Annotated in this window: 103 protein-coding genes, 4 tRNA genes and 2 pseudogenes (1 of these 109 only partly in view); 79 read left to right on the top strand and 30 right to left on the bottom strand. The window is 38.8% G+C overall.

Annotation, left to right across the window (positions count from 1 at the left end):
* Positions 1–288 precede the first annotated feature (288 nt).
* From SOI76_RS15150 to SOI76_RS15125, 6 genes and pseudogenes are all read left to right on the top strand, one after another.
* A complete protein-coding gene (locus tag SOI76_RS15150; protein WP_205668445.1) occupies positions 289–1,128 on the top strand; it encodes a DUF6160 family protein in 840 nt (279 codons plus the stop codon).
* Positions 1,129–1,435: 307 nt separating this feature from the next.
* Entirely contained in the window at positions 1,436–2,269 is an 834-nt protein-coding gene (locus SOI76_RS15145; protein WP_104080083.1) for a C39 family peptidase, read from the top strand.
* A gap of 45 nt (positions 2,270–2,314) precedes the next feature.
* Positions 2,315–3,507 (top strand): annotated as a pseudogene (locus tag SOI76_RS15140) (hypothetical protein).
* 12 nt (positions 3,508–3,519) lie between these two features.
* Positions 3,520–5,184, top strand: coding sequence for an OmpP1/FadL family transporter (locus tag SOI76_RS15135; protein WP_057075166.1), 1,665 nt, complete (start codon positions 3,520–3,522; stop codon positions 5,182–5,184).
* Positions 5,178–6,455, top strand: a complete 1,278-nt coding sequence (gene filE, locus SOI76_RS15130) for a putative pilus assembly protein FilE (protein ID WP_104080084.1) — start codon at positions 5,178–5,180, stop codon at positions 6,453–6,455. The genes SOI76_RS15135 and filE overlap by 7 nt, the downstream gene beginning before the upstream one ends.
* Positions 6,456–6,474: 19 nt before the next feature.
* Positions 6,475–8,409, top strand: coding sequence for a protein FilF (locus tag SOI76_RS15125; protein ID WP_104080085.1), 1,935 nt, complete (start codon positions 6,475–6,477; stop codon positions 8,407–8,409).
* A gap of 55 nt (positions 8,410–8,464) precedes the next feature.
* Here SOI76_RS15125 and SOI76_RS15120 read toward each other — a convergent pair whose 3' ends face one another.
* Positions 8,465–9,013 (bottom strand): NUDIX hydrolase, encoded by a 549-nt coding sequence (locus SOI76_RS15120; RefSeq protein WP_002115876.1) that lies wholly within the window; start codon positions 9,011–9,013, stop codon positions 8,465–8,467.
* A 114-nt stretch (positions 9,014–9,127) separates the two neighbouring features.
* Between SOI76_RS15120 and nudL the strand changes: the two genes are divergently transcribed.
* The 6 genes from nudL to fghA all read left to right on the top strand — a co-directional run bounded on the left by nudL (position 9,128) and on the right by fghA (position 14,307).
* On the top strand, positions 9,128–9,754 hold the full coding sequence (nudL, locus tag SOI76_RS15115; protein ID WP_104080086.1) for a CoA pyrophosphatase: 627 nt from the start codon (positions 9,128–9,130) through the stop codon (positions 9,752–9,754).
* Between the two features lie 22 nt (positions 9,755–9,776).
* Positions 9,777–10,304 carry a gamma carbonic anhydrase family protein gene (locus SOI76_RS15110; protein WP_104080176.1) on the top strand — a complete coding sequence of 176 codons (528 nt, stop codon included), beginning with the start codon at positions 9,777–9,779 and terminating at the stop codon, positions 10,302–10,304.
* 132 nt (positions 10,305–10,436) lie between these two features.
* On the top strand, positions 10,437–11,102 hold the full coding sequence (tsaB, locus tag SOI76_RS15105) for a tRNA (adenosine(37)-N6)-threonylcarbamoyltransferase complex dimerization subunit type 1 TsaB (protein ID WP_104080087.1): 666 nt from the start codon (positions 10,437–10,439) through the stop codon (positions 11,100–11,102).
* A gap of 11 nt (positions 11,103–11,113) precedes the next feature.
* Positions 11,114–11,905 (top strand): class I SAM-dependent methyltransferase, encoded by a 792-nt coding sequence (locus tag SOI76_RS15100; RefSeq protein ID WP_104080088.1) that lies wholly within the window; start codon positions 11,114–11,116, stop codon positions 11,903–11,905.
* 136 nt (positions 11,906–12,041) lie between these two features.
* A complete protein-coding gene (locus tag SOI76_RS15095) occupies positions 12,042–13,493 on the top strand; it encodes a C13 family peptidase (protein ID WP_104080089.1) in 1,452 nt (483 codons plus the stop codon).
* Positions 13,462–14,307, top strand: a complete 846-nt coding sequence (gene fghA / locus SOI76_RS15090; protein ID WP_104080090.1) for an S-formylglutathione hydrolase — start codon at positions 13,462–13,464, stop codon at positions 14,305–14,307. The genes SOI76_RS15095 and fghA overlap by 32 nt, the downstream gene beginning before the upstream one ends.
* Positions 14,308–14,312: 5 nt before the next feature.
* Here fghA and SOI76_RS15085 read toward each other — a convergent pair whose 3' ends face one another.
* Positions 14,313–14,585: a DUF2218 domain-containing protein gene (locus SOI76_RS15085; RefSeq protein WP_000843456.1), complete on the bottom strand. Its 273-nt coding sequence runs from the start codon at positions 14,583–14,585 to the stop codon at positions 14,313–14,315.
* A gap of 184 nt (positions 14,586–14,769) precedes the next feature.
* Between SOI76_RS15085 and rpe the strand changes: the two genes are divergently transcribed.
* The 14 genes from rpe (at position 14,770) to SOI76_RS15015 (ending at position 24,934) form a co-directional block, all read left to right on the top strand.
* Positions 14,770–15,456 (top strand): ribulose-phosphate 3-epimerase, encoded by a 687-nt coding sequence (rpe, locus tag SOI76_RS15080; protein ID WP_000043044.1) that lies wholly within the window; start codon positions 14,770–14,772, stop codon positions 15,454–15,456.
* Positions 15,457–15,811: 355 nt separating this feature from the next.
* Positions 15,812–16,633, top strand: coding sequence for a Cof-type HAD-IIB family hydrolase (supH, locus tag SOI76_RS15075; RefSeq protein ID WP_104080091.1), 822 nt, complete (start codon positions 15,812–15,814; stop codon positions 16,631–16,633).
* A gap of 103 nt (positions 16,634–16,736) precedes the next feature.
* Positions 16,737–17,132, top strand: a complete 396-nt coding sequence (locus tag SOI76_RS15070; protein WP_104080092.1) for a hypothetical protein — start codon at positions 16,737–16,739, stop codon at positions 17,130–17,132.
* A gap of 39 nt (positions 17,133–17,171) precedes the next feature.
* A complete protein-coding gene (gene pcoA / locus SOI76_RS15065) occupies positions 17,172–19,100 on the top strand; it encodes a copper resistance system multicopper oxidase (protein WP_104080093.1) in 1,929 nt (642 codons plus the stop codon).
* A complete protein-coding gene (gene pcoB, locus SOI76_RS15060; RefSeq protein WP_205668446.1) occupies positions 19,087–19,842 on the top strand; it encodes a copper resistance protein B in 756 nt (251 codons plus the stop codon). Before pcoA ends, pcoB begins: the two co-directional genes overlap by 14 nt.
* 28 nt (positions 19,843–19,870) lie before the next feature.
* Entirely contained in the window at positions 19,871–20,866 is a 996-nt protein-coding gene (locus SOI76_RS15055) for a cation transporter (RefSeq protein WP_205668447.1), read from the top strand.
* 149 nt (positions 20,867–21,015) lie between these two features.
* A complete protein-coding gene (gene sugE / locus SOI76_RS15050; protein WP_104080095.1) occupies positions 21,016–21,336 on the top strand; it encodes a DMT family transporter in 321 nt (106 codons plus the stop codon).
* A gap of 11 nt (positions 21,337–21,347) precedes the next feature.
* Complete coding sequence (gene ogt / locus SOI76_RS15045) at positions 21,348–21,827, top strand: methylated-DNA--[protein]-cysteine S-methyltransferase (RefSeq protein ID WP_104080096.1); 480 nt, start codon at positions 21,348–21,350, stop codon at positions 21,825–21,827.
* 135 nt (positions 21,828–21,962) lie between these two features.
* Positions 21,963–23,183, top strand: a complete 1,221-nt coding sequence (gene argJ / locus SOI76_RS15040) for a bifunctional glutamate N-acetyltransferase/amino-acid acetyltransferase ArgJ (protein WP_104080097.1) — start codon at positions 21,963–21,965, stop codon at positions 23,181–23,183.
* A 144-nt stretch (positions 23,184–23,327) separates the two neighbouring features.
* The gene (gene nadA / locus SOI76_RS15035; RefSeq protein ID WP_104080098.1) at positions 23,328–24,392 is read left to right on the top strand and encodes a quinolinate synthase NadA; all 1,065 of its coding nucleotides are present in this window, start codon (positions 23,328–23,330) and stop codon (positions 24,390–24,392) included.
* A gap of 142 nt (positions 24,393–24,534) precedes the next feature.
* A tRNA-Pro gene (locus SOI76_RS15030) sits at positions 24,535–24,611 on the top strand.
* A gap of 56 nt (positions 24,612–24,667) precedes the next feature.
* Positions 24,668–24,744, top strand: a tRNA-Arg gene (locus SOI76_RS15025).
* A 33-nt stretch (positions 24,745–24,777) separates the two neighbouring features.
* Positions 24,778–24,853: transfer RNA gene (locus tag SOI76_RS15020), tRNA-His, on the top strand.
* Positions 24,854–24,857: 4 nt separating this feature from the next.
* Positions 24,858–24,934, top strand: a tRNA-Pro gene (locus SOI76_RS15015).
* Between the two features lie 247 nt (positions 24,935–25,181).
* On the opposite strand, the gene add is transcribed toward SOI76_RS15015, so the two are convergent.
* A complete protein-coding gene (gene add, locus SOI76_RS15010) occupies positions 25,182–26,177 on the bottom strand; it encodes an adenosine deaminase (protein ID WP_104080099.1) in 996 nt (331 codons plus the stop codon).
* A 402-nt stretch (positions 26,178–26,579) separates the two neighbouring features.
* Here add and SOI76_RS15005 point away from each other — a divergent pair, with 402 nt between their 5' ends.
* Positions 26,580–27,755, top strand: coding sequence for a zinc-binding dehydrogenase (locus SOI76_RS15005; RefSeq protein WP_032004334.1), 1,176 nt, complete (start codon positions 26,580–26,582; stop codon positions 27,753–27,755).
* A 105-nt stretch (positions 27,756–27,860) separates the two neighbouring features.
* Here SOI76_RS15005 and SOI76_RS15000 read toward each other — a convergent pair whose 3' ends face one another.
* Positions 27,861–28,808, bottom strand: coding sequence for a LysR substrate-binding domain-containing protein (locus SOI76_RS15000; protein WP_104080100.1), 948 nt, complete (start codon positions 28,806–28,808; stop codon positions 27,861–27,863).
* 245 nt (positions 28,809–29,053) lie between these two features.
* On the opposite strand from SOI76_RS15000, the gene gcdH reads away from it, so the two are divergent.
* The 3 genes from gcdH (at position 29,054) to SOI76_RS14985 (ending at position 33,105) form a co-directional block, all read left to right on the top strand.
* Positions 29,054–30,274: an acyl-CoA dehydrogenase gene (gene gcdH / locus SOI76_RS14995; protein ID WP_104080101.1), complete on the top strand. Its 1,221-nt coding sequence runs from the start codon at positions 29,054–29,056 to the stop codon at positions 30,272–30,274.
* Between the two features lie 226 nt (positions 30,275–30,500).
* Complete coding sequence (locus tag SOI76_RS14990; protein ID WP_104080102.1) at positions 30,501–31,823, top strand: MFS transporter; 1,323 nt, start codon at positions 30,501–30,503, stop codon at positions 31,821–31,823.
* A gap of 52 nt (positions 31,824–31,875) precedes the next feature.
* Positions 31,876–33,105, top strand: a complete 1,230-nt coding sequence (locus tag SOI76_RS14985) for a CaiB/BaiF CoA transferase family protein (RefSeq protein ID WP_104080103.1) — start codon at positions 31,876–31,878, stop codon at positions 33,103–33,105.
* A gap of 40 nt (positions 33,106–33,145) precedes the next feature.
* Here SOI76_RS14985 and SOI76_RS14980 read toward each other — a convergent pair whose 3' ends face one another.
* On the bottom strand, positions 33,146–33,697 hold the full coding sequence (locus tag SOI76_RS14980; RefSeq protein WP_104080178.1) for a TetR/AcrR family transcriptional regulator: 552 nt from the start codon (positions 33,695–33,697) through the stop codon (positions 33,146–33,148).
* A 97-nt stretch (positions 33,698–33,794) separates the two neighbouring features.
* Here SOI76_RS14980 and SOI76_RS14975 point away from each other — a divergent pair, with 97 nt between their 5' ends.
* A complete protein-coding gene (locus tag SOI76_RS14975; RefSeq protein ID WP_032055201.1) occupies positions 33,795–34,328 on the top strand; it encodes an HPP family protein in 534 nt (177 codons plus the stop codon).
* A 78-nt stretch (positions 34,329–34,406) separates the two neighbouring features.
* Here the strand turns inward: SOI76_RS14975 and tcuB are convergent, their stop codons facing one another.
* The 6 genes from tcuB to SOI76_RS14945 form a co-directional block, all read right to left on the bottom strand.
* Positions 34,407–35,540, bottom strand: coding sequence for a tricarballylate utilization 4Fe-4S protein TcuB (gene tcuB / locus SOI76_RS14970; protein ID WP_104080104.1), 1,134 nt, complete (start codon positions 35,538–35,540; stop codon positions 34,407–34,409).
* A complete protein-coding gene (gene tcuA / locus SOI76_RS14965) occupies positions 35,530–36,936 on the bottom strand; it encodes an FAD-dependent tricarballylate dehydrogenase TcuA (protein ID WP_104080105.1) in 1,407 nt (468 codons plus the stop codon). The genes tcuB and tcuA overlap by 11 nt, the downstream gene beginning before the upstream one ends.
* Before the next feature lie 103 nt (positions 36,937–37,039).
* A complete protein-coding gene (locus SOI76_RS14960) occupies positions 37,040–37,969 on the bottom strand; it encodes a LysR family transcriptional regulator (protein ID WP_000421138.1) in 930 nt (309 codons plus the stop codon).
* A 132-nt stretch (positions 37,970–38,101) separates the two neighbouring features.
* Entirely contained in the window at positions 38,102–38,896 is a 795-nt protein-coding gene (locus SOI76_RS14955) for a substrate-binding domain-containing protein (RefSeq protein WP_205668448.1), read from the bottom strand.
* Positions 38,897–38,987: 91 nt separating this feature from the next.
* Complete coding sequence (citA, locus tag SOI76_RS14950) at positions 38,988–40,298, bottom strand: MFS transporter (protein ID WP_104080106.1); 1,311 nt, start codon at positions 40,296–40,298, stop codon at positions 38,988–38,990.
* 277 nt (positions 40,299–40,575) lie between these two features.
* Complete coding sequence (locus tag SOI76_RS14945; RefSeq protein ID WP_017481268.1) at positions 40,576–41,505, bottom strand: LysR family transcriptional regulator; 930 nt, start codon at positions 41,503–41,505, stop codon at positions 40,576–40,578.
* 849 nt (positions 41,506–42,354) lie between these two features.
* Between SOI76_RS14945 and SOI76_RS14940 the strand changes: the two genes are divergently transcribed.
* From SOI76_RS14940 to abrB, 4 genes are read left to right on the top strand one after another with little or no spacing between them, the layout of a single operon-like run.
* The gene (locus SOI76_RS14940) at positions 42,355–43,347 is read left to right on the top strand and encodes a Bug family tripartite tricarboxylate transporter substrate binding protein (RefSeq protein ID WP_104080107.1); all 993 of its coding nucleotides are present in this window, start codon (positions 42,355–42,357) and stop codon (positions 43,345–43,347) included.
* A 53-nt stretch (positions 43,348–43,400) separates the two neighbouring features.
* Positions 43,401–43,847: a tripartite tricarboxylate transporter TctB family protein gene (gene tctB / locus SOI76_RS14935; protein ID WP_104080108.1), complete on the top strand. Its 447-nt coding sequence runs from the start codon at positions 43,401–43,403 to the stop codon at positions 43,845–43,847.
* 12 nt (positions 43,848–43,859) lie between these two features.
* A complete protein-coding gene (locus SOI76_RS14930; RefSeq protein WP_104080109.1) occupies positions 43,860–45,359 on the top strand; it encodes a tripartite tricarboxylate transporter permease in 1,500 nt (499 codons plus the stop codon).
* 49 nt (positions 45,360–45,408) lie between these two features.
* Positions 45,409–46,455 carry an AbrB family transcriptional regulator gene (abrB, locus tag SOI76_RS14925; RefSeq protein ID WP_104080110.1) on the top strand — a complete coding sequence of 349 codons (1,047 nt, stop codon included), beginning with the start codon at positions 45,409–45,411 and terminating at the stop codon, positions 46,453–46,455.
* Positions 46,456–46,604: 149 nt separating this feature from the next.
* Here abrB and SOI76_RS14920 read toward each other — a convergent pair whose 3' ends face one another.
* Positions 46,605–47,213, bottom strand: coding sequence for a LysE family translocator (locus SOI76_RS14920; RefSeq protein ID WP_104080111.1), 609 nt, complete (start codon positions 47,211–47,213; stop codon positions 46,605–46,607).
* Positions 47,214–47,468: 255 nt separating this feature from the next.
* On the opposite strand from SOI76_RS14920, the gene SOI76_RS14915 reads away from it, so the two are divergent.
* From SOI76_RS14915 to SOI76_RS14895, 5 genes are all read left to right on the top strand, one after another.
* A complete protein-coding gene (locus SOI76_RS14915) occupies positions 47,469–48,341 on the top strand; it encodes a LysR family transcriptional regulator (RefSeq protein ID WP_104080112.1) in 873 nt (290 codons plus the stop codon).
* Between the two features lie 368 nt (positions 48,342–48,709).
* On the top strand, positions 48,710–49,696 hold the full coding sequence (locus tag SOI76_RS14910; protein WP_000031350.1) for a DUF1852 domain-containing protein: 987 nt from the start codon (positions 48,710–48,712) through the stop codon (positions 49,694–49,696).
* Between the two features lie 21 nt (positions 49,697–49,717).
* Complete coding sequence (gene metE, locus SOI76_RS14905) at positions 49,718–50,761, top strand: methionine synthase (RefSeq protein ID WP_104080113.1); 1,044 nt, start codon at positions 49,718–49,720, stop codon at positions 50,759–50,761.
* A 185-nt stretch (positions 50,762–50,946) separates the two neighbouring features.
* Positions 50,947–51,438 carry a flavin reductase gene (gene rutF / locus SOI76_RS14900; RefSeq protein WP_000249487.1) on the top strand — a complete coding sequence of 164 codons (492 nt, stop codon included), beginning with the start codon at positions 50,947–50,949 and terminating at the stop codon, positions 51,436–51,438.
* Between the two features lie 683 nt (positions 51,439–52,121).
* On the top strand, positions 52,122–52,685 hold the full coding sequence (locus SOI76_RS14895; protein ID WP_205668449.1) for a TetR/AcrR family transcriptional regulator: 564 nt from the start codon (positions 52,122–52,124) through the stop codon (positions 52,683–52,685).
* A 118-nt stretch (positions 52,686–52,803) separates the two neighbouring features.
* On the opposite strand, the gene SOI76_RS14890 is transcribed toward SOI76_RS14895, so the two are convergent.
* Positions 52,804–53,763 carry a restriction endonuclease gene (locus tag SOI76_RS14890; protein ID WP_101664038.1) on the bottom strand — a complete coding sequence of 320 codons (960 nt, stop codon included), beginning with the start codon at positions 53,761–53,763 and terminating at the stop codon, positions 52,804–52,806.
* 225 nt (positions 53,764–53,988) lie between these two features.
* Between SOI76_RS14890 and SOI76_RS14885 the strand changes: the two genes are divergently transcribed.
* From SOI76_RS14885 to SOI76_RS14870, 4 genes are all read left to right on the top strand, one after another.
* Positions 53,989–54,936 (top strand): hypothetical protein, encoded by a 948-nt coding sequence (locus tag SOI76_RS14885; protein ID WP_250621810.1) that lies wholly within the window; start codon positions 53,989–53,991, stop codon positions 54,934–54,936.
* Between the two features lie 20 nt (positions 54,937–54,956).
* Positions 54,957–55,913, top strand: coding sequence for an AAA family ATPase (locus SOI76_RS14880; RefSeq protein ID WP_250621811.1), 957 nt, complete (start codon positions 54,957–54,959; stop codon positions 55,911–55,913).
* Entirely contained in the window at positions 55,906–56,775 is an 870-nt protein-coding gene (locus tag SOI76_RS14875; RefSeq protein WP_104080116.1) for an HNH endonuclease, read from the top strand. Before SOI76_RS14880 ends, SOI76_RS14875 begins: the two co-directional genes overlap by 8 nt.
* A 181-nt stretch (positions 56,776–56,956) precedes the next feature.
* On the top strand, positions 56,957–58,753 hold the full coding sequence (locus tag SOI76_RS14870) for an anti-phage dCTP deaminase (protein WP_171293233.1): 1,797 nt from the start codon (positions 56,957–56,959) through the stop codon (positions 58,751–58,753).
* A 111-nt stretch (positions 58,754–58,864) separates the two neighbouring features.
* On the opposite strand, the gene SOI76_RS14865 is transcribed toward SOI76_RS14870, so the two are convergent.
* Positions 58,865–59,194: a darcynin family protein gene (locus SOI76_RS14865; protein ID WP_104080117.1), complete on the bottom strand. Its 330-nt coding sequence runs from the start codon at positions 59,192–59,194 to the stop codon at positions 58,865–58,867.
* Positions 59,195–59,315: 121 nt separating this feature from the next.
* On the opposite strand from SOI76_RS14865, the gene SOI76_RS14860 reads away from it, so the two are divergent.
* Complete coding sequence (locus SOI76_RS14860) at positions 59,316–59,921, top strand: TetR/AcrR family transcriptional regulator (protein ID WP_104080118.1); 606 nt, start codon at positions 59,316–59,318, stop codon at positions 59,919–59,921.
* Between the two features lie 923 nt (positions 59,922–60,844).
* Complete coding sequence (locus tag SOI76_RS14850; protein ID WP_104080120.1) at positions 60,845–61,516, top strand: hypothetical protein; 672 nt, start codon at positions 60,845–60,847, stop codon at positions 61,514–61,516.
* Between the two features lie 333 nt (positions 61,517–61,849).
* Here SOI76_RS14850 and SOI76_RS14845 read toward each other — a convergent pair whose 3' ends face one another.
* On the bottom strand, positions 61,850–62,713 hold the full coding sequence (locus tag SOI76_RS14845) for a LysR family transcriptional regulator (protein WP_104080121.1): 864 nt from the start codon (positions 62,711–62,713) through the stop codon (positions 61,850–61,852).
* A 224-nt stretch (positions 62,714–62,937) separates the two neighbouring features.
* Here SOI76_RS14845 and SOI76_RS14840 point away from each other — a divergent pair, with 224 nt between their 5' ends.
* The gene (locus SOI76_RS14840; protein WP_104080122.1) at positions 62,938–63,831 is read left to right on the top strand and encodes a PhzF family isomerase; all 894 of its coding nucleotides are present in this window, start codon (positions 62,938–62,940) and stop codon (positions 63,829–63,831) included.
* 211 nt (positions 63,832–64,042) lie between these two features.
* Here the strand turns inward: SOI76_RS14840 and SOI76_RS14835 are convergent, their stop codons facing one another.
* The 4 genes from SOI76_RS14835 to nrdA form a co-directional block, all read right to left on the bottom strand.
* Positions 64,043–66,847 carry a beta strand repeat-containing protein gene (locus tag SOI76_RS14835; protein WP_104080123.1) on the bottom strand — a complete coding sequence of 935 codons (2,805 nt, stop codon included), beginning with the start codon at positions 66,845–66,847 and terminating at the stop codon, positions 64,043–64,045.
* Positions 66,848–67,628: 781 nt separating this feature from the next.
* Positions 67,629–68,912 (bottom strand): ribonucleotide-diphosphate reductase subunit beta, encoded by a 1,284-nt coding sequence (locus SOI76_RS14830; RefSeq protein ID WP_005803276.1) that lies wholly within the window; start codon positions 68,910–68,912, stop codon positions 67,629–67,631.
* Between the two features lie 138 nt (positions 68,913–69,050).
* Positions 69,051–69,185 (bottom strand): hypothetical protein, encoded by a 135-nt coding sequence (locus SOI76_RS14825; protein WP_002120013.1) that lies wholly within the window; start codon positions 69,183–69,185, stop codon positions 69,051–69,053.
* A 56-nt stretch (positions 69,186–69,241) separates the two neighbouring features.
* Positions 69,242–72,076 (bottom strand): ribonucleoside-diphosphate reductase subunit alpha, encoded by a 2,835-nt coding sequence (gene nrdA, locus SOI76_RS14820; RefSeq protein ID WP_104080124.1) that lies wholly within the window; start codon positions 72,074–72,076, stop codon positions 69,242–69,244.
* Between the two features lie 353 nt (positions 72,077–72,429).
* Between nrdA and SOI76_RS14815 the strand changes: the two genes are divergently transcribed.
* The 3 genes from SOI76_RS14815 to bfmS are packed head-to-tail and all read left to right on the top strand — an operon-like array spanning position 72,430 to position 75,007.
* Positions 72,430–72,612: a hypothetical protein gene (locus SOI76_RS14815; RefSeq protein WP_032055251.1), complete on the top strand. Its 183-nt coding sequence runs from the start codon at positions 72,430–72,432 to the stop codon at positions 72,610–72,612.
* Positions 72,609–73,325, top strand: a complete 717-nt coding sequence (gene bfmR / locus SOI76_RS14810) for a response regulator transcription factor BfmR (RefSeq protein ID WP_000076440.1) — start codon at positions 72,609–72,611, stop codon at positions 73,323–73,325. Before SOI76_RS14815 ends, bfmR begins: the two co-directional genes overlap by 4 nt.
* A gap of 32 nt (positions 73,326–73,357) precedes the next feature.
* The gene (gene bfmS / locus SOI76_RS14805) at positions 73,358–75,007 is read left to right on the top strand and encodes a sensor histidine kinase BfmS (protein WP_057074984.1); all 1,650 of its coding nucleotides are present in this window, start codon (positions 73,358–73,360) and stop codon (positions 75,005–75,007) included.
* Between the two features lie 21 nt (positions 75,008–75,028).
* Here bfmS and SOI76_RS14800 read toward each other — a convergent pair whose 3' ends face one another.
* Positions 75,029–75,382, bottom strand: a complete 354-nt coding sequence (locus SOI76_RS14800) for a hypothetical protein (RefSeq protein ID WP_016139140.1) — start codon at positions 75,380–75,382, stop codon at positions 75,029–75,031.
* 92 nt (positions 75,383–75,474) lie between these two features.
* Complete coding sequence (locus tag SOI76_RS14795) at positions 75,475–76,893, bottom strand: diguanylate cyclase (RefSeq protein ID WP_104080125.1); 1,419 nt, start codon at positions 76,891–76,893, stop codon at positions 75,475–75,477.
* Positions 76,894–77,318: 425 nt separating this feature from the next.
* Here SOI76_RS14795 and ndhC point away from each other — a divergent pair, with 425 nt between their 5' ends.
* From ndhC to SOI76_RS14720, 15 genes are all read left to right on the top strand, one after another.
* A complete protein-coding gene (gene ndhC, locus SOI76_RS14790; protein ID WP_002120061.1) occupies positions 77,319–77,870 on the top strand; it encodes an NADH-quinone oxidoreductase subunit A in 552 nt (183 codons plus the stop codon).
* A gap of 6 nt (positions 77,871–77,876) precedes the next feature.
* Entirely contained in the window at positions 77,877–78,554 is a 678-nt protein-coding gene (nuoB, locus tag SOI76_RS14785; protein ID WP_104080126.1) for a NuoB/complex I 20 kDa subunit family protein, read from the top strand.
* 84 nt (positions 78,555–78,638) lie between these two features.
* Entirely contained in the window at positions 78,639–80,426 is a 1,788-nt protein-coding gene (nuoC, locus tag SOI76_RS14780) for an NADH-quinone oxidoreductase subunit C/D (protein WP_002120052.1), read from the top strand.
* A gap of 13 nt (positions 80,427–80,439) precedes the next feature.
* Positions 80,440–80,949 (top strand): NADH-quinone oxidoreductase subunit NuoE, encoded by a 510-nt coding sequence (nuoE, locus tag SOI76_RS14775; protein ID WP_002120040.1) that lies wholly within the window; start codon positions 80,440–80,442, stop codon positions 80,947–80,949.
* On the top strand, positions 80,946–82,277 hold the full coding sequence (nuoF, locus tag SOI76_RS14770; RefSeq protein ID WP_002120030.1) for an NADH-quinone oxidoreductase subunit NuoF: 1,332 nt from the start codon (positions 80,946–80,948) through the stop codon (positions 82,275–82,277). Before nuoE ends, nuoF begins: the two co-directional genes overlap by 4 nt.
* An 11-nt stretch (positions 82,278–82,288) precedes the next feature.
* Positions 82,289–84,973 carry an NADH-quinone oxidoreductase subunit NuoG gene (gene nuoG / locus SOI76_RS14765; protein WP_016142092.1) on the top strand — a complete coding sequence of 895 codons (2,685 nt, stop codon included), beginning with the start codon at positions 82,289–82,291 and terminating at the stop codon, positions 84,971–84,973.
* 3 nt (positions 84,974–84,976) lie between these two features.
* Complete coding sequence (nuoH, locus tag SOI76_RS14760) at positions 84,977–85,993, top strand: NADH-quinone oxidoreductase subunit NuoH (protein WP_004703499.1); 1,017 nt, start codon at positions 84,977–84,979, stop codon at positions 85,991–85,993.
* An 18-nt stretch (positions 85,994–86,011) separates the two neighbouring features.
* A complete protein-coding gene (gene nuoI / locus SOI76_RS14755) occupies positions 86,012–86,554 on the top strand; it encodes an NADH-quinone oxidoreductase subunit NuoI (RefSeq protein ID WP_002120012.1) in 543 nt (180 codons plus the stop codon).
* The gene (gene nuoJ, locus SOI76_RS14750; RefSeq protein ID WP_014205902.1) at positions 86,554–87,072 is read left to right on the top strand and encodes an NADH-quinone oxidoreductase subunit J; all 519 of its coding nucleotides are present in this window, start codon (positions 86,554–86,556) and stop codon (positions 87,070–87,072) included. The genes nuoI and nuoJ overlap by 1 nt, the downstream gene beginning before the upstream one ends.
* The gene (nuoK, locus tag SOI76_RS14745) at positions 87,072–87,380 is read left to right on the top strand and encodes an NADH-quinone oxidoreductase subunit NuoK (protein WP_000529822.1); all 309 of its coding nucleotides are present in this window, start codon (positions 87,072–87,074) and stop codon (positions 87,378–87,380) included. The genes nuoJ and nuoK overlap by 1 nt, the downstream gene beginning before the upstream one ends.
* A complete protein-coding gene (gene nuoL / locus SOI76_RS14740) occupies positions 87,377–89,266 on the top strand; it encodes an NADH-quinone oxidoreductase subunit L (RefSeq protein ID WP_104080127.1) in 1,890 nt (629 codons plus the stop codon). Before nuoK ends, nuoL begins: the two co-directional genes overlap by 4 nt.
* A gap of 1 nt (position 89,267) precedes the next feature.
* On the top strand, positions 89,268–90,866 hold the full coding sequence (nuoM, locus tag SOI76_RS14735) for an NADH-quinone oxidoreductase subunit M (RefSeq protein WP_002120006.1): 1,599 nt from the start codon (positions 89,268–89,270) through the stop codon (positions 90,864–90,866).
* Between the two features lie 2 nt (positions 90,867–90,868).
* Positions 90,869–92,362, top strand: coding sequence for an NADH-quinone oxidoreductase subunit NuoN (nuoN, locus tag SOI76_RS14730; protein WP_057074980.1), 1,494 nt, complete (start codon positions 90,869–90,871; stop codon positions 92,360–92,362).
* A 100-nt stretch (positions 92,363–92,462) separates the two neighbouring features.
* Positions 92,463–93,098: a uracil phosphoribosyltransferase gene (gene upp / locus SOI76_RS14725; protein ID WP_002120045.1), complete on the top strand. Its 636-nt coding sequence runs from the start codon at positions 92,463–92,465 to the stop codon at positions 93,096–93,098.
* Positions 93,099–93,213: 115 nt separating this feature from the next.
* The gene (locus SOI76_RS14720; RefSeq protein ID WP_069124170.1) at positions 93,214–93,507 is read left to right on the top strand and encodes a cold shock domain-containing protein; all 294 of its coding nucleotides are present in this window, start codon (positions 93,214–93,216) and stop codon (positions 93,505–93,507) included.
* 19 nt (positions 93,508–93,526) lie between these two features.
* On the opposite strand, the gene gigC is transcribed toward SOI76_RS14720, so the two are convergent.
* A complete protein-coding gene (gigC, locus tag SOI76_RS14715) occupies positions 93,527–94,411 on the bottom strand; it encodes a LysR family transcriptional regulator GigC (RefSeq protein ID WP_104080128.1) in 885 nt (294 codons plus the stop codon).
* Between the two features lie 86 nt (positions 94,412–94,497).
* Here gigC and fpr point away from each other — a divergent pair, with 86 nt between their 5' ends.
* The gene (gene fpr, locus SOI76_RS14710) at positions 94,498–95,259 is read left to right on the top strand and encodes a ferredoxin--NADP reductase (RefSeq protein ID WP_009393896.1); all 762 of its coding nucleotides are present in this window, start codon (positions 94,498–94,500) and stop codon (positions 95,257–95,259) included.
* Positions 95,260–95,308: 49 nt separating this feature from the next.
* Here the strand turns inward: fpr and SOI76_RS14705 are convergent, their stop codons facing one another.
* The gene (locus SOI76_RS14705; protein ID WP_171067949.1) at positions 95,309–95,728 is read right to left on the bottom strand and encodes a hypothetical protein; all 420 of its coding nucleotides are present in this window, start codon (positions 95,726–95,728) and stop codon (positions 95,309–95,311) included.
* A gap of 290 nt (positions 95,729–96,018) precedes the next feature.
* Here SOI76_RS14705 and SOI76_RS14700 point away from each other — a divergent pair, with 290 nt between their 5' ends.
* From SOI76_RS14700 to SOI76_RS14690, 3 genes are all read left to right on the top strand, one after another.
* Complete coding sequence (locus tag SOI76_RS14700) at positions 96,019–96,246, top strand: hypothetical protein (protein WP_104080129.1); 228 nt, start codon at positions 96,019–96,021, stop codon at positions 96,244–96,246.
* Positions 96,247–96,470: 224 nt separating this feature from the next.
* Entirely contained in the window at positions 96,471–98,174 is a 1,704-nt protein-coding gene (locus tag SOI76_RS14695) for a mechanosensitive ion channel (RefSeq protein ID WP_104080130.1), read from the top strand.
* 127 nt (positions 98,175–98,301) lie between these two features.
* The gene (locus SOI76_RS14690; protein ID WP_104080131.1) at positions 98,302–98,472 is read left to right on the top strand and encodes a hypothetical protein; all 171 of its coding nucleotides are present in this window, start codon (positions 98,302–98,304) and stop codon (positions 98,470–98,472) included.
* A gap of 12 nt (positions 98,473–98,484) precedes the next feature.
* Here SOI76_RS14690 and SOI76_RS14685 read toward each other — a convergent pair whose 3' ends face one another.
* From SOI76_RS14685 to SOI76_RS14665, 5 genes are all read right to left on the bottom strand, one after another.
* Positions 98,485–99,684 carry an NAD(P)/FAD-dependent oxidoreductase gene (locus tag SOI76_RS14685; protein ID WP_104080132.1) on the bottom strand — a complete coding sequence of 400 codons (1,200 nt, stop codon included), beginning with the start codon at positions 99,682–99,684 and terminating at the stop codon, positions 98,485–98,487.
* Between the two features lie 117 nt (positions 99,685–99,801).
* Positions 99,802–100,683 carry a 1-aminocyclopropane-1-carboxylate deaminase/D-cysteine desulfhydrase gene (gene dcyD / locus SOI76_RS14680; protein ID WP_104080133.1) on the bottom strand — a complete coding sequence of 294 codons (882 nt, stop codon included), beginning with the start codon at positions 100,681–100,683 and terminating at the stop codon, positions 99,802–99,804.
* A 65-nt stretch (positions 100,684–100,748) separates the two neighbouring features.
* Positions 100,749–101,870, bottom strand: a complete 1,122-nt coding sequence (gene hlyD, locus SOI76_RS14675) for an HlyD family secretion protein (RefSeq protein ID WP_104080134.1) — start codon at positions 101,868–101,870, stop codon at positions 100,749–100,751.
* 40 nt (positions 101,871–101,910) lie between these two features.
* Entirely contained in the window at positions 101,911–103,554 is a 1,644-nt protein-coding gene (gene emrB, locus SOI76_RS14670) for an MFS transporter (protein ID WP_057074973.1), read from the bottom strand.
* Complete coding sequence (locus SOI76_RS14665) at positions 103,551–104,120, bottom strand: TetR/AcrR family transcriptional regulator (RefSeq protein ID WP_032055280.1); 570 nt, start codon at positions 104,118–104,120, stop codon at positions 103,551–103,553. Before SOI76_RS14665 ends, emrB begins: the two co-directional genes overlap by 4 nt.
* 178 nt (positions 104,121–104,298) lie before the next feature.
* Here SOI76_RS14665 and rhtC point away from each other — a divergent pair, with 178 nt between their 5' ends.
* From rhtC to SOI76_RS14650, 3 genes and pseudogenes are all read left to right on the top strand, one after another.
* Entirely contained in the window at positions 104,299–104,922 is a 624-nt protein-coding gene (gene rhtC, locus SOI76_RS14660; RefSeq protein WP_002120398.1) for a LysE family translocator, read from the top strand.
* Between the two features lie 162 nt (positions 104,923–105,084).
* On the top strand, positions 105,085–105,273 hold the full coding sequence (locus SOI76_RS14655; protein ID WP_032055283.1) for an NF038215 family lipoprotein: 189 nt from the start codon (positions 105,085–105,087) through the stop codon (positions 105,271–105,273).
* Positions 105,242–105,589, top strand: a pseudogene (locus tag SOI76_RS14650) (calcium-binding protein). Before SOI76_RS14655 ends, SOI76_RS14650 begins: the two are co-directional and overlap by 32 nt.
* A gap of 89 nt (positions 105,590–105,678) precedes the next feature.
* Here SOI76_RS14650 and metG read toward each other — a convergent pair.
* Positions 105,679–107,745 (bottom strand): methionine--tRNA ligase, encoded by a 2,067-nt coding sequence (gene metG, locus SOI76_RS14645; protein ID WP_104080181.1) that lies wholly within the window; start codon positions 107,743–107,745, stop codon positions 105,679–105,681.
* A 284-nt stretch (positions 107,746–108,029) separates the two neighbouring features.
* On the opposite strand from metG, the gene SOI76_RS14640 reads away from it, so the two are divergent.
* The 3 genes from SOI76_RS14640 (at position 108,030) to SOI76_RS14630 (ending at position 110,888) form a co-directional block, all read left to right on the top strand.
* Positions 108,030–108,530: a hypothetical protein gene (locus SOI76_RS14640; protein WP_104080135.1), complete on the top strand. Its 501-nt coding sequence runs from the start codon at positions 108,030–108,032 to the stop codon at positions 108,528–108,530.
* A gap of 145 nt (positions 108,531–108,675) precedes the next feature.
* Positions 108,676–109,866, top strand: coding sequence for an iron-sulfur cluster carrier protein ApbC (apbC, locus tag SOI76_RS14635; RefSeq protein ID WP_104080136.1), 1,191 nt, complete (start codon positions 108,676–108,678; stop codon positions 109,864–109,866).
* Positions 109,867–110,012: 146 nt separating this feature from the next.
* Positions 110,013–110,888, top strand: a complete 876-nt coding sequence (locus tag SOI76_RS14630; protein WP_104080137.1) for a 5'-methylthioadenosine/S-adenosylhomocysteine nucleosidase — start codon at positions 110,013–110,015, stop codon at positions 110,886–110,888.
* 32 nt (positions 110,889–110,920) lie between these two features.
* Here SOI76_RS14630 and SOI76_RS14625 read toward each other — a convergent pair whose 3' ends face one another.
* The gene (locus SOI76_RS14625; protein WP_104080138.1) at positions 110,921–111,487 is read right to left on the bottom strand and encodes a DUF2062 domain-containing protein; all 567 of its coding nucleotides are present in this window, start codon (positions 111,485–111,487) and stop codon (positions 110,921–110,923) included.
* Between the two features lie 361 nt (positions 111,488–111,848).
* Between SOI76_RS14625 and SOI76_RS14620 the strand changes: the two genes are divergently transcribed.
* From SOI76_RS14620 to SOI76_RS14605, 4 genes are all read left to right on the top strand, one after another.
* Complete coding sequence (locus tag SOI76_RS14620) at positions 111,849–112,442, top strand: LysE family translocator (protein ID WP_104080139.1); 594 nt, start codon at positions 111,849–111,851, stop codon at positions 112,440–112,442.
* A 114-nt stretch (positions 112,443–112,556) separates the two neighbouring features.
* A complete protein-coding gene (gene dcd / locus SOI76_RS14615; RefSeq protein WP_002120290.1) occupies positions 112,557–113,126 on the top strand; it encodes a dCTP deaminase in 570 nt (189 codons plus the stop codon).
* Between the two features lie 303 nt (positions 113,127–113,429).
* Positions 113,430–114,770 (top strand): hypothetical protein, encoded by a 1,341-nt coding sequence (locus SOI76_RS14610; protein ID WP_068930779.1) that lies wholly within the window; start codon positions 113,430–113,432, stop codon positions 114,768–114,770.
* Positions 114,771–114,987: 217 nt separating this feature from the next.
* Positions 114,988–115,343 carry the beginning of a hypothetical protein gene (locus SOI76_RS14605; RefSeq protein WP_104080140.1) on the top strand. Its footprint extends 1,681 nt past the window's final position, so only the first 356 of its 2,037 coding nucleotides appear in the window; its start codon is at positions 114,988–114,990; its stop codon lies off the right edge, out of view.

The following is a 115,343-nucleotide window of genomic DNA, read 5'->3' as shown; positions in this document are numbered from 1 at the left end:
GTCTTTTAAGTACTAAACTTTTTTGCTGATAAAGTGAGCGAAATTTTAACTTAAAATTTATTGTTTTTAGCAAGGTTTGTATAGAAAAACTTGAGTGTACCGTTTGTCGGGTAGTTGGCAAAAAATGCACAACACTAGTTGAACAAAAATTAACGTAGATGTAATTTAGTAATTGCTAAGCAAAACTACTCAAGGATTGGAAGTTTCGGTTGCCATATAAAGAAAAATGCAATTTGAGACAATGAGAGTGGTTAAGTCAAAAAATAAATGCTCTTGGGAGAGTGCTCAATGAAAATGTTTACTAAACTTGCTTTAGTTTCTTCTTTAGCTATCAGCGCAAATGCAATGGCAATGCAGTCAATGGACGATGCTGCGCTTAGTGCTGCTACTGGTCAAGATGGTATTAACATCGGTATTGCTTTAGGTACTGACGGTATTAATATCAGTAAACTATATTTACATGATAATGATGGTTTAGGTACTGCAACAGGAATTTTAGGTGCATCAGGTACTGCGGGTGCGATCGCAATTAATGGTATTACTCTTAAGCAAACTGGTACTGATCCACTTTTAAATTTAGCAATTGATACGAATGGTGCTTCTGGTACTAATGGTGCTTTCTTAAACGTTGCTGCAACGGTTGGTGCTGTTGATGTGCATGTTGGCTCAATTGGTGTTGGTACTTCTGGTACTGTAAATGAAACTACAGCAACTCGTGGTATCACTGAAACAGCACCAACAGAAATCATTACTGGTTTAGATTTATCTTTAGGTAAAATTACGGCAAATATTCAGTTAGGTGCAGCTCCTCAAGGTGCAATGATTAAAGTGAATTCAAGTTTGCAGGGTGGTTTAAATATCTCTAATCTTGGTATTAAAGATGCTGCTGGCGGTGGTACGATCAAACTTGACAAAATCATGGTACGTGGTGCTAATGCCACGGGTGATCTAGATGTTAATGCTGGTATTTCTGTAAAAACAACAGGACTAGAAATTAAAAACAACAGTACTCAAGCAATGAATGTATATTTACAAGGTGTACATTTGGGTACAGCTGCTTCAATTGGCGATGTTGAAGTTCAAGGCTTAAATGTTGCTAACTCTACAATTACAATTTCTGGACACTAATTTTAAAAGTCAGAAATAAAAAAGCGCGTTTAATACGCGCTTTTTTATTAAATGAAAAAAGAGGCTTTAATATAAGTGTTCAAGTTAAAATTATCATATAAATATTATATGTATAGATAAGAAATTAATCGAAGTGAGAATTAATTAACAATTTAAATAAAGTAAAACTATACATTCATCAAAAAGATTAAAAAAAAGCTGTTTTTTACAGAAAAAAAAGGTATCTTCAACACACAGGGATGTAGAGCTATTGCTCTAAGAATAAAATGAATAAGGCCAGTTAGGCCACCATTTAGACCAAGTGCTTATGTTAGAGATTGCTTTAGGCTCGGCATTGATGTATTACTTTGCGACAGAAGCCTTCGAAATAGAAAAAAAGCCACCGGGAACTGTTTATTATACAGAAACCGCCGACTCACGTAATTTATCTTTTCGCCGTAGTCATATTGAACCCGTCAAGATCAAACCTGCTGTAGAAGATCAGTTCCGTGGAATTGTTCGACAAGCCTATGATTATAGTTGTGGTTCAGCCGCTCTTACTACACTCTTAAATGGTTATGTGGGGACGAGTCTGACTGAACAGCAGACAATGAGCGGTCTACTACAGTACGGCGAATATCAGCGTATTATTGAACGTCGAAGTTTCTCATTACTTGATATGAAGCGTTTCGTTACCGCAATTGGTTTAGAGAGTGGCGGTTATCGGGGTGAGTTTTCTGATTTAGTTAAACTTGGACAACCTGCAATCGTTCCTATTTCATATGCTGGTTTTAAACATTTTGTCGTATATAAAGCTTATAAAGATGGAAGAGTATATGTAGCTGATCCTGCTTTAGGAAATATTAGCTTCGATGAAAATCGTTTTAAAGAAATTTGGGATAATAATACATTATTTGTTATTTCTGTTCCTGAATCTCAACGTAAAGATCTATTAGCATTAAAAGAAGCTGATATGCGTCATGTAGAAGATGCAACAGTCAATCGTTATGCTTTTGTTGATGTGCAATATCCAACATTTAATTATGACCGTTTAGCAAACAAAGCTTCAACGATGCGTCGCGTTTTGGATAATGATAATCATTCTCCAACATATAATCAACCGATAGAAACTTATATGCGTCTTTATTACAAACGTAAATAGTCAAATTTTAATTTAGTAAAATAAATAGATTGGGTGGGAAGAAATATGAATAATCGATGGATGAAGATGAGCGTGTTGGCATTAAGTTTAATTGCCATTACAGATACACTTTATGCAGATGACCAAGTTGTAGAAGCAAGTACACAAAATAGTGTAGCTGTTCCTGAGGTGAGTACAACGCCAGAAGTAATGCCAACAACAAATTCAGTGCAAGAACAGAAAACAGCTCCGACCACAGAGGGGGGGGCACTGAATCTGCACCTACATCAGCTAATCCAGAAGCAAATCAAGCAGCTACTGCTTTACAGAAAAAAGAAGGTGATGCGAGTCAAGAAACAAATTTACAAGAAGTATTTACTTCAAATGAGCGTCAATACTCATTAATTAAAAAAGGGGTTATTTCTTCTTATTATGACCTTGATTATACATATTATCGTGATACTCGAATTGACTTAGCTTTATCGGATAATTCTTCTCAACTTAATCGTTTACGTGTAGAAGAAGATGCAAACCATACTTTAACAAATAGTTTTACTTTTCAATATGGTGTTCTTGATAACTTAACTCTTTCAGCAACTTTACCTTTCGTTGCAAAGTCTGAAATTATTAAAGATAAAACCACTGCTGGTTTGGGTGATATTTCTTTGGGTGCTCGTTGGGAGCCATTTCCTTTAAAGCAAGGACGTTTACCATTAGTTCTTTTTGGTAGCCTATCCACTAAAACGGGTGACAGTCCGTATGAAATAGGCTTAGATGAGCTCTCTACGGGTAAAGGTTATTACTCTGTAGGAGTAGGAGCAAGTACTCGTAAGTATATCGATCCCGTCGTTTTATTCGCTTCCGCATCTGCTAATTATGGTTTTAAAGAATCTGGTTTAGATCAACAGCGAGGGGGAGGAAAAAATGGGACGAGAACTTTAACCTCATTTGACCCTGGTATTAGTGGTGGTTTTTCTTTCGGTTTTGCTTACTCATTTAACTATGACGTTTCATTAACAATGTCCTATCAGCAAAGTTTTAACATGAATGCTGAATTTGAATTTGATAATGGCAACGAATCTTACACTTCACCAGATCAAAGTAGTGCGATGCTCTCATTTGCTCTAGGTGTACGTGTATCACCTGAAACGATTGTCAATGGTACGGTGGGTATTGGTTTAACAGAAGATGCACCAGATATTTCGCTTGGTCTATCTTTCCCTTTAGATATTTTAGGTTTTGGCAAAAAGCAAAAATAAGGAGATATTAAGGTGAAATATCCTAAACTATGTCCTTTAACCGCGGCAATTGTTATCTCTGGTTTCTCTAGCTTTGCCAATGCTCAATTAGGACAAAACCTAGCTGTTGATATTCGATCACTCTCGATGGGAAATGCGGTGACAGCAGATCCTCCAGGGATTAGTGCAGTTCACTTTAACCCAGCGGCTTTAGCAAAAATTGACGGCTTGCAGACAGATGTACAAGGAATTTTAGCGAACTTTGATATTCAAAGAGAATATTCCGCACCACCTGGATATAACGTTTTTGGTTATTCAGATGACCCTATTGTATGTAATGATGGGCCAGAGGTTTCCGTTGGTATATGTACCGATTTCAAAGGACCTGTACGTGGTGATGTGGAATATGCCAGCTTATATGTACCCATTCTTAAAAAAATGGTTGATTTAGGTGCCGGCTACCCATTGGTTGCACCTACAGCTGGTATAGCTTATAAACCTCCAGGCTCAAAAGTCACTTATGCAACAGCAATGTATGCACCATTAGTTGCAGGTTTTGGTGCGGAAAATGGTAACCCAAGTAATTATATGGGGCAACAAGTTGCTGTAGAGCGTATTACATACTTATCACCGTCTTTTGGTTATCAGGTAAATGACCATTTATCAATTGGTGCTTCAGTGGGTATGTCCTATAACGCGATAGCCCTAAACACTGATCTACGTTTCCCAAATGAAATGATTGGTGTACTCAGGATGGTTGATGAAGTAGTTTGTAGACCATTTAAAAATAATAAGGAATTTTTTACCGATCTAATATTACTAGGTATTTGTAATACTCAAGAAGGAATGAATCCATTTAACAAAATGGGTGCACTACAGGTTTCATTAGAGCAGTCATTGAGTCCTAGTTATAATCTGGGATTGCTTTGGGAACCAACAGATGATTTTAGTTTTGGTATGGTTTATCAAAGTTCAGCTAAAATGCGGTTGAAAGGTAAGTATCTAATAGATAATGCTAAAGCTCCACAACAACTTATTGCTGGTCTTAATTCATCAACTACTGGTAGCGTTGCCTCAGCAGTCTTACAGTTACCTGGATATATCCCAAATATGGAGTCTGGTTTAGTAGCAATGGATTTGGAATACCCTGCTCATTTTCAAGCAGGGATTAAATATAAATTATTGCCAGATTTACAAGTGAATTTTGATGTAGGTTGGACAGATTATTCCGCATGGGATAAATTTAAATTTGAGTTTGATCGTCAGATTTCATTACTTCAAGTGGCGAGAATTCTATCTAATGAGGTAACACCAGCGTCTTTAGCATTGCCATTAAAGTTTACTTCACCTTGGAGTTGGGGGATTGGGCTAGAATATTCTGCCACAGATCGGCTGAAGTTGCGTGCTGGTTATGAACCTCGTGCTAGTGCTATCCCTGATGACAAACGTAATACAATGGTCCCGATTAATAATGCACAATTGTTTGGTCTGGGAGTTGGATATCGTTTCGATACCGATACGGATTTAGATCTTTCAGTTGGTTTCTTACGTAGTCGAGACAACATACCAGCCTGTACAAGTACTTTGTCTAATAAATGCGGTGTCGATAATATCTTGTTAAACCCTTATGCGGGTTTAGATGTAAAAACGAATACAAAAGTCACAGTACTTGGTTTGAGTTATAGAACAAAATGGTAAGACAATATAAATGGATGTTTCGCCCTAAACTTACTGTCTCAATTTTAAGTATTGCGATGGCAAGTATTTCTTTATCTTATGCAGATGGTTTTTATACGATTATAGGTCCTGATGGTCGTCCTATGATCGTGCCTAGTAAAAATATTGAGCAAAAAAAAGAGTCTACTTCTAAAATAGAAATAAATTCTCAAAATTCACTTAATGAGGCTGTGATTATCCCAGATCCAATAATTATTAAAGAGAAAGAGTACAGAGATTTACCGAAAAAAATAGAACAGCAAACACAAAAGAAATTAAATACTGCACCGACTGCACCGACTGCACCGACTGCACCGACTGCACCGACTGCACCGACTGCACCGACTGCACCGACTGCACCGACTGCACCGACTGCACCCAAAGATACTAGCGAAAGTGCTATAAGTATTAGCGAATTAAGTATCCGTGTGAAGAAAACCAAATCTCTTGAAACAGAAAAATCCCAATCAACTCCTAATGATGAATGGAAGAAAAAGCTCACTTTAGTTCCACCACCAATAAGAAGTTCTTCTCAAGCTCCATCCTCGTCAGACTCTTTAAAAGATAAGTCTAAGTTTACAACTATTGATGGTGTAGAGTATGTAAATAATGAATTTCTTGAAGATCAAGAATTCAATATAGAGGGGAAAAAACGGTTTTATCTTATGCCGGATGGCCTAGGGCGAACTGAATCAATAGAACGGAAAAAAGGTGTTAGTCGGTCAACATTAGATCAGCTTTTTAATCGACACTCTCAAGATGAGCAAACCGTTGTTGTATTAGCTTCAACATATATGCGCTTATCCTCAGAAGAATTAGAGAGGGCTTTTGAACAAGATAAATGTTTTGTTAAAGGTTATACCAAATCAATTAAGACCCTTAGTGTAAATAAAGAAGTAAATTTGTGGCCGCGGAAGCCATTAAAAGAAAAATTTGAATATGAGATCGTACAACTAGATCCTTCTGTTCAAAATTTAAAGTTTCTATCATTTGCTGCTAGTAATGAAAAACCCCTATATTACTGGCCTTTAGTCATCTTTTTGAATGATAAAGGCTGTATCTTAGAGGGTGTAAGTGGATTCAAAAGCAGATCTTATCCTTCTACCATATTACAGCATGCATCGATTCAAGGTGTATTAAAAGTACCACCTTCAGCAAAATATATCATGATGACACCTTTATCCTCTGCGGTGGATGTTGAAGAAAAAGAGTTAACAAATCAAGGACAAATTCAAATTTCGGTATTACGTTAAAAAATAAGTAGGATAGCTAATGAATAAAAAAGTTTTCTGGCCATTTGCACTGACTACTCTAGCATTAATATTAAATGGTTGTGGTGGTGGTGGTTCCAACATTAATGAAGATCCGAATTCGGGGGGTAATAATGGAAACCTAACTTCTGGTAGTTGCAAACCAAGTGTAAGTGGTAACTCGACTAGAGATTCAAATTGTTTTGAGTTTGCATTGGATTATCCAATTGCAGGAGTTAATTTTGATTGTAGTACTGCCTTGGGACAGCACTTTACGACAACACTTTCAGAAAATACTGTTACTGGTTCATGTAAAGTTGGTGATACTGCACGTTTTTATTTACAAGGTAAAAGTGATAAGCAGATTTTCTTAGGCAGTGTAAAGCTTGATACAATAGGAAAATATACAGCTTTTGTGAATAATGGAACTCAAAAAACTTCACTACCCGTGTACTTAAGGCTATTAGATTTGGCCAGTGGGATCACAGGTAAAACTCCGGCGACTTTAGATAAAAATGATGAAACAATTAAAGTCGCAATTGCTTTAGTGAAAATTTTTCAAAGTATCGGTTTTGAAAAAGGTGATAATCTGATCGGAGATATACAACCAACAGAAATCACAGATGAGAAAAAAGATCTACTTAATAAGCTCTCACAAAATATAACGGCAGCAGATTTTCAAAGCGGGGCTTATGCGAGTCTTTTAAAACCATGGTTAGATGTCAGCCCAATTTCAGATGATGAGGCATATAAATTACTAGTGCAAACAACTAATTTAAGTAATGCGGGTACTTATGAAGCGACAGATATTCTTAAAGCCTTTTTATTCAGGGGATGTAACCTCAACTCTTACGATAATTGCGAAGCAAGTACTTCTACTAACTTACGGCAAAGCGTAAATTCAATGTATTTATTGGCAGACCGTCAAGGTTATACATTAGGATATGGATTACAATGGAATGGAGTCAAAAAAGATTTAACAGATCCTTTAAATCTTTTACGAAATGTTAAACCAGTCAAGATGAATGTTAATGCACAAAATACTTGGCTTCATCCAATCAGCAGAGAAATTCAATCAACTACACCTCTTCGTTTAAGTTTATCGGATAATCCAAATGAAGATTTACAAATTTATCAAGGCAAATTATTTAATGACTATGCTATTGCCGGAAATGAGTTTGTATATAAAAGCTTGACGAATCTTACTACTGGAAATCCTCAACATTACGGCCGTTGGAGGCAAAATCTGGGGGGAGAAAACTATAATGGGGGAGTAGATATTTATAAAGGAAATAAGATTAGCTTCTTGGAAAGTAGTGTTTTTAAAACTGCAGGTAATGTTAAAAATGGAGAAAATTATATTTTTCCACTCTATGCAACTTTAACTTTTAATTTTGAGCAAACAGGTGCCCAATCTGTAAATTTAGGTATCGTTATTGATGAACATGGCGATATCCGAACTGATATTAAGCCAAATTCCACAAACACTGATATGTCGGGTCAATGTGCTACAGTCACTACTAATAATTTGATTGATAGTTTGGGTGTTCAACAATACCGTATTGGTACAACTGCTGCGACTTTAAATAATCCGATAAACTCTGATCGCTCAGTCTATATACGTATGATTTTAGCAAATCAAAAATTTGCGAATATTGATGGTGCAATTATTGGATTGACATTTATCGGACCATCAGCAGGAACTGCAAAACTGAATCTATTTAATTTACTAGCAAATAAAGTAGATAGTAATAGTATTAATCTTAATAATGGCGCAAAAGGAGTGGCGAGTTGGTATAACGCTCATGCTGCTACACAAGCGAGTTATAATGCACTTGAGAATGTAACTCCAACTGATGAAGAAAAGGCATTAGCACAACGTATTACTGGAACAGTGTCAATTAAACTTGCCGATCAATCTATTCCAGCTTGTAAAGCAATTAAAACTAAGTCTTAACATATTAAACAAATAAAAAAGACCGCAAAAGCGGTCTTTTTTATTATCTAATTGATTAACCTGTATGGTCTAAACGAGTACCCAAAGTTTCAAGATGGGTTGGGAATACTTGTTTTTTACGATCTTCAAAATAGTGTCTTAGTGTATGTTCGACACTAGGGAAGGCGAGTTCTCCCCATGGAATTTCATGTTCTTCAAACAGACGACTCTCGATACTTTCTTCACCTGCACCAAAAATACCATCTTTCAGCTGTGCTTTGAAAAGAACATAAATTTGACCAATACGAGGAATATTGTACATGCAGTAGAGTTGCTCTATTTCTATCTCAGCTTCTGCTTCTTCACGAGTTTCACGTGCTGCACCTTGTTCCATGGTTTCGAACAATTCCATATAACCAGCAGGTAATGTCCACAATCCATAACGGGGTTCAATTGCACGACGACAGAGTAATACTTTGTCTTCCCATAACGCTAAGGCACCGCAGATTACTTTGGGGTTTTCATAGTGAATATTTCCACAATGAGTACAAACACGGCGTACTTTATGATCACCTAAAGGAATTTTTTGTTCGGTTTTATGCCCACACGCTACACAGAAACTCATAATTATCATCGAGTATAGAGATGCCTCAGCATAACTGAATTTTTAGACTTACGCATCAACTCTATTCCCTAACTTTGATTTTCAGATATGATGCAAAGAGAGACAGAATAATAGGTGAATGGTATGGAAGAGCACTTGCTAACACAAAAGTTACAGCAAAGATTGCGCTTTTCCACCCGCATACAAGAAGCACAAGCTGCAGTCCTGATTGCAATTACGAATGAGAATAATCCAAAGGTACTGCTTACACGCCGTTCAATACATATGAACAACCATGCGGGGGAAGTCTCTTTTCCGGGTGGAAAGCGTGATCCTAGTGATACCAGTAATATTGTTGTAGCGTTAAGAGAAGCTCAAGAAGAGACAGCTTTAAATCCGTTTGATGTACAGTTGCTCGGTGATTTGCCGATGCAGCGTGCAAGAAGTGGTTTGTCTGTAAAACCGATCGTTGGACTTATTCCTCCAGAGGTGACTTTAATACCTCAGCCTACCGAAATTGATCGAATTTTCTTTGTGCCCTTACAGCAACTTATCGAGACGCGTCCAACACCCTATGAAGTTCGGTATGCTCATCAGTCTTTATATTTCCCAAGCTTACAGATTGATAATGAAATTATTTGGGGCTTAACTGCTCGTATGTTAGTTGCTCTGTTTAAATATGGATTGGGTTATCAAAAAGATTGGCCATTTTTACTTAACTCACCAACCTTTGGAATGCCAAAGTTTTCTCATAAAAAATAAAGATCAGGATTGATAAATTATGATGTATAGCTATCAAGGACAGCACCCAAAAGCCTTACATGAGCCATGGGATGGTTGGGTTGCTCCAACTGCAACGCTTATTGGGCAGGTAGAACTAGGCCGTCAGGTCAGTATTTGGTTTGGTGCAGTGGTGCGTGCTGATAACTGTGTAGTTCGAATTGGTGATTTTTCTAATATTCAAGAAAATTCTGTCTTACATACCGATGCTGGACTTGAGCTAAATATTGGTGAATACGTTACAGTCGGGCATAAAGTCATGCTGCATGGTTGTACGATTGGTGATAATAGTTTGATTGGTATGAACGCCGTAATTTTAAATCGGGCTGTGATTGGTAAAAACTGTATTATTGGTGCGAATGCCTTAATTCCTGAAGGGAAAGTGATTCCAGATAATTCAGTGGTGATGGGTTCACCAGGCAAAATTGTCAAAACTTTAGATGAAGATGGGGCAGCCAAAATACGATTGAGTGCACTGCATTATGCTGAACACTTTAAGAACTATGCAGATTTGAAAGAGTTCAACTTTTAAAATTTTTAATAAGTTATTTTCTATGCCGAGCACAAGCTTGGCATTTTTATTTAGAGAGAACAACTCGCCTATCAGAGCCGAGTGGGGTATCATAACCTTCGTTTTTAATCTGATTTAATACTAAGGTTGTGCATGAAATTGCTGGCGTTGGAAACTGCAAATGAGCAGTGTTCTATTTCATTAGTCGATGAAACCCAAGAACTGTTTTTTCAACTCGATACGCGGGCGAAAGCACAAACCCAGACCATTTTGCCTATGATTGAGCAAGGGCTACAACAAACAGGTCTTGAGGTTGCAGTTCTGGATGCGATTGCCTTTAGCCGGGGGCCAGGTTCTTTTAGTGGTGTTCGAATTAATGCTGCTGTTGCTCAGGCTTTAGCTTGGTCACAAGATTTACCAGTAATTCCCGTTTCTACATTGCAAGCTTTAGCACAAGCTGCTTACCGACTTGAAGGTTTGGAGCAGGTGACTGCGGTGCTCGATGCACGTATGAACGAAGTTTACATTGCAAGTTATGTTTTAGATGAACAAGGAATTATGCAGTGTATTGATGAAGAAAAATTAATGGGCTATGAGCCAGCAGCAGCTTATGCAAAACATTGCTTAATTGGTTCGGGCGCCAAGCTACTTCAAGTTGATGCAGAGCATCAAACAATCACTGCAACTGCACAGGATATTGCTTCTATTGCACGTGTCTATGCTGCACAAAAGCAATGGGTGGATGCCGAGCATGCTTTGCCAGTTTATTTACGTGATGATGCGTGGAAAAAGATAGCGGATCAGGGTAAAGCAAAGTAAAGGCAGTACTCATGCATATATATTTTGAACAAGATTTTCAAGAACAAGCACAGCACTACCAAGCTGTGCTTTGTTCTAGAGGTGTGACTGTCGATTTAAAGCCAATTGAAAAGCTGAATGCACGGTTTTTACGCTTCAATCCTGAAATTGCCCTTTGTGTAGATGAAAACGGACTTTGGTTATCTGCTAATGGCATGAAAATGCAACCCGACTGGAAAGCTGAAATTCCACGTTTAAAACGTGCAAGTCTTAAATCGGAAATGATTGCCCGTGCTTGTCAGTTAGGTGAAAAGCCAGTACTGCTCGATGCTACAGCGGGTTTAGGCCATGACAGCTTACTTATGGCTTATTTAGGTGCCCAAATCCAGCTTGTTGAGCGCCATCCGATTTTATTTACTTTACTTGAAGATTCAAAAGCTCAGGCGGAACGTGATCCATTCTTAAGTCAATTTATGGATTGTATTCAACTGATCTTTGCTGACTCTGGGAGCTATTTACAGCAATTACATCAAGAAGCAAAAACGGTTGATGTAGTCTATCTTGACCCGATGTTCCCACAGCGCGATCAAAATCAACAAGCAATTAAAAAACAAGCTCAAGTCAAAAAACAAATGCAGCTTTTACATCTTCTTTTACCTGAAGATGGTGAGATGGATTTGGGGGATAATTTGCTAGTTTTGGCACAGAGAGTTGCTAAACGTGTAGTCGTTAAGCGGCCACGCCATGCTATTTTCTTGGCAAATCAAGAGCCAGCTCATCAATGGCAAGGGGATGCTTGTCGTTTTGATGCGTATTTTCAGTAGGCTTATGTAAGGTTAGGTTTTATTGCTTGAATAATGCACAAATATATGTGATATAGTTCAAAAGCATGATTGCTAAAATTCTTAGCAGGCATACACTTAAGATGCCTGTCAAAAACGAAATTTTTGAAAACCTTTTATGATTGATCTTAAACCCTCCATTAACTTTTGGCATGATTTTAAAAGCAACCAAATTGCCGGAATGTGGCTGTTTTTGGGGTCAAGACGTTCTTTACAGATTGTACATCCATCTATTCTTCAGCTTATTGTTTGGGGAATCTTAGGAGGATGTACCAACTCTCTTTATAGCTGGCTTGTAGCTGGTCAAATCGGTGATTTTAATTCTCAAGGTTTAATTGGTTATGCGCTTTGGCCATTCATTGCCTTAATTGTTGGTATTTTCTTATCACAGCGAACTAACCAACCTCGTTTAATGCTAGTTCCTGCTTTACTTTGGCTGGTTCTAGATACAAATATCTTATTAATTCAATGTTTAATTCAGTATTTGGGGTCTAATGGTTATCTCAACTTTATTCCCGATGCTATTTATAACGGAATTTTACCGAGCTTATTTGTAGCTTTATTCGTTTGGCAAAGTTTAGCAGTAATTTGGGTTTTCTCACGTGAGCTTAAGTGGCCATGGTGGGAACGTGCACTGGTTATGGTTGCGACTATTGCAACGATGGTGGTTTGGCAACTTTCTGTAAAAGATCAACCGATTTGGAAGGTGGAAGATTCGGCGCCAACGTTTGCTGAAGATGCTTTTTATGCGCAAAGTAAACTGTTAAATGATTCTCTAGAGCAAGTTCAATATGGTGAGCTCGCCAAAAGCCATTGGTACTTTTTAGGTGTTGCTGGCGATAGTTATCAAGATGTTTTTAAATCGGAAGTGGTCCGTATTAAAGAACAGTTTGATACACGTTTCGGAACGATTGGTCGCTCAATGATGCTGGTCAATAATCCAGATACCCGTACAGAAATTCCAATTGCCTCTAAAACCAGTATCGAGTTAGCCCTACGCCGTATGGGCCAGCAAATGAACCGTGATAGTGATGTGCTATTCCTATATATGACTTCACACGGTGAACAGAATCACTTTGAAATTGAAAATGCACCATTAGATTTAAGGCAAGTAGACCCTAAATGGTTGCGTGAAACACTTGATAAATCCGGTATTCGCTGGCGTGTGATTGTTATCTCAGCATGTTATTCAGGAAGCTTTATTCCTGCTTTACAGTCTCCTGATACTTTAATTATTACCGCATCTGCCGCTGATAAAACTTCTTTTGGATGTAATAACGAAGCTGACTATACCTATTTTGGTCGAGCTTTCTTTGATTTGGCTATGCGAGAGCAATCGTCAATGAAAGACTCGTTTAACACAGCTAAGCAAACAGTAACCAAATGGGAAGTAGCTCAAGGTGTTGAACCTTCTGAGCCTCAGTGGATGATCGGTAAAAATATGGAACTTATGCTACCTCAATTGGAAAAGTATCTATTTCCTCAGCAAAATACAGGTAGTGTAGATATTGCTCAAACAAAAACAGAGGCTAAAAACGATGCAACTCCTGCAAAAAAACCGCTGCTTTGAGGGTGAGCAGCGTATATACCAATTTGAATCTTCTTATTTAAAAGGACCAGCGAAGTTTGGTGTTTATTTACCACCAGCAGCTTTAGAAGGTAAAGCTTGCTCAACTTTGTTTTACTTAGCTGGGTTAACGTGTACTGAAGAAACCTTTGCCATTAAAGCACATGCGCAACATATGGCAGCACAACTGAGCCTCATACTGATTACCCCAGACACTTCTCCACGTGGCGAACAGGTTGCGGCAGGGGATCATTGGGATATAGGTCAAGGCGCAGGCTTTTATATTAATGCAACACAAGCGCCGTGGTCTGAGCATTATCAAATGGAAAGTTATTTAATTGATGAGTTATATCCACTCATTTTAAAAAGCTTTTCTGTAAACGCTCAACAAGTCGGTATCTTTGGGCACTCAATGGGTGGTCATGGTGCATTAACTTTAGCGTTTAAATATCCAGAAAAGTTTAAGTCGGTATCTGCTTTTGCTCCGATCTGTGCACCAACTGAATGTGCATGGGGAGACAAAGCGTTTAGCCATTATTTAGGTGCAGATCGCAATAGTTGGTTAGCTCATGATGCTACAGCTTTGGTCTCAAAAAATGGTGCAGTATTCAGTGAAATTTTGGTTGATCAGGGCTTGGATGACCAATTTTATGAACAGCTTCACCCTGAAAAATTTAAGCAAGCATGTTTAAAAGCAGGACAGCCTTTAACTTTAAGACAACATGCTGGCTATGATCATGGTTATTACTTTATTCAAACCTTTATGGATGAGCACTTACAGTTTCATGCAATCCAGTTAGAAAAAGTATCTGGCTAATTAGTTTAGTGTTGCCATTCAACTTGAAATTCTTGTTGAGCCATACGGTTTAGATGATCAAGAACAACTTTTTCTAAGTGGTTGTGGTCATCTAACTGACTATCAATAGCAACGTTTAACTGTTCTGTTTCTGGTGCAAGTGTAATCGTTGCTGTAGGCATTAAGATTTTAAAATCCTGTTCAGTTTCTTGTACTTCAAATTTGTGTTTCCAATGATTAACTAGACGTTTTGCAATGCGTTTTCCATCGTTTGTTAATAGATGAGTTGTGCTTTTCATTATCAATCCTCACATTGGTTTAATGTACCTTAACAAATTCGTTTCGCCGTTAGCATTCTATTGTTGCAACGTTACGTTGCAAGTTTGAAATGTTGTCATTTAAGCAAGGAAGGGCGGGCCAAGTAGGTTCTTTTTTGTTATAATTTTTAGTCTCTCCTTAAACTTCTAGCCAGGTCATCCACCTATGTCTAAGCCTTATTTGATTGCTCCTTCTATTTTATCTGCCGATTTTGCTCGTTTAGGCGAAGATGTAGACAAAGTGTTAGCCGCAGGTGCAGATGTAGTGCATTTTGACGTGATGGATAACCACTATGTTCCAAATTTAACTTTTGGTGCAGGTGTATGTAAGGCTTTAAAAAACTATGGGATTACAGCTCCTGTTGATGTGCATTTAATGGTATCTCCAGTTGATCGAATTATTGGCGATTTCCTAGAAGCAGGCGCAGATATTATTACATTCCACCCAGAAGCATCTCATCACATTGATCGTTCATTACAGCTGATTAAATCTGGTGGTGCTAAAGCAGGTTTAGTTTTCAACCCAGCAACGCCATTGCATTATCTAGATTATGTACTTGATAAAGTTGACCAAATTTTATTAATGAGTGTAAACCCTGGTTTTGGTGGACAAAAGTTCATTCCAATGACTTTAGAAAAATTACGTGAAGCGCGCAAAATTATCGATGCAAGTGGTCGTGATATTCGTTTAGAAGTTGATGGTGGCGTTGGCCCTGCAAATATTCGTGAAATTGCAGAAGCGGGTGCAGATATGTTTGTTGCTGGTTCAGCTATTTTTGGTCAACCAGATTATAAAGTTGTGATTGATCAAATGCGTGCAGAGCTTGCGAAAGTAGGCAGTGTAGACGCTTAAAAAGTTTGTTGAACTGAGAATAAGCTTGTGGATAACTTTGTTTATAACTGTATGGATAACTGTGTTGATAACCGTATGGATAAGATGTTGGTAAAATAAACAAAATTAGATCAACCGTTTATTATGTAGACAAAAACGATGAAAAAAGAACGTTTTGGCGTTCTTTTTTTATGCGTGTTGAGTAATTTATTAGCTGGCTTTTTATTAAGCTTTGCTAAAAAATAACCTGTGCAAAAAACGATGCAGCTCTGTGTAAAACTTTTTGTGCATACATACGTATAAAACTGTAAAAGTGTCATGAAAAATAAAGCTAAATTTGGTTTAATAAGTTTTTAGTAAGAGACTTTGATCATTAATGACAGTAAAAATTTTAGCGGTAGATATGGATGGGACTTTTCTTAATTCCAAAAAGCAGTACAACAAAGCACGTTTTTTAAAACAATATGAACAACTAAAACAAAATAATATTCATTTTGTGGTAGCTAGCGGTAATCAACTTGCAAAACTTGTTACCTATTTTCCAGAAATTAATCATGAGATTGCTTTTATTGCAGAAAATGGCGCACATGTTGTAGATGCGGGGCAAGAATTAGCTTTTGCTCATTTAAGTCAGCAACAATACGTTGAGATTTTAAAAGCGATTGGCCCAGCGTATACCTCAACCATGGTGATCTGTGGAAAACAAAGTGCTTACGTGCATAGAAGTATGAACGCAGAAGACTATGCCAAAGTTGCCCGATATTTTGAAAAACTGACAGTTGTAGATGACTTTTATGCACTAGATGACTTGGTGTGCAAAATTACTTTTACCGCTCAGGAAAACGAAAGCTTTGCGATTTTTGAGCATTTTCAGAAGCAAAGTTTTGTAGCAGATAAAGTTTTGGTACCTGTTTCAAGTGGTTTTAATTTTATTGATTTGATTCTTCCCGACCAGCATAAAGCACATGGTTTGAAGTTATTACTACAAAAATGGCAGGTTGAACCTAATCAAGTGGTTGCGATTGGTGATAACAACAATGATATGCAGATGATTAAAGCTGTGGGTTATGGGTTTGCAGTTGAAAATGCAGTAGAAGCCTTAAAAGCAGTGGCGCCTTATACCACTGTAAGTAATGAACAAGAAGGTGCATTAGAGGTGATTGATTTAGTCCTTCAGCATCAACCTCCATTTGCTTAATTGCTCTATAACAAGCATTTAAGATAGAAAATTGTATCTCTTTTAAAACTTCGTTATGCTAATGGCATTAAGATCACTCATCGGCTCTAGGTGATAAATCACAATGGCTCTACAACACTTACGCAAGTATGCTTGGTTTGTGTTCCTAATGGCTTTCGTCATTGGGTGGAGTGGTGTGTCTATTGCACAGACGCCTATGCAGCATGATCTTCATACGATGCCGTGTCATAGTGAAAAAACTTCGCATAAGAATATGCATGTTCAAACAGATGATCAGACTGTATGTCATCAAAATATGACACAGACTGTTCACTCGCATGGTGAGCATTGTCAGGACTGTAACCCAGTTCATTGTCAAATTGTGAATTTGGCATTACAGCAAGCTGTACCAGATATTGACTCGCAGTTCATTCCCATCTCGTCTCAATTTAGCAGTATTTATCAGGCTCAGCATTTAGCCGGATACTGGCAAGAAATTTTACGTCCTCCAAAAGCTTAATCCTTTCTTACTTATTTTTTAGTTCAAAGGATTACAGCAATGTCTCATAAAACAATTAGCAGCCTCGTCGCTGTATTTGGTCTATTGGTTTCACCATGGACCCTCGCGGCAATTAAGGAATATCACCTTAATATTAATGAACAACAGGTCAATGTTACGGGCCAACCTTTAAAACGAATTACCGTAAATGGCAAGTTTACAGCACCACTCCTTGAGTTTGAGGAGGGGGATGACGCTGTTATTCATGTTCATAATCAGTTAAAGAATCAAGATACCTCTTTGCACTGGCATGGGTTATTACTGCCAGGGTTAATGGATGGTGTACCGGGTTTCAATGGTTTTAAAGGAATCGCTCCAAATGGAGATTTTGTTTACCGCTTTAAGGTGAAACAAAACGGCACGTATTGGTATCACGCGCATAGTAAAGGCCAAGAGCAAGATGGTTTATATGGTCCACTTGTGATTTACCCAAAAGGTAAGATACCTGTTGCTGCTCATGAAAAAACTGATCGTGATTATGTAGTGATGCTTTCAGATTTTCATAATTCTTCTAGCGATAGCATTATGAAGAATTTGAAGAAATCTGCTGAGTATTATCAAAACCGCCGTGAAACCGTATCTGATGTTTTGAAGCAAGTTAAAACACAAGGTTTAAAAGCAACTTGGCAAGATCGTTCGATGTGGAATCAGATGCGGATGTTAAAAACCGATATGTCTGATGTGACGGGCTATACCTTCTTAGTCAATGGTAAAACACCACAGCAAAACTGGACAGGTAATTTTAAAGCTGGCGAGAAGGTTCGATTACGATTTATTAACGCATCGGCTATGTCATTCTTTGACGTTAGAATCCCAAATTTAAAAATGACAGTTGTAAGTGCAGATGGGCAGCCAGTCAAACCTGTTGCAATTGATGAGTTTCGTATTGGTACAGCCGAAACCTACGATGTCATTGTAGAACCTAAACAGCCAAATTATCAGATTGAAGCAGAGTCTATTGACCGCAGTGGTTTTGCCATTGGGAATTTGCACAATGAAAATGCGCAGGCTGTAGGGCCAATTCAAATACCGCAGCCACGTCCACGTGCTTTATTAACCATGGAAGATATGGGTATGAGTCATGGCAATGGGGCAAGTAATGAACATGCTGGCCATCAAATGAACATGCAACATGACATGTCGGCCATGCCTGAAATGAAAAAAGAGTCGAGCCATGCTAATCATGATCACACAATGATGAAAATGGATCATGACATGAAAAATATGTCATCTGGCGAACATGATCATTCCATGATGCATATGAAGCATGACATGTCAGCGATGCCTGAAATGAAAAAAGAAGCGAACCATGCTAATCATGATTCTATAATGATGAATATGAATCATGAGATGCCGACTCAATCTGAGAATAAGCCTAAAAAGGAGGAGCCCGTTTATGGCTGGGCAAATGCTTCGACGCCAGCGGGTATGAAAGCGCTGCAATATAGTGATTTGCAATCTTTAACACCTCAGCCAGACACACGTGTGCCAGAACGAGAGCTTGTTATTCGTTTAGGCGGCAACATGGAGCGTTATATCTGGACCATTAATGGCAAGAAATTTAGCGAAGCTGAGCCATTACAAGTTAAGTATGGCGAACGTATTCGCTTGAAGTTTGTGAATGACAGCATGATGGCCCACCCAATGCATTTACATGGCATGTTTATGCAATTAGAAAATGGCCAACAAGCTGAAAACTTACCAAATAAACATACTCTTATTGTTCCACCTGGAAAAACCGTTACTGCGTTATTGACAGCCGATGCATTAGGCGAATGGGCCATTCATTGCCATCTGCTTTATCACATGAGTGCTGGAATGATGAATAAGTTGATTGTGGCTCAAGTGAATGATGGACAACAACCTGCTCAAGCTCAATCACCTGTTCAATCTGAAAATGAGAAAGGAGCTAGTCATGCGCATCACTAAGTTATTTTCTCAAATGTTATATTGCGGTGCTTTCTCGAGCATATCAGTATTTACTTTTGCTCAAGAGCCTTTAACTCATGATCATTTACGTGAACATGGCGGACAGGTTTATCAAGCAACAAAAATTGATACTGGCTGGACTCAAAATGAAGAAGGAGAAGGTAGTTTTTCTTCTGAATTAGAAATTTGGGTGGGAACGGATGAAAATAAATTGTTCATTAAAGCCCACGTTGAAAAAGCAGAGTCAGAAGATGCCAATTATGGCGGTTCAGTACTTTATAGTCGAAATGTAGCTGACTATTGGGATTTACAGGCCGGTGTAAACTACGAACTTTTGCAACGGGAAGATGAAAAGCAAGATCGCTGGGCTGGTGTAGTGGGCTTACATGGCATGGCACCTTACTTTTTTGAAACCGATGCATATCTTTATGCAGGTGAAGACCAGCTATGGAAGTTAAGTTTAGAAACGGAACGGGACTTACTCTTTACCCAAAAGTTAATTGGTAAACCTTATTTAAAAGCAGATGTCGTTTTGCAAGATGAATCTCGCTATGCAAGTAAAACAGGTTTATCAAGTTTACAAGCTGGTTTTCAAACCCGTTATGAAATCAACAAAAAGGTCATGCCATTTGTTGATGTTGGTTATGGCTATGAAAAAGGTTTAAAACAAACTGCTTGGCAAACTGGAACCGACTCCGAACATGGTTGGTATTATGGAGCTGGGTTAACACTAAAATTCTAATTGCCGAACAAAAAGTAAGCTTAAACAGATGCCATTGGTTTATACTAATGGCATTGTTTTTTGTGTCAGTTATGGTGCAAAGATGGCTTTAGAAAAACAAGAGAATCAAATACATTTAAGTAAAAATAGCTCTAACTGCGGATGCTCAAGCATATCGTCTCAGGAGTGTTTCACACCTAGTGAACCTGTGACTAAAAAGAGTCAATGGGTAAGTTATTATCATATTCCCCGCATGGACTGTGCAGCCGAAGAGCAAATGGTACGGATGGCTTTGGCCTCTTACACTGATGATATTCAAGAGCTTCATTTTGATTTGCCTACACGCCATTTAGCGATTTATCACAGTCTTCAAGCTGAAAGGATTACTCAAAGTTTACAGCGTTTGGGACTAGGGGCCGAGTTACAACAAACACAGCCACATTATGAACCTGTTGAAAAACCTAAAAAGGTTCGACCAAGTACTTCAACGAATGCAGCACAAAAACAAGTTTTACAATGGTTGTTACTGATTAATGGGGTCATGTTTGTTATTGAGTTAATGGCAGGCATCATTGCTTCCTCTACAGGATTAATTGCCGATTCGCTCGATATGTTTGCCGATGCTGCAATTTATGGCATTGCTTTATTTGTGGTGGGTAAAAATCTAAATACACAATTAAAGGCTGCGCATCTTTCGGGGTGGTTGCAGTTTGGCTTAGCCATGATTGTGTTAATCGATGTATTGCGTCGTTTTATTTATGGCAGTGAACCTGTTTCAATTCTCATGATTTTAATTGGTGGATTAGCTCTTGCGGCCAACATTAGTTGTCTTTATTTAATGAGAGACCATAAGGAGAGCGGGGCACACATGAAGGCGAGTTATATCTTTTCTGCAAATGATGTCATCGTTAACTTGGGTGTCATTGTCGCGGGAATATTGGTTGTCATTACTGGTTCGCGTTATCCTGATTTGATTATTGGATTAATTATTGTTTTGTTCGTTTTAAATGGCGCACGAAAAATTTTACAATTAAAAAGTGAATAAGTTTCTCTAAGACAGGCAAGCTTTAGATAGGGTTTGCCTTCATTTTTTATTTTAAAGTAAACTGAGTCCTCACATAAAGGAGGAACGACCTCCCCCATAATGGGTAATCATGTCGGGACGACCTGACACTATAAAAATCAGTGAATGTTATGGCTTGGGCTATTTTAATTTTAGCAGGTGTATTTGAAATCATTTGGGCATATTCTATGAAAATGTCCGAAGGTTTTACCCGTTTAACCCCTAGTATTATTACCGTAGTTTTTATGATTTTGAGTGTGGTTCTACTTTCAATTGCAATGAAAACTTTACCTCTTGGCACTGCCTATACGGTTTGGACAGGCATTGGCGCGATTGGGTCATTTCTTGTAGGTATATTTTTTCTTCATGAGCCTATTGGAGCTATGCGAATGATTGCCGCTGTCTTAATTGTGTCAGGTTTGGTTTTAATGAAAATTTCATCGCCGTCCTAAGAGAATAAATTATGTTGCTGTCTTATAAGTATATCAATTCGCCTGTTGGGCAATTAAAGCTAGTTGCGAATGAAAATGCTTTGGTGGCAGTACTCTGGGACAATGAAAATCCAAAACGTGTTCGACTGGCTGAGCTGGTCGAACAACTTGAGCATCCAGTTTTATTAAAGACCGAACAACAATTACAAGAATATTTTGAAGGCAAACGCCGTGAATTTACATTGCCACTAGATTTCGAAGGAACTGCATTTCAAAAGCAGGTCTGGTCTGCCTTACTGACCATCCCTTTTGGTGAAACAAGAAGTTATAAAGATATTGCTGTTCAAATTGGCAATGAAAAAGCGGTGAGAGCAGTTGGCGCGGCAAACGGTAAAAACCCGATTTCAATTATTGCACCTTGTCACAGAGTCATTGGTGCGGGTGGAGCTTTAGTTGGTTTTGCTGGTGGTCTTGATAAGAAAGATATTTTATTAAAACTAGAGCAACAATGAGCCGTTTTTGCGCTCGATTTTTTTAGACTTTTCTACTAAGCTGTCCTCTATGATATTTCATGAAGAAAGTGTTTCATTGCATCGCTTTTTTTGAAATATTGATCTTATTCATAACAAACTTTGGATGTTCTAAAAATGGCTGTCGGTGACGTAACAATGCCACAAATGCATGTGGTAAAAGGTGTAAAAATTGGCTCAACAGAAGCATATGTACGTTACCAAAACCGACGAGATTTAGTCATTTTTGAGTTTGCAGAAGGCTCAAATGTTGCTGGTGTATTTACGCAAAATGCATTTTGTGCAGCGCCTGTTCATGTCTCTAAAGCCCATCTTGCCGAAGGTAACCCTCGTTATTTAGTGATTAATACGGGTAATGCCAATGCGGGAACCGGACCTACGGGTTTGAAAAACGCTCAGGATACTTGTGCGAAGTTAGCGGAGCTTACTGGAGTAAATAGCTCTGAAGTACTTCCCTTTTCTACAGGTGTGATTGGCGAGCAGCTTCCAATGGAGCGTTTACTTGCTGGACTTCAGCCTGCATTAAATAGCGTACAAGATGCGGCTTGGAATGATGCTGCAACTGGCATTATGACGACAGACACTGTGCCTAAAGGCGCATCTGAACAATTTGAGCTTGATGGCATTACTTATACCATGACAGGTATTAGTAAAGGCGCTGGAATGATTCGCCCGAATATGGCAACAATGTTGAGCTTTGTGGCAACAGACGCACCTATTAGCCGTGATTTAGTACAAAAGCTACTGAAAACCACGGTTGAGCATTCATTTAACCGTATTACGATTGATGGCGATACCTCAACAAATGACTCTTGTATTTTCGTAGCAACAGGTCAGGCGGGTGGCGCTAAAATCACATCAGACAACGATGCACGCTACACTAAAGTGTTAGAAGTACTTGCTCGTGTAATGAATCGTTTAGCCCAGTTAATTGTCCGTGATGGTGAAGGTGCGACAAAATTTATTACTGTTGCTGTAGAAGGCGGCGCGAATACTCAAGAATGTTGTGACATTGCTTATAGCATTGCGCATTCACCACTTGTCAAAACTGCACTTTTTGCATCGGACCCGAACTGGGGACGTATTTTAGCTGCGATTGGCTATGCAGGCGTTAAAGACTTAGATGTTTCTAAAATTCAAGTGTGGTTAGACGACGTGCAAATCTGTAAAGATGGCGGCGCAGCTGAGGACTATACCGAAGAAGCGGGCGCGCGTGTTATGGCTCAAACCGAAATTACCATTCGTGTTGATTTAGGACGTGGTCAGGCCAAAGACACGGTATATACCTGTGACTTATCTTACGACTATGTCAAAATTAATGCTGATTACCGTTCTTAAATATCAGTTATAATCTAGCCTCGACAAAGAGGCTTTTTTATTAGCCCCATCTTTTGATATTAAATGATTCAATCCATAAATCATTTAAGCAGTAACGTTATATGCGAGCAGGTATGCCAGCATGAAGGATAGAGAAGACGTTTTATGAGTGATGCGACTTTAATTGCCAACGATGCAAAAAACATTGTACAAGCGCATTTAGACCGTTTAGGTGAGCCAAAAGACAATCGCTTAAGTGAAGAAGCAAAACAACAAAAGTTTGCACAGATCGAAGCAGAGCTCAAAAAACGTGATGCTGTCCTTGTTGCTCATTACTATTGTGATCCTGAAGTACAAGAACTTGCCGAAAAAACAGGTGGATGCGTTTCTGACTCTTTAGAAATGGCCCGTTTCGGACGAGATCATACTGCCTCAACACTAGTAGTTGCGGGTGTAAAATTTATGGGAGAAACAGCAAAAATTCTGTCTCCTGAAAAAACAATTTTAATGCCGACACTCGAAGCAACCTGCTCACTTGACTTGGGCTGTCCTGTTGATGAGTTTACGGCATTTTGTGATCAGCACCCTGACCATACTGTAGTTGTTTATGCCAATACATCGGCGGCTGTTAAAGCACGTGCAGATTGGGTCGTGACTTCAAGCTGTGCGGTCGAAATTGTTGAGCATTTAGACAGCTTAGGCGAAAAAATTATTTGGGCACCAGATCAGCACTTAGGTCGCTATATTCAAAAGAAAACTGGTGCAGATATGTTGCTTTGGGATGGCGCATGTATTGTGCATGAAGAATTCCGTGCACGTGGTATTGCTAACATGAAGGCACTATACCCAGACGCTGCTGTATTGGTACATCCGGAGTCGCCTGAGTCGGTTGTAGAAATTGCCGATGCGGTAGGTAGTACTTCTCAACTCATTAAAGCTGCGCAGACTCTGCCAAATGAAAGACTCATTGTGGCAACTGACCGTGGTATTTTCTACAAAATGCAGCAAGCGGTACCAAATAAGATTTTAGTTGAAGCACCAACAGCGGGTGAGGGAGCAACTTGTCGTTCATGTGCTCACTGTCCGTGGATGGCAATGAATGAACTCGACGGAATTTTAGAAGTTTTACAAAAAGGTGGTCAGGAAATACACGTTGATCCAGCGCTTGCTGAACGTGCCAAAATGCCTTTAGATCGAATGTTAGCCTTTAGTGCATCGTTAAAACGTTAAAAAACCTCAAAATGCTTGTTAAATATACATTTGATAAGGATTTTTAACTTTTTTTGAGAATAGGTGTTGACGTCTGAGGGCGTCGCGCCTAGAATGCACACCGTACCGCACGATGTGCGATACAGCAAAAGCTGAGATAGATCGGAGCATAGCACAGCCTGGTAGTGCACCTGGTTTGGGACCAGGGGGTCGTAGGTTCGAATCCTACTGCTCCGACCACTTAAAATAATATTTTAAGATCGGCGAAGTATCGCATGATAAGCATCATCGGTTAAGCGCCTGTAGCTCAGTTGGATAGAGCATCCGCCTTCTAAGCGGATGGTCACAGGTTCGAATCCTGTCAGGCGCGCCATTCGGTAGCTTGGTACATAGAACTTATTTGATGGTGGATGTAGCTCAGTTGGTAGAGCCCTGGATTGTGATTCCAGTTGTCGCGGGTTCGAATCCCGTCATTCACCCCAATTTCGGAGCATAGCACAGCCTGGTAGTGCACCTGGTTTGGGACCAGGGGGTCGTAGGTTCGAATCCTACTGCTCCGACCATATTTAAAAGCGTTCAAGCTTTGAAAATATCCCAAATATTGAAAAGAATTTCTTCTAGTCTTACAGGTAGAAGGAATTTTTTTGTTTTTATATATTTAAATTTTAATTCATAAACACTCCAATCTTTGAACTTCTTTATATAAGCTCTGTTCTCTGTTCTCTGTTCTCTGTTCTCTGTTCTCTGTTCTCTGTTCTCTGTTCTCTGTTCTCTGTTCTCTGTTCTCTGTTCTCTGTTCTCTGTTCTCTGTTATTGATATTTTTGCCTTAACTCATCCTTTTCTTGATGTGATAAAAATGCGACTTTTAGTCCATTTTCTTGAGCTGTATAAATCTGCTCAGGACTTAGACCTGCTAATGGGGCAGCAGTTAAATATTCATGCTGTATTTCAATGCCTTCAACTGCTGGGTCATCTGTATTAATAGTGGCAAGCACACCATGTTCTAAAAAAGTCTTTAATGGATGCTCTGGTAAAGAAGGTACTGTGTTGGTTTGAATATTTGAGGTAAGGCAAGATTCAATACCAATCTCATGTTTCGCTAAATAATCTAAAAGTTTTAAATCTTGAACTGCTTTAACACCATGTCCAATTCGTTCGGCACCTAATTCTTCAATAGCTTGCCAAATACTTTCTGGGCCGGCAGCTTCACCTGCATGTACCGTAATGTGCCAACCTGCATCACGCGCTTTTTTAAAGTGCTCAACAAATAAATTGCCCGGATAACCAAGCTCATCTCCAGCGAGATCCAACGCTTTAATATCATTTTTATGGGCAAGTAGGGCATTTAATTCTTTTTCGCAGGCTTCTTGACCAAAAGTACGACTCATAATGCCGATTAAATTCGCTTTTACCCCGTAAGCTTGACTGCCTTCTTTTACACCAGCAATCACAGCTTCAACCACACCTTCGAGGGGGAGTTGATGTGTCATTCCCATATAACCCGGTGAAAAACGTAGCTCTACATAGTCTAGCCCTTGTTGTGCTGCATCTTGCATGTTTTCAAATGCAATACGCTTACAGGCATCTAAACTGGCTAATACTTTTACGCCCCAATCTAGCTTAGATAAAAAACTTAATAAGTCAGGTTGGTTATCCATTACTTGTACGTGTGGCCGTAAAGATTCAATGTCATAGGCAGGTAAATCCAAATTGTATTTTTGCCCCAACTCTAAAATGGTTTGAATGCGGATGTTGCCATCAAGATGACGGTGTATATCTGTAAGCGGGAGCGTTTTTGTAATCATAGACTTCTTCTTATCTGTTCGTATCAGTTCATCATGCCTGTTTAAGACTGCTGATAAAAGTTTGGATTTGCTATGTTTTTGTGAAAAGCGTTGAGTTGAGTTTTTTGAACTTACTATATTTGTATAAGTTTTAATTTTGATGACATTGTTCTGGCCTAAGAAGACAACACAGTCTGTGTAAGATACGAGCACCAAGATTTTTATTGTTTTTAATTTCGCTGAGCCTGTTTTTTGTTGACTCTTCAAGAGTGGATTGGCTGAAGAATGGTCATTGGTATTTTGCCTTTTACTTGTAAAGATGAATAAAGGCTTGCTAAAGTTCAAACTGATAAAGCGATTAATTTATCTGTAGAAATCTATTTCTGGCAAGTAAATGAAAAAGAAGAAATAGGAAGCGCTCAAATGAAGTCGGTACTATGTCATCAAGCAAAATTACAAGTGGTGGACCAACCGAAATTAACGCCTGCAAAAGGGCAGGTTTTATTGGAAGTGGTGCGATGTGGGATCTGTGGTTCAGATTTACATATGCAGCACCACTGCGACCACATGCATGATTTGGCTGCACGTGTCGGGTTTAATGGTTTAGCGAAGTCCACAGACCCGTTTGTATTGGGACATGAGTTTTGCGGTAAGGTTTTAGACTACGGCCCAAAAACACGTCATAAATTTAAAGCCGATACACTTGTCTGTGCAATGCCTCTTTTAAATGTAGATCAGCATGGTTATTTATCTACAGGGCTTTCTCCAAATGCTTCGGGTGGCTATGCCGAGCAAGTATTGGCTCAATCGAGCTTGATGTTTGAAGTACCCAACGGTCTAGATGCCGATAGTGCTGCCATGACTGAACCGATGGCAGTTGCATTGCATGCTGTTCGCCGTAGCCGTGTGAAAACTGGTGAACCTGCGATTGTGATTGGCTGTGGTCCCGTTGGGCTAGGTGTCATATTAATGCTTAAAGCAGCTGGGGTTAAAACCGTAGTTGCCAGTGACTTTTCACCAAACCGTCGTAAGCTTGCCGAGCAATGTGGTGCAGATATTGTGGTAGATCCTAAAGAGACATCGCCATTTGCTAACTGGAAAGAATTTGGTTTGCTTGGTAATGTTTCTGATGCAATTAACATGGGCATGGGATTGTTTGATAAGTTGCAAGCGACACGCTTACCTTGGTGGCATGGATGGCGCATGATTGATAAGTTAGGTGCTCTGCCAAAACGTCCTGTTATTTTTGAGTGTGTGGGCGTACCAGGTGTTTTACAGCAAATTATTGAAGGTGCACCTTTGTTTTCTCGAATTGTTGGAGTGGGTGTATGCATGCAAAGCGACAAAATCGAACCCGCACTTGCAATTAATAAAGAGTTAGAAATTCAGTTCGTATTGGGTTATACACCGCTTGAGTTCCGAGATGCGCTACACATGATTGCAGAAGGTAAAGTGAATTGCTCACCGCTCATTACTGGTGTTGTTGGCCTAGAAGGTGTTACCAGTGCATTTGAAGCATTACGTGATCCTGAACAGCACGCCAAAATCTTGATTGACCCTAAACGTAGCGGTTCAGATATTCAATTGATGAGTCATTAATTCAAAGTCATTTATGCTCAATTAAAAAGGTTGTGATCTTATCAATCACAATCTTTTTTTTATGGGTATAGTTCGCGATATTGGTTATAAATAAAGGCTATTGAGCTAATTTGTATTGCTCTTTAGTTGTTCTAGTTCTTGGTAAATCCACTCAACAAATTTTTGAATAGTCGGTGAGATGTCTTGGCTCGAATGAATGAGATAGTACTTCCGGCTGCCTTTTAATTTTTTATTAGAAACAATCACCAGTTCTTTTTTTTGTAGTTCAGACTCAATCAACATTTGTGGAATTAAAGCCATTCCCATGTCATGACTGGCAGCAACGGCAAGCATCGAAAATAACTCATGGCGCTGTCCATCAAAAGGCTTTGGGTGCTGTATATGATGAGTGAGAAACCATTCTTGCCAAATGCTAGGTCGAGTGGTTTGTTGAAGTAGGGGGATTTTTAGCAAATACTCGCAACTTAAATCATAGGTATTTTCATTAATCATGACCGCATCTGGAAAATACTTTTCGATTAGCCTTGGCGAGCATACAGGTACAATTTCTTCATCCATTAAATAATGCGCTTGTATACCGGGCCAATGGTCAATTTGCTGCTGCGTACCTGCAAAAATCGCAGCGTCAAAAATATTGTCATTAAATAAAAAGGGCTTGGTGCTGGTTTCTAAGTGAACCGTAATTTCAGGGTGTTTTTGATTTAAAAGATGGAGCTTGGGTAATAACCATCGCGTTGCAAAGGTAGGAACCACACCTAATTTTAGTGTGCCACCTAAACCCTTATGAGAAATCACATCGGCCGTACATTTCTCTAGCCCTAACAAGTAGGGTTTAATGCTTTTAAAATACTGATGACCAGCAATGGTGAGTTCGACGCCATGCCGAGTACGTATAAAGAGTTCAACGCCCAAGAAATCTTCTAACTGCTGAATTTGGCGCGAAACTGCACTTTGAGTAATGCATAGCTCTTGCGCAGCATAGGTATAGCTTAGATGTTTTGCTGCACTTTCAAAGCAAATTAGACCCTGAATGGACGGGATACTTCTTCGCATAAATAAATCCTTTTATTTGTCATCATATTTCAAAACAGCATATGACCTAAATGCAGATATCTGAGTTTAGTATAAAAATAAGTCATTTTTAATGAAATACAACGAATTAAATATATAAATTTAATGCCTCTTATTTTAAATATGCGTAAAGCGCATATCTGCATGAACATTTATCGTTTGATTACTGCATTTTTCACGCATAACATCGAGTTAAATAAAGAAGATCAAATCAAGCAGAGGATGCGATGAATCACATGGTGACAACAAAAAAAGCAAAAGTTCAATTTAACTGGCAAGACCCATTTTTAATTGAGCAACAGCTTACCGAAGATGAGCGCATGATTCGTGATGCAGCTCATGCCTATTGCCAAGAACGCTTGCAACCCCGTGTACTTGAACAATTCCGTCATGAAACAACAGATCCATCTATTTTTCGTGAAATGGGAGAGCTTGGTTTACTTGGTCCAACCATTCCTGAGCAATATGGCGGCGCAGGTTTGAACTATGTGAGTTATGGTTTGGTTGCGCGTGAAATTGAATATGTCGATTCGGGTTATCGCTCTATGGCGAGCGTGCAAAGCTCATTGGTGATGGTTCCGATTTATGAATTTGGTACCGAAGAGCAAAAGCAGAAGTACTTACCTAAACTTGCTACTGGTGAATACATTGGCTGTTTTGGTTTGACAGAACCTGACCATGGCTCAGACCCGGGCAGTATGATTACACGTGCTAAAAAAGTTGACGGTGGTTACCGTTTAAGTGGCGCAAAAATGTGGATTACCAATAGTCCAATTGCCGATGTATTTGTCGTCTGGGCAAAAGAAGTTTCTGCTGAAGGTAACGTGGGTGATATTCGTGGCTTCATTTTAGAAAAGGGCTGGGAAGGTCTATCTGCACCAGCCATTCATGGCAAGGTTGGTTTACGTGCATCGATTACGGGTGAAATCGTGATGGACAACGTTTTTGTACCTGAGGAGAATGCGTTCCCTGAAGTTCGAGGTTTAAAAGGTCCATTTACCTGTCTAAATAGCGCCCGTTATGGCATTGCATGGGGTGCGATGGGTGCTGCCGAGTTCTGTTGGCATACCGCACATCAATACACCATGGACCGTAAACAATTTGGTCGCCCGTTGGCTGCAAATCAGTTGATTCAAAAGAAACTGGCAGATATGCAAACTGAAATTGCTTTGGGTTTACAGGTAGCTTTACGTTTTGGTCGTATGAAAGATGAAGGCATTGCTTCAGTTGAAGGCACATCTTTAATCAAGCGCAATAACTGTGGGAAGGCGCTTGATATTGCCCGTATGGCGCGTGACATGATGGGTGGAAACGGTATTAGTGACGAGTTTGGTGTGGCACGCCATTTGGTCAATCTTGAAGTTGTGAATACCTACGAGGGTACACATGACGTTCATGCCTTAATTTTAGGTCGTGCACAAACAGGTATCGCAGCATTTAGTAACTAACTCATTATTTTTTAAAAGATAGAGGTGTTCTTTCGGGAGCACCTTTAGGGATTTTTACGCAAAAATTTATGGATAATGACAAGATTCATCGTAAGGATACTCATGTAAAGATGTGCCTCTGTGTACTTAAAGCTAAACGTAAGATGATGAAAATATAGAAGATTAAGTCATACAGAAAACATAAGTAGGCTACCGATGACTCATTTGGGAAAATGAGGAACTAAAGATGAACAATGACGTTCAAGTAATATCGAAAGAGTTAAAAACTACATTTCCAAGTAACCTTGGAACATATGAAAAGATTGGACCTCAAACATGGAAATGGGCGTTGTTATTTGCCTATTTTGCGATGGTGGTCGATGGCATAGATATTATGCTGTTGTCTTATAGCTTGACCAGTTTAAAGGCAGAGTTTGGTTTAAGTACCTTTCAAGCGGGTGCCTTAGGCAGTGCTTCTTTGGCAGGTATGGGTATTGGTGGTATTTTGGGTGGCTGGGCATGTGACAAGTTTGGTCGTGTACGAACCATTGCCAACTCGGTGACTTTCTTTTCGGTAGCGACCTGTTTATTGGGCTTTACGCAAAGCTTCGAACAATTTATGGCCTTACGTTTTATTGGTGCTTTGGGTATTGGAGCACTCTATATGGCTTGTAATACCTTAATGGCTGAATATGTACCGACTACTTACCGTACAACGGTCTTGGGTACATTACAGACAGGTCAAACCGTAGGTTATATTGCTGCGACGTTATTAGCTGGCGCAATTATTCCAGATCATGGCTGGCGCGTTTTATTCTTCCTGACCGTAGTACCTGCTTTCGTTAATATTTTCCTGCAACGCTTTGTGCCAGAGCCAAAATCTTGGCAGCTCACCAAAATTGAAAGCTTGCAAGGCAATAGACAACCTAAAGAAATGGTGGTGGCTGAAAAGCCGAAAAGTGGCAGTATTTATAAGCAAATTTTTAATAACTTTAAGCACCGCAAGATGTTTTTGTTGTGGATGACCACAGCATTCTTCTTGCAGTTCGGTTATTACGGCATTAACAACTGGATGCCAAGTTATTTAGAAACAGAAGTGCATATGAACTTTAAAAACTTAACCAGTTATATGGTGGGTTCATATACCGCAATGATTCTAGGTAAAATTTTAGCAGGGTATCTTGCTGACAAATTTAACCGCCGTGCCGTTTTTGTGTTTGGAACAATAGCCAGTGCTGTGTTCTTGCCAATCATTATTTTCTTCAATACCCCTGACAATATTTTGTATTCATTGATCACCTTTGGTTTCTTATATGGCATTCCATATGGTGTAAACGCGACTTATATGGCTGAAAGTTTTTCAACCGATGTGCGCGGAACAGCCATTGGCGGTGCTTATAACATTGGTCGTGTCGGGGCTGCTATTGCACCAGCCACCATTGGATTCTTGGCATCGGGCGGTACGTTTACTATGGCCTTTATTGTGATGGGCGCTGCGTATTTTGTTGCGGGTGTATTGCCAGGTCTATTTATTAAAGATCGTCAGTACGATCCACAAAGACAATCATAAACAATGACAAGAAGGTGCTCTGAGTACCTTCCAAAAAGATAAGGGTATCGTTATGGGTGCATTACAAGGAATTCGGGTTTTAGATTTAAGTCGTGTGCTTGCTGGGCCATGGTGTGGGCAAATCTTGGCAGACCTTGGCGCAGAAGTGATTAAAATTGAACGTCCTCGAGTCGGTGATGACACCCGTATGTGGGGCCCACCATGGATGCCCGATCAAGACGGAAACATGACCCGTGAATCTGGTTATTTCCAGTGTACCAATCGCAATAAATATTCGGTTGCGGTAGACATAACCACACCCGAAGGTCAGGCCTTAATTTATGAAATTGCCAAGACTGCCGATGTCGTGATTGAAAATTATAAGACAGGGTCTTTGGCTAAATATGGTTTGGACTACGCGTCATTAAGTGAGTTGAACCCAAATATTGTTTATTGCTCGATTACCGGTTTTGGGCAAGATGGCCCACGTGCAGAAGAACCCGGTTATGATTTTATTATTCAGGGTATGTCTGGCTTAATGAGCATTACTGGCGAGCCTGATGATGTGGCAGGTGGTGGGGCGCAAAAGGTTGGTGTGGCTGTAGTAGATATTCAAACGGGATTGTATTCCACCATAGCCATTCAAGCTGCCTTGATTGCACGCTCACACACAGGACGCGGTCAGTATATTGATATGTCACTCCTTGATGTACAGGTCGCGGCACTGGCAAATCAGGGAATGAATTATTTAGCTTCAGGGAAAGCCCCGCAGCGCATGGGTAATCAACACCCAAGTATTGTGCCGTATCAAACTTTTAAGGCTAAAGATAAAGAATTTATTATTGCTTGCGGTAACGACAAGCAGTTTAAAGATTTGTGTATTGCGATTGGTTCTCCAGAGCTACTCGAAAATGAAAAGTTTGTGCGTAATCAGGACCGCGTCAAATATCGAAATGAACTGATTCCTTTATTGTCCGAGCACTTTTTACAGAAAACTGCTAAAGAATGGGTCGACATGATTCATGCACTTAAAGTACCTGTAGGTGTTATCAACTCTATTGAAGATGCTTTGGCTGAACCACAAATCGTCCATCGCAATTTGGTGGTCAATATTCCTCATCGTTTAAATGAAAACTTTCAAACGATTGGTTCACCAATCAAAATGTCTGATACTCCAGTTGAATATCATCATGCGCCGCCAGAACTTGGTGAACATACCGCTCAAATCTTATCGAGATTTAAAACAGCAGAAGAACTGGCTGCATTAAAAGATAAGGGCATTATTGATGGGAAAATTGCTTAATCAAAATCTCATATATTCAATTGCAGCTCTAGGGCTGCAATTATAAATTTTGGTTAATATTAAATAATTGATTAATCGAATTTTTCATATTTATCGCAAGTGTTTCATCGAAACCATCGACCAAAAAGCGGCTAATGAGCCCTTCAATCACCGTATAGATCAGCTCAGATAAGGCTTCACCATTTGGTACATTGCAGTTCTGTGCAATCAGTACTTTAATCCATTGTTTATGGGCTTTAGAAATTAAAATAATATCTTGGTCATCTTGATTAGATTCAGCAACTGCTCTTACAAATAAACAGCCTTTAAAAAAATCTTGCCTAAACCAGTTGGTGTGCCAATCCAGAATTTTATTGATGGCCTCTAACCCTGTTGCATCTCCTACATAGCCCAAAAGACTTTGCTTAAACCGTTCATCACGTGCAACGAGCACAGACTTAACCAGTTGATTTTTATTTTTATAGTACGTGTACATGGTGGTTTTGGAACAGCCAGATTCATCGCGAATCAGGTCAACGCCAACCCCGACAAAACTATTTTCATTAAATAGCTTCTCGGCTGTATCTAATATTTTTAAGGCAGATTTTGACATAAAAATTTTCCAAAAAATAAAATAGTACAGATCTGTACTATTTGGAATTTTATCTATATGCTTTTTAAAAAGCAAATTTTTGTTTGAGGAAAAAACCATGTTCTCGATCTTTTATGGCAAAGAAAAATTGGCTCCATCGCCCACTAAATTTGATATTTTAAGAAGCCTTGTTGGGGGGACGGTCAGTATTTTTATACTTCTGTGGCTGAGTAAGGTCACACATAATATCTTTATCATGGCGCCGTTTGGTGCAACCTGTGTATTGCTGTATACCGTGTCACAGTCACCTTTGGCACAGCCCAGAAATATTATATTTGGGCATCTTATCTCAGCTTTTGTGGGTTTGTTTTTTCTAAAATTTGTCGGTGTTTCAATTTTTACAATTGCTTTTTCAGTGGGCTGTGCAATTGCGCTCATGCAGGTTTTTAAATGCGTTCATCCACCTGCTGGAGCTAATCCTTTGGTTATTTTGCTCACCGCAAGCAGCATACATTATGAGTGGAATTTCTTAATTTTTCCTGTTTTGGTCGGTGCAGTGTCTTTAGTTTTAGTGGCGATGCTCATTAATAATATTAAAGCGAGTACGAAGTGGCCGATGTATGGCTTAGGAATTTTAAATAGTAAAAAGTAGGGACGGTATGAAATGTTTTGAGCTTAAAAATAATGAAAATATTCACTACGCCAAGATAGTGAATACTTTTGAATGAAATTATGACTTCTTCGAAATACGTTCTTCGATAGCAAATTTGAGTAAAGAAGCACTGCGGTAAAAACCATGCGCGAACTTTCCAAATGGCATGGTAATAAAGAAAGTCATGACTGTGGCTAAATGGAAAATCAGTAAAAGTGCCATGTAAGGGGTATTGCGAAATGCCATAAGTGCTAGCCCTGAAGCACTAACGATAAGTAGAAGGAAAATAAAGCCTCGATCTACAGGTTTTTGCTCACGGTCACCATGCAACGGATGACGCTTAAGATTTAAATAGAGTAAGCCAGCAGGCCCGACAACTAAGCCAATTCCACCTAAAGTGCCTAAAATCACAGGCAAGCTTAGGTAAGGATAAGGTGCATGTAGGTCAAGAAAATAATGATATAAAGTCGCTACACCCGTAGCTGCGAAGCAGAGCATAAAGCCGTAAAAAGTTAGATGATGGAACACACGGCGGATTTGTGTGTAACGGTCATCTTGCTCATTACAGCCTTTGCCATGTCCACCATCTAAATATTTAAGGGTTAATACATTTTGGGTAGCTTGGACCAGATCTGGTTTCTCAACTTTGCCATGAATGACTTTAGAAGTTTGTCGCCAGAATTTGCTAATTCCAATACCGAGTAAAACAATCGCAACTGTAAAGGTCGCTCCAAACAATAGTGCTAAAAAGTTATGCGGGAAAATCGCATAGAAATTACCTTGGTAACCTGCAAATAAGTCAGTGCCTTTCCACCACACCACGGCTAACATGCATAAAAAGAAAATAACTGATAACGCCGAGACAAAAGGAATGCCCACCGATTTATAAAGTCTGCCTAGTGGTTGAGGTGTCGCAAACTCTTGGTAAGTTTCCAAACGTACTTGCGCCATCGCTTTCGGAATATTTACACCAAACTCATGCGGTGGGGCATATTGGCAAGCGTGTAAACAAGCACCACAGTTATGGCACAGGTTTGCGAGGTAATGAATATCGGCTTGGTTAAACTCAAGACGCTTGGTCATAGCCGCAAATACAGCACAAAACGATTCACAGTAACGACAAGCATTACAAATCTGTAGGGCTCTTTGAACTTCCTGCTCATGGTCAGAGAGCTGAACAACTGGAATTAGGGCTTTAGTACTAGCATTCATGTTCAACTCCTTGTGAAAGTGCGTAGTGGGCTGCATTTTTTCCGGCAATGCGTCCAAAGGTTGTGCCAATCGACATCCCAACGCCTGCGGTATAACCCTGACCAAGTACGTTACCTGCCATCATTTCACCTGCGACAAATAGGTTGCGGCTGGCTTTATTGTTAAAACGCACAGCAGCATCGTCTTCGACTTTTAAACCTAAATAGGTAAAGGTAATGCCGGGTTTAAGTGCATAGGCATAGAAGGGTGGCTGGTCGAGAGGAACGGCCCAGTGGGTTTTGTTGGGAATAATATTTTCGGTGGTGCAGTCATCTAAAACGGTATGGTTAAAGGTGCCTTGCACACAGGCTTGATTAAATTCTTTTACGGTATGGCATAAGGTTTTGGCATCCAGCCCGATTTTTTCGGCTAACTCTTGAATGCTATTTGCTTTTACACCTGCAAACACAGGTGGCATAAAGCGGCCAATGGCTTTTGAATCAATAATCGAATAGGCAATTTGCTGCGGTTGTTTGGCAACAAGGCGGCCCCAAATCGCATAACGTTTTGGCCAGAAGTCTTCGCCTTCATCGTAAAAACGTTCGGCTTTGTTATTGACCACAATTCCCAGTGAAACGCAGTCAATACGGGTGCAGATGCCGCCGTCATATAACGGTGCTCTTGCATCTACAGCGACGCAATGCGATTGTGATGGATCACCAATAATATCGGCGCCTTGATCTATCATAAATTTGAGTAAGTTGCCTTGATTAAAGCGGGTTCCGCGAATAATGAAATTATCGGCAGGCCATTCGCCGTTTTCATTTTGTCCCCATGCTTCTCTTAACCATTCTAAATTTGACTCAAAACCACCTGCGGCCAAGACACAGCTTTTTGCTTTAAATACACGTCCATCTTCAGCAATTGCAGCTTCAAAATGTCCTTGATTTAACTTTAGATCTTTAATTTTTGTGTTGTATAAAATCTCAATACCAAGTTCTTGGGCACTACGGTAATACGCATTAATGAGGGCTTTACCACCACCCATAAAAAAGGCATTGGTACGTGCAACATGCAAAGCACCCGATAGTGGCGGCTGAAAATTCACACCATGTTTACGCATCCAGTCGCGGCAGGTGGCTGTGCTACGAATCACTAGACGGGCTAAATGTTCATTGGTTTTCCCCGCAGTCACTTTAAGTAGGTCTTGCCAATATTCTTCTTCGGGATAGGCATCAACTAATACGTCTTGAGGAGCGTCATGCATGCAGCGAAGGTTACGAGTGTGTTGTGAGTTACCACCACGCCATTCTTTAGGTGCTGCTTCTAGCACAAGCACAGAAGCACCACTTTCTTTTGCCGTGAGCGCGGCACACAGTGCGGCATTCCCACCACCAATCACAATTACATCATGCATGGATTTCTCCCTTTCTCAGCTAGGGCTAATGTAGCTTTAAAAGGGAATATGAAGTGAGAGGCTGGGCTTGAATGGGTGTTTAGTAAAAATAAACACTAATCGCTTAAGTATTTATGAGTTCCGCACCGGGCCAGCGCTTTTCATTAATCAGGTTGGCCACACAGGCGCGAATCACTACTTTCGTGGCTAAAGTGGCTGGCGAGAGTTCTTCTTCAGAGAGACTAATTAAATAGTTAATACGCTCAATGGCAGGTTCTACAACGCGTAGCAAACACAAGTCTTGCCTTGAGTTTAACGATGCACCCGCAGGTTGAATGGTTGCCATTTCGAGTTGACTAATGCTTTCCATTAACAAATGCAGCCCATCAATTTCATAGGCCACTTTAAGTTGATGAATTTTCTGTTCGAGCAACAAGCGCAGCCCATGTCGTTGACTTGGTAAAATCAGAGGGAGTTCTTTAAGCTGTGAATGATTAATGGTCTGAGTGTCGATACAGCTTTCAAGGTGGTACTGACTCAACACTTCTTTAGGTGAGATTAAAAACATCTGTTCTTTGACTAAAGGCTGTATGGCCCACTGTGGGTCGACATCGTCACTAAAGATGATCGCGACATCGAGCTGCCTTGCATTCACTAAGGCTTTGAGGTCACCCGATAACCCTTCAATTAAACGGACTTTAATATCGGGATAACGATTTCTCATGAGTTTTAAAAAATGCGTGCCTATAACAGCTGCCACACTCGGCGAAAAACCGACGGTGACGTGGCCACTTAAACGTGAAGAATGCGCAGAGTCTACGGCATGGTCTAGGTGTCTAAGTGCCAGTTGCACTTGTTGAAAAAAAGCTAAGCCCGCAGGGGTGGGAACCGTACCCAAAGCGGTACGTTGTAAAAGGCGAATAGAAAGTTCGCTTTCTAATTTTGAGATTTGCTGGCTTAATGCAGAAGTTCCAATATCGAGATTTTTTGCAGCTTTACCCAAGCTTCCTGACTCGATCACTGCAATAAAATACTTTAATTGTTTGAGTTCCACGGCAAATACTACATTAACCTTTATGGATTAATTCTACACTGGTTTATCGCTATAGTTTTTACTCTATTGCTTTGAGTAAACTGGCAATAGAGTAAAGGCAACATCACCTCAAGATGTTGCCTTTTAGAGCTTTTATTCTTTAACCTGCTCAAGACCCTGTTCTTCAATAATTTGTGTTGCTTGTGGCGATTTCACAAATTTGATTAACTCTTTTGCGACTTTTGCATGTTCCGAGTTTTTACCAATGCCTGCCGCAAATACCGTCACTTTTTGATAAGGTACAGGGATTGGGCCGACTAATTCAACTTGACCATATGTGCCTGTAAAAGGTTTGATTTCACTAATTTGCTGGAAACCAATATCAAACTGGCCTTCAGCGATACGTTTTGCAACGCGGTCGCCTACCACTTTTTCTGCCTTACTCGAAATCACTTTGTACTCGACAGGCGGGAAGCTTGGGAAAATATCTTTTTCAAGATGCGTACCACTCGCACTTGCTGAATAGCCTATGTGCTTGGCATTTAATAAAACTTTTTCAAATTTTTCTGCAGAGCTGATATCTGGCTTTGGTGCACCTTTAGGCACAGCCATGCCAATGCTTGAATTCACTAAAGTACTTTGTGAATTTGGGTCTACATAACCCTTTTCTGCGAGCTTGTTGAGTTCAGGAGCAGCTAAGACCACCACGTCAAAACGTTCACCACGATCGAGTCGATTTGGAATTGCAGTTAGTGATGCACCCATTGATGAACCAGACGAGAGGTGAACCGTGTGACCAGTTTGTTTTTCAAATAATGGAATGAGTTTTTCCATAGATGAATAAAAACCACCTGAGCTAATCACTTCGATTGTATCTGCGTTAGCAAGAGTTGAGCCTAAGCTAGCACCAGCTAGGCAAATGGTCATGAAGATAGGGGACTTTTTCATAATATCTCGCTTTAATGACAGGAGAACACAGTACGGAGACGTAAGATCTGCCGTACTGTTCATTAAAATTTCAGGTCAAATAGTTGTTGTTTTAAGCGCTAATTTTTGCAGGTTCAGCAATCGCATCAGTATTTTTCTGTTTAGAACCGCGGCATAGATACAAGCTTGAGATTAAGCTACAAACCGCAGCAAGCATGAGCCAGAAAGCAGGGGTGCTTGGGTTGCCTGTGTTTTCGACAAGGAAGGTACAAGCCATTGGTGTCATACCACCAAAAATAGCGGCTGCAAGGCTGAACGCTAAAGAGAAACCAACTGTACGTACACGTTTTGGCATCACTTCGGCAAGGGTTGCAACCATGGTTCCGTTGTACATACCAAAGAAGAACGAGAAGTAAGCAAGCGTAATTAGAAGGTTTGAGAAGCTAATGTTGCTCACTAACCAACTTAAAACCGGATAACTTGTAAAGAGAGCAAGTGTGGTAATGCCGACTAGTACTGGACGGCGACCAATTTTGTCTGAAAGCAAACCACCCATTGGTAACCAGAAGAAATTAGACAAACCAACAAACACGGTTGCTAAAAGACTGTCTGTTACTGACATTTCTAAAGTACGTTTTGCATACACCGTGGTGTAAACCGTAATAAAGTAGAAAGTGGTCGTAGTCATCGCACTCATCATCATACCTGCAAGTACGATGCGCCAGTTGTTCGCCAGTGTGCTGAAAATTTCTTTTGTTGAAGGATGAGTCTTTTGCGATTTAAAGTCTTCAGTTTCCTCTAAAGTACGACGGAACAAGAAGATTAACGGAATAATCAAACAACCAATTAAGAACGGAATACGCCAGCCCCATTCACCCACTTGAGCAGTAGTTAAGATGGTATTGAGCCAGTAGCCAAGTAATGCGGCAAACACAACAGCAACTTGTTGGCTGCCAGATTGCCAGCTTGTGATAAATCCGCGGTTTTTATCCGTTGCAATTTCTGCTAAATAAATAGAAACACCGCCAGATTCAACGCCTGCCGAGAAGCCTTGTAATAGACGTCCAATCACCACCAAAATCGGAGCAATAATACCTATAGTTTCATAACCCGGTACAAAGGTAATTAAGATGGTTCCGATGGCCATAAGACTTAAAGTAACAATAAGACCCTTGCGTCGACCAACTCTGTCGACATAAGCGCCCAAGAAAATAGCGCCGAGAGGACGCATAAGAAAACCCGCAGCAAATACGGTAAATGTCATCATTAAAGAGACATATTCATTTTCAGAGTGGAAAAATTTTGCCGCGATATAAGTGGCATAGAAACCAAAAAGAAAAAAGTCGTACTGCTCTAAAAAGTTGCCACTCGTTACATTTAATATTTTTTTAAAAGTAGCCCTACGGTTATTCACGACATCCATTGGAGACCTCCTTGGCCTGACAAAATGGAAACATTCACGATTTTCGAGGCTGGACCTAAATTGATTCAATCAATAAATCTAAAGAGCAAATGGGTTAGAGATGAGATTTAGTGAGGTCCTTTGCAGAAAATGTGATGCCTTGTTTCCAGTTCAAACTACACATCTATATTTCGATAAGCGGAAAACCACTTATCATTCGGACGAAAATGTAATCTCAAAAAGCAGGAGGGAGTGAGAGGGCAAAATTAATTAGGTATTTAATAAAATTAATGACTCTTTATAAAATAATTTCAGAACATGGCCAAATCTGGTTTTGAATCAAATCTTTCACACAGGCCTTAATGGCTGACTTTGCGGCAAGTGCGGCAGGTGATAATTCTTCTTCGGCAAGGCTTACCAAGTAATTGATTCGTTCAACTTCAGGGTCTACTAACTTGAGTAATTGAAGTTTATGTTTGTACTCTTGTAAACAAGCGCTACCTGGGCGGACACTGGCAAGGTCGAGATGAATTAGACTATCCATGAGTAAGTGTAGGCCATCAATTTCATAGACGACGTTAAGCTGACCAATCTTGTGCTCAAGCAACTTTCTTAAACTATGGCGCTGGCGTGGTAATACTAAAGGAAGATCTCCAATTTGTTGAGACTGAATAACGCCACTTTTGATGCAGTCGGCAAGACCGTATTTTTCAAGCACTTCCTTGCGTGCCATTAAATACATTTGCTCGCGTACCAAGGGTTGAATCGACCACTGTTTATCAATTTCATTGGTAAAAATAATCGCGATATCGAGCTGACGCGAGTTAATGGATTGAATTAGATTACCCGATAGCGTTTCCACAATCTCTAAACGAATATCTGGGTAACGTTCAGACATTAGTTTCATTAAAGGGATACCAATCAAAGCAGTAATCGTCGGTGGAAAGCCAAGGCTGACATGTCCAGACAGTCGTGCAGAATGAGCAGCATCTACCGCGAAGTTCACTTGACGTAAAATAAGTTGAGAATGTTTTAAAAAGGCGAGACCTGCGGGAGTAGGGGTAACACCAAAAGCATTACGCTGTAATAGGCGAATGCTTAGCTCTTGTTCTAATTTACTAATTTGCTGGCTAATTGCAGAAGCACCCACATCGAGTTTTTGGGCAGCTTTACCAATACTACCTGCTTCAACCACAGTCAAAAAATACTTTATTTGTTTGATTTCCATAATAAATGTGTTCGCTCATCATCCTTGATTTAATTTGTACAGATATGAAGGATTGGGAAATCTATCATGTGCTTTAATATTAACAGCAATCCATAAAAAAGATCTTTACTTTGATATTCTAAAAATAATAAAACGATCTTTTTCAACTTTAATATTAAAATTTATCCTCTAACTTTTATTTATTATTACGATAAATTTACCTGTAAATTTTCAGTCTTTCACTTCCCTTTTCTTAGAATTTTAACCTATTTAATTTTACTAATGCCCCCTTTAATTTATTGGTATCACGATGTTTTCTTGATCTGTGCTTTAATCTTTTCAAATGAAAAAAGGAGCACATTAAATGCATGATGCATTAAAAAATATGGTGGATTTTCAAATTATGAAGAAGCTACCTGATTAAATAACTATTGGAAAAATATATGAGTATTTAGCTCATTTGATCAGAAGGGAAGATTGGGTAAACAGGTTTATTTATTTAAATATTAACGTTACCCATAGCATGGATATGCAAAAGACAACTCAATAGATTACGTTTTTACTATCTTGTTGTTATTCATCAGTATTATTTAACCGAAGCATTTTTAGATATTTTTGCAAAGGTTTTAATTCTCATTATAGATCTGGTGATTGTCCTAACTTCTCTCTACTTAGCTATTTCTTTCAGTCGATTGATTCGTAATTTTTATAGTAACGCTGCATTACTGAAATTCCCTGTGAAAAGCGTATTTCAAAACATAAGACCAAAACTAAAAACCGATAAGCATGATCGTGCCAAGGAGGTCGATTATGGAGATTGGTAAAAATCAAAATATGAATAGAGCAAAACGTTATTAGGATGTATGTAACATGAAAAATTTAACTTTACTCGCATTAACATGCGTCAGTGTGACAATGGCTGGGTGTGGTTCAGGAAATGCTTCTAAAGAGGCGGGTCAGCCAAAACGTCCGGAATGTATAGCCCCAGCTAAGCCGGGTGGCGGGTTTGATATGACCTGTAAATTGATTCAATCTGGCTTTAAACAAACAGACCAGCTCAAAGATCCAATACGCGTAACCTATATGCCGGGTGGGGTAGGTGCCGTAGCCTATAACAAGATCGTAAACAGTGATCCTGCGAATAATAATGCCGTGGTTGCATTTTCCACTGGTTCACTTTTGAACTTAGCACAAGGAAAATTCGGACACTTCACTGAAAAAGATGTGAAATGGTTGTCTGGGGTCGCTGTCGATTATGGTCTGGTTTCGGTACATAAAAACTCACCATTGAAAAACCTTGATGACTTGATGAAAGCACTCCGAGAAAACCCAAAAGCTCTGAGCTTTGGTGGCGCTGGAAGTGTGGGGGGCCAAGACTGGATGCAAACAGCAATGTTGGCAAAAAAAGCAGGTATTAGTCCTGCCGATTTAAGATTTGTTGCACTTGAAGGCGGTGGGGAAGTGCTGACTTCATTACTGGGTCAGCATATTCAAGTTGGGGTAGGCAATATTAGTGAAGTCAGTTCATACCTAGAGTCTGGTGATATTCGGGTCTTAGCGGTTTTTGCTAACAAGCGTTTAGACGGGAAGTTCTCAAAATTACCTACTGCAAAAGAGCAAGGCTATGACATTGAGTGGCCAGTCATCCGTGGTTTCTATATGGGACCAAAGGTGAGTGACGAAGCCTATGGTTGGTGGAAAAATGCCTTCGATAAAATGATGGCTAACCAGAAATTTGATGCAGTCCGTGAAAATCAGGATCTACTCCCATTTCAGCTGACAGGTGAAGAACTCAAAGCTTATGTTTATAAACAGACCGCGGAAATGCGGCAGTTATCGCAAGAATATAAATTATCACAATAACAAATCGACTGGGTTGAGAAGCTATTTTTCAGCTCAGTTTTTTCTGAGGATAGATGATGAAATCTGAACGGATTCTTACCGCCATTATTACGGTTTGCGGGTTATTTTTGCTGATTTATGCGAGCAATTTTGAAGCCCCAATTTCCTACGATCCAGTGGGCCCTAAAGCTTTTCCTATTTTATTAATGGGCTTAATTACAGCGAGTGCAGCATATCTCACTATTCGACCAGCCATTATGTTTGAACCCGTTGAGTTGGGATGGACAAAACATTTAATCGTTAAGTTAGCGTTGTGCGCGGTGGCTTTAACGCTATATGCATTAGTTTTTGAATGGCTCGGCTTTATTGTTGCAACCCTATTAATGACCATTGCAGTGGGCAAACTTTTCCATGGCAAAACCATACCGGTTTTGGTGACAGGTTTAGTACTTAGCATCAGTACCTACTATATGTTTGACCGTTTCTTGGATGTGCCATTACCACTTGGATTTCTTGGTTAAGGATGACCCGATATGGATGTATTAAGTTTTTTAATGATGGGGTTTGAGGTTGCCTTGCAACCGCAGAATCTTTTAATTGCTTTGATTGGCGCATTTATTGGAACGATTGTTGGCTTATTACCGGGTTTAGGTCCAATTAATGGGGTGGCAATTTTATTGCCGTTTGCTTACGCCTTAGGTTTACCCGTAGATAGTGCCTTGATTTTATTGGCAGCAGTTTATTTGGGCTGTGAATATGGCGGACGTATTTCAGCGATTCTATTAAACGTACCCGGAGATGCTGGAGCCATTATGACCACGCTAGATGGTTATCCATTGGCACAGCAAGGAAAGGCAGGAGTTGCATTGTCTTTGTCATCGGTCAGTTCCTTTGTTGGGAGTACGGTCGCCTTTATTGGGATTGTATTGTTTGCACCTATATTGGCGAAATGGGCAATCGCATTTGGTCCTGCTGAATATTTTGCGCTGATGGTCTTTGCAATTGTTTGTTTAACTGGTCTGGTCAGTACGCAGCCTTTTAAAACCTTAATTATGGCACTCATGGGCCTAGCACTTTCAACTGTGGGAATGGATGCAATTACAGGTGTCTATCGCTTTACCTTTAACAGTGTGGGTTTAAGTGACGGAATTGCATTCACAACTTTGGTTATTGGCTTATTTAGTGTAAGCGAAATCCTATTAATGCTCGAACGCACGACAATTGGTCAAGTTGCCTTAAAACAAGGAAAGCGTTCTCTTTTTAATCTTAAAGAGTTCATTTTCTCGTTATTAACTATTATCCGCAGTTCACTGATTGGTTTCTTCTTGGGCATTCTTCCTGGAGCAGGTGCAACCGTTGCAAGTGCCATGGCCTATACCACTGAACGGAAGATGGCAAAGGATAGTAGCAAGTTTGGTAAAGGTGACTTACGTGGGCTTGCTGCACCAGAAAGTGCGAATAATGCAGCGGCTTGTGGTTCATTTGTACCCATGTTGACACTAGGTGTACCGGGTTCGGGGACGACTGCAGTCATGATGGGTGCCTTGCTTATGTACAACATTGCACCAGGTCCACAGTTATTTGTTCAGCAACCTGTATTGGTGTGGTCACTGATTGCATCGCTTATGGTGGGTAATATCATTCTGTTGGTCTTGAACTTGCCATTAGTAGGCTTCTTTGCCCGCATGCTGAGTATTCCTAATTACATTCTGATTCCGATCATCGCAAGCGTGAGTTTTGTTGGTGTGTATGCTATTCATAGCAATATCTTTGACTTGCTGTTATGTATGGGCTTAGGTGTATGTGGATATATTCTCAGAAAATTTGATTTTCCTTTAGCTCCACTGATTCTTGGTTTTGTACTTGGCGAATTAATGGAATCGAATCTGCGCCGTGCACTTTCAATTTCTCAAGGGGAACTTGATGTCTTATGGAGCAGTAATATTAGTATAGGACTTTGGATCATGTCAGGATTATTATTGATCTTGCCAATTGTTCGTAAGTACTTGTTTATCAAAAAACAGCAAGCTTAATAGGACAGCAATAATAGTCACCCTTGGTTGGCTATTATTGCTCTGAATTATGGAAAAAATAAGCTCAAATCTCAAAGGATTAGCAATTGCTCTGGTCGGAGCTTTAATTGCCAAATATTTGCATATTCCCTTGCCTTGGTTGCTTGGCCCTTTATTGACGGCCTTATTGTTCGGTAGTGTTGGTCATCCACTTGCCTGTGATCCCCAGTGGCGACGCATAGGGCAGGTCATTATTGGTATGGCTTTAGGCCTATACTTTTCACCAGCTTTAGTACAGGCAGTGGCAGCATATTGGGGCTTTATCCTCATAGGTTTGGCATGGTCACTTGTGTTGGGGACGTTGCTGGCTGGATTGCAATATCGAGTTAATGCCTTGGATTGGGCAACTGCATGGTTTTCTTCGGCCATTGGCAGTGCCAGTGAAATGGTGAATATTGCAGAGCGGTACCAAGCTCAAGTCGATAAAGTCGTTGCTGCCCATAGCCTAAGAATTGTGATTTTAGTTGTGCTGGTTCCAATTTTTATGGAACTTTATTTTCATGTCGAATGGACTGGTTTAAAGATACCAGTGTCAGATCAATTTAACTTTTTTCAAGTCGTCTTACTGTTTTGTCTGGCTCTGTTTGTTGGTCAGGTTTTTCAATTTTTTAATCTTTTGAATGCTTGGATTTTGGGGCCACTCGCCATTATCGGGTTATTATCATTTTGTGGAATACTTCAGATGAAATTGCCTGAATGGTTTACTGCCTTTGGTCAAATCTGTATTGGTTGGTCACTAGGTAGCAAATTTCCATTTAGCTTTTTAAGGAAAAATAAAAAGTTTATTGGAATCACACTAATATTCAATTTACTGGCTTTAGTGCTATCAATAAGCGTTGCTTTATTACTGGTCAATTTAAGTCATACAGAAAAACAAATCTTGATTTTAGGGCTTTCACCCGGAGGCATCGCAGAAATGTCACTGATGGCTAAAGCTCTCGGACTCGCAGTACCCATCGTTGTTTCCTTTCAGCTCTCAAGATTAATTTTTGTAATTCTTACTACACGCTTTTTTTATCAATACAGTCTGCAATTGTTTTTTAAATCTAAAAAGTAAGACCTCCTAGGCGGCTGAAGAGGATGTTTAGGTGGGGAATATCTACGGTTAGTGCTTACATGGTTAAGTCATGTAATGTCTTAATCTATTGAACAAAATAAGCTAAAGCGATGCTCTGTATTTATTATCGCTTTAGCAAACAAATGTCTTTACTGAATCTTAGTAAAAAGCAGAATCACACCTAAGACACATAAAATTGAACCAATCACCTTATTAATCTGTACTTGCTTGGCTAACATTTTTTGTCTCAGTAGCATGGATGAAAACAGTACAGCCACCAGTGAAAACCATACAAAATGAGCAAAAGACATAAAAAAGCCATAAGCCAGAAGTATGGTTTTAGGCGTGGTTAAACTCACAATTTGTGTATAGGTACTAATCACAAATAGCGTGGTTTTAGGGTTCAGGGCATTGGTAAAAAAGCCGTATTTTATGGCTTGCAAAGTACCTATAGAAGTTAAAGCAGCAGTGTCTAAAACAGGTTTTTGAGTAAAAGTTTTATAGCCAATATAAATCAAATAAAGCGCGCCAATATACTTAACAATATTCAAAATTTGAGGCGTATACGTCATCACAAAGGCAACGGCTACAAGTGTATAGGTTACATGTATCAACACGCCAAGCGATATTCCGAGTGAAGTGAACACACCTATTTTTCTGCCGTACAGATAACTATTTTTTGTAACGATGGCGAAGTCAGCACCGGGGCTAACCACCGCCAAAATCGTAATGAGAATAACCGCAATAAACTCTGCCATTATCTTGCACCCTCATTGAAAACGAGGTAATTAATCTGTACTTTTTGGAATGTATTTGAGAGGAAAACTGTTTTGCTTAAAGCAGTTATTCTTTTCGTGAGAAAGATTGGGGCTTTACATTTCGGAAGATAGATATCGATATTCAATATGTTTTTCATCATCTAAAATGGGGTTTAATAAAGATGATTTTTATTTTGAACAGAAATATAAAAATAAAAATCGATAAAAACGACTATATATCTATGAGTTTTTGGAATGATTGAGAGAATATCGCTGAATTCACTAAAATTTTTCTATTTTGTGGCGAAGTATGGCAGCGTCACTTTAGCTGCAAAGAAATTATTTGTGACGCAAAGTGCGGTCAGTAAACAGATTTATAATTTAGAAGAAGCTTTAAATACGACTTTGTTTGATCGAAAAAATAAAACACTTGTGATGACCGAGCAGGGTGAAATTTTATTGGGTTGTTGCCATCAAGTTTTTGGTCAACTCGATGAATGTTTAATAGAACTCAGCCAGCCTAAAACCCACAATAAACAACTAGTTTTGTCGTGTGAACCAACTCTTTCCATGAAATGGCTCATTCCTCGGTTATCAAAATTTAAAAAGCTCGGTCATGATTTTGAGGTTGTGCTACTCACAGCAGGCGGCGTGGTCGATTTTGAAAAAGATAATATTGATATCGCGATTCGCAGAAATGACTTTGATTGGGGAGAGCATATTTATAGCGAAAAGATTGCCGATGAATATATCGCTCTAGTTCAAGCAATCAAGCCATCGGAAACAAACGACTTACTCATTTCGACTTCTAGACCAAATTTTTTCAAAAGCATGAGTCGCATTGCTGAGTTAAAGCAGAGTTTAAAAGGCTATGCCAAAGTTGAACTCGAACATTTTTATCTATGTTTAGAAGGTTGTTTGGCGGGACTCGGCGCGACGGTCATCTCAATTTATATGATTGAAAAAGAGCTAGAGTGGAACTTACTGAAAAAAATTTCACCTGTTGTGCAAGATGGTTCAGCCTATTTTTTACTTTCTCATAGCGCTTTTGAGGAAGATTCACGTAAAACCATATTTTTAGAATGGCTAAAAGCAGAGATGAATGAGAGTCAGCACCCATTACTTTAGGTTGATTCTTTTTAACTTAAATTTTTCTTATTAAGTATTTGAAAGTAATAGTTAATATTTAAAATTATTAAGGTGCAGTGTGAGCGCCGTATATTGAATTTCTGCTGTCTAAAATTCCCAAAGATGAAAAATATTTAACTTCATACTTATTTATTAAACCTTAAACATGAATTTTGCTCAGTTTTGAATGAGACTAAATCATTTTTATTCATGTTTTGATTGCGGTATAAATCTATTCATGCTCTGAAGCGCTCCAGTAATTCACTTTGATAAGACCATAAGGCGCAAAACTGACAAGTCTGGAAAGTTTAAAAAGAGCAAAAAGTTTTTATTTAGGTTTTATCTCAGAAATTAGGGTACTGATCACAATGAGTAAAGAATTTACATTTACGATTAAGAGTATTTGTTTCGATGAGAACTATCGTCCAGCAGACAATACACGTATTACAACCAACTTTGCTAACTTGGCAAGAGGGATGAGCCGCGAAGAAAATTTGCGCAATACATTGCAGATGATCGACAATCGTTTCAATGCCTTAGCTCATTGGGACAACCCTAAAGGCGACCGCTATGGCGTTGAACTTGAAATCATTTCAGTTGAAATGAATATTGATGCCGAAAATCGTACTAGCGGGCTTCCTCTCATCGAAATATTGAAAACCAATATTGTTGATAAGAAAACCAATGAACGCATCGAAGGTATTGTAGGCAACAACTTCTCGTCTTATGTACGTGACTATGACTTTAGTGTGCTGTTGTTAGATCACAACAAAAACAAGTCGACTTTTAGCACGCCAGAAAAGTTTGGTGAATTGCACGGCAACTTGTTTAAGAGCTTTATTAACTCTGAAACTTACAAAGCCAATTTTAAAAAGGCGCCTGTGATTTGCTTAAGCGTTTCGACCACGAAAGAGTACCACCGTACTGAAAACGAACATCCAGTTTTAGGTGTTGAATACAAGCAAGAAGACTATTCACTCACTGATGAATATTTCCAAAAAATGGGCTTAAAAGTTCGCTATTTCATGCCGCCAAATAGCGTTGCGCCGTTAGCGTTCTATTTTACAGGCGATTTGTTGAGTGATTACACCAACCTTGAGTTGATCAGTACCATTAGTACGATGGAAACATTCCAAAAGATTTACCGTCCTGAAATTTACAACGCAAACTCAGTGGCTGGAAAATCTTATCAACCAAGTTTGAAACACGAAGATTATTCACTTACTCGAATTGTGTATGACCGTGAAGAACGTAGCCGTTTGGCTATTGAGCAGGGGAAGTTTGTTGAAGAGCAATTTATCAAACCATACCAAGCGATTCTTGAGCAGTGGTCTGCTAATTACGCTCCTAATTAATCAACATACGGGTCATTGATCATGAAAAAATTATTACCAACTTCAACTGCTGGCAGCTTACCAAAACCGTCTTGGCTTGCAGAACCTGAAAAGCTTTGGTCGCCTTGGAAACTTGAAAACGAAGGCTTAGTTGAAGGTAAAAAAGACGCGTTACGTTTGGCATTGCACGAACAACAACTTGCTGGCATCGACATTGTGAGCGATGGCGAACAAACCCGCCAACACTTTGTGACCACGTTTATTGAACACTTAAATGGCGTAGATTTTGAGAAGCGCGAAACAGTTCGTATTCGTGACCGTTACGATGCAAGCGTACCGTCTGTAGTTGGTGCGGTGTCTCGTCAAAAGCCTGTGTTTGTTGAAGATGCGAAGTTTTTACGTCAGCAAACCAATCAACCAATTAAATGGGCATTACCTGGCCCAATGACTATGATTGATACGCTTTACGATGGTCACTACAAGAGCCGTGAAAAACTGGCTTGGGAATTTGCAAAAATCTTGAACCAAGAAGCGCGTGAGTTAGAAGCTGCTGGTGTAGACATTATTCAGTTTGACGAACCTGCATTTAACGTATTCTTTGACGAAGTAAATGACTGGGGTATCGCGACTTTAGAGCGTGCAATTGAAGGTCTAAAATGTGAAACTGCGGTGCACATTTGCTACGGTTACGGCATTAAAGCCAACACTGACTGGAAAAAGACACTCGGTTCAGAATGGCGCCAGTACGAAGAAGCTTTCCCGAAACTGCAAAAATCTAACATTGATATCATCTCGTTAGAATGTCACAACTCACATGTGCCTATCGATTTACTCGAACTCATTCGTGGTAAAAAAGTGATGGTCGGTGCAATTGATGTGGCATCTAACCAGATCGAAACACCAGAAGAAGTTGCCAATACACTTCGTAAAGCGCTTCAGTTTGTAGACTCTGACAAGCTTTACCCTTGCACAAACTGCGGTATGGCGCCTCTTTCTCGTGAAGTGGCACGTGGCAAGTTAAATGCTTTAAGTGCAGGTGCAGAAATCGTTCGCCGAGAACTGACGGGTTATGATCTTACTGCTTAATATTTACCAATAAGTGGTATAAAGGGTTACTTTTTTGATGGCAGTTGATAATCAAACAAGTAACCCTCATTTTACTTACTACATGTCGCTCTAATCAGATCGCATGTCGATAGTACCTTCCTGATGGAGTTGGGCGGTATAGCAAACACACAGGACAAGGTACGGTTCAATTTAGGAATAATGTCATGGTTCAAGCAACAGACTTTAGAAATGCAATGTCTTTACTCACAAGTGCGGTTAGTGTTGTGACCACGGCAGGCATGTCTGGCCGTTTTGGATTTACTGCCTCTGCTGTTTGTAGTGTGACTGACACACCTCCGACATTATTGGTGTGTATGAACCAATCTGCGAGTTCACATGCACATTTCCTAGATAATAAAATTTTAACGGTGAACGTTTTAGGTGCACACCACGAACATATTTCAAAAGCATTTTCATCTAAACTCACACCAGAAGAGCGCTTTAAACATGGCGCATGGATTGAGTTAGAAACGGGTTCACCTGTGTTAGACGATGCTTTGGTGAGTTTTGATTGTGAGATTGAGCAAATTCAACAAGTCGGTACACACACGATTTTTATATGTCCGATTGTGGCGATTAAACAAAGCCAACATGACCAAAGTTTGGTTTATTTTAACCGTGCTTATCACCAAGTGGGGCAGACCGAGATTGTCTAATCCCACTTTCCGTTTTGTTGTCTCATCTTAAAAGTTAAAAGATAGAAATAAATAAGCATGGATTGCTTCACTTAATTTAAAAATACAATTAAATATAATATCTAAAATAATAATTAAGTTAATCTAATGAAAAACAATAAGAAATTTAAATACTTGGCATAAAAGCTACATTGACACCTCTAAATTCTCAGATTATGCTTTGCGTGCTGGCCACATTGCCAGTCGGTTTTAGCAGACCGTTCTTTGAGGACATTGAAAAAACACGTTTTTTTGATGTAGACCCACTCGTCTCCCTTTTTGTAGCGGTAGGACGGAAGGGGGACACCTTCGGGTGTGCTGGGTTCTCGAAGCCAGTCTGCTAACCCTCTTTCGTTCTGCCACCATAATTCCAAATGAATGCTTTGGCAGAACTCCCAAAATCAGGAGTTGGCTATGCACATCCATCATTTCTTGGCCTTGAGCGCCAAAAGCTATAACGATACCACTTAATTCATCTTTAAACAGTTTGAAGGCTTAACCGCTTTTCAGACCTTAAGTCATTACGGCTAAAAACTCATATCAACAATAAAACTTGAGATGTGCCAAGCACCGTCTTACGGCTTTGCTGTGCCTTTTTTTCTCCCAGAAAGGGCACAGGCTTTTTATCTCATTTAGAAACAACAAGAATTTATAACGGTAAAATTATGCCAACTTTAGAAATATCTTCCAAAAAATTACAGGTGGTTCAAACCGCCATCCAACTCTTTACCACACATGGATTTCATAATGCAGGCGTAGACTTGATTATCAAAAAATCCAAAATTCAAAAAGCGACGTTTTATAATTACTTTCACTCAAAAGAACGGCTTGTTGAAATGTGCCTAATCTTTCAAAAAAGTCGACTCAAAGAAGAAGTTCTGGCAATTGTTTATTCACACCGCTACCCAACCGCAGCCGATAAACTTAAAGAAATTGTTTGCTTACATGTCGATGTGAATAGCCTTTACCATCTTTTGTTTAAAGCTATTTTTGAATTAAAACTGCTTTATCCACGGGCTTACCGCATGGCAGTTGAATATCGAAAATGGTTACTGAAAGAAATTTTTGATTTGGTCTTTTGTCTGGAAACCAACAAACTCAAACCCGATGCCAACATGGTTTTAAACTTAATTGATGGCTTGATGCTACAGGTTTTAAGCTCTAATCGTGTGGATGAACGGGATGTGGTGTTAGAGAGGTTTTGGGGGAATAGAGTTAAAGTTATTTAGTTAACTTTAACTCTATATTTTGCGGAAAGTCTTATAAAGTTAGGAAAGTTGAAAGAAGATAAATTGGATTTGAGTAATCATGAAAAGTATTAATTTCTATTTTTAAACTTTAATCCTTTTAAGATAAGATTTCTAAGAAAGGATTTTTATCGAGAATAGCTGCTCGTGACTTTTTTTTCAAAAATTCTACTAGATCATCTTGACGATATAAGAGCATTACTATTTCTTGAAGAGAGCAAAGAAATAAGGTTTTTTGGCTAAGAGCATCTCTACATTGAGAAATTACAGCCTCAGTATAACCATTAGTTGCTATTAAAATTCCATGAGCATTTGCACGAAAGAAAAGTCTCCCTATATGTTGGGTAAACTCTGGAACTCCAACTGGAGATTTAAGCCATTTCATTTCAACCAGATGTAATTGGCCATTAAGTTCTATTACACCATCAATTTGCTCAACTACTACTCCCGTTTCAGGATCTCTACGTCTAAAATCCTCATGAATGTGAATATCGTATGTACGAAATAAATCATTTAAAATACTTTCCAATAATTTACCGCGTTCATGTGGTTTATCATCCATAGTAAATAAAGTGTTTAATCTTTGACTTATTTCTTCAAGACTTTTCTGTTTTTTTAATATTTGATTGCGTTCAAGTTCTCGTTTAGCAAGATTTTGTTGATGCTCAAGATCTCTTTCCTGTTTCATCCGAGTAAATGAGTCTTTTTTATTTACAACTTCGCGTATACTTGATACTAATCCTTTAGCTTTGAACTGATCATTTTCCCAACATGTTTCAAAGCTTTCAAACTCAACAACACGTTTAAGAATTTCACGACGAACAGCAAGTCCATTGTCACCACGTATATTCACTTTTGTTAAAACATCACGTGCAATTTCAAATTTATTAATTGATGCTTGATCTGTTCTAAGAGCTGTTTCAACGTGTATAAGATCTGACTGTATTACTCCGGCACCCCGAAAAAATAAGATTACATCTCTTTTACTTTTGCAGAGTAGAGGGATTGTATCCACAAGTAGTTTGAATAGTTCTGGTGGGTATTGAAAAGACTCGGCCATATTATTACTCAAGTTTCATATAGTTTATAATAAAACAATGGTTTAGCTTTATAATTGCACACAATCAAATTAACATATAGTTCTTATAAGGTAAAAATATACCAAACAAAAAATAAGTTTTTATTTTTACTTCGACATCTACTTATCATTTGAGATTTATAAGAAAATATTGATATTGCTATACTTTATTGAAATAATAGTAAAAATTTTTTCTTTTAAAAAGCGATGTTAAACTTACAACTGCCAAAAAATATAAAATTAGAAATTTTGAAAATTCTTGCTAAACAAGAAGGAAAATTATTTCAGAAAATTGATGAGGTAAGTTTCTTCGATTTAATTTTAGATTTAAGAAGCTTACCATCAACTGATTCAAGATACAGTGATGCTAGGGGTGACTTAAATCAACACTATGTAAACAATTCTGATTGGGAACTTGAGTATATCTTGATTGATAGATTTAATTTTATCAGTTCTGACGAAAATTTCTTTAAACTTCTTAATCTAGTTATTTCTCCTACTGTTAATGATAGCGAAGATGAAATTAAGTTTTTCTATCATACTTTAAATCCGATATTAAATAATTCATCGATTGAATACCGCCTAAAAAATATCAATAATGAGGGGTTGTCAATTTTTGAAATTGACATTCTAGATAAAAATAATAAATTTAAAGATATTGTTGATAATAAAATTCCTTTTATTGTAAATAATCATAGCAGTCAATATGATACTTTTTTTATCCTCTCACCAACCACATGGGATGATTATGGGAAAAAGAATGAATTTGTACTTTATTACTACTCTAATAATCAGCATTGGGTAATTGGGAAGTTAAAAATAATTTCAAAAAACTCTAAAAGTACAACAAAAGAAATAGTTACTAATTTTTTTATGCTGGATAGTGAATATTGTTCATTAGGACAAAGTTTTAGTTTTTATCAAAATTTAAAAAATATATTTGAACAAAATTATTTATCAGTATTGAAAGCTCTAAATGATATTGCCTTTTTTCCTCAGATTTCTGAAGAATTTGAAGATAATACAGATTTTAAAAATAGTATTATACGGTATGATGAGCAAGAACAGTTATTAAGACAAGCAAAATATCGTATTGATAACTATGATTTAAGTAATCTTTATTCTTTTGATTATTTTTTAAACCTAGTTATATAGAAGATAGTGAAGGCTTAAGAGTGCCATTTAACTTTGATGATAATTCTATTGTTCCCAGTAGAATATATACTCTTATTGGTAAAAATGGAGTTGGTAAAACTCAATTAGTATCTAAACTTCCAGTCGATATAGCAAAATCTAATACAGATTTATTTTCACCCAAAATTCCTATTTTTAGTAAAGTGATAGCTGTATCATACAGTGTGTTTGATAAATTTATTATTCCTGAAAACTCTTCTAAAATTAATTATGTTTACTGTGGACTTCGTCAAAAAAGCAATCAAAAAGAATCTATTTTATCTGAAAGTGAGTTAAATAATCGCTTCTTCTCATCTATACAGAAAGTACAACGTAGTAAAAGATTTCAAAGTTGGTGTGAAATATGTGAAACTTTTTTTTCCAAAGACTTTGTGGAAAGTTGGATAGAGTGGGATAAAGAAGTTTTTGAAGGTAGACTCAATATAGTTGAGTTTAATAAAACTCTAAAAACTTTTAGCTCTGGTCAAGCAATATTTATATATATTCTTACTGAGATATTAGCAAATATCAGATATGACTCTCTGATCATATTTGATGAGCCGGAGACCCATCTTCACCCGAATGCTATTTCACAATTAATTAATAGTATTCATCTTCTTGTAAAAAAATTTCAATCCTTTTGTATCATAGCTACACATTCACCTATTATTGTCCAAGGAATTTTATCTAAAAATGTATATGTTATTAGAAATGAAAATAACGTTTTAAGTGCAAAACATCCTGCTATAGAGACTTTTGGAGAAAATCTAACGAAAATAACAGAAGATATTTTTGGAGCCCGAGAAACACCCTCTCAATTTAAGAAAGAGTTACAGTTGCTAATAAATAAAGGGTACTCTTTCGATCAAATAATTGAAATTTTACAATCAAAAGATGTGCCTCTTAGCTTAAATCTTACTGTTTTATTAAAGAGTATGGTAGCTAATCGTTATGATTAATTTAAATGTATATAAAAATTCTAGTATATCTTTCTTAGAACTAGTAATTAAGTCTAAAAAAAAGGGTAGGAATGAAAGTGTACCTTATTATAAAGATCGTATTAAATTATTAGTTCCTTTTTTGGAAAGGTCATATCAAATATATGATGCAGCTTTTATTGAGAATAAATTATATAATTTATCTGCTATACCTAATATTGATCCACATGAAAAAGAAGATTTATTAAAGTTATATAATTATAGTTCAAAGCCTTTTGTAAATTTAAAGAATGCTATAATTTCTCTACCTAATAATCGTGAGCTTAATACTTGTCAATATTGTACTATTAATGATGTAAACACTTTGGATCATATTATACCAAAGGAGAGTTTTCCTGAATTTGTTGTCCATCCTAAAAATTTAATTCCTGTTTGCTCCCAATGTAATAGTTTTAAGTCAGATAAGTGGATAAAACATGGTGGTTTTGAATTCTTAAATTTATATTTACATATATTGCCAATTCAACAATTCTTATTTGTTGATATTAAATATAACAGCTTTACTTTTGATGTAAAATTTTATTTGAAAAATAAAAATGGAATAGATTCTATATTATTTAATATAATTGAAAATCATTATACTAACCTTAAGTTGATAGAAAGATTTAATAATAAATCAAACGAAATAATTTCTGAGTTTGAGAACTCAATTATTGGTAGTTTAACTAAATTGTCTCTTAATGATGCATTAGAGTGTTCTAAAACAACTATAGATCTTGAAAGGATACGATTAGGTTTTAATCATTATGAGAATGTACTGAAGTTAGAGTTATGTGAAGGTATGGCTTTTAAACAGTATTGTTACTCTAAAGGATATAAGTAATTTTATAAAATATTATACTTTGGTTGTAATAATATTTTATTTATCAGTTTATTATTTAGTATTTCATCTGTAAAATGTATGGAAGATGATCAATTAACTAGATGGTCAAATAAATTTATTTTGTCAGCAAGATATGATCTTATTAATTTTACATAAAAATATTTAAAATGGAGTTTAAAAGATGGGTAATGATACATTAATATCAAGTTTACTAAGTGAGCGAGATAATTTTATTGTTATTGGTTTGACGGGAAGAACAGGTTCTGGTTGCTCTACAACAGCCAAAATATTAGCAAGTAAAGACGAAATTAGTTTTCCTCAAGATTATGAAGTTAACTATAATAAAGAAAATTACTTTAGTGGATTAGATAAAAAAAGATATTCTATTCTTCGTAATTATGCTAGCGCTAATCATACACCTTTTCGGTTGCTTAAAGTTAGTGAATTAATTAGTGCTCAATTGCTTAATACAGAAGCTGAAACTTTTGCTAATTTCATCAAAAGTATTGTAAGTAAAGATCTAGAAAATCAAATTGAAGGAGTTTTAGAGGCTTCGCGCTTTTTAGAATTGCACGAAAAGATAAAAACATTACCAGCCAATGATTATTTTTTGAAAGAAGATTCTGAATTAATTAAAGATGAAAGTTCATATGAAGAATGGTTGATCCTTGTAAAAACATTTACAGAGGAAATCAAAGATATATTTAAAAAGACTCTTAGAAATAGTTATGTTGAGATCTATCAAGCGGCTGGAGACTCAATACGACGTACTGGTAGAGTTATACCAAATCCAGGTACTGCAGATTTTAATCTGGGAGGACTTCACGTTTTACCAGGAATGATTAATAAAATTATTAAATATTATCGATGGGTTGATAAAAAAGTTAGGGAAAAAACTTATATTGTTATTGATGCTATTCGTAACCCTTATGAAGCAAAGTATTTTAAAGATAGGTACTCAGCCTTTTATCTTATTTCAATCAATGCACCAAATGACGATAGACGAAAATATTTACAAGAGAAATTTAAGTTTACAATTGATCAAATTGAACTTATGGATAGGAAAGAATCGGGAGAGTTGGTAAAAGATCTTAAAGAAGCTGAAGCTAAGTGTGACGCTTGTGGTTCAAAGAAAGCTGAGCCGAAAGATGAATATCATGAATTAATAACTTCAAATGTTAAGCATTGTATTGAAATTTCTGATATTCATATTTTTAATCCCAGAAATGAACCGACCAACCATAATGTGCTCAAAGCACAATTAGCTTGGTATATAAGCTTAATGAAACATCCAGGGCTTACAACGCCAACTTCATTAGAACGTGTTATGCAAATTGCATACACCGCAAAAATGAATTCAGGCTGTATTTCTCGTCAAGTTGGTGCTGTTGTAACGGATGAAGATTATTCTATTAAAGCTGTTGGATGGAATGATGTAGCTAAAGGTCAAGTCCCATGCGGTTTAAGATCTTTGCAAGAGCTAGATGAATTCTCTAGTGAAACTGATTACAGTTTATATGAACGAACAAGTGAAAAATTTAGAGAAGAAGCTGGTAAACAATTAATAAAATTAAAAGATATAGGTAACAATGGTAGGAATTTAGCTTATTGCTTTAAATCTATTCAGAATAAAGTGGAAGGGGAAAAGAACCAAGTTCATACCAGATCATTACATGCTGAAGAAAATGCCTTCTTACAGTTAGCTAAATATGGTGGAATAGGTATTAATGGTGGAAAACTTTTTACGACAGCAAGTCCATGTGAATTATGTGCTAAAAAGGCCTATCAGTTAGGTATAAAAGAAATAGTATATATTGATCCATATCCTGGAATTGCTATGACCCATATTCTTGCTATTGGCGTAAATCCGCCAACCTTAACTCAATTTAGAGGTGCAGTCGGTCGTGCTTATCACCAGTTATATGAACCTCTTATGCCTTATAAAGATGAGCTAGGTTATTTACAAAGTATAAGTTAAGTTTTATCTGTAAGTTTTTAATAAAAATAAAATTTTTAGTTAAGGTAATTTATCTGAATTACCTTAACAGTATTTTTAATTTTTTTATAAAAACAATATTACTTAAAAATTTCATAAAGAACTCTCATACTCCACATACCCATCTTCAATTGCAGGAATAATGTCTACAAACTCAAAGTAGGGCACTGTACAAAACTCAGAGTCTCGAATCGCATCAATCACAAAATAATAATCTTGCAAAGATGTCGTTTCAAACATAGCAATATCACTCGCTTTAGTGCTAAAAGCTTCAACGTCATACCAACGGACTTTTACAGTTGGGTACTTCTCAAAAATAGGTTCAAGCTTCTGTGTACTAAACTCAGCACGCTTTTCACGAGCTAAAGCCAGCCAAGCAGGCAAAGCTCTTAAATGAATAAAAAAAGTATAGGTTCTAGACATAACCACTCCATGACTGAGCCGAGTTGTAGTTCAACTAAAAAGACAGCATTTACTTGTCATATCAATATGACTCAGTCAGTATATGAGTGATTACTCACATTAAATACTCGCATTTCGGGCCATGTCAGAAACACTTCCAGACCCACGCAAACGCCCGCGTCAAGCACGCTCAGTGGCTACATTTGAAGCTATTTTAGAGGCGGCTGCTCGCATTTTAGAGTCTTTAGGCTTTGCTGGATTTAATACAAATGCCGTGGCAGAACTTGCTGGTGTAAGCATTGGTAGCCTATATCAATACTTTCCATCTAAAGATGCTTTAATTGTTGAGTTAGTTCGACGCGAGCGCGCCAAGCTTTCAAATCATATTGTTGAAGCCATACAGCAACACGATGCCGCAGACTTAAAAGAAAAATTAAAACGCGTCATACAAGCCGCTGTGCAACATCAATTGAGCCGTCCGCAGTTGGCACGAACTTTAGAATTTGCTTCTGAAATTATTGGAAAAGACATTGAGGAAAGTGAGCTTCAACATGAACTTGAAACCATAATTTCTGATCTGTTTATACGCTCAGATATTTCTGGTGCACAAACAGTCGCACAAGATGTGATTGCTTTAAGCAAAGGAATAATTAACGCGGCAGGCATAGCAGGGGAAAGTGATTTAAATCATTTACAGCAGCGAGTTGAAAAAGCTGTATTTGGTTATTTGAAAATAAGTTTAAGTTAATATACATAAACACAATTACTAGTGAATTTTAATTATTTTTCAACCACTTGTATTTATTATTTATTTTTGTGATAAATAATAAATAATAAATAATAAATAATAAATAATAAATAATAAATAATAAGGTTTAAAAAGTGTTTAAAATGTTGTTGCTGTTTAATTTTTTTGTGTTATATTTTTATTGTAGGTTTTTTAATTGTTGCTGGAGAATTTATTATGTTTAAAGTGTATTTTTATAAATATTTCTTTTCTTTCTTTGTTCTTTTAATAACTTCAGCTTATTTTAATTTGGTAGATGAGTTCTTTTCTAAGCTTTTAAAGATACTTCAGATCGAAAATAAGCCTATCGTATATTTAATTTTTGCCTTGGGTGTTTTTTTAACAAATTCCTATTTTCAAGAACTGTTTAGAAAAAGAATTCGAGAAACATGCTTAATAAATTTTATGACATATCGATTGAATTTTGAAATTTATAGATTTAAATAATTTCTCTTTAAAATATTATTTGTATAAAAATAAAAAAGCCACTCTAGTAAAGCGGCTTTTTTTTATTCTGTTCGTAATGTGATACATAAGTTGTCATTTCCTATTTCAGTAATTCAAAAGTTTAGTGACTCTTACGAAATATGAAGGATTTAGATTAGATATTTATCAGTTTTAGGCTAAGAGAGATTACATGAAATTGTGGATAGTTGATCAATAAGTAATCGTGAAAGGTGACAAATCATTAAAAAAGCCCAAGTACTATGAGTTGGGCTTTGGTTAAAAAATAAAACTATGATTTATATTAGATAAAAAATACCTTTCACATAAGCTGTATTATGTTAATTTTAGGAAATCTTAATTTTTCAATGTGAACCGTATCGAATTATTCTGTGTAATTGATAATTTCTTTATTTGCTTATCCGATTTAGGGAGTCTGTATGAATATCAAGATTAGTAGACTAAATAATCTAGTTAGAAAACTTATAGTCATATTAAGCTCTCTTATATTTGTTACTACGATAATTTTTATAGCAGTCAATGTATTACTAGGTATTGCAGTAGATTCAGGACTTATTGGTGCATATACAAATTTACTTGTTTTTAACGCGACTCTTTTTACACCGATAGCAGCATACTTTTTCTATGATAATTGGAAAGATCAGCGAACATATGAAAATACATTTTCATTTGCAAATGCTACATACCTCTACCTCCTAGAGTTAGATATAAGTTTAAAAGAATTAAATCAATACTTTAAGCTAATATCTTTTAAAGAACAAAACTCAAATTCTAGTTATTCTTCAGAAATATATAAAAATTTTAACGCATCTGAGTTATTACCTCTCATGGTTAAATGTTCAAAATTAAGTTATACCGTTCTTGTGCATATTGAAAGATTAGAGCATGAAATGGAGTTAGAAAAATTTAGCAACTGGCATTCGGATTTATTATTTTGCAGTAACATTCCTAGCAACATTGTTATTACGGATCAGACAAAAAGAAATAATTGTTTGCAGAAATATAAATCTATTCAGAATTCAACAGAAGATATAAAAAATGAATTGAATAGAATAATTTCAAACTTAGATAAAAAATCTCCTACTCCATAACGGAAATAGCTGAAAGCATAATCGTAATTTTGTGACTTGGATTTAGATTTAATAAGCTAATAAAATTATGAATAATGGTTCATTTAACATAATGGGCGTTACCTGAAACCATATTTAAAAAATTATTAAAATCATAGTGTTAAGAATTTTTATCTACTATAAAGAAAGCAAAATTCCGATTTTGACGCAAGTCGGATTTTTTATGAGCAGATTTGATAGTTCTCGCCAATTATTTTGACTACAAATCACTCTGTACAACTTGAGCGAGACATAACTCGGTTTAGCATATAATTTCTTTTTCGAATTCAAAATTAAAATAAAAGCTAATTTTTATTACAACAGATATTCTTGTAGTTCTTTTTCAATCGTCTCGCTAATCAACGTTGAATAGTCACTATCCTTAGTATCTAAATGACGCATTAACCACACCTCTTGTTTTAAAGTTTGCTCAGGTAGTTTGGGTACTAAACCCGAAGCCTTTGCAACAAAACAAGGCAGGGCTGTAATTCCTTGTCCTTCAATGACTGCTCGTAGTTGCGAGTGCATGTTATCAAAAGATAAAGCAGGGGCTGTATCTTGGGTGAGTTCACGCATCCATTGTGCTAAGAACGTATATTGAAGGCTTCTGTCCCAACCGATTATACGATGATTCAGTAAATCATCAGCCGTTTCAGCATGCTCTTTGAAACTGGCAAGATAATCCTTACTACCATAAAGTCCATATTCCAGTTGGCCAAGTCGCCGAATAATGTAACGCCCACTTTCTGGTCGAACAAGTCGGAGAATAATGTCAGCTTCCCGTCGGGAAAAATCAACAGGAACGACACTCGTTGAGATTTCTAATTGTAAATCTGGATGCTTCAGTTGCAATGCTGTTAGCTTTGACTGAAGCAACTGTTGTCCGATTAATTCAGGTAAAGCAATGCGGAACAATGATTGTTGCCCTTGATCGTTGTACCGTTCCATCGCTATTAAATGCTCTTCTGCTTTTTCAGCCAAAGCAAAAAAATGTTTTCCAACGTGGGTGAGTGTATAGCCATCACTATCTCGAGAAAAAAGAATCGCATTGAGACTTTTTTCTAGTTCAACAGCTCTGCGATGTACGGTAGAAACACTAATACCAAGCAATTTTGCACTGCGGCTTAATCCGCCAGTTCGCCCAATAGCTAACAAAATTTTAGTATCGTCCCAGTTCATACCTTTCCATATTTAGAAAATGCGTTTGCAATAAAAACTATAGTATCCCCGCTGTCTAGATTTATACAATTCAAATAACTACTACAAAGAATCAAAATTCATTATATGAGGCGACTATAAACCTTTTAGAGCTGCGACATGCATTGCTGCAATTAAATAAGATTTTCTGGTTATGGCAGGAGCTATTTCTGAGATCACAATATTAACAACAGAGGAGTTCTGCCATGACGACCATTTATGTAGTTGATGCATTTACCACTAAACCAAATACAGGAAATCGAGCAGGGGTTGTTCTAGATGCGGACCATCTTACGACTCAAGAGATGCAAAATATTGCTGCATTTGCAGGGTATTCAGAAACTGCCTTTGTTTTATCCCCAAAAGATCAAAGCCATGACATACATGTTCGATATTTTACCCCTACACATGAAGTCCCGATCTGTGGACATGCGACGATCGCTACTCATTTTTTACGTGCAACTACAGGCCACCAATCAGACTATCCATTAATCGCAAAAACAGGAGCTGGTCATTTACCCGTTTCAATATTTGGAAGTCCAGAAGCGTTATTGGTGAAAATGACTCAAGGTCGCGTAGAGTTTTTACGACCTTTTAATACGAGTCAACGGAGTGAACTTGCAAGCGCACTGGGTGTGAGTGAAAGTGATTTTTCGGATTTACCAATACAAGTTGTCACGACGGGGCATTCCAAGGTGATGGTGCCCATGCTGAGCAGAAGTACTCTTGATGGATTAACTCCGAACAATGAAAAATTGAAAGCTATGAGTGCTGAAATAGGCTGCAATGGTTTTTTTCCATTCGTCTTGGAAGGTAGTAAGCAAGAGCCTGTTACTTATGGGCGAATGTTCGCACCTGCAATCGGTATAAATGAAGATCCGGTAACTGGTAATGCAAATGGTCCAGCGGGGGCGTACCTTGTTCATCATGATTTAATCGAATGTGACCAGAAAGTAACTTATTGGGGATATCAAGGTCTCGCAATGGAAAAACCGGGGCGAGTTTTAGTAACAGTTGAGAAAACAGATTCAATATTACACGTCAGTATTGCAGGGCAAGCGGTTCTAGTTGGCTCAGTTTTTTACTCTGGAATAGGTTGATTATATTTGAGAAATCATGACTTCTTGCGTGTTCTAGAGAACTTCTTCTCTTTACAGCAGCGAGTTGAAAAAGCTGTATTTGGTTATTTGGATCTAGTTTAAGAATCTATAAGCATGAGCATATAACTGTCAAAAGCTCTTTAATGAAAAGCACCTTCCAAACTCAAGATTTGAAAGGTGCTTTTATAAGGATTATATCTTTACGAACGAATTAGACAGTCGGTAAAGCATTTAAAAGTTGGTCAGTTAACTGGTTAACCGATGTGAAAGAAATCGTGTTAATTAAACTGCCACCAGTTGGGTCAGGTTCGCCCACAGCAATACCTTCATTCGAACCTACCGAGCCGAGGATATTTCCTAAAATAGTATCTATGCCAAGGCTATTGTCGTCAGAGCTGCCATTGTCGATAGAAATTATTCCATCTAGACCACCCAAGAAACCACCGTCTCCACTGTCAACACCACCAATAATCGTAGTGATTGACCCTAATAAGCCACCGTTTTCAGTCACAAGGTCATCACCTACAATATGCTGAATAATAGTAGAAGCCGTTGAACCATTAGTAAGTAGTGTATTAATTACACCAGTGAATGAACCACTCGCCCCCTCAAGGTCAACGCCTGCAAGGTCAGAAATAACCTCAAGCGTACCGTTAACACTATCGCGTGAAGTCTCGAAAAGTAGTTTTCCAAGGTCAGCAAAATCACCTACAGGATGTTCTGCATCTGGGAATACATCAATAATTGTGTCGGCAATCGTATCAATACCTGTGTTAATAAAACCTGTTTTTAGGCTCTCTAAATTTTGTAGAACGTCGATACCGCTTTGAATAATACCTGTAATTGGATTATCGCCTAGATCACCACCAATACCACCGATAATGCCAGTAATCGGACCTAAGATATCGCCTGTACCTTCACCGCCAATAAATGAGAAAGAGTTACCTAATACATTAATTGGAGTGGTGATAGGAGCAGTAACATCAACATCATCGCCATTACCGTTGCCAATACCATAATTATGTTCACCGTTACCTGATGCAATGCCATTTAATAGCCCATCACCAGAGCCGTTGCCTGAGTCGCCAGAACCAATCACACCATCTGAAGTATTGCCGTTATTGGTTGTGTCATTGTCATTGACTGTATTTGAAGTGGTTGTCGGTGAAATATTGATAGAGTCTGTCGAAGAGCCACCTATACCTGATAAAGCATTACCTAAAATGTTCAAGCTACCAGTAAATGGAATTGTAAAGTCTGCGTCGTCACCATTACCGTTGCCAATACCATAGTTATGTTCGCCATTACCAGACGCTGCACCGTTGAGTAAACCATCGCCAGAGCCATTACCAGAATCGCCAATGAGGCCGCCCGAATTAGCATTATCAATGGTGTCATTATCATTGACTGTGTTAGTCGTTGTGGTTGGTGCAATATTTACCGAGTCACTAGATGAGTTGCCAAAGCCTGAAATCGAGTTTCCAGAAAAGTTGAGTACGCCAGTTAGTGGGAATGTGAAGTCTGCATCGTCACCGTTTCCGTTACCAATACCGTAGTTATGTTCGCCATTGCCAGAAGCAGCGCCATTGAGTAAGCCGTCACCAGAACCGTTTCCAGAACTTCCGCCTACAAGTGCACCACCATCATTGCCATTATCAGTTATGTCATTGTCATTAACCGTGTTGGTGCTTGTGGTTGGAGCAGTATTAATTGAACTAGAAGATGAATTACCAATGAGCGAGAAAGAGTTACCTGAGAAATTCAAAACACCAGTAATTGGGGCAGTGATATCCGCATCATCACCGTTGCCATTGCCAATACCGAAGTTTTGTTCACCGTTGCCAGAAGCTGCACCGTTTAATAGTCCATCTCCAGCACCATTTCCTGAGCCACCGCCAATTCCGCCACTGTTGCCATTATCCGTCACGTCATTGTCATTAACCGTATTTGAAGTCGTTGTTGGGGCTGTGTTGACTGAACTTGATGAAGAGTCACCAATCAAAGTAAATGAATTCCCAGATAAGTTCAGAACACCAGTAATTGGGGCAGTAATATCAACATCATCGCCGTTACCATTGCCAATACCGTAGTTGTGCTCACCATTACCTGAAGCTGGGCCATTTCCGGCCCCATCACCTGAACCATTGCCGGAGCTGTCAAGCGCACTCACGCCACTATCACCATTACCGTTATCAGTGGTGTCATTGTCATTAACTGTATTTGACGTGGTAGTTGGTGAGGTATTCACTGAACTCGCAGATGAGTTGCCAATTAAAGTAATTGAATTACCAGAAAGGTTGAGGGGAATAGTAATTGGTGCGGTAATGCTTGCATCATCAGCAATACCATTTCCGATTCCGTAATTATGTTCTCCGTTTCCAGAAGCAATTCCATTGAGCAGGCCATCACCAGAACCATTGCCTGCACCCGAGCCATTACCGTTATCAGTGGTGTCGTTGTCATTGACTGTATTTGATGTATTGGTCGAAGAGTTGTTGACCGAGCTTGAGGATGAATCACCAATTAAAGTGATTGAGTTGCCCGCAAGGTTAATTGGAATTGAAAGTGGGGCAGTAATGCTTGCGTCATCAGCAATGCCATTACCAATCCCAAAATTTTGTTCGCCGTTACCTGAAGCGATGCCATTTAATAGGCCATCGCCAGAGCCATTGCCTGCACCGCCACCAACTGTAGAGCCATTACCGTTAATAGTAGTGTCGTTGTCGTTCACATTATTTGAAGTCGTTGTTGGAGAGTTGTTGACTGAGCTTGAAGATGAGTTGCCTATGAGTGTAATTGAATTACCAGAAAGGTTGAGAGGAATAGTAATTGGGGCAGTAATACTGGCGTCATCACCAATTCCATTTCCAATACCGTAGTTATGTTCTCCATTACCTGAGGCTGCACCATTTAATAGCCCATCGCCAGAGCCATTACCTAAATTATTGCTTGTGTTACTATTTTCAGGAAGTGGGATAATATTAGTAATCGAAGATAAAATACTTTTAATAAACATAATCTATTTCCATGTGATTTGTTTGAGATGTTTTTATTACTATTGTTTTATTATGTGCGTTAAGCCACATAATTGAGAAAGAGTATTTAATTTTTTGCTATTTGAAGTCAAGTTGTGTAATAGGTCACTGCTAATACCGAAAAATTTTAAATATATTCAAAATCAACTAAATAAAAAATACGATTATTTTTGATAACATTTTTAAACACAAAAGAGAGTTGAGTAAATAAAAATATTTTAAGAATAAAATAATATATTTATTTTTAAAATATGGGGTAGATAATATTTATCTTATTGAAATAAAATAAATTTACTATGTATTGGAATTTTAATTTTTTATAAATTATTGTTTTTTATATAGGTTTTATATTTAGTGTTTAATTTAATAATATTAATTCAAATAATTTTAATGACTTAAATAATAGGGCTGGGCTTTGTAATAGTTTTAATTAATTATCTTTTTTAATTTGTAAAATAAACGTATTGATAGGAGCTGTTGTAATAATAATTTGGTATATCTACGCCGTCGGCTGAGATTTCCTTCGTTTAAAAGCTAAATTGGGTCAGCCGACACCCTAATTTAAAGTATTAAAAAAATCTTTTTTAAAACAAGAGAATTTCTATATTTATAAAATATTCTTATATTTATATTATTTATTTTTAAAATAATAAAATATATTTTAATAGTTTGAATGTTAATCTGAATTTATTGAAATTAAATAATTTTAATAATAAAAAAGCCACTCGAGTAGAGCGGCTCTTTTGATTTGATAAGTTAAACTTACCAGCTTAACGCACCACCAGTTTGGTAGTCAGTTACGCGAGTTTCGAAGAAGTTCTTCTCTTTACGTAAGTCCATCATCTCAGACATCCACGCAAATGGATTCGTTACACCAGCAAATTGCTCTGGTAAACCTAACTGAGATAAACGACGGTTACAGATGAATTTCAAATATTCTTCCATCATGCTTGCGTTCATACCCAATACACCGCGTGGCATTGTGTCACGTGCATATTCGATTTCAAGCATCGTACCTTCAACAATCATTTGAACCACTTCTTGTTGGAACTCAGCAGTCCAAAGGTGAGGGTTCTCAATCTTGATTTGGTTAATCATGTCGATACCAAAGTTCAAGTGCATAGATTCATCACGCAAGATGTATTGGAACTGCTCAGCAACACCGTTCATCTTGTTACGACGACCCATACTCAAAATTTGAGTAAAGCCACAGTAGAAGAAGATCCCTTCAAGTACACAGTAGAATGCGATCAAGTTACGAAGTAAGCGTTGGTCGTTTTCAGGCGTACCTGTGTGGAAATTAGGATCAGTTAAAGATTGAGTATATTTCAAGCCCCAAGCTGCTTTACGTGCAACAGATGGAACTTCACGGTACATGTTGAAGACTTCGCCTTCGTCCATACCTAAAGATTCGATACAGTATTGGTAAGCGTGAGTGTGAATTGCTTCTTCAAACGCTTGACGCAAGATGTACTGACGGCATTCAGGGTTAGTAATGTGACGGTAAATCGCCAATACCAAGTTGTTTGCAACCAAAGAGTCAGCAGTCGAGAAGAAACCTAAAGAACGCATAACAATGGTACGTTCGTCTTCAGTTAAGCCATTTTCAGACTTCCAAAGCGCGATGTCATGGTTCATGTTAACTTCTTGAGGCATCCAGTGGTTTGCACACCCGTCAAGATATTTCTGCCAAGCCCACTCATATTTAAATGGTACAAGTTGGTTCAAGTCCGCACGACAGTTAATCATGGCTTTGTCGTCAACTTGAACACGTTGAGCACCCATTTCTAGCTCTTCAAGGCCAGGGGCAACGTCTAAATGTTCTAAGGCTTGAGCGGCTCTAGCCACTGTATCGGAGGCAACTGTTGGTCGCACGGAATGGGTTCCAGCGGATTGTGGAGCTGCCACGCTCGGCGATGATGGCTGCGCAGTAGATACATTCTGCGAATCTGACGCTTTTTCCGATTGGACGGGCGCAGACTTGTGTTCAGGTGTAGTCGGTTTTTGCGAATCATCTTCAAAATCGTCCCAACTAAGGATAGACATTTTTGTTCTCTCTTCGTTGTATATATCTATATTTGACATCTCTTAAACGAAGATGTCCCTACTATACGCTTTTAATGTGTAAACAAAATTAAGTTTTATTGATGCATGACCAAATTTTGGGCCTTTGGTCTCTACTCCCTACAACTTATTTTGTTTACGCTGCTGCTTACGTATTGTGATAAATGCGTAAACCATCGGCATATAAAAGAAAATAAAGGCAAAGATTAAAACTCCAACACCAAGCATATAGTTATGGCTGAGATGAGAAAGCATAATCTTTACCTCTTTTAAGATTGCTCTTTAGTGAAAAAGAGCAACCTTATTGAATGTTATTGGCAAGCTTCACAATCAGGGTTATCGATTGAACAAGCCATTGGTACAGGAGCTGCTTGAGTAAAGCCTTCTTCTTCAACTGCTGCTTCTGGTTTCTTCGCTTCTACAACAGGGGCAGCAACCGCCGCTGCTTCAACAGTCGCAGGTTTAACTGCGTTTAAAGCACCTGTGTTGATTGTAGATTTTTCAGCAGAAGTTGCACCTAAAGCTCGGAGGTAATAAGTCGTCTTAAGACCACGTAACCATGCCATCTTGTAAGTGATGTCAAGTTTCTTACCATTTGCACCAGAGATGTAAAGGTTAAGCGACTGAGCTTGATCAATCCATTTTTGACGACGTGATGCAGCATCAACGATCCAACGTGTATCTACTTCAAACGCAGTAGCAAAGATTGCTTTTAATTCTTCAGGAATACGAGCAATTTTTTGTACTGAACCTTCAAAGTGTTTAAGGTCGTTAACCATTACTGTGTCCCAAAGACCGCGTTCTTTTAATGCACGAACAAGGTATGGGTTAATAACAGTGAACTCACCAGACAAGTTAGATTTCACATATAAGTTTTGGAATGTTGGCTCAATAGACTGAGAAACACCACAAATATTAGAGATGGTTGCAGTTGGAGCAATCGCCATCACGTTTGAGTTACGCATACCGTCTTTTTGAACTTTGGCACGTAAAGTGTCCCAGTCTAAACGTTGAGTACGGTCAACTTCGAACATGCGCTCTGGACGAGATTTCGCAACAATTTCTAAAGAGTCGATTGGAAGGATACCTTGATCCCACAATGAACCTTTGAATGTTGAGTAAGCACCACGTTCAACAGCCAAGTTGCTTGAAGTTTCAATTGCGTAGTAGCTAATTACTTCCATTGATTCATCTGCAAAATCAACAGCAGCGTCTGAACCGTAAGCAATACCCATTTCATATAGAGCATCTTGGAAGCCCATGATACCCATACCCACAGGGCGGTGTTTCAAGTTAGAGTTTTTCGCTTGTGGTACAGCGTAGTAGTTAATGTCGATTACGTTATCGAGCATACGTACTGCTGTTTTAATAGTGCGAGCTAACTTCTCACGGTCTAACACACCACCTTGAACGTGTTGTACAAGGTTGATCGAACCCAAGTTACATACTGCAATTTCGTCTTGATTTGTGTTCAAGGTAATTTCAGTACATAGGTTAGATGAGTGAACTACACCAACGTGTTGTTGTGGTGAACGTAAGTTACATACATCTTTGAATGTGATCCACGGGTGACCAGTTTCAAACAACATAGAAAGCATTTTGCGCCATAAGTCTTTAGCACGTACTTTCTTGTGTAGCATGTTAGTTTCTTTCGCTACAGACTCATAGTAAGCATAACGCTCAGCAAATTCAGCACCAGTTAAGTCGTGCAAGTCTGGAGTTTCAGAAGGAGTAAATAATGTCCATTCACCATCTTCAAATACACGTTGCATAAACAAGTCTGGAACCCAGTTCGCAGTGTTCATGTCGTGAGTACGGCGACGGTCATCACCCGTATTTTTACGAAGCTCTAAGAACTCTTCGATGTCTAAGTGCCAAGTTTCTAAGTATGCACACACAGCACCTTTACGCTTACCACCTTGGTTTACCGCAACAGCTGTATCGTTCGCAACTTTCAAGAATGGAACAACACCCTGAGACTTACCGTTTGTACCTTTAATATAAGAGTTCAAGGCACGAACAGGTGTCCAGTCATTACCTAAACCACCAGCCCATTTAGACAGCATCGCGTTGTCACGCATTGCGCCATAAATGTCATAAAGGTCATCGCCAATTGTTGTTAAGTAACAACTTGAAAGCTGCGGACGTAATGTACCTGAGTTAAACAGGGTAGGCGTAGAAGCCATATAGTCGAAGCTAGACAATAAGTTATAGAACTCAATTGCACGCTCTTCTTTATCTTGCTCATTGAGTGCAAGACCCATCGACACACGCATAAAGAATAATTGTGGTAATTCGAAGCGAACGCCGTTTGAGTGAATGAAGTAACGGTCAAATAAAGTCTGTAAACCTAAATAGGTGAACTGATTAGAACGTTCTGGCTGAATTGCTGCTGATAATTTTTCTAAGTCGAAGTCAAGCAAGTCAGGTGAAAGCAAATCAAGCTCAACACCTTTTTTCAAGAATGCTTCAAGTGCATTGTTTTCAGGTGTATCTGTTGATAAGCCTAAGAAGGTTAAACCAGTGCTCACTAATTCGTTACAAAGCAAACGTGCAGTCACGTAAGTGTAGTTAGGTTCTTGTTCAATACGGGTACGTGTTGCCATCATCATTGTAGTGGCAATATCATTTTCTTTTACGCCGTTATATAAGTTTTTAACGGTTTCATCGACAATGGCTTGAACGTCAATACCTTCCAAACCTTCAGCTGCCTTAGAAACTGTTGCTTGCAATGCACTTAAATCAAGTGGCTGAAGCTGACCGTTTTTGTCGGTAACTTGTAAAGTAGGGTGGTGGTTTGAGTTCGTTTGCTGACGAGCGCTAGCACGTTGTTCACGGTAAATCACATAAGCGCGGGCAACTTTTTGTTCCCCAGTACGCATTAAAGCAAGTTCTACTTGATCTTGAATTTCTTCAATATGGATCGTACCGCCCGATGGTAAACGGCGAGTAAAAGTATTTAAGACCATTTCCGTCAACTGGGTAATACGGTCATGAATACGGCTAGAATCCGAACTCTGTTGACCTTCCACAGCAAGAAAAGCTTTACCAATCGCAACTGAAATTTTCTCTGCATCAAATGCAGCAACATCTCCAGTGCGCTTAATCACCTGAATTTGACCGGGAGTCGAAGTAATTACGCTCATGCCAGCATAGCTCCATTGTCACTTTTGTTATGTTCATAGACCGTTTGAACCGAGCAAAAAACATGCCACGATATTTGAGGGATAAACACAAGACTTAGTAGTTAAAGTTTATTTTCAACACAAGATACGGGATTTTTCATAGCAGATCAATCTTGACTTTTTAGTAATTTTTTATCTGTATGATTTGATGGGAGATAGCATAGCAAAGCTGTTAAAAAACACTTATAGATAACTTTGTGGATAACTCAAAAAACAAACACTTAAATAAATTTAAACTAAACAGAGAAATAATTTGTTTAATATTCATACATTGGAAATATGAATAGAATATGAAATTTAATAACAATAAATAAATCTTAAAAACACGTGAAAATTCAAAGGCTAATAAAATGCAACAAAATACGATGGTCATGTATCAGTTTGGTGAACGCCTACTTGTTTACAATGTAAACGTGTGTATATTGCAAATGATAAACGAATGTATCTGCAAGATTTTTAAGATACATGAAACGAGATTTATAGGGGCAATGATATGAGCCAAGAAGAAAAGTTACCAAAGATTCTGATCGTTGAAGATGACGAACGCTTAGCACGTTTAACTCAAGAATATTTAATTCGCAACGGTTTGGAAGTTGGTGTAGAAACTGATGGTAACCGTGCAATTCGTCGTATTATTAGTGAACAACCAGATCTAGTGGTCTTGGATGTCATGTTGCCGGGTGCCGATGGCTTAACAGTTTGCCGTGAAGTTCGTCCACATTACCATCAACCGATTCTGATGTTGACTGCACGTACAGAAGATATGGATCAGGTACTTGGATTAGAAATGGGCGCAGATGACTATGTTGCTAAACCAGTTCAACCACGTGTTCTTTTAGCGCGTATCCGTGCACTCTTACGTCGCACAGACAAAACTGTAGAAGATGAAGTTGCACAGCGTATCGAGTTTGATGACCTTGTAATTGATAATGGCGGTCGTTCTGTAACGCTAAATGGTGAACTTGTTGACTTCACTAGCGCAGAATATGACCTATTATGGTTGCTTGCATCAAATGCTGGTCGTATCTTATCGCGTGAAGATATCTTCGAACGTTTACGTGGTATCGAATACGATGGTCAGGACCGTTCAATCGATGTCCGTATTTCACGTATTCGTCCAAAAATTGGCGATGATCCTGAAAATCCAAAGCGTATTAAAACAGTACGTAGTAAAGGTTACTTGTTCGTTAAAGAAACCAACGGGTTATAAGGTCGGAATAAACTTCCTATAAGGTTGATCGAGTGTTTAAACACAGTATATTCCTGCGAATTTATGCGGGACTGGTAATTCTTGTTGTTTTGGTTGCTGTATTTGGTTATTTGCTTGTACAAATCATCAATTATCAAAGGGCACAAGAATACCGAGAATCTTTAACTGATGGTATTTCTTATGTCATTAGTGAAGGGGTGGCTCGACAACCGGGGAAGCAACAGAAAATAGACTGGGTTTCAGACGCATCAGATTTATTGGAACTTCCAATTTACTACACTGATGCAAGCAAGGTTGAGTTATCTCGTACCGAGAAAAAACGAATCGAAGCTCAAAAGTCTGTTGTCCGTTACGATGCCAGTAATAGTATTGCGTATATCATTATTGGCTTGCGTGACGACCCACAGCATTATCTATCTATAAAAGTCGACAAGATTAGTGAGCGCCAAATGAAGGCTCTCCCTATTTTTGTACTTGATTATCTAATGTTTTATCCAGGGCAAGAACAAGAATATCTTGCCAAGATTCAAAAACATTTCTCTTATCCAATTAATATCTACAATATTCAAGACGTTAATCTGGACTCTGAGCAAATTGGTCGTTTACGCCAAGATCAAAGCGTCATGTTGTACAAAGACAGTGCAACAGTTCGCGGTACAACCATTTCAATCGTCTCACCAATACCGAATCATCCTACACAGGTCCTCGTGCTTGGACCGGTGCCGATGTTTAACTGGATGCCTTTGCAGCTTTCAGCAGGGATTACCTTATTTAGCTTATTCTTGCTGAGTCTAGGTGTTTATGGGTTGATCTTGCCGCTAGAGCGCAAAATTCGCCAAGTACGTTATGCATTAAACCGCATGAAGTCTGGTGATTTGTCATTGCGTGTTCCTATTGAAGGAAGTGACGAAATGGCAAACTTGGCATCAAGTTATAACAACATGTCTGATCATATTCAGCGTTTAATTGAGGCTCAGCGTGAGTTAATGAGAGCTGTATCTCATGAGCTTAGAACGCCTGTGGCTCGTATTCGCTTTGGTACAGAAATGTTAGCTGAAGAAGATGATTACAATCATCGTATGCATCAGGTCGATATGATTGATAAAGATATTGAAGCACTCAATACTTTAATTGATGAAATCATGACTTATGCAAAACTAGAGCAGGGTACGCCTTCACTAGATTTCGATGAAATTACTTTATTTGATGTGTTGGATCAGGTTGCTGTAGAAACTGAAGCTTTAAAAACGCAAAAAGAAATTGAACTGGTTGCTCCTCCACTTTATGTAAAAGTAGATGCAGAGCGTCGTTATTTACATCGTGTTGTTCAAAACTTAGTAGGTAACGCGGTTCGTTATTGCGATAATAAAGTTCGAATTACCGGTGGTATCCATAGTGATGGCATGGCCTTTGTGTGTGTTGAAGATGATGGTGCTGGTATTCCTGAACAAGACCGTCAAAGAGTATTTGAAGCTTTTGCGCGACTAGATGATAGCCGTACTCGTGCGTCGGGTGGTTATGGTTTAGGATTGTCTATTGTAAGTCGTATTGCGTATTGGTTTGGTGGTGAAATTAAAGTGGATGAAAGCCCAACCTTGGGTGGCGCCCGCTTTATCATGACATGGCCAGCAAAACGCTTTAAACAGCCTCCTTTAAAAGCCAATAAAAAAGCACCTTCATAAGGTGCTTTTTTATTGATCTATTTATAGTTGAGTCGCATCTGGTTCCAAAATAGGTTTTCCGCTTCTTAAGCTGGTTAACGCATCGGAATTAAAATCGATCAGTAACGAATTATTTTTTGCATCAATCTGGTATTTTTGAATAAGAGGTTGATCTCCATTAATTGTTTCTATTTTATATTCATCAGCAATGTGCAAAATACCTTCTAGGTTTGTTGTCGTTGACGCAAAATCCTGTCTAAATATTTCATAGACATCCCGCAAGTCAAAAATTGCATTGTTGGCATCTGGATGTTTGTGAATATAGCTTTCTATATGTCGCACAAGTAGCTGTGCAAACAAGTAGTAATTTGGTTTGTGCGTATATTCTAGAGTCATGCATTTTTCTCCTTATTATCTGTTATTAGCATACATGGCAAAACACGGGTTATTGTATAAAATTCATTACACTAGATGATGAAATGAAAAAATTATAAAGAGATAAACACTCGATTACGTCCTTGGCGTTTTGCTTGATATAAAGCGTCATCTGCTTCTTTAAACAAACTCTCAATCGCTCGATGGGTCGATGGGGAATATAAACTTATACCAATACTCACCTGTATGAAAATAGGTAATTTCCCATAAATATAAATAGGTTGCTGGCTAATTTTAATTCGGATTTGTTCTGCCAGTTCAAAAGCACTTTCCTTGCTGGTATCTGCAATAAAAATAGCAAATTCTTCACCGCCTAAGCGGCCTAGTAAATCATGAGGATGCAAAATATTTTGTATCGTGGTGACACAAGTCTGTAGCGCCCGATCACCGATTTGATGGCCATAGTTGTCGTTAACTTGTTTGAAATGGTCGACATCCAACATGAAAAAAGCTGAGGTCTTATTTTCTTTTTGTACTTTTTCTTGAAGTAATCTGACCGACTGTAAAAACTGGCGTCGAGTGAGGCTAGATGTTAGTTCATCATGTGCAATGGCATGTTGAAGCTTTTGAATTAACTCTGAATGCAAAACACTAATACTCGAAACTGTCAGAGGGGCAATCGTCATCATGATTAATCCTATACGGATTGAAATCGTATTGCTGAAATAGTCGTTCGGATAGAGTAAAAGGTAATGTCCGGAAACATGATAAATAATGTAGGCGCTGGTGAGGCTCGTAATGAGTGCAACAACAATAGGTTTATAGCGAATGGCGCACCAGATGAGCGCAGCAATGGGGTAGAGTAGCGAACCGGGACCCGAGTCGTAATAGCTAGCAGCAATCGAAATGAGCACAGCTCCAAAAGGTAAAAGGTCGGTTGCCTGTAATCCTCGACTTCTCGAAAAGTAATGCTTTACCTGACTATACTGAGGTAGGTTCAATATGATGGGTAGAAGAAGCAAGGCATTTTGCAGTTCAGAAGTGAACCAATAACCGAATTCATCCAACAAACCACCCAGCATAAATTTAGTATTAAACATAGGCACGAAAGTTGCTGCAAACAATGCACCTACTACGCTACCTATTCCGCATAATCCAAATAAAAAAAGGTAGGAATAACCGCGATAGGCCGCCTTAATATGTTGATTAAAAAACATATAGAGCGCAAACGTAGTAACAACATAAAGAAAATTTGAAGTTGTTAAAACAAGTGTGAGAGCAAATGGCGTGCCTTGAAATAAGTCAGCAATCACATATCCTATATAGGCACCTAAAAATGCGCTTGGTCGGCGTGTGATTGGGAAGCGAATGAGCAAGCCAAGTAAAACCGAGTTAGCAGGCCAAAAAAAAGCGAGAAAACTTAAAGGGCGAGATGCGATGCCAATGAAACAACATAGTGCAATAATGATGCTAAACAGGAAAAAATATTTTAAAAAGGAGAGAAATGAAAATTCACGAAGTGAGTATGGCATCAGCTGCCCTTAATGATAAATACTCTTATCTAAGAGTAATAAAATATTATGCATGATTAAACATTCATCATAATTCAGAGGAGAAGTTGAATACAATAAAAAACAAACTAATATTATAAAAAAGTAAGTTATTAAAACTTAATAGTCGATGAACTGTGTAAATATTCTAAAATTAAAAAATGAAAAAAATCATCATAAATAAAGAAACTATTAAATAAACCGATTATGTGCGGTGAAACCCCCCTTACAACACATAGATGAATAGTTTTGTTGGGAAAATCATCCGAAAGACTAAGACGCTTCAACTAGCATGGGAAATTAGAAATCAGGTACAATTGGCGGGATTAATTTTGTGTTTGGTGTATTTGAAGGCCAATACATACATTCTTTGTTAAATAAATAGGCCTGCCAGGAGTTATCCCCGCATGAGTGCCATTACTCCATACGACTGGGCGATTATCGCCTTCGTGATCGGCGTTACATTTCTTTGCGTCTTTATGCTCACAGTTCCCTTACTTCTCGGGGGAAAATCGTGGGGACGTGCTAAGCAAGAGCAGTTTGAATCAGGTGTCGTGAGTGCTGGTGGCGCTCGCATTCGCCTGTCTGCAAAGTTTTATTTAGTCGCAATTTTCTTTGTTGTCTTCGACTTAGAGGCTCTTTACCTCTATGCATGGTCTACTTCTGTGCGTGAAGTAGGGTGGTTGGGATATACCACTGTTGTGATCTTTGTCGTTGATTTATTGATTGCGCTTGTTTATGCCTTCTCTGTAGGTGCTCTAAGTTGGTCGCCAGCAGATCGCCGTAAATCAGCAGGTGAGGCGGTTAAAATCGGTTCACCAACAATGAACATTGCTGAAATTACACGCTTTAATTCTATTGAAGAGCTCGTAACTGACCCTACAGGCCAGATTCCAGCTCAATCATCAGGTCGTGTTAAGTCAAAAACTACACCTGCATTGTCATCTGAAAAGGAGTAAGTCGGGATGAAATATACTCTGACCCGCGCGAATCCGGATGCTGATCAATACCCATTGCAAGAACGTCAAATCGTGATGGATCCGCTTGAAGAGGAAGTGAATAAAAACATATTCATGACTCGTTTAGAGGATGTCTTGCATACAGCAGTAAACTGGGGACGTAAAAACTCCTTGTGGCCATTTAACTTTGGTACCTCATGTTGTTACGTCGAATATGCAACGACCTTAACAGGTGTGCATGACTTGTCACGTTTCGGTGCAGAGGTTATCCGTGCTTCACCTCGTCAGGCTGACTTGATGATTGTTGCAGGGACCTGTTTCGTAAAAATGGCACCAGTTATTCAGCGTCTTTATGAACAGATGTTAGAGCCTAAATGGGTCATTTCGATGGGTGCTTGTGCAAACTCTGGAGGTATGTACGACATCTATTCAGTAGTACAAGGTGTAGACAAAATTATTCCTGTTGACGTGTACGTCCCAGGTTGTCCGCCTCGTCCTGAAGCATTAATTCAAGCTTTAATGCTTTTACAAGACCAGATTCAATTAGAGCGACGCCCGCTTTCTGCCGTGATCGGTGATGATCTTCAGCCAGTATATAAGCCAAAGATGATGCCAGAACGTGACCGTAAGAATGCAGAGCGTATTGCCGTTAAAAACTTACGCTCTATGGATGAGATTAAATAATTTTTTGACGGTGTTTTGACATATCTAACTGATATGTTCATCGAGAAAATTGACAGAATTTGTATTAAATAGGAAGCCAAGCCAATGGCTGAAACTGACATTGCTATGCCAGAGTCAACAGCAGTTGATTCACGCCCAGCATTTGCAATCGTAGAAGAGCTCAAAACCAAATTTGGTGAGAACTTTTACGTGCAGGCGACTTTTGAAGAGTTTCCAACAGTCTGGGTTGAGCGCGCACGCGTGCAAGAAGTCCTTATGTTCCTACGTAAAGTGGAACGTCCGTATGTAATGCTATTTGACTTATCTGCGATGGATGAACGTTTACGTGTTCATCGTGATGGTTTACCAGCATCTGACTTCACTGTGTTCTATCATTTATTATCGCTTGAGCGTAATAGTGACATTCGTATCAAGGTTGCCTTGAACGAAAATGATCTTAACATTCCGACAGCGACAAATATCTGGCCAAATGCCAACTGGTATGAACGTGAAGCTTACGATATGTTCGGTATCAATTTCGAAGGGCATCCAATGCTCCGTCGTATTTTGTTGCCAACGTATTGGGAAGGTCATCCGCTTCGTAAAGAATATTCAGCACGTGCGACAGAATATACGCCGTACATGCAAGACAAAGCGAAACAAGACTTTGAACAAGAGCACTTACGTTTTGTGCCAGAAGACTGGGGTCTTAAGCGTGGTAACGCTGATGAAGACTTTATGTTCTTGAACTTGGGCCCTAACCATCCATCTGCACATGGTGCGTTCCGTGTTGTATTGCAGTTAGATGGCGAAGAAGTGAAGGACTGTGTACCTGATATCGGTTATCACCACCGTGGTGTGGAAAAGATGGCTGAACGTCAAACATGGCATTCTTTCATTCCTTATACTGACCGTGTTGACTACTTAGGTGGTTGTGCTCAAAACATGCCGTATGTGATGGCTGTCGAGCAAATGGCTGGTATTAAAGTTCCTGAACGTGCGCAAGTGATTCGTGTCATGTTGAACGAATTGTTCCGTATCAATAACCACTTATTATTCTGTGGTACGGCAATTCAGGATGCCGGTGGTATGACACCAGTATTCTATATGTTCGCAGACCGTCAAAAAGTTTACGACATTGTTGAAGCAATTACGGGTTACCGTATGCATCCAGCATGGTTCCGTATTGGCGGTACAGCACACGATCTTCCAAACAACTGGCAAAAGCTTGTTAAAGAATTGCTAGAGTGGATGCCTAAACGCTTAAACGAATACTACACAGCTGCATTGAAAAACTCTGTGTTTATTGGTCGTACGCGTAATGTTGCACAATACGATGCCAAATCTGCACTCGCATGGGGTGTAACTGGTACTGGTTTACGCGCAACAGGTATCGATTTTGACGTTCGTAAATATCGTCCATACAGTGGCTATGAAAACTTCGATTTTGATGTGCCGGTTGAGTATGAAGGCGACGCATACGCACGTGTGCTTGTTCACTTCCGTGAAATTACCGAGTCGCTAAAAATTATTCAACAGTGCTTGGATAACATGCCTTCTGGTCCATACAAAGCGGATCATCCATTGGCTGTTCCACCACCGAAAGATAAGACATTACAAGATATTGAAACCTTGATTACGCACTTCTTGAGCGTTTCATGGGGTCCTGTCATGCCAGCGGGCGAGTCATCATTTATGACTGAAGTGGTTAAAGGCGCAAGTACTTATTACTTGACTTCAGATAAAGCGACCATGAGTTATCGTACTCGTATTCGTACACCGACGTTTACTCACTTACAGCAAATGCCTTCAGTGATTAACGGAAGTTTAGTATCTGACTTAATCATTTATCTGGCGACCATTGACGTGGTTATGGCTGACGTGGATCGCTAAGAGGTAACACATAATGATGATTTTGACTGATAAAAAACCACGTGTGAATGTCGAAGGGATTTTGACTGCGGAAGAAATTCATGAAATCGAACATCACATTGGTCACTATCCATACCCTCGTGCAGCCTCTTTGGATGCATTGAAGTGTGTACAGCGCCGTAATGGTTGGGTAGATGACGCTCAAATGAATGCCATCGCACAGTTGTTGTCGATGAGTGTTGCTGATTTGGAAGGCGTTGCAACATTTTACAATCGTATCTATCGCCATCCGGTAGGTCGTCACGTAATTTTACTTTGCGACTCAATTGCTTGCTTCTTAATGGGTGCAGAAACTCTTGCTGAAGCATTCCAGCGTGAATTAGGAATTCAGTATGGTCAAACGACACCAGATGGTCGTTTTACATTGCTTCCAATTTGCTGCCTAGGCAACTGCGACAAAGGCCCAACTTTAATGATTGATGAAGATACTCACGGTTTAGTCGAAGTGACATCAATTAAACAGTTATTGGAGAAGTATGTATGAATACTGAACCAAAACCAATTTATGGCGACGGTAATCCGGAAACTCATCCGCTCACTTGGCGTTTAAGCAAACAAGAAGCGGTACGTAGTGCTGATGATTACGAAGCACTTGAAGGCTATGCTGGCTTTAAAAAAGCTTTAGGCATGAAACCTGCTGAAGTGTTAGACGTCATTAAAGCTGCAACTGTAAAAGGTCGTGGTGGTGCGGGTTTCCCAGCGGGTATTAAATGGTCATTGATGGCACCAAATGATGGTGGTCCACGTTACTTGATCTGTAATGCCGACGAAATGGAACCGGGTACCTTTAAAGACCGTTTGTTGATGGAGAAACTTCCACATCAATTGATCGAAGGGATGTTAATTGCGGGTTATACCTTAGAAGCAACTCAAGGTTATATTTTTATCCGTGGTGAATACATCGAGGCTGCTCAATATCTAAATGAAGCGTTAGAACAGATTCGTGCTAAAGGTTATTTAGGCGAAAACATCTTAGGTTCTGGCTGGAATTTTGATCTGCATGTACATACGGGTGCAGGGCGTTATATCTGTGGTGAAGAAACTGCATTGATTAACTCGCTTGAAGGCCGTCGTGCTAACCCGCGTACTAAGCCACCGTTCCCGCAAGTTGCAGGAGCATGGGGCCGTCCGACGATTGTGAACAACGTTGAAACTTATAACAACTTGCCAGCAATCATGCTTCGTGGACCAGAGTGGTATATCGGCTTGTCAGCGGGTAAATCAAAAGATCCAGGCACTAAAATTTATGGTGCATCGGGTAAAGTTAAATTCCCGGGTCTTTGGGAATTGCCATTTGGTACAACTGCACGTGAAGTAATTGAAGATCATGCAGGTGGTATGCGTGAGGGCTTAAAGCTCAAAGCATGGTTGCCAGGTGGTGCTTCAACTGACTTTTTACCAGCAGATACCATTGATTTACCAATGGATGCGGACACGATTATGAAAGCAGGTTCTCGTTTGGGAACATGTTTGTTAATGGTGGTAGACGAAACTCAATGTATGGTATCGCTCACTCGTAACTTAGAAGAGTTCTTTGCGCGTGAATCATGTGGTTTCTGTACACCGTGCCGTGATGGTTTGCCATGGGCTGTTAAAGCGCTTAAAGCACTTGAAGCAGGCGAAGGTAAGAAAGAAGATATCGACCATTTACAAGAACTAACTCGTAAATTATGGATTGGTAAAACTTTCTGTGCCCACGCACCAGGTGCGATGGAGCCGCTTATGGGCGCACTCAAACATTTCCGTGGTGAGTTTGAAGCGAAAGTGACGAATCGTCCTGTCGTGCAAACCAGCAACGTAGAACAAGCTTAAGGAATTCGACTATGGCTACAATTCATGTCGATGGAAAATCGTATGAAGTCAACGGCTCGGAAAACTTGCTACAAGCATGTTTGAGTCTGGGCATCGACATCCCATATTTTTGTTGGCATCCATCCTTAGGTTCGGTTGGTTCTTGCCGTCAATGTGCTGTTACGCAATATGCGAATCCAGAAGATACGCGTGGTCGTTTGGTCATGTCTTGCATGACACCAGCATCTGACAATACCTATATCTCAATTGAAGACAAAGAAGCAACGGATTTCCGTGCATCTATTGTTGAATTTTTGATGACCAACCACCCGCACGACTGTCCAGTTTGTGAAGAGGGTGGTCACTGTCATTTACAAGATATGACTGTAATGACAGGTCATGACCGTCGTCGCTATCGTTTTACAAAACGTACGCATTACAACCAAGAACTCGGCTCATTCATTGCACATGAAATGAACCGCTGTATTGCTTGTTACCGTTGTGTTCGTTACTACAAAGACTATGCAGGCGGTACAGATTTTGGTGTCTATGCCAATGCATCTCGTGTTTACTTTGGTCGTCCAGAATCAGGTACTTTAGAGTCTGAATTCTCTGGTAACTTGACTGAAGTATGTCCAACAGGTGTATTCACTGATAAGACTCATTCAGAGCGTTATAACCGTAAGTGGGACATGCAGTATGCACCAAGCGTGTGTCAAGGCTGTTCTTCTGGTTGTAACATTTCTCCGGGTGAACGTTATGGTGAAATCCGTCGTGTAGAAAACCGTTTTAATGGTTCGGTTAACCAGTACTTCCTTTGTGACAAAGGTCGTTTTGGCACAGGTTATGTCAACCGTGCAGACCGTCCACGTCAGCCTCAGTTCCGTAATGGCGAAACTGTTGCAACTGTTTCTGTCGATCAAGCTCTCGATCAAGCGATTGCGAAGCTTCAAGGCAAAAAAGTTTTGGGTATTGGTTCTCCTCGCGCAAGCTTGGAATCAAACTACGCATTACGTGAGCTTGTAGGTCAGGCAAACTACTCAACTGGTATTGCACAAAAAGAGCAAAAGCTTGTTGAACTTGCTGCCTCTATCATGCAAACCGAGGGTATTTATAACCCGAATATGCGTGAAATTGAAAGCTATGATGCTGTTCTGATCTTAGGTGAAGACCTGACTCAAACTGCACCTCGCATGGCCTTGTCTGTTCGCCAAGCTGCGAAAAACAAAGCACGCGAAATGGCTGCAAAAACACGTACACCAGATTGGTTGGCTGAGCCTGTACAACGTATTGGTCAAGAAGCAAAATCTCCGGTTTACATTTTAGCTGCAACTCAAACTCGTCTTGCTGACATTGCAACTGGTGAAGTGGTTGCTTCTCCAAATGACATCGCGCGTTTAGGCTTTGCAGTTGCTGCGGCAGTAAGTGGTGAAGTTGTAAGTGGTTTAGATGAAGATGCAAAAGCATTTGCTCAAACCATTGCTGACACTCTAAAAGCAGCAAACAAACCATTAATTATTGCGGGTACAAGCTTGCAAGATGCTTCTATTATGGAAGCTGCTGCACAGTTAACTCAGAACTTAGGTTCTAAAGCTGGTTTAAGTCTTGTAGTTCCTGAAGTGAACTCTATGGGCTTAGCATTGTTTGGTGGTTTAAGCCTTGAACAAGCATTTGCTCAAGACTACGACACACTGGTTATTGTTGAAAATGACTTGTTCCGTCGTTTACCTGCTGCCCAAGTAAAAGCTGCATTAGATAAAGCTGAAACAGTAATCGTGCTTGATCACAGTGAAACTGAAACTGTGAAACAGGCTGATATCGTTCTTTCAGCAGCAAGCTTTGCAGAGGGTGATGGTACTGTTGTAAGCCAAGAAGGTCGTGCACAGCGCTTCTATCAAGTTTACGATCCAAGTTACTACAAGCCTGAATATGCAATTAAAGAATCATGGCGTTGGTTACATGCCATTGAAACTGGTATTAAAGGTAAGGCTGTAGATTGGACATTGCTTGACGATGTAATTGAAAGCATCGTGAAAAATGTACCAGTACTCGAAGCTATCCAAGATGTAGCACCAGATGCGGGTTACCGTGTACATGGCTTGAAAATCGCGCGTGAACCACGTCGTTATTCAGGTCGTACAGCAATGCGTGCGCCGTTATCGGTTCATGAGCCTAAACAGCCTACCGATCCAGATTCAGCATTAACATTCTCAATGGAAGGTTATGTTGGTCCGCAAAAAGCATCATCATTAGTACCATTTGCATGGGCTCCAGGTTGGAACTCTCCACAATCTTGGAATAAATACCAAGATGAAGTCGGTGGTCACTTAAAAGGTGGTGATTCAGGTGTTCGTTTATTCGATCGCTTGGCAAAACGTCCTGCACGTAGCTATGTTGCTCCAGTGCCGGTTGTTGCAAACCCTGAAAGTTTCCGCTTAGTACCAATGCACCATATTTTTGGTTCTGGTGAATTCACGATTAAAACACCTGCAATGGAAACTCGTATTCCGGAAGCTGTGTTTGCAGTGGGCGAACAAGATGCAACTCGTTTGAACCTTCAAGAAGGTCAACGCATTACGGTAAAAGCAGGTGAAACGACTGTGAGCTTGCCGGTACAAGTAATTGAATATTTACCTACAGGTTATATTGGTTACCCAGTTGGTTTAGCACCAATGGTGTCACTAGCTGAGCCTGTTTCAGTGGCTTTAGGAGTGTAATTCATGAATCAAGAAATTATACGTCAAACGCCACTTTGGGCTGAGAACTGGCCGATTGCGTATGCTGTCGTTCAAGCAGTTGTGATTTTGCTTGTTGTTGTTTTAGTTGCGGCGTTGATGTCTTTTATTGAGCGTCGTTTACTTGCTTGGTGGCAAGACCGTTATGGTCCAAACCGTGTTGGTCCTGGTGGTATGTTCCAGATCGTTGCCGACATGCTCAAGATCATGTTCAAAGAAGACTGGACACCAAAGTTTGCTGACAAACTTACATTCCGTTTAGCACCTGCTGTTGCAATGGCAACAGCGGTTCTTTCATTCATGGTAATCCCGGTGAGTCCTTCACTGGGTGTTGCCGACATGAGTATCGGTTTATTGTTCTTCATGGCAATGGCTGGTATTGCTGTCTACGCAGTTTTATTTGGTGGCTGGGCTTCAAATAACAAATACTCATTACTTGGTGGTTTACGTTCAGCAGCTCAAACCATTTCTTATGAAGTGTTCTTGGGTATCTCGCTGATGGGTGTGGTTGCAATTGCAGGCTCATTTAACCTTCGTGAAATTGTTGAAGCACAACGCGATGTTTGGTTCGTTATTCCACAATTCTTAGGTTTCTTGATTTTTGTGGTTGCTGGTGTTGCGGTAACTCACCGTCATCCATTTGACCAACCAGAAGCAGAACAAGAATTGGCAGAAGGTTACCATGTTGAATATGGCGGTATGAAATGGGGTATGTTCTTCGTTGCTGAATATGTCAACGTAGTACTGATCTCTGCATTGATCGTGACTTTATTCTTTGGTGGCTGGTTAGCGCCATTTAATTTAGAAATTCCATTTGTTCCACCAGTATTTTGGTTTGTGATTAAAACAGCATTCTTTGTAATGATGTTTGTATTGGCACGTGGTTCTTTAATGCGTCCACGTTATGACCAAGTCATGAACTTTGGTTGGAAAATTTGTTTGCCATTGGCGTTGGTCAACTTGTTAGTGACTGGTGCTGTGATTCTGATGAATCAGGCCTAGGACAGCAGGGAGTACAAAATGTATAAATTTCTAGCTGGATTCGGATCAATTGTACGTACGTTACTCATGGTGTTTAGCCATGCAACACGTAAACGTGACACGATTTTATATCCAGAAGTTCCGGCTGAACAGATTGTGCCGCCACGCTTTCGTGGTCGTATCGTATTAACGCGTGACCCTGATGGGGAAGAGCGTTGCGTAGCATGTAACCTATGTGCGGTTGCATGTCCGGTTGGCTGTATTTCACTACAAAAAGCAGAAACAGAAGATGGTCGTTGGTATCCGGAGTTTTTCCGTATCAACTTCTCACGTTGTATTTTCTGCGGTATGTGTGAAGAAGCATGTCCAACAACTGCGATTCAGCTCACACCAGACTTCGAGTTAGGCGAATATGTACGTCAAGACCTTGTTTATGAGAAAGAAAACTTACTCATTTCAGGTCCGGGCAAATACCCAGACTACAACTTCTACCGTGTGACGGGTATGGCAATTAACGGTAAAGAGAAAGGTCAAGCACAAAAAGAAAGTGCACCAATCGATGTACGGAGTCTATTACCATGATGTGGCCGTTTTATTTGATGGCACTCGTGGCCATCGTTTCTACGGTTCGTGTAGTGACTAACACGAACCCTGTACACGCTCTACTTAGTCTAATTGTTTCATTGCTTGCTGTTGCTGGTATTTTCATGATCGTGGGGGCACCTTTTGCAGGTGCTCTTGAAATCATCGTTTATGCCGGAGCAATTATGGTTCTGTTTGTCTTCGTGGTGATGATGCTTAACTTAGGTCAACACACCGTTGAACAAGAACGCAAATGGCTTTCTTCAGATGCTTGGGCATATCCAGCACTCATGAGTTTCTTACTCGGCTTGCTTTTAGTTTGGATGCTTGGTGGTGAATACACCACTATTTCAGCACCACTTGGGGCACAAGTGATTGGACCAAAAGTAGTTGGTCAAGCACTCTTTACTCACTATTTATTATTGGTTGAAGTTGCCGCGATGTTATTGCTAGCAGCCCTTGTTGCAGCATACCACTTAGGTAAACGTGAACCAGGTGCAGAAGAGGAAAAAGAATAATGGGCCAGATTCCTTTAGAACATGGTTTGATTGTTGCAACCATCCTTTTTGCACTCGGTTTTTACGGTGTAATGGTGCGACGCAACCTTTTATTTATGTTAATGAGCCTTGAAATCATGATGAATGCTGCAGCATTGGCATTTGTTCTTGCGGGTAGCGTATGGGCACAACCAGATGGGCAAGTGATGTTCATTCTGATTTTGACCCTTGCAGCAGCAGAGGCATGTATCGGTCTTGCGATTGTCCTTCAGTTCTATCATCGCTTCCATCATTTGGATGTGGATGCTGCTAGTGAGATGCGCGGATGAGTTATTTATATCTAACAGTATTATTTCCGCTAATCGGTTTTATTTTATTGGCGGCAGGACGAGACAAACTCTCTGAAAACATTGCAGCAGTTATTGGTGTAGGTTCTGTAGGTTTATCTGCATTATTTGCACTCATTGCTGGAATGGCATTTACCACGAGTGGTCAGCAAGTTTTCGTTCAAAACTTGTGGACATGGTTCAATGTTGGCGGTTTTGCTCCGGGCATTAGCTTACATTTAGATGGCTTATCTTTACTCATGATGGGCATGATCACGGGTGTTGGTTTCTTAATCCACATCTTTGCATCATGGTACATGCGTGGTGAAGAGGGCTATGCGCGTTTCTTCTCTTATTTCAACCTGTTCGTTGCCAGCATGCTTGTGCTTGTATTAGGTGACAACTTGGCGTTGTTATTCTTGGGTTGGGAAGGCGTAGGTCTTTGCTCTTACTTGCTGATTGGTTTCTATTATGCAAACCCTGCAAATGGTTGGGCAGCGATCAAAGCGTTTACAGTGACCCGCGTTGGTGATGTATTCTTGCTTATTGCTTTATTCTTGCTTTACCAACAATTTGGTACGCTGAATACTCAATACATCGTTGAACACGCAGCAGAAGTAATGACGAAGAGTTCGTCACTTACCATCTGGACTGCATTAATGTTGTTCTTGGGTGCTGCTGGTAAATCTGCTCAAATTCCATTGCAAACATGGTTAGCAGATGCGATGGCAGGTCCAACACCTGTTTCTGCATTAATCCACGCTGCCACAATGGTAACGGCTGGTGTGTACTTATGCTGTCGTCTATTCAGCGTATTTGAACTTGCTCCTGAAGTGATGCAATTCATTTCAGTAACTGGCGCGGTAACTTTGTTAGTTGCAGGTTTTGCTGCACTTGTACAAACAGACATCAAACGTATCTTGGCTTACTCAACAATGAGTCAGCTTGGCTATATGTTTATGGCTGTAGGTGCGGAAGCGTATCAAGCTGGCTTGTTCCACATGTTGGCTCACGCATTCTTTAAGGCATTATTATTCTTGTCTTCTGGTGCGGTTATTCTGGCTTACCATCACGAGCAAAACATTTTCAAAATGGGTGGTTTGTTCAAACGTAATAAATTCCTGTTTGCTTGTTTCGCGATTGGTGGCGGTGCATTAGCAGCTATTCCATTCTTGACTATTGGCTTCTTCTCTAAAGATGCGATTCTTGGTGAAGTTTGGGTACAAGGTCAATCAGTTGCCCTATATCACACCTTATATTGGGTGGGTGTAGCAGGTGCATTCCTGACTTCAATCTATACATTCCGTTTAATCTGGGTTGTATTCTTTGGTCAAGAAAACACGCCTTACCATGAAATTAAAGGTGCAACTTACTGGGCTCCATTGGGTATTTTAGCTGTATTGTCTACTTTTGTTGGTGCGGTATTAAAAGCACCGGTAGCAGGTATTCTGAATACTGCAAAAATTCCTGAATTCCATGTCGCTGAACAATTTGTAGAAGGCATGCATGGGGCAGAGCACTTAGCTGTAGGTATTGCACTAGTTGGTCTAGTTGTTGGTATAGCATTATTTACATTTGCTTATGGTGCAGTGAAATCATTCGCTCAAACAAGTTTGGGTGCAGGTCTGGCACATATTTGCCGTACTGCTTTTGGTTTTGATGCATTGTATGACATTGTTTTTGTTAAACCTTATTTATTCTTCGCCAAAATCTTTGGCCGTGATCCGATTGACGGTTTGTGGTTAGTTCTTCCTGCACTCGTGAAAGGCGGAAATAGTTTTACAAGCTCACGTCAAACAGGTTCATTGCGTGAATACGCATCAAGCATGTCACTCGGTGTAGTGGTGTTATTGATGATCTTGATCGTTATTCAGGTAGTGGGGAAATAAAATGGAAAACAATTTAATTTTACCCGCGCTGATCCTTGTTCCGTTCATTGCCGGTTTTATTTGTTGGTTAGTCGACAAGCTCGACAAAACTTTGCCACGCTGGATTGCCTTAATTGGTATGCTCATTACTTTGGGCTTAGGTCTTGCACTTTGGCAAAGTGGAACTTATAGCTACGAGTTGGGTTCTAAAATCCCAACTTGGTCTGCTGAGTTCTATTTACCGTGGATTCAATCACTCGGTATTGGCATTCACTTAGCTGTGGATGGTTTATCTTTACTCATGGTGTTATTAACAGCGTTACTTGGTGTACTTGCTGTTGGTTGTTCATGGGGTGAGATTCAAAAGAACGTTGGTTTCTTCCACTTAAACCTATTATGGAGTTTAGGTGGCGTTATCGGTGTATTCTTAGCGATTGACTTGTTCTTGTTCTTCTTCTTCTGGGAGATGATGCTTGTACCAATCTACTTCTTGATTGCGTTATGGGGTCATAAAGGTTCAAACGGTCGTTCACGTGTTTACGCTGCGACTAAGTTCTTCCTTTACACGCAGATTGCTGGTCTAGTGATGTTAATCGGTATCCTAGGTCTTGTAGTTTATGGCTACATGATGACAGGCATGATCGGTTTTGATTACAACTATTTATTAGCTGTAGCTAACCACTTACCTGCAGGCTTAGCGTACGGTTTCATGATCTGTTTCTTCATCGGTTTTGCGGTGAAATTACCAGTATTCCCATTACACGGTTGGTTGCCAGATGCGCATGCTCAAGCTCCTACAGCAGGTTCTGTAGACTTAGCGGGTATCTTGATTAAAACAGCTGCGTATGGCTTGCTTCGTTTTGTTATTCCATTCTTCCCGACAGCTTCTGCACAGTTTGCAGACATTGCGATTATTTTCGGTTTGATTGGTATTTTCTACGGCGCATGGTGTGCTTACCAGCAAACTGACATGAAACGTTTACTTGCGTATACGTCGATTTCACACATGGGCTTTATCTTACTTGCAATCTATGCAGGTAATATTTTGACCTTCCAAGGTCTAATGATCATGATGTTGGCACATGGTTTGTCATCAGCTGCATTGTTCATTATGTCTGGTCAAATCTACGAACGTTTACATACACGTGATTTACGTTTAATGGGTGGTCTTCGTGGCCAGCTTCAGTACTTGCCATTTTTCTTAATGTTCTTCGTTGCTGCTCTTGTAGGTGTGCCGGGTCTAGGTAACTTTATTGGTGAATTCCTGATTTTGATGGGTTCATTTAATAAATATCCTGTCTTCACGATCCTTGCTTCTATCAGCCTTGTATTCGCAGGTTTATATGGCTTGATCTTGATTCACCGTGCTTTGTTTGGTGAACCAAATCCTGAACAAAAGCAACATTACACTAGTCCATTGAAAGACTTATCTGCTCGTGAAGTTGGTATTTTGATGATTTGTGCGATTGGTCTCGTTTGGCTTGGTATCTACCCACAAACATTCTTGGATGTATCTCATTCAAGCATGCAGTGGTTGGTCAATAGTTATGTACCAGTACAAGAAGTCGTTGAAACTGTTCAGCAAACAGCTACTCAACTTGACCATGTGGAGATCCAATAATCATGAACTTCACAGTATCATACTCTACGCTTATGCCTTTAACTCCGGTGATGATTGTTGCTTTGACAACAATCGTCGTCATGTTGTTAATTTCTATTAAGCGTAATCATAATTTAATCGCAACGACTTCTGTTGTTGGTTTAAACCTCGCTGCACTTTATATTTTATTTGCAGTATTTGGCGGTAAGTTTGTTCCGGCAAATGTGATGGGCATGTTTATGGTTGATCCATTTACCATGTTCTATCAATTTATGATTTTGATTGCGGCATTGGCTTGTTGTACTTTGTCTCACGCCTATATCGAGACTTATAAAGACAACCGCGAAGAACTCTATCTTTTGTTACTTGCTTCAGTAGCAGGTGCAATGTTGATGGTTGCAAGTTCTCATTATGCATCGTTCTTCATTAGCCTTGAATTAATGTCGATCCCTGTATACGGCTTACTTGCTTATACTTATCAACGTAGTAGTTCACTTGAAGCGGGTATCAAATACCTTGTACTTTCAGCAACAGCTTCTGCCATGTTGTTGATGGGTATGGCATATATTTATGCATATACAGGTTCACTTTCATTCTATGATTCTGTACAAGCATTATTTGAAGCAATCAAACAGCCAATGGTGTTATTAGGTTTAGCACTTATTATCTTTGCTGTTGCATTTAAATTGTCGCTTGCGCCGTTCCATAAATGGACTCCGGATGTATATGCAGGCGCACCAGCACCAATGGCAACTTTCTTAGCAACTGCTGCTAAAGTTGCAACAATTGGTTTATTCGTGCGCTATATGCTTGCTTCAGGCGCAATGATGGTGAACTCGTTAGTAACTATTTTGACAATCATTGCTGTATTGTCGATTTTGGTTGGTAACTTACTCGCTGTTCGTCAGGTTAACTTAAAACGTATTCTTGGTTATTCATCTATTGCTCACTTCGGTTATTTGTTAATTGCTTTAATTAGCATGACTTATGCAAGCTTAGGTAGCGTAACTGTATATGTGGTGTCTTATGTATTAACAACTATCGGTGCCTTTGGTGCGGTAGCGTTAATGTCTAGCCCATATAACAACGTAGATGAAGCACAAAGCCTTGCAGATTACCGTGGTTTGTTCTGGCGTCGTCCAGTACTTACAGCAACTTTAACAGTCATGATGTTATCTTTGGCTGGTATTCCATTAACAGCAGGCTTCATTGGTAAGTTCTTGGTGGTAATGGCTGCTGTAACAACTCAACACTGGTTCTTAGCTGCAATGATTATTGTGGGTAGTGGTATCGGTTTGTACTATTACTTACGTGTGATGGTTGTCATGTATATGACCCCACCAGAAACTCCTCGTATTGATGCAGATGCTCATTGGGGACAAAAAGTGGGTGGTTTAATGGTATTGGCTGCTGCTGCATTAGTTATAATTTTGGGTGTTTATCCAGATCCAATGATTAATTTGGCATTAAAAGCAGAAATTTTATCTCCATTACATTTCATGCTTTCACAACAGTAATTCTGGTGTACAAAAAAGCCTCCAAAACTGGAGGCTTTTTTTTATTGAGCGTTAAAAAAAGATTATAATAAATACGTTTTTATATTTTTAGGTAACATCTGTGGCCATTCAAGAAATTCGTCACCCACTTATTCGTCATAAATTAGGTTTGTTACGTCGTGCTGATATCAGTACCAAGAACTTCCGTGAGCTTGCTCAGGAAGTGACTATGTTATTGACGTATGAAGCAACAAAAGATTTACCAGTTGTGGATTGCGAAATTGATGGATGGGCTGGAACTGTTACTACACAGCGTATTGCTGGTAAGAAAATAACGATTGTACCGATTTTACGTGCCGGAATTGGTATGTTGGATGGTGTGCTTAATCTGATTCCAAGCGCAAAGGTGAGTGTTTTAGGTCTTGAGCGTAATGAAGAAACACTAGAAGTTCGTACTTATTATAAAAAACTAGTTCCAGATGTAGCTAACCGTCTTGCGATGATTATTGACCCAATGTTGGCAACAGGTAATTCTTTAGTTGCTGCTATTGATGTGTTAAAGGCGAGTGGCTGTAAAGATATCCGTGTTATGGTGTTAGTTGCCGCTCCAGAAGGTGTTGCTAAAGTTGAAGCAGCTCATCCAGATGTGCAAATTTATACAGCATCTATTGATAATGGCTTAAATGAACAAGGTTATATTGTTCCTGGCTTGGGCGATGCTGGCGATAAAATTTTTGGTAGTGTACAAAAAGATTAATTTTTTGAAATCGTAATAAAAAGAGACTTCATTAAACCGTATAATTTTAAAACGGAATCGTGAGTCTCTTTTTTATTTACCGCAACAACTGGATTGGAAAAATAGGGGAAAGATCATGAAGCAAGAGTTTTATACTGGATGGGTAAAACAATATAACCCTGATAAAGGGTTTGGTTTTATTGAAACTAGTGAAGGAGATATTTTCTTTCATATTTCTGATTTCCCTGCATCAGAGGGCGAACCGAAAAGAAATGAAAAAGTAAGATTTCTTGCCGCAGATAATCAGGGCAAATTTAAAGCGATCAAAATTGAGCGTGTTGACCCAAATCCTGCGAAAACCAAGAAAAATAAAATTGCGGATCACAATAAAGCGATCACAAGTGAATTGTTGTCAAATTTTCGACGTTAATTAAAGAAAAGATCAGGTTTTAAACCTGATCTTCACAAAATTGTAAGAATGCTTTGAGGCCTGGACCCTGATACTTTTGACGGTGTACCAGCATATAAAGCGGGCGGGTAAGCTGCCAAAATGGTGTATCTAAAATTACTAATTGTCCCTTTTCAATTAGAGGTTCAATAGCAAGTTTAGAAATACATGACATACCTAAACCACCAGCAACAATTTTTAAGATTGCTTCATTGTGACCTAGGGTGAGGCGAATATTCGCGTCTGGTAGATCTTGCAATATAGCGTTATCAAAAACTTCACGCGTTCCTGAACCTTCTTCACGTAAAATCCATTCGATTTGAAGAAAATCATGAGCTGTTAAAGGTCTATTTAAGCGTGCTAATGGATGATTTGGAGAGCAGCATACTGCAAGCTCATCATCACGCCAGTGGATACATTGGAGCTGAGGTAAATGACATGATCCTTCAATTAAAGCTAAATCAAGTTGGAATTGATTAACTGCTTCAATCATTTGGCGTGTATTGCCCACCTGTAATTGCAAATGTGCTTTAGGATGATGCTGTAAAAAGTTTGCCATTAAATCTGGCATGAGGTAATCACTAATTGTTAAAGTGGCCCCAATACGTAAATCAATGCTTTGCAATTCACCTTTTGCAGCTTGCTCAAAAGCTTCACAGCGACCTAATATTTCTAGGGCTTGTGGTAATAGAAAACGACCTAAATCATTAAGCTGTAATCGTTTACCTAAACGATCAAATAGAGGAGCACCAAGGCCATCCTCTAAATCTGCTAAAGCCATACTTGCTGCACTTTGCGTCAGTCTGACCGCATCACTGGCTTTAGTGACAGTTCCTTCTTGAGCGACTGCTACAAAAACAGCCAACTGGCGTAATGTCATGCGCATGTTTAAAAAGCCTTAACGTTTAAAAGTATTCATTATTTCGGCTGTCATGCTAACATGAGCGCACTATTTCATGCCACGTTGAAATCATGTCAATTGAAAAATTTAGCGTAGAAAAAGTTTTATCTGTACACCGCTGGACCCCAACTCTTTTCAGTTTCACCATGACTCGCCCTGCACATTTTAAATTTACGGCTGGGCAATTTGCACGTATTGGGCTGAAAGTTGGAGAGGAGCTTGTTGTCCGTGCTTATTCGGTTGTCTCTTCACCATTTGATGAAACGCTTGAATTCTTCTCGATTGTAGTGCCAGATGGTGCATTTACTTCAAATCTTCAACATCTAAAAGTAGATGATGAGCTTTACTTAGAAAAAATACCTTATGGCTATTTGACCTTAGCTCGCTATCAACAGCCTTTACCGCATGATTTATGGTTACTGGCAACAGGTACAGGTTTAGCTCCATTTTTATCGATGCTACAAGACTTTGAAACTTGGTCTAATTATCAAAAGATTAATTTGGTCTACAGTGTCCGTACTGCAGCTGAATTGGCTTATGTCGATCGTATTCAAGAGATTGCTGAAACTTTTGGAGAGGGGCATGACGGTTTTAAATTTATTTCAATTATTACCCGTGATCCATCTGCGCCATTGCATGATCGTTTGCCGATTCTGATTGAAAATGGTGAACTAGAAAAATCTGCTGGTATAGAACTGAACCCTGCCACTAGCCATGTCATGCTTTGCGGAAATCCGCAAATGGTAGATGACACTAAAGAGGCTTTAAAACGACGTGGTTTGACGATGAATCGTCGAGGTGAGGGAAATATTGCGGTAGAAAATTACTGGTAATAAATCTTATTTTGAAAGAACTTTAAAATTAATTTTATGGATATGTTTATTAGTGGACAAACATATCCATAAATTCGCGAATTTCTGCAATTGCACTATCTACATCAGTTGAAAGCCAAGTTGGTTCAAAAAGACCTGCATAATGTTCCAAACGATCTTGAGGGACAACTAAGCGAACAGGGCAGTCTTCTTCAAGTAAACGCCAAGGTAAAATCGGAACTTCATTGTCCAAAAAAATATTAATATTACGAATATCAACAATCATGGCATTAATGCAGTCAGGAAACGGCATGACGGAAAATTCTTCAGTACGGCGACGAAAATACTCTAAATCACCCCATTTGAGTTCATAACTTGGTTTATTAAATTCAATAATACCAATGAGATGTTCGTCTCTCGTCTGATGTAAATAACATTGATGTGTGACGTCAGTGTCGAGATCAAGTGTTACGTTTTGCTGACGATACATCATAAAATAGAGCAGCTTTAAAACAAGGGGGCTTATTATAGCCTATTTTATAAAAAGTGACCGCTAAAACATATTGTATTACAAATAGAACATTGAAGAAGCTCGGGCATAACTCATCATTATTTTTAGAGGGTAAAATAATTTCGACTAAATTTTATACTGTTTTTATGATTTTAATAGTAGAGTTTTGCAACTACAGACACCTTAGCATAATGCTTTTTCACACAATGCAACAAACCGAATTGCTATGATGATTATAAAGTTAATGATAAAAGAAGAGGGGAAAGAAGATGCATGATTTTTCAAAACCACCTCATGTGACGAGTCCTGAAGAAACTGCGAAAAAAAGAAGATTGCCAGTTTACATTTTAATTATTGTTGGGCTTTTTCTTATTGCACTGATCGTCTACATGGTTGCTGATCACAGCAAAACACCTAAAGAAGAAGCCGCTTTTCAACATGAGGACACACCACATGTCATTAAGAGCACTTCAGATTTGAATATTTATAAAGGGTAATAAGCTAAACAGTATATCTTTATAGAAAGTCTTTAGGACGTGACCTGAAGGCTTTTTTTGCAACCTTTTGCATCAATTTGTTGTATTTATGCAGAACTGTGTTGATTAGAAAATATTCAAAACATAAGGTGAGATAGACCGCATTCATCGTCATTTTTAACAACGAAAAGTGTTTTCACTATTGATAGCACTGAAAAGAACATAACAATTGAGGACATAACAATATGAATGAATTTTTTGATGGGCCTCGCGGCGCTCAGTTTGATGCGATGTATTACTGGGATCAGTTTCATCCTATTTTAGCTGCAATCGTCATCTTACTGGTAGGCTGGATAATTGCTTTATTAGTTGCGGCAGGGGTTAAAAAACTTCTGCAAAAAGTAAATACCAATGCAAAATTATCTTCAGCAACTGGGCGTACTCCAAATATAGAAGGCCTTATTTCAAAAGTCGTATTCTGGTTTATTTTAATCTTGGCTGTAGTGGCAGCTCTCAATGTACTTAACATTAGTGGAGTAAGTGGCCCGTTCAGCAATATGGTGAATCAGGTACTCGTCTATATTCCAAATATTATTGCTGCTGTTGTGGTCGGTTTTATTGGTTGGATCGTTGCTCGACTGGTGCGAGCAGGGGTGACCAATGTTTTATCGCGAACTCAACTGGATGATAAGTTAAGCAGTGAAGTGGGTGTAGGTGGAATTAGCCAAAATATTGGTGAAATTCTTTACTGGCTTGTATTGTTACTTTTCCTTCCGATTGTTCTTTCAATACTAGGATTAACAGGCTTACTGATTCCAGTTCAAAATATGGTAAATGACGCCGTAGCGTTTTTACCAAATATCTTTATTGCTGGCGTTATCGTTTTTGTTGGTTATATCTTGGCAAAAATTGTACGCGGTATTGTTGAAGGTTTGGTAAATAGCCTAGGTGTTCAGGCTCAAGCTGAAAAAATTGGTCTTTTCAAAAGCTCTAACGTAGGCAAATTCTTAGGTTCATTTGTTTTCGCAATCATCATTATTACCACTTTGATTGTAGCGTTTGAAGCTTTAGGTATTGAGACAATTTCTCAGCCAGCAACAGCAATGCTCAATGAAATCTTGCAAGCGATTCCAAACATTATTGCTGCTGGTTTAATTCTACTGGTTGCTTATATTGTTTCTCGTTTTGTTGGCCGCTTAGTCGCTGAATTAATTGCAGGTACAGGTGTTGATGAAATTCCTGCAAAGTTAGATGTACAACGCTTTTTAGGTCAAACTAAAGTTTCTAATGCAGTTGGCTGGTTAATTGTATTCTTTACGATGCTGTTTGCAGTTTCTGAAGCTGCAGATCGTCTTGGTTTCGATCAAATTAGTGGTCTAATTGCAATGTTTATCCATTTCGGTGCAAACATTCTATTGGGCGCTGTAATCTTGGTTATTGGTTTCTGGCTTGCCAATGTTGTGGCGAACGTGGTTCAACGCGGCGAATATAATAGCTCGCGTTGGTTAGGTAGTTTAGTTCGTGTGTTAATTATTGGTCTCGTACTTGCGCTTGGTTTAAGAGCGATGGGTATTGCAGATTCAATCGTTAACCTTGCATTTGGTTTGACTCTAGGCGCAGTGGCAGTTGCTTTCGCTCTTGCATTTGGTTTAGGTGGACGCCAACCAGCAGAAAGACTGTTGAGTGATTTGTTAGATAAAGCTAAAAAAGAAGCGAATGAACCAAATCCTCTGTACCAACCACCTTCTACTACCACTACGAGTAGTCCATCTGCTGGTAGCTCATCTGCAACGCCTACTTCTTCAACATCTACAGTTGCACCGACGACTACAACTTCACCTTCAACAGTGTCATCTGACGCAAAACCAGCTGATTCTGCGCAAGTAAATCCAGCACAACCACCAGTAAATAAACCTTTTGGATCTACTGGAGAAAATGACGAAATTTAGTAGATGAAACTAATTTTCAGATAAACAGTACAAAAAATCTTTGATTTTTGTGATAAGTTCGACCACTCTATATTGAGTGGTCGTCCTTTTTTGGTCGTTATAAAAACAAATAAGTGAGGAAAATACGATGAAGAAACCAGGTCGTTTTTTAGCACCGATTGTCATTGCGGGAATTACCGTAGGTTTTTTAGCAAGTGCTTATAAATTTGCATTTAACAAATCTAATTCATCAAAACAGACAACAACTCATACGCGTAATTCTGAAAAATCGTCAAATGATTCGAAAGCCTCAAATTAGCTTATTCATCATTTAAACATATTGTGCTGCTGCATAAGCGGAAGACCAAGCCCATTGGAAGTTATAACCTCCTAAATGGCCAGTCACATCAAGTACTTCGCCAATAAAAAACAGTCCTTTTTGCTTTTTACTTTCCATGGTTTTGGAAGATACTTCAGTTGTATCCACTCCACCTAAAGTAACTTCGGCAGTACGATATCCTTCTGTACCTGATGGTTTTACAGCAAAACCATGTAATTGCTCGGCAATATGATCTAGCTGTGCATCACTGATATTACCAATCGCTGTTTCACTCTGTTCTGGCCAGATGAGTTGCTGTAACTCTTGCACAATACTTTTTGCCGTAAATTCGTTCAGAAGAGTACGCAATAAAACTTTAGGTTGGGCTTTCTTTTTATCTTTTAAATAAGTTGCTAAATCTTGGCTTGGGAAAAAGTCAATTTTAAAACTTTCACCAGTATTCCAATAGTTTGAAAGCTGTAGGGAGCTTGGTCCACTTAAGCCACGATGCGTAAACAATAATGCTTCAGTAAAGCTATTTTTTGAGTTACTTAGAGTCACATCTAAAGCATTACCACTAAGGCGTGTAGTGACCTCTTTAATATGATCTGAAAAAGTAAACGGGACTAAACCTGCGCGGGTTGGGAAAATTTGATGACCAAATTTTTGTGCCAATTCATAGCCAAAACCTGAACCGCCCAAAGTCGGAATAGATAAGCCGCCTGTAGCCACCACTAATGACTCACAACTAAACCGACCTTGATTTGTGTGTACAGTAAAACCGCCTTTTTCTAAGGAATCAATCTGGACAGCTTCGCATTGGGTTTGAATATCAACATTGTTGGTTTTATTGCATTCACTCACCAGCATTTCTAAAATTTCTTTAGCGCCATTTAGCGTGAATAATTGCCCGTGTTTTCGTTCTTCATAAGCAATTTTATAATCACATACCAGACCAATAAAGTCCCAATTGCTATAGCGGGATAGGGCAGAAATAACAAAGTGTGGATTATGAGAAATATAATTATCAGGCTCTACATATAGGTTGGTAAAGTTACACTTACCGCCGCCTGACATTAAAATCTTTTTACCAATTTTATTGGCTTTTTCTAAAATTAAAACCGAGCGTCCTCGTTTAGCAGCATGTGCAGCCAACATGAGTCCAGAAGCACCTGCACCTAAGACAATGACATCGACATGACTGTTAGACATAAGAAATTCTCGATTAATCGTGAAAATTAAAAAGGGGCATATACTATCATGCCGAGCCTTAGTCGTGCTAAAGACATTTACCGCTGTGGTGAATAATACGACGTGAAAATAAGTAAGTTATTGATGTGATTTATTTCTTATATCTGCCTGTAAACCACCTGAATGGATTGCCAGAATGCGTGTTCCCTCAGCAAAGTAATTATTCTTTATAAGATCAAACAGACCAAACATCATCTTTCCCGTATAGATCGGTTCAAGTGGTACTGAATGCTGCTCTTCAAAAATTTCTATAAATGCCAATAGCTCGGGTGAAGTTTTTGCATATCCGCCACAGCAGTATGCATCTGTCAGCGACCAATTTTGTTTTTGGGTCCACTGCCGAATTTCTTGGTGTAAAAAGTCGCCTTTTAAAGCCGAAAATCCTAGAACCTTTTGATGAGGGGTGCTTCGTTCAATGAGCCCTGAAATCGTTCCACCAGTTCCGACTGCACAGCAAATGACATCATAGTTTTGCAAATCGCTTTGACTGAGAATCTCCTGACAACCTTGTACTGCCAGTTCATTGGTACCGCCTTCGGGAATAATATAGGTTTGTGAAAAGTGATGACGTAATTGTTGAAGATAGTTTGCATCATCCCGTAAGCGGTATTCATTGCGTGAGACAAAATGTAGATGCATTCCTAAACTTTGAGCTTTTGCTAAGGTTGGATTGAGAGGTTTGCTCGCCAATTCTTCACCACGAATAACACCTACACTTTTTAAGCCAAAAAGATGAGCTGCATAGGCAGTCGCGGCAATATGGTTGGAATAAGCCCCACCAAAAGTCAAAATACTTGATAAATTTTGTTGTTTTGCGACAAGCAAATTGTATTTCAATTTGAAAAACTTATTACCCGAAATTTGAGGGTGAATTAGATCTAACCGCTTAATGTCGAGATGCAAGGGATAGGGGAGTTGAATATGTTGATGAGGAACTGATTGAGCAATGTGATCAAACATTAGAAATTGAGAAAAATAATGATTGATCACATTGTAGCTTTTTAAAGAGAACTTTAAAAAGCTGTTTACGAACTTGTATCGACAGAAGTAACCACTGACATGCCAGGACGTAAATGTTCCATCCCTTCCTGATTTGGATCAATGGTAATACGTACGGCAATCCGTTGAACCACTTTAGTAAAGTTACCTGTTGCATTATCAGGCTTTAATACACTGAACTCAGAACCAGCGGCAGGTGAGATCTGTTCAACATATCCTGTAAATTTTTTATGTTTCATGGCGTCGACTGTGAACCACGCCTTTTGACCAATTCGCATATTAGCAATTTGGGTCTCTTTGAAGTTAGCGATTACCCAAGTTTGCTGTGGAATGAGATAGAGTAATTGGGAACCTGCTGCTACATATTGCCCAACACGAGGATTCACCTCACCAAGTTGACCATCCATTGGAGCAACAATAACACTGTAGTCTTTGGTGGTTTGCGCTTGGTCTAATTGAGCCTTAGCACTTGAAACCTGTGCTTCTAAACCTGCTTTTGCGACTTGTGCTGTTTTTAGCGCTTCATTTGCAACTAAAACATTGGCTTCTGCCTGTTTAAGGGCGGCAAGGTTATTTTCAGCATCTGCTGCGGCTTTATCCTGCTCAGATTTAGAAGCCGCGCCACTATTTCCTAACTGTTGATAGCGTCTAAGCTGTGCTAAAGAAAGTTCATATTGAGCTCTTGCTTGATCTACTTTAGCTTGGGCAGCCACAATATCAGCTTGTTTTTGTGCAATGGATTGGGTTTGATTGGCTAAAGTATTTTTGGCCTGTTCTACCCCCGAAGCCGCTTGTGCTACTTTTTGGTCGTAAGTAGTTGCATCGATATGCATAAGCACTTGACCCTTTTTAACATGGTCAAAGTCTTTAACAACTACATCCTTAACGTAACCATTAATTTGTGACGATAAAATCGTGGTTTTACCTTTGACATAACTATTGTCAGTTTGCTGAACACTCGTTGCAAAAGGTCCGATTCTCCATGCCCATAAAATCACTAAAATACCGACAATAAGAACACCTAACATCCATAACAGTGTTGAGCGTTTTGTCGGAATCAGTTTACTTGCAGGTGCAGGTGCAGGTGTTGGCTCGTTGGCGGGTGCCTGAGCTGGTGTTGGTTCTGGTTTGTTTTGATCATCTGGCATATATCAATCTCAATTTCTATTTCATCAATAATGAAGGCCGTTAAGGACGGCTAATTCCTCTACGTTGTAGATATTTACTTCGTGCAATATTAAAACCACCCCACAAGAGTAGTGCGACAGCAAAAATACCGTTTAATGCAATTACATCATTGTAGGCACGCACTTGAGCTTCACGAGTGACCACTTGATTAAGCGAACGCATGGATTGGGCTGTTTGTAATGCTGGGTCAGTCGTAGTAATTGATGCACTGCGTTGATAGGTGGAGAGTCTTTGAGCGACTAAAGGGTCTGCTTGTTCTAAATCTTTAATAATCTCGGCTTGATAGTTTTGCGTACGATGTTGTTGATAGGTCGAGAAGAAAGAAGACCCAACAAGACCACCGAAGGTTTGGGTTGCGGAAAATAATACAATAAAGGTGACTACATAAGATGGACCTTTAGCAAGTGTCTGTGCAAAGCCAATAAGCAGTAATGGGCCAATAAATAGTCCACCAGCAAAGCCGACTAAAAACTGACTTGCAAAGAAATTCACAGGTCGAACATCACTAGTTAGGTGATAATCTAGTCCACAGGCCACTAAAATTAAAAACTCTGCAAAAAGTAAGTGGAAGATAATTCTCTCACGTGAAAAAGTCAGGGCACTAAAAAGAGTTCCACTTAAAATCCCCACCAAAATGACAACATAGAGTGGAACAAATTGGTCTGGACCCATCCCCATTGTTTTTAAGAAGTTAACAGCTGCATAACTTTGTTCTGACATTAAAAGCCGGATAGCAAAAGCACCAAAAATGAAACGTAGAGTTGAAGCAGCACCTAACCAACGAGTCATAATTAATGGATTAGCACGATAGTGTTCATAGAGCAAACCAAGAACAACTAAGCTAAAACCTGCAATTAATACATAAGCAAGCCACTGGCTATTAAACCACCATAAAATTGGGCCTTGTGTGAGCACAATACATAAACAGGCAAAGCCGGGAGCGAGTAAAGCAAAGGTGAAAAAGTCTTGCTTCTCAAAAACATAAATTCTTAAACTACGTGGTAACTTCAATGAAACGACCATGGCTAAACAACAAAGTGCTAAGCCGAGCTCAAACGTATATAGAACAGACCAACTGTCTGTATTTACAAGAAATGGAGAGATAATCCAAGCTAATGGCACGCCAAGTTGCTGAAAACCAAAGGCAATATATATACCTTTTGCCATGTCTGCTTTTTTAAAAGCTTGCATGGTGTAATACATACCCAGTGAGCTTAATGGCGCACCAGCTAAACCAGCTACAACCCTTGCGAATAGGGCCATTTCATAAGTATGCACAAAAATATGTAATACCAAAACCGCAATAAAAATCACCAGTCCTATTTCTGAAAATACTCTCAAACCATATTGTTGTCTGGCTTTAAACAAAATCAGGTTTGAACTGACATTTGCCATGACATATGCCGCAGGCAGCCAAGCAGCTTCGGAAGGCGTCAGTCCATATTCACCTTGAATTAAGGGTAAGTTTGCTGTAATAAAACCATTACTTAAGCTTGCTGAAAGAGCGACAAATAAACCGATAAAAAAGTATATAAATCGTTTAGGTACAGAATGTGCAATAGCTGCCGGTGAACCTGGTAAAGTCGGTTGCTCTTCTGGCGTCCAGTCGGGTGGTGTTTCTAAATAACGAGGCGTTTTACTCATTCTATCCCTCGAATTTTTTGTATTTGAATACCTTGAAACAGTAATTCAATTGCTCGTTTTGCTAAGCGAGTCTGTTCTTCTGTTTCATGTCCTTGAAATGAAGAACCCAACATTGCAGTGACCATTGCATAGTCATCAGCAGTTAGATCAGCTCGGCACAATTTTTGTTCTATCGCATTTTCAATCAGTGGGTTAAGTGCATTATTTCGCCGTTCATAAATTTTTAACATAATTGGATCTTGTCGATCAATCACTCTCCAAAAATCTTGCAAAATTGCGAGTTTGGGAAGTTGTCCAATATGTCCTTCAATTAAACGAAATAAGCCGTCCTCGAACTGTTGAAAATGAGCTGCTTTTTGCTCTAGCTGTGTAATCGCACGCTCTAAAAGCGCACTAATTAAAGCTTTGCGATCACCAAAGTTACGATAGAACGTCGCTCTGCCTACGCCAGCGTGGTCAATCACAACTTGTAAGGGGACATTAATGCCATGAATACGAAAACATTCTTCGGCTGCATTGAGTAATTCATCCCGATTCTGGGCAGCAATTTTTTGACGTTTACTCATGTCATTGGTTGGGGAGTTTTAAAGGTTATATATTTAACGGACATTTTTGTCCGTTGTGAAGATATAAATTGTAAAAACATGAAATTTCAATTTTCATCATTTATATCTTCTGCATTTTTATATGCGTCATAAAAAGCTGTTAGAATACCGCGCAATTGCATGATGCTAGGTCAATACAATGTTTGAGTCCCTTATTCCTCTTTTTTCAATTGCGATGGCATTGATGCTTGGAGCAATAAGCCCTGGGCCAAGCTTTATTTATGTTGCACAAAATTCAATTTCTAAATCACGTAAACATGGGTTGTTTACCGCTTTAGGGACGGGGACAGGTGCAGCACTTTTTGGTCTATTAGCTGTTATGGGGTTACAAGCAGTTTTATTGGCGGTGCCTTCTGCTTATTTAATTTTAAAAATTGGTGGTGGGCTATATTTGCTTTGGTTGGCTTTTAAAATTATTAAACATGCTAAAGAACCAATTGCGATGGAAAACGATGGCAAATCGAAAATGACCTATAAACAGGCATATCGATATGGTTTGATTACCCAGTTAAGTAATCCAAAAATTGCTGTTGTGTTAGCCAGTGTATTTACTGCTTTACTGCCAAAAGAAATTCCAAATTATTACTATGTTGCCTTACCAGTTATATGTTTTATGATTGATGCTGGTTGGTATTCATGTGTCGCAATGCTGTTATCTTCAGAAAAACCTAGAAAAATGTATTTGAAAGCAAAAACTGGTGTTGATCGAGTTGCTGGGAGTATTGTTACTCTACTAGGTTTAAAGCTTATCTTTTTCAAGTAAATAAAGTTTAATTAAAATATCTAAAAGATAGAAAGCCAGACAATTAAGGTCTGGCTTTAATTTTGCGTAAAATATATACAAATTAAAATAACTTTTTCGGCACTTAAGCGTTTAAAAAGTGGTAACTTAATAAATAAAACAAAAAGAAATGAGGATCACGTTATGAAAAAACTAATGGTGAGCATTTCTGTAGTTTTTCTCATCTTAACTACAGGATGTGAGATGAGAACGATGAGCAAGCAGCAACCAGCAAATGAACGGACAATGAGTATTGTTGGTACACCTGTGCACGAAAAAGACTATAAGATTTCCGATTTACATGCCAACAATCATGAGCAATCTAATTATTAAGTTACTTACAGGCTGCATCACTTACTGCATTTTTAATGTGGTAAGTGCTTGCGAACCTGCCTCTTTAGATTGGGAGCTTTTTCAGGAAAAATACGATGTAAATCATGATGGAATGTATAGCCTAAAAGAATTTCAACGGGTTGAAGACTTTTATCCTTATAACTGGCCGAGTGATAAGCGTTTTTAAGGTGAAAACAAGCAGACAGAGCTATTTCATTATTTAGATGAAAATAAGAATGGCTATTTAACAAATGAAGAGTTGGGGAATATACACGTTTTATTTAATAATCCTTGTGAAGGGTGGCTATGGTCGTAATTTAAATTTGTTTATTCATGCTTGTTTAAAAATTAGATATTCAAAATAAAAAAAGCTCCCAATTTAGGGAGCTTTTTTATGAATCTAGATTAAGAAACTTTATCGCCTGGTTTTGCACCGCTATCTGGAGAAATAATGAAAATACCTTCACCATTTCCAGCAGCAAGTACCATACCGTTTGAAATACCAAAACGCATTTTACGTGGTGCAAGGTTAGCCACCATAACGACCAATTTACCTTTTAGGTCTTCTGGTGCGTATTGGCTACGAATACCACTAAATACATTGCGTGGTTCAGCTTCACCAACGTCTAACGTCAGTTGAAGTAACTTATCTGAACCTTCAACTGTACCTGCTTCAATGACCTGAGCAACACGTAAGTCAACTTTTAAGAAATCTTCAATACCGATAATTTCAGCTTCACCCACTGCTGGAGTAGGCGCTGCTTTTTTCTCAGCTGCTTTGTCTTTTTTCGCTGCCGCTTTTGTTGCTTGTGGAGCAGGAGTACCCAAAGACTCTTTAGAGGCATCAACCATGGCTGCAACAGCTTTTGGATCAACACGCTGCATGAGAGGTTGGAACTGCGCAATCTCATGGCTTACAAGGATTTGTTTACGTGACTCAAAATTAAAGCTTTCAAGTTTTAAGAAATCTTGAACTTGGTTAGCTAAAGTTGGTAGAACAGGAGCTAAGTAAACCGCTAATTGACGGAACAAATTGATACCAACGGAACACACATCAAGAACTTGTTGTTCTTGACCTTCTTGTTTAGCAAGTGCCCAAGGCTTTTTCTCGTCAATATATTGGTTGGCACGGTCAGCTAGCGCCATAATTTCACGAATAGCTGTAGAGAATTCACGTGCTTCATAAGCAGCCGCGATTGAATCACCTGCATCAATAAAACTTTGTACTAAGTCAGATTCTGCACAGTCAGTAGATAAAGTATTGTTAAAGTTGCTATTGATGAACTTCGCACAGCGGCTAGCAATATTAACGACTTTACCAACTAAGTCTGAATTTACTTTTTGAACAAAGTCATCAAGGTTCAAGTCAGAGTCTTCAACTTTATCTGAGAGCTTAGAAGCAAAGTAATAGCGTAAATATTCTGGGTTTAAATGCTGTAAGTAAGTCTCGGCCTTAATGAAAGTGCCGCGTGACTTAGACATTTTTTGTCCATTTACAGTCAAGAAACCGTTTACAAACAAGCCAGTTGGGGTGCGGTAGTTTGCGCCTTCAAGCATTGCAGGCCAGAATAAAGCATGGAAATAAACAATGTCTTTACCAATAAAGTGATAAACATCGTTGTGGCTGTCTTTTTTCCAGAAATCGTCAAAATTTAAATCTGGACGTTTAGTTTTGATGTAGTTTTCAAAACTAGACATATAACCAATTGGCGCATCTACCCACACATAAAAATATTTGTTTGGCGCATCTGGAATTTCAAAACCAAAATAAGGGGCATCACGAGAAATATCCCAGTCTGCTAAACCTGCTTCAAACCATTCATCAAGTTTGTTTGCAATTGAAACTGGTAAGCGACCTTCATCACGCGTCCATTTCTGCAAATATTCAGCGAAGTTAGGAAGTTTGAAAAAGTAGTGATCTGATGATTTTTCAACTGGTGTTGCACCACTTAAAGTCGAACGAGGGTTAAGTAACTCGGTTGCATTATAAGTTGTACCGCAAACTTCACATGAGTCGCCGTATTGATCTTCTGACTTACATTTTGGGCACGTACCCTTAATGAAACGGTCAGATAAGAACATACCTTTTTCTGGGTCAAATAATTGAGTTACAGGACGAACTGCAATATTTCCAGCTTCACGGTTTTTAATATAGATATCTGTTGAACGTGCTTTGTTCGCATCGCTATGCGTTGAATCGTAATGATCGAAATGTACGCCAAAACCATCAAAATCACGGATGTGTTCTTTTTGAACATTCGCAATTTGTTCTTCTGGGCTAATACCATTTGCTTCGGCACGTAGCATGATGGCAGTACCGTGAGCATCATCCGCACATACATAAGTCACATCATGACCCATTGCTCGCATGGCACGAACCCAGATATCTGCCTGGATGTAACCGAGTAAATGACCCATATGAATTGGACCATTAGCATAAGGGAGGGCATTAGTGACTAAAATTTTACGCACGGATTTCATTCTCTCATTCGTATTTATAAGGTGGAAGATTTTAACTGATGCACGGAGATAAGCAAAGATTAATAATCTTGGGCTTGGCGTAAGAGGTTTCTATTAAAATAGATTTTGCTCAGAGATGTTTCTCTTTAGAACAGATAAACAAATCAAAAAATATTTGAATCTTCCTGTATTGTCTTTGTTTCAAATTGCAGTTACGGTCAGAAAATAAGCCATAACGATGTATAACTAATAACTTATTCAAGTAATTTTTTTAATTAACTATGAGGATAACAACGATGACTACTGAAAATAAATTAGACGAATTAAAGGCAAAAGCGGCTGATGCAAAAGTACAAGGTGAAAAAGCTTTGGATGATTTAAAAGAAAATGTAAAAGAGAAGCAAGCTGCTGGTAAAGAAGCAGTTGACGATAAAGTAGAGCAATTAAAGGCAAAAGCAGCCGATGCAAAAGTACAAGGTGAAAAAACTTTGGACGATTTAAAAGAAAATGTAAAAGAGAAGCAAGCTTCTGGTAAAGAGGCTCTTGAAGAAAAAGCAAACGACTTGAAAGGCAAACTTGAGGATGCTCAGCATACTCTACAAGATAAGTTTGATCATTTACGTACAGAGGCAGCCCATAAACTTGACGATGCTAAAGCCAAAGCGGCGGAATTAAAGGAAGAAGCTGCTACCAAATTGGATGAGTTGAAAACGCAAGCAACCGCAAAACTTGATGAGTTGAAGAAAACTGCGACCGATAAACTCAATAAATTAAAGAACCATGATTCTGCTGAATAAGCTGATTTAAACTAAAATCCGTACTCCTTATCTAAAAGATGAGATGTGAAGTTAGTAATTATTCATCCCAAGGTGAGCGAGTGCGGAGCAATACTGTTACACTATCTCCATTAAGCTGTAATGATCTGTTTTTGGAGTAAACAATATGTCTTGGCTTTCTTCATTAAAGTCCGTTTTTTCACCCGCACAAGAAGTGAAAGAAGATGAAATCCAAACCGTACTCCAAAATTATTTATTACCGCATTCAAAAGATGCTTTAAAGGAGCGCATTAGTCAGCTTCAAGTTCAAGGTCGAGTATTACAACTCACTATAAATACATTTCCTGATGAAAAAGAGCATTTGCAGCAAATCCATGATGATTTAGCTGGTGCATTAGAAAAGTGCGGTATTGAAGAACTTAATTTACACGTGGTTCAACAAAAGCGCCCTACACAAGAAAGTTCAAATTTACCTCCTGTGCTTGATGCCTCACCTAAATCAGAACCAGATCCAAATAATCCACCGATTCAAAAAGCTGCTCCGCAACAAAGAGATGTTCCACTTCATCCCCGCATTAAGAATGTTATTCTAGTTTCATCAGGAAAGGGGGGCGTTGGTAAATCGACAACTACTGTCAATTTAGCGCTTGCCTTGCAAAAAATGGGACTTAAGGTTGGGGTTTTGGATGCTGATATTTATGGCCCAAGTATTCCGACAATGCTAGGCAATGCTGGTAAAACTCCAATTATTGAAAGTGAGAACTTTGTACCTTTAGATGCTTATGGTATGGCTGTGCTTTCTATTGGACATTTAACTGGTGATAACAACACACCTGTTGCATGGCGTGGACCAAAGGCAACTGGCGCTTTAATGCAATTATTTAATCAAACACTTTGGCCCGATTTAGATGTGCTCATGATTGATATGCCACCGGGTACTGGTGATATCCAACTCACGCTTGCACAGCGTATTCCGGTTACAGGTTCAATCATTGTGACTACTCCGCAAAATGTTGCCTTGCTTGATGCCACCAAAGGAATTGAGTTATTTAATAAAGTTGGCATTCCGGTATTAGGTGTCGTCGAAAACATGTCGACTCATATTTGCTCTAACTGTGGGCACGAAGAACAAATTTTTGGTATTGGTGGTGGTGATAAGCTTTCCGAGCAATACCATATTCCATTGTTAGGTCGTTTACCTTTAAACGCTCAGATCCGTGAACATGCTGATCAGGGTAAACCTAGTGTTGTGGCAATGGATGAGGCAGCTGATAGCTATATTGATATTGCTAAAGCGGTATGGCAACAGATTGAGAAAGTTCCTCAGCGTGCACGTGATGATAAGCGTATTTTCTAATTTATTAAAACCCGGCTTTAAGTCGGGTTTTTTATCATCTGATTAAAATAAAAAATTAAATTACTGAAACCTAATAACAAAGCTAAAATTGTAATTGGCATGTAGATTGCTACTTTACGCTTCTTTTTCAAAGAAACAGGTGAAAAATGCAATTTAAATATTGTTTGGGCGTAATCAGTTTATGTAGTGCTTTATTTTTAGTGGGATGTAACGATGACAACTCATCTGCTTCACAAACGCCAACAGTTCAGGAACAAAAACAGAAATTACAGCCGATCATTATTCAGGGTGCTTTACCTGTAGAGTCAGCACACATGGCTGCTAAATTACAAAACGTGACAGTTGAAACTATAGGAAAGAGCTGGACCTTCTGGAAGGGGACCTATAACGGTTATCCAGTGATTATATCTAAAACTCGTATGGGAATGAGTAACTCAGCTGCCGCAACCGCTTTAGCCATTGAACGTTATAAACCGATTGCGATTATTAATCAGGGAACAGCAGGTGGACACGACCCGGATCTACATGTTTACGATATTGTTTTAGGAAAATATGCAACCAATATTGGAGCATTTAGAACGCCTAAACAACCAGTAGGTGCTGGTTCAGACTCACTCACATGGGTTGAGGCTTTTGATGTTTTGCCAACAGATGAATCTAACCCAGAACCGATTACAATACGCAAATTTGAAGGTGACCAAGAGTTATTAATGGCAGCCCATAAAGTTCGTTATGATAAAGGCGAGGTTGTTGAAGGAACGATTGGTTCAGCAGATGTTTGGAATAATGAGCTAGACCGTATTCAATTTTTCCATCAGCGTTATGGTACTTCTGTTGAGGAAATGGAAGCGGCTTCTGTTGCACAAATCGCAAGCCAGTTTAATGTTCCCTTTTTAGGTATTCGAATTTTATCTAATAATATTACCAATAATGGAGCTTATGACCCAGGTACAGGAGAGGCTTGCCAAGAGTATGTGCTTAATGTGGCTGAAGAATATATGAAATCAAAACTACCAAAATGATGATTTAAACTTATGCAAGAAGAGAGGAGTTTTTATAAAACCTCTTCTTGCTTTTTATGGCGATGTCTACTTTTCCAGTTTTTTATGACCATCCAACGCCAGAAAATTTCTGTGCATATATATAAAATAATGGCAAATACAAAAGCTTCTACGACTAGACCTGTCATCAAGATTTTCGCAAGACTAAAATCAATATGACCATGGCCGAAATGAGTGATCCAGCGAGAAATTTGATGCAATACACCCAGTAGCATTTCCTTGTTGATCATATGCACATGAAAAATATGCGCACCAAACCAAAAACCAATATATAGAATCGGAACTAGAGTAAGAGGATTACTTAACCAAGCGAGCATTAAGCTAATAGGTAAATTTACTTCGAATAGTAAGACCGCCATCACAATAAATACACTGTGAAAAGGAATAGGGAGTAAACCAAAAAAAGTTCCGACAAAAACAGCTCGGGTAATTGATTTCCGATTGACATACCAAAGCACAGGATTAAGGGTCTTTTGACCAAAAATCCTTAGAAATTTCATATTCGAAACTTTCTCGGGGGAGGGAAGCCAAGATTGAAAAAAGTGCTTTGCCATAATCATTAAGGTAGTAGAGCGCGGTGCTCTATATAAAAAATCAGAAATAATATAAGAATTGAAACTTATTAAAAGCTTAAAATTTAAACTTACCATTACTATATATTTTTTATTATAAAGACTTTTGATGGAAAAATAGACTTAAAATAAAAATACTTATGTTACTTAATGCGTAATCTATTTGAAAAGCGTCACAACTGACCGTAAAGTTTTCTTCTCTACTTTTTGAAATAATTTTATAAGTTTTTGTTTTTATAAATTTTATTGAGATAATGAAAATAATTTTAAAAATTTTGTCTTACAATTACCTTTTGCCTTGTAACAGGATATCTATTAATCTGAGATGACTATATTGTGAGGTCATTCAATGATTTCATGGCTTTTTATTGGCTTAGTAGCCACAATTTTACTTACTCCTGGTCCAACCAATACACTACTCGCTTCTTCAGGCGTACAAGTAGGTTTAAGGAAGTCAGTAAAACTTATTCCAGCAGAAGTTTTGGGTTATGTGATCTCTATTTCTGCATGGGGAATGCTGATTGGAAAAGTGTCTAGTACACTACCGATGCTGCCGCCTATTCTAAAGCTATTGAGTGCTTGTTATATTATTTTCTTAGCCATTAAGTTGTGGCATACGGCAAATCAAGAAGTTGAATTAAATCAGCCTACGATTCGTGCTCGTGAATTATTCTGTGCAACTTTATTAAACCCAAAAGCCTTACTCTTTGCTTCAGCTATTTTTCCGGTAGATGCATGGAGTAATTTTCATATTTATTTAATTCATATGATGGCTTACTTGGCACTTATTACCCCAATTGCATTGTTCTGGATTTTCTTGGGATCGGTTTTAGCATCTAAGAAAGTGGGTTGGTTAAATCAAACTAACTTGCAAAAAACTGCCTCGCTTGTTTTGGTCAGCTTTTCAATTCCAATTAGTTATTCTGCTTTACTGAACCTTTAAATGAGGCACATGGCCATTCTTATTTGTTTGAGTAGCTTTGTGTTGTTTTCATAATTGGTTTTTTAAGTTAAAGTACGTCGAAATCAATGAATTTACCTTTTGGATAGAAAATACATGGCCATTAAGTCTGATCGTTGGATTCGCGAAATGAGCGAAAAACACGGCATGATTGAACCTTATGCAGAGAATCAAGTCCGTTTTGATAAAAATGGTGAAAAGTTGATTTCCTACGGGGTCTCTAGCTATGGTTATGATGTACGCTGTGCCCGTGAATTTAAGGTTTTTACAAATGTACATTCTGCAATTGTTGATCCAAAAAATTTCGATGACAAAAGTTTTATCGATATTGAGTCTGACGTTTGTATTATTCCGCCAAACTCATTCGCTCTAGCGCGTACAATTGAATATTTCCGTATTCCTCGCAATGTGTTGACTGTATGTCTAGGCAAGTCGACCTACGCTCGTTGCGGTATTATTGTAAATGTGACTCCATTAGAACCTGAATGGGAAGGTCACGTTACTTTAGAATTTTCAAATACAACAAATTTACCTGCACGTATTTATGCAGGGGAAGGCGTAGCGCAAATGCTATTCTTTGAAAGTGATGAAGTGTGTGAAACTTCTTATAAAGACCGTGGTGGTAAATACCAAGGTCAAACAGGTGTTACACTTCCTAAAACATAATTTTCTTAGCTGAATAATAGTCTTAATAATGATGGGTCACTGAGGTGGCCCAATTTTATACATAAAATTTTTATGAGAAGCGTTTATCGGAATTATGATAAACGACAGTTTTCTTTTGTAAAAAATGATATAAAATAATCAATGATTGATTTGTTTTTTGCTCTGTATCACAGAATTTAAAAGCAAATAAAGTGGATATAGGCTCTCTTTGATAATGTTTAGTTAAATACATGATCAAATGTAGATAGGCCAAATAAAAAGAAATTAAACAGGATTATGCCCCCACGGATACGGAGGTCGGCCATGCGACAGTTTACGTCTCTTCGAGTAGCACTTTTGACACTCGGAAGCTTATGTTTTTCTTCAGCTTACGCTGCTTCTACACTGGTGCCTATGTCTGATGCTGAACTATCAGCAACTCGTGGCCAAGCCTTGATGAGTATGTCTTATATTGCGCCTACGGACTCTGCAAACTTAGAAAAATTGCGTGATAGTAATAGCAATGTGGGTTTTTATAAATTAGGTTTAGATGCTGATGTAGAAATTAATACTAATATACGTAAGCTTCAATTAGGGTGTGGCGGTGTTAATGGTACTGGAGCATGTGATATTGATATTGATAACTTAAGTTTAAGTGGTATTTCTGATACAAATGATGGCCGCGCTAGTTCATCTGCAAAAATAACTAATCCATTTATTGAATTTGCAATTAAAAATCCTAATAGTACTTCGTTACGCGAAGTAACTGGGATGCGAGTAAGTGCAGAGGCTATCGAAGGTTTATTAACTTTTGGTACTGAAAATGGACCAACTAAAAGTGGTATTAATTCTTTAAGTGGTTATATGGAGGTTGCTCAAGCTGGAGGTACAGTTAAAGTAAATCCTGTAAGTGGTTTGAGACCAGCTGATGTGAATAATACTCAAATTTCTGGTGAAGCTTGTGGGTATCTAGCTTGTGTACCTTTTAAGACATATGACTATACATTGAATTTAACGACAGATGCAGCTGGTAACTCAACTGATAAATTGACTGGAACTCTATTTCTACCTCAGCAAACGATTACTGGTAAACGCATTTCTGTAGCACCATTAAAAGCCACAGCAACGGTAAGCGGTATTAATGTATCTGGCAATATTAAAGCTATGGCGGCAGGGATTTTAAATTTAGATAAATCTGTTACTGGGTCTATTAATAATTTAACTGTAAATGTTGATATTTCAGAAGATCTGGGGTTCTTTCATAAGGCTAACTTAAATGGTTCACCTGTTTCATTGTCACTTCAAGGAAATGATATACGTTGGCCTGGTTCTAAATCTATAGCACAGCGAGGTTGGTGGCTAGAACTTTCAAATCCAATCGATATTGGAGATATTACTCCAGCTGATTCTGTGAGTATCGCAAATAAAACAATTGAAGAAACTTTAGCACTTGTAAGTCAGAAATTAAGTACAGGTACAAGAGGCGATACAAAAGTAGACTGTGGTGATTTAGGTCTTCTAAGTTGTATTGGTGGTAGCACCATTAATATTGGTAACTTAAATTTAGCAGGTGCAACTCCAGTACAGATGTCATTAAGCAATTTGGTTTTAAAAAATCAAAGTTTCGCACCTAACTGTCATGGAGCAAATGTAAAATTCTGCTAAAAGTTTAAACTATTTCATTCATCGGAAATTTAGATTTTTATGCCCTTTTTTTTGCATTTGTGCAAATATTCTTCATAATAGAAATGTGGAAGAGTTGGCAATATCTTTTAGATTTGTCTCTTTGTCTAAGGTGAAAAGGAAAGATTCACCTGACCTCAAGGATTGTTAAAGAAAAATAAATATGGTGCGCGGCAGCGTATAAAACAGGAAGGTCAAGATGACTACACTTAATTATACGGTAAGGTTTCAAAAAACCGTTTTAGCAAGTTTAATCGGGCTTTGTATCAGTCAATCTAGTTTCGCGCTTGAAGAACTTTCTGATGCAGGTTTAAGTGAAACTACTGGTGAAGGTATTGCTATCTTGCCACAGAATACTTATATGGTATTTCGTGGGGCAGGTGCTAATGAAACCTCAAATCAGATTTTAACTGACCGTACTAAAGATACAGGTTATATCAATTACATACCTGTTGGTCCGTTAAGTATGACAGCCGCAGATACCAATAAAAATGGTACGATTGATTCAGGTGATCGTGCAGTAGGTAAAGCAGATATTTTTCTTTATGGTTTAGC

The organism is Acinetobacter pittii (assembly GCF_034064985.1).
GTDB lineage: Bacteria > Pseudomonadota > Gammaproteobacteria > Pseudomonadales > Moraxellaceae > Acinetobacter > Acinetobacter pittii_H.
The sequence above is the reverse complement of the archived record's forward strand: the minus strand, read 5'-3'. Positions and strand labels throughout refer to the sequence as shown.

Bases quoted from the DNA above. Each gene is read 5' to 3' on its own strand.
- SOI76_RS15125 (WP_104080085.1), top strand. From the start codon at position 6,475: ATGAATAAAAAAGTTTTCTGGCCATTTGCACTGACTACTCTAGCATTA.
- tcuB (WP_104080104.1), bottom strand. From the start codon at position 35,540: ATGAATGCTAGTACTAAAGCCCTAATTCCAGTTGTTCAGCTCTCTGAC.
- sugE (WP_104080095.1), top strand. From the start codon at position 21,016: ATGGCTTGGGCTATTTTAATTTTAGCAGGTGTATTTGAAATCATTTGG.
- argJ (WP_104080097.1), top strand. From the start codon at position 21,963: ATGGCTGTCGGTGACGTAACAATGCCACAAATGCATGTGGTAAAAGGT.
- add (WP_104080099.1), bottom strand. From the start codon at position 26,177: ATGATTACAAAAACGCTCCCGCTTACAGATATACACCGTCATCTTGAT.
- nadA (WP_104080098.1), top strand. From the start codon at position 23,328: ATGAGTGATGCGACTTTAATTGCCAACGATGCAAAAAACATTGTACAA.
- SOI76_RS14830 (WP_005803276.1), bottom strand. From the start codon at position 68,912: ATGTCTATCCTTAGTTGGGACGATTTTGAAGATGATTCGCAAAAACCG.
- fpr (WP_009393896.1), top strand. From the start codon at position 94,498: ATGTCAATTGAAAAATTTAGCGTAGAAAAAGTTTTATCTGTACACCGC.
- nuoL (WP_104080127.1), top strand. From the start codon at position 87,377: ATGAGTTATTTATATCTAACAGTATTATTTCCGCTAATCGGTTTTATT.
- nuoF (WP_002120030.1), top strand. From the start codon at position 80,946: ATGAATACTGAACCAAAACCAATTTATGGCGACGGTAATCCGGAAACT.
- SOI76_RS14700 (WP_104080129.1), top strand. From the start codon at position 96,019: ATGCATGATTTTTCAAAACCACCTCATGTGACGAGTCCTGAAGAAACT.
- SOI76_RS14915 (WP_104080112.1), top strand. From the start codon at position 47,469: ATGATTGAGAGAATATCGCTGAATTCACTAAAATTTTTCTATTTTGTG.
- SOI76_RS15085 (WP_000843456.1), bottom strand. From the start codon at position 14,585: ATGAAAAGCACAACTCATCTATTAACAAACGATGGAAAACGCATTGCA.
- gcdH (WP_104080101.1), top strand. From the start codon at position 29,054: ATGAATCACATGGTGACAACAAAAAAAGCAAAAGTTCAATTTAACTGG.
- SOI76_RS14990 (WP_104080102.1), top strand. From the start codon at position 30,501: ATGAACAATGACGTTCAAGTAATATCGAAAGAGTTAAAAACTACATTT.
- SOI76_RS14665 (WP_032055280.1), bottom strand. From the start codon at position 104,120: ATGAGTAAACGTCAAAAAATTGCTGCCCAGAATCGGGATGAATTACTC.
- emrB (WP_057074973.1), bottom strand. From the start codon at position 103,554: ATGAGTAAAACGCCTCGTTATTTAGAAACACCACCCGACTGGACGCCA.
- rhtC (WP_002120398.1), top strand. From the start codon at position 104,299: ATGTTTGAGTCCCTTATTCCTCTTTTTTCAATTGCGATGGCATTGATG.
- SOI76_RS15110 (WP_104080176.1), top strand. From the start codon at position 9,777: ATGTATAGCTATCAAGGACAGCACCCAAAAGCCTTACATGAGCCATGG.
- ogt (WP_104080096.1), top strand. From the start codon at position 21,348: ATGTTGCTGTCTTATAAGTATATCAATTCGCCTGTTGGGCAATTAAAG.
- nuoM (WP_002120006.1), top strand. From the start codon at position 89,268: ATGGAAAACAATTTAATTTTACCCGCGCTGATCCTTGTTCCGTTCATT.
- SOI76_RS14695 (WP_104080130.1), top strand. From the start codon at position 96,471: ATGAATGAATTTTTTGATGGGCCTCGCGGCGCTCAGTTTGATGCGATG.
- SOI76_RS14885 (WP_250621810.1), top strand. From the start codon at position 53,989: ATGTTAAACTTACAACTGCCAAAAAATATAAAATTAGAAATTTTGAAA.
- SOI76_RS14940 (WP_104080107.1), top strand. From the start codon at position 42,355: ATGAAAAATTTAACTTTACTCGCATTAACATGCGTCAGTGTGACAATG.
- supH (WP_104080091.1), top strand. From the start codon at position 15,812: ATGACAGTAAAAATTTTAGCGGTAGATATGGATGGGACTTTTCTTAAT.
- rutF (WP_000249487.1), top strand. From the start codon at position 50,947: ATGGTTCAAGCAACAGACTTTAGAAATGCAATGTCTTTACTCACAAGT.
- filE (WP_104080084.1), top strand. From the start codon at position 5,178: ATGGTAAGACAATATAAATGGATGTTTCGCCCTAAACTTACTGTCTCA.
- SOI76_RS14910 (WP_000031350.1), top strand. From the start codon at position 48,710: ATGAGTAAAGAATTTACATTTACGATTAAGAGTATTTGTTTCGATGAG.
- SOI76_RS14980 (WP_104080178.1), bottom strand. From the start codon at position 33,697: ATGTCAAAATCTGCCTTAAAAATATTAGATACAGCCGAGAAGCTATTT.
- SOI76_RS14865 (WP_104080117.1), bottom strand. From the start codon at position 59,194: ATGTCTAGAACCTATACTTTTTTTATTCATTTAAGAGCTTTGCCTGCT.
- SOI76_RS14705 (WP_171067949.1), bottom strand. From the start codon at position 95,728: ATGTATCGTCAGCAAAACGTAACACTTGATCTCGACACTGACGTCACA.
- SOI76_RS14825 (WP_002120013.1), bottom strand. From the start codon at position 69,185: ATGCTTTCTCATCTCAGCCATAACTATATGCTTGGTGTTGGAGTTTTA.
- SOI76_RS14955 (WP_205668448.1), bottom strand. From the start codon at position 38,896: ATGAAAAAGTCCCCTATCTTCATGACCATTTGCCTAGCTGGTGCTAGC.
- SOI76_RS14845 (WP_104080121.1), bottom strand. From the start codon at position 62,713: ATGAACTGGGACGATACTAAAATTTTGTTAGCTATTGGGCGAACTGGC.
- tsaB (WP_104080087.1), top strand. From the start codon at position 10,437: ATGAAATTGCTGGCGTTGGAAACTGCAAATGAGCAGTGTTCTATTTCA.
- nuoJ (WP_014205902.1), top strand. From the start codon at position 86,554: ATGTGGCCGTTTTATTTGATGGCACTCGTGGCCATCGTTTCTACGGTT.
- tcuA (WP_104080105.1), bottom strand. From the start codon at position 36,936: ATGCATGATGTAATTGTGATTGGTGGTGGGAATGCCGCACTGTGTGCC.
- SOI76_RS14875 (WP_104080116.1), top strand. From the start codon at position 55,906: ATGATTAATTTAAATGTATATAAAAATTCTAGTATATCTTTCTTAGAA.
- nuoN (WP_057074980.1), top strand. From the start codon at position 90,869: ATGAACTTCACAGTATCATACTCTACGCTTATGCCTTTAACTCCGGTG.
- dcyD (WP_104080133.1), bottom strand. From the start codon at position 100,683: ATGTTTGATCACATTGCTCAATCAGTTCCTCATCAACATATTCAACTC.
- nuoH (WP_004703499.1), top strand. From the start codon at position 84,977: ATGAATCAAGAAATTATACGTCAAACGCCACTTTGGGCTGAGAACTGG.
- bfmR (WP_000076440.1), top strand. From the start codon at position 72,609: ATGAGCCAAGAAGAAAAGTTACCAAAGATTCTGATCGTTGAAGATGAC.
- SOI76_RS15120 (WP_002115876.1), bottom strand. From the start codon at position 9,013: ATGAGTTTCTGTGTAGCGTGTGGGCATAAAACCGAACAAAAAATTCCT.
- SOI76_RS14930 (WP_104080109.1), top strand. From the start codon at position 43,860: ATGGATGTATTAAGTTTTTTAATGATGGGGTTTGAGGTTGCCTTGCAA.
- SOI76_RS14620 (WP_104080139.1), top strand. From the start codon at position 111,849: ATGATTTCATGGCTTTTTATTGGCTTAGTAGCCACAATTTTACTTACT.
- fghA (WP_104080090.1), top strand. From the start codon at position 13,462: ATGCAACTCCTGCAAAAAAACCGCTGCTTTGAGGGTGAGCAGCGTATA.
- nuoG (WP_016142092.1), top strand. From the start codon at position 82,289: ATGGCTACAATTCATGTCGATGGAAAATCGTATGAAGTCAACGGCTCG.
- SOI76_RS14850 (WP_104080120.1), top strand. From the start codon at position 60,845: ATGAATATCAAGATTAGTAGACTAAATAATCTAGTTAGAAAACTTATA.
- pcoB (WP_205668446.1), top strand. From the start codon at position 19,087: ATGCGCATCACTAAGTTATTTTCTCAAATGTTATATTGCGGTGCTTTC.
- SOI76_RS14795 (WP_104080125.1), bottom strand. From the start codon at position 76,893: ATGCCATACTCACTTCGTGAATTTTCATTTCTCTCCTTTTTAAAATAT.
- nuoI (WP_002120012.1), top strand. From the start codon at position 86,012: ATGTATAAATTTCTAGCTGGATTCGGATCAATTGTACGTACGTTACTC.
- gigC (WP_104080128.1), bottom strand. From the start codon at position 94,411: ATGCGCATGACATTACGCCAGTTGGCTGTTTTTGTAGCAGTCGCTCAA.
- SOI76_RS15055 (WP_205668447.1), top strand. From the start codon at position 19,871: ATGCCATTGGTTTATACTAATGGCATTGTTTTTTGTGTCAGTTATGGT.
- SOI76_RS15150 (WP_205668445.1), top strand. From the start codon at position 289: ATGAAAATGTTTACTAAACTTGCTTTAGTTTCTTCTTTAGCTATCAGC.
- ndhC (WP_002120061.1), top strand. From the start codon at position 77,319: ATGAGTGCCATTACTCCATACGACTGGGCGATTATCGCCTTCGTGATC.
- SOI76_RS14840 (WP_104080122.1), top strand. From the start codon at position 62,938: ATGACGACCATTTATGTAGTTGATGCATTTACCACTAAACCAAATACA.
- nrdA (WP_104080124.1), bottom strand. From the start codon at position 72,076: ATGAGCGTAATTACTTCGACTCCCGGTCAAATTCAGGTGATTAAGCGC.
- SOI76_RS14870 (WP_171293233.1), top strand. From the start codon at position 56,957: ATGGGTAATGATACATTAATATCAAGTTTACTAAGTGAGCGAGATAAT.
- SOI76_RS14920 (WP_104080111.1), bottom strand. From the start codon at position 47,213: ATGGCAGAGTTTATTGCGGTTATTCTCATTACGATTTTGGCGGTGGTT.
- SOI76_RS15145 (WP_104080083.1), top strand. From the start codon at position 1,436: ATGTTAGAGATTGCTTTAGGCTCGGCATTGATGTATTACTTTGCGACA.
- apbC (WP_104080136.1), top strand. From the start codon at position 108,676: ATGTCTTGGCTTTCTTCATTAAAGTCCGTTTTTTCACCCGCACAAGAA.
- nuoC (WP_002120052.1), top strand. From the start codon at position 78,639: ATGGCTGAAACTGACATTGCTATGCCAGAGTCAACAGCAGTTGATTCA.
- dcd (WP_002120290.1), top strand. From the start codon at position 112,557: ATGGCCATTAAGTCTGATCGTTGGATTCGCGAAATGAGCGAAAAACAC.
- SOI76_RS14640 (WP_104080135.1), top strand. From the start codon at position 108,030: ATGACTACTGAAAATAAATTAGACGAATTAAAGGCAAAAGCGGCTGAT.
- SOI76_RS14860 (WP_104080118.1), top strand. From the start codon at position 59,316: ATGTCAGAAACACTTCCAGACCCACGCAAACGCCCGCGTCAAGCACGC.
- SOI76_RS14975 (WP_032055201.1), top strand. From the start codon at position 33,795: ATGTTCTCGATCTTTTATGGCAAAGAAAAATTGGCTCCATCGCCCACT.
- SOI76_RS15100 (WP_104080088.1), top strand. From the start codon at position 11,114: ATGCATATATATTTTGAACAAGATTTTCAAGAACAAGCACAGCACTAC.
- SOI76_RS14985 (WP_104080103.1), top strand. From the start codon at position 31,876: ATGGGTGCATTACAAGGAATTCGGGTTTTAGATTTAAGTCGTGTGCTT.
- SOI76_RS14895 (WP_205668449.1), top strand. From the start codon at position 52,122: ATGCCAACTTTAGAAATATCTTCCAAAAAATTACAGGTGGTTCAAACC.
- tctB (WP_104080108.1), top strand. From the start codon at position 43,401: ATGATGAAATCTGAACGGATTCTTACCGCCATTATTACGGTTTGCGGG.
- SOI76_RS14800 (WP_016139140.1), bottom strand. From the start codon at position 75,382: ATGACTCTAGAATATACGCACAAACCAAATTACTACTTGTTTGCACAG.
- abrB (WP_104080110.1), top strand. From the start codon at position 45,409: ATGGAAAAAATAAGCTCAAATCTCAAAGGATTAGCAATTGCTCTGGTC.
- nuoK (WP_000529822.1), top strand. From the start codon at position 87,072: ATGGGCCAGATTCCTTTAGAACATGGTTTGATTGTTGCAACCATCCTT.
- metE (WP_104080113.1), top strand. From the start codon at position 49,718: ATGAAAAAATTATTACCAACTTCAACTGCTGGCAGCTTACCAAAACCG.
- SOI76_RS14625 (WP_104080138.1), bottom strand. From the start codon at position 111,487: ATGATTATGGCAAAGCACTTTTTTCAATCTTGGCTTCCCTCCCCCGAG.
- SOI76_RS14630 (WP_104080137.1), top strand. From the start codon at position 110,013: ATGCAATTTAAATATTGTTTGGGCGTAATCAGTTTATGTAGTGCTTTA.
- pcoA (WP_104080093.1), top strand. From the start codon at position 17,172: ATGTCTCATAAAACAATTAGCAGCCTCGTCGCTGTATTTGGTCTATTG.
- SOI76_RS14720 (WP_069124170.1), top strand. From the start codon at position 93,214: ATGAAGCAAGAGTTTTATACTGGATGGGTAAAACAATATAACCCTGAT.
- SOI76_RS15005 (WP_032004334.1), top strand. From the start codon at position 26,580: ATGAAGTCGGTACTATGTCATCAAGCAAAATTACAAGTGGTGGACCAA.
- SOI76_RS14890 (WP_101664038.1), bottom strand. From the start codon at position 53,763: ATGGCCGAGTCTTTTCAATACCCACCAGAACTATTCAAACTACTTGTG.
- nuoB (WP_104080126.1), top strand. From the start codon at position 77,877: ATGAAATATACTCTGACCCGCGCGAATCCGGATGCTGATCAATACCCA.
- SOI76_RS14945 (WP_017481268.1), bottom strand. From the start codon at position 41,505: ATGGAAATCAAACAAATAAAGTATTTTTTGACTGTGGTTGAAGCAGGT.
- SOI76_RS14685 (WP_104080132.1), bottom strand. From the start codon at position 99,684: ATGTCTAACAGTCATGTCGATGTCATTGTCTTAGGTGCAGGTGCTTCT.
- nuoE (WP_002120040.1), top strand. From the start codon at position 80,440: ATGATGATTTTGACTGATAAAAAACCACGTGTGAATGTCGAAGGGATT.
- rpe (WP_000043044.1), top strand. From the start codon at position 14,770: ATGTCTAAGCCTTATTTGATTGCTCCTTCTATTTTATCTGCCGATTTT.
- SOI76_RS15095 (WP_104080089.1), top strand. From the start codon at position 12,042: ATGATTGATCTTAAACCCTCCATTAACTTTTGGCATGATTTTAAAAGC.
- SOI76_RS14655 (WP_032055283.1), top strand. From the start codon at position 105,085: ATGAAAAAACTAATGGTGAGCATTTCTGTAGTTTTTCTCATCTTAACT.
- SOI76_RS14610 (WP_068930779.1), top strand. From the start codon at position 113,430: ATGCGACAGTTTACGTCTCTTCGAGTAGCACTTTTGACACTCGGAAGC.
- SOI76_RS15000 (WP_104080100.1), bottom strand. From the start codon at position 28,808: ATGCGAAGAAGTATCCCGTCCATTCAGGGTCTAATTTGCTTTGAAAGT.
- SOI76_RS14835 (WP_104080123.1), bottom strand. From the start codon at position 66,847: ATGTTTATTAAAAGTATTTTATCTTCGATTACTAATATTATCCCACTT.
- SOI76_RS14690 (WP_104080131.1), top strand. From the start codon at position 98,302: ATGAAGAAACCAGGTCGTTTTTTAGCACCGATTGTCATTGCGGGAATT.
- SOI76_RS15070 (WP_104080092.1), top strand. From the start codon at position 16,737: ATGGCTCTACAACACTTACGCAAGTATGCTTGGTTTGTGTTCCTAATG.
- hlyD (WP_104080134.1), bottom strand. From the start codon at position 101,870: ATGCCAGATGATCAAAACAAACCAGAACCAACACCAGCTCAGGCACCC.
- citA (WP_104080106.1), bottom strand. From the start codon at position 40,298: ATGGATGTCGTGAATAACCGTAGGGCTACTTTTAAAAAAATATTAAAT.